This window comes from Rhizobium sp. LCM 4573, from assembly GCF_001854865.1.
In the GTDB taxonomy this organism is placed as follows: domain Bacteria; phylum Pseudomonadota; class Alphaproteobacteria; order Rhizobiales; family Rhizobiaceae; genus Neorhizobium.
In genome coordinates, this window is record NZ_MDDW01000028.1 from 1 (window position 1) to 111,932 (window position 111,932).

Consider the following 111,932-nt stretch of genomic DNA (forward strand, 5'->3'; position numbering starts at 1 on the left):
TCGCGTGACAACTCCGGTTCGACTGCGGAAGACAACTTCTACTTCGACGAAGTTTACCTGCAGCTCGGCGGTTTCAAGGCCGGTACCTACCTCAGCTGGTGGGATAACGACCTTCCGGGCGAACTGGATTTCCTGAGCAACCAGACGCGCTTCACCTCGATCGCCTACATCTATTCGGGCGACGCGTTCACGGCTGGTCTCCAGGTCGACGAACTGTCTGACGACTTCGAAAGCAGCAACTTCATCTATGGCCGCGACGGCAACGATGTCGGCCTCGAAGGCGTTATCCAGGCCACCCTCGGCCCGGCAACCCTCGAAGTTCTCGGCTCCTACGATTTCGGTGCTGAAGACGGCGCGGTTCGCGTTTGGGGTTCGGTTGAAGTCGGTCCGGGCACTCTGCACGTAGCCGGTATCTACGCCTCTGGCGCAAACGCCTACTACACCGCCGCAGAAGCCACCGTCTCTGTTGCTTACTCGTTCAAGGCTACCGACAAGCTGGAAATCATCCCTGAGTTCCAGTACTTCTGGGACACCGAGACGGACGCCGATGGCGATTTCGGTGGCGAGAACGACTGGGCAGCTGGTGCAACGGTCAACTACCAGATCACCGAAGGCCTGACCTCGAAGGTCTCCGTCGGTTATCATGACCTCGCTGACACCTGGTCCGGTATCGTCCGCCTGCAGCGCGACTTCTAATCTGATCTGAAGATTGGATAGGAAAGCCCGGCTCAATGAGCCGGGCTTTTTCGTTTTTGGGAACCCTATTGACCTGCGCAATGTCATCCTCGGCCGAGTGTCGAGAACCTGTCCGTCTCTCCAAGTTTTGGATTATGTTATAGGAATTCGAGTGCCGCTGTGTGGTCGGATGTTCGAAACAAGTATGGTGACGAAAGAGACGCTATCGTCCTTTGTCAGTGATCTGGGTTCAAGTTTCTATCCGGTTTTCTGTTTTCACCCGGCCGCGAGAGCTACTGCCGGCCGAATCTCAGATCGGATTCGATCTCGGCCTGCTGCCCGAGCCGCGTCTTGTAGACCTCGTAATTCTCCATCACCCGCTGCACGTAATTGCGGGTCTCGGGGAAAGGTATGCGTTCGATCCAGTCGATCACCTCGTCGAGCGGTTTCCCGCGCGGATCGCCGTAGCGCGCCACCCATTCCCGCACCCGGCGAGGGCCGGCATTATAGGCGATGAAGGTGAGGATATAGGAGCCGCCGAACGTATCTATCTGCTCTCCGAGATAGTGTGCTCCCAGCGTCGCGTTGTAACCGGCGTCGCTGGTAAGCTTGGCTGGCGCATAGGAAAGGCCATGGCGCTTGGCGACCCCTTGAGCCGTGCCCGGCAGAAGCTGGAGCAAGCCGCGCGCATTGGCGGTGGATACCGCGCCCGAATTGAAGGCACTCTCCTGCCTGGCGATCGCATAGGCGAGCGCCTTGCCCGATCCGGCGATATCCGCGCCTGCGGGAATGACGCCGATCGGAAAGGCGAGCGCAGCGGCGTCGATGCCGCGTGCGAAGGCGGCCTTGCCCATTTCCAGCGAAAGATTGTGYTTGCCGTCGCGCTCGGCTCGCGCGGTCAGGATCGCAAGCTCGCCTGGGCTGTCGATCTCCTCCGCAAGCGCCTTGTAGAGCACCTCCGCGCGCCTGTCCTGGCCGGCGCTTTCGAGCACGTCTATCGCCTTGACCGCTTCCCGGCTCTCGAGCGCCTTCTGATCGGCGGCCGTAGGGGAGGGGTAGGCGACGTTGAGTGTCCGGATATCGAGGCGCGCGGCGGCAAGTTGGCCGTAGAAGGTTCCGGGATATCGTGCCGCCTGCTCATAGAATTCGGCAGCCTTGCCGGGCCCGCCGGCCTCTGCGGCGCGGCCGAGCCAGTAAAGAGCTCGAGAGGCGGAGAGCGGTCGCTTCGAAGCGTCGAGAATCCGGCGGAAATGCTTCTCCGCCGCCGCGGGATCCTTGAGCTGCCTCAATGCGTACCAGCCGGCATGGAACTCCGCATCCGCGATGTCCGCTGGCAGCGTGGAGGCATGGTTGGAGACGATCCGGTAGGCTTCCTTGAAATCGCCCTCGTCAGCGAGGCCGCGCGCGATGATGCGGCGCTCGTTCCACCATTCGGTGGTGTTGATGAGGCGGGAAGCCTCGCGCGGAGCCTTGTCCAGCAATGCGGCCGCTTCGCGGTACTTGTCCTGCCGGCGCAGGAGCTCGATGCGGACGAAGAGATAGGCCGGGTCGTTCGCCCAGGATGGGTCGGTGGCCTTGACCAGGGCTTCGGCGTTCTTTGCGTTGCCGATCATCGCGCTCCAGGCCTTGTGGAAGGATTGCGCTCCCGCGAGGTCCGCAAAGCGCTTCGCTTGGGCGGCTCGGCTGCGATAGAGCAGGTAGGCCATGCGCGTCTTGTGATCGGCAGGCGTCAGCAGCGATGAAAATTCCTCGAGGATATTATCCTCGGTGGGCGTGTCGAGCGTCTTGGAACTCCAGATCGAGCGAAGCGTTGCGGCTGCCTCCGCCGTACTCCCCGTCGCGACCAATGCGCGGGAGAGAATGATCGCGCCTTCCACGGTCTCGGGCTTTGTCTTGCCGAAAGCGGCAAGCACCTGTTTCGGCGTCGGATTTTCCCAATAGAGTGCCCGCTCGGAATGGGCGCGCAGGGATTTCAGTCCCGGCCAGCCCGCAAGCTCCCGCTGCGCGGCGGCGATCTCATAGGAAGGTACGCCGGAAAGGCCGGATGTCGCGATCGCCCAGGTGAGGATATGGTGGTCGAGCGAACCCTTCGTCATCCGGTCGCGGATTTCGCGGGCCGATGCCGCATTGCCGGCGGAAACGGCGTCCAGYCCGGCCTTCAGGTCCGCTGCCGGAACCGGATTTTCCGTCCGCGGAATGGCGCCCGTCATGTCGGGAAACGGCATGGCCGCGGGCAGGGGATTGTCCGGTCGGACGTAGGGAAGCGGAACGCTGCCTTCGGAAGGGGGCGCGGCAAGCGGCAGTCCCGGCAGGCCGAGCCCGAAGGCCGAGAAGAGCAGGGCAGCCTTGTTCATCCGGTCGCTCGCGACAACGATTTCCCCCTCGATGGACAATTCATATTAGCCGACACGCGGATTAATGAAACCTTTCCGGACCTCACGAAAATGCGCGTTCTCCCACCGGTGGGATTGCGTTGAAAATCCCGCGTGTCTCCGCTTGTCGCCGCTTTCCCGCCGCTCTATGGTGCCCACCTTTAATCATGGATTGCGGCCGAAGAATGGATGGCCGGCCAGTGGGAGTCTACGCATGTTCAAGGGATCTATGCCCGCCCTCGTCACCCCTTTCACCGCCGATGGCGCGGTGGATGAGCAGGCTTTTGCCGACCATGTGGAGTGGCAGATCGGGGAAGGCAGCCACGGCCTCGTGCCGGTCGGCACAACCGGGGAATCGCCCACCCTTTCCCATGCGGAGCACAAACGCGTCGTGGAGATCTGCGTGCAGACTGCAAAGAAGCGCGTGCCGGTCATCGCCGGTGCGGGCTCCAATAACACCCGAGAGGCGATCGAGCTTGCCCAGCATGCCGAAATGGTTGGCGCCGATGCCCTGTTGGTGGTGACGCCTTACTACAACAAGCCGACGCAGAAGGGGCTGTACGCCCATTATTCGGCGATTGCGGAAGCCGTGAACCTGCCGATCATCATCTATAACATTCCCGGCCGTTCCGTCATCGATATGACGCCCGAGACCATGGGAGCGCTTGCCAAGGCGCACAAGAACATCGCCGGCGTCAAGGATGCCACCGGCAAGATCGAGCGCGTCTCCGAGCAGCGCATCGCCTGCGGCAAGGAATTCGTCCAGCTTTCGGGCGAGGATGCGACCGCGCTCGGCTTCAACGCGCATGGCGGTGTCGGCTGCATTTCGGTGACGGCCAATGTCGCGCCGCGTCTTTGCGCCGAGTTCCAGAAGGCGACGCTCGCCGGCGACTACGCAACGGCCTTGGAATATCACGACCGGCTGATGCCGCTGCACAAGGCGATCTTCCTGGAGCCGGGCCTTTGCGGCGCCAAATATGGTCTGTTCAGGACCCGTGGCATGAACCGCACGGTGCGCTCGCCGCTGCTCTCCACCCTGGAGCCGGCGACCGAAGCGGCGATCGATGCAGCACTCCGCCACGCGGGGCTGCTGAACTGAGGCGGCATCCTCGCCGCCCTTGCTTCACTTTGCGTCGCCCGCACATTACATATGGATGACAGAACCCCGTCCGTCGCCCGCGGACGGGGAACAATCCTTTATCAAAGGGCAGGACGGACTTTTTCACCATGGCACCCAAAGGCAGCCAGCGCACGGTCAACAAGATTGTCGCGGAAAATCGCAAGGCCCGCTTCAATTATGAGATCATCGATACCTACGAGGCGGGCCTCGTCCTGACGGGGACGGAGGTGAAGTCGCTGCGTGATGGCAAGGCCAATATCGCGGAATCCTACGCTTCGGACGAGGGCGAGGAAATCTGGCTGATCAATTCGCATCTGCCGGAATATCTCCAGGCGAACCGCTTCAATCACGAGCCGCGCCGCCGCCGCAAGCTGCTGCTCAGCAAGCGCGAGATCAACCGGCTGCGCGCCGGCATCAATCGCGAAGGCATGACGCTCGTGCCGCTGAAGATCTATTTCAACGAAAAGGGTCGCGCCAAGCTCGAACTCGCATTGGCCAAGGGCAAGAAACTGCACGACAAGCGCGAGACGGAGAAGGAGCGCGACTGGAACCGGCAGAAGTCCCGGCTCTTGAAGGACAACTGACGTCCGGTTCGGTGCCCGCATAGTGTTCCAGACATGTGCGCGACCGTGAACCTTTCCCGCGTCTCTTCGTTGAAGGAGGATCGGGAATTGCGGGAGGTCCGCCATGACCTATGCCGAGATCATCAAGAAAGCCATCGACGGCCGCAAGGTGGTCGAGCTGCGCTACAAGGACGTGCCGAGAAAGGTGCGCCCGCATATCCTCGGCTTTGTCGGCACCGGCCAATTGGCCCTTAGCGGCTGGCAGACCTCCGGCACGGGTGCCGGCTGGCGGCTCTTCCATGTTGCCGATATCGCCGAACTTTCGGCGACGAACGTGAGCTTTCTCGGGACCGCGCCCGGCTATAACCCGGACGACCCGGCTTTTTACCGCATCATCGACCGCATATGACGAAACGAAAAGCCATCCTGACCTATGTCACGGTCGTCTTTGGCATCGCGATAGCGGGCTATCTCCTCTATCTCACGTTTCGGGAATACTCGGTCGCCGATATCGTCCATTCCGTCCAGGCAATCCCCACGTCCAACATGCTGACGGCGCTCTGCTTTGCCGCCGCCTCCTATCTCTGCCTGACGGGCTTCGACTGGACGGGCGTACGCTATGTCCGCAACGACCTTGCCTATCCGAAGGTCGCGCTCGCCTCCTTCCTGTCGCTGTCGATCGGCCAGAGCGTCGGCCTTGCGGGGCTGAGCAGCGGTGCGCTTCGATACCGCTACTATGCCCATTGGGGCATGAGCGCGGAGGAGGTGACGAAGATCGTGCTGCTTTCCGGCGTCACTGTCGGGCTCGGCATGGCCGTCCTCTCCGGTGTGGTTCTGATCCTCAATCCCGCCGATGCCGCCAAGGTCCTGCGTTTGAGGGAAGGCGCGATCTTGGGGATAGGAGCCGCGAGCCTGCTTGCCGTCGCGGCATATCTCGCGCTCGCGGCCTTCGTCCGTGCGCCGCTGAAAATCCGCAAATGGACGTTCCGCATGCCGACGCTCAGGATCGCCATCGCCCAGGCGGTCATCGGCGCGGTGAATTTCGCCCTGGTTTCCGCCTGCCTGCGAGAGGTCATGGCGGCGACCGCCGATGTGAGCTATCTGAAGGCTGCGACGGCCTTCGTGCTTGCCAATCTCGCGATCCTCCTCACCCACGCGCCGGGTGGGCTTGGTGTGCTTGAAGCGACCGTGCGGCATGTCATGGGTGAGGATGCGTCGATCGGTTCGCTCGTGGCTTTCCGCGTCATCTATTTCTTTATCCCGCTTGCCATCGGCTTGCCGCTCTCGCTGATCGTCGAGGCCATCTTCCGCGCCCGTAAGGCGAAACTGGCGGATGCTGAATCAGCCTGATGCGGCCAACATTTCCGGTTCACCCCGCTGTGTTTTTGCCGCAATGCGCCTCTCATGTTCTAGCAGCCAGCGCTTGCGCCAAAGGCCGCCGCCATAGCCGGTGAGGCTCCCGTCCGCGCCGAGCACCCGATGGCAGGGAATGACGATGGCGATCTGGTTTGCGCCGTTGGCGCCCGCCACCGCGCGGGTGGAGGAGGGCGCGCCGAGTTCCATTGCGAGTGCGCCATAGGTTCTCATGCCGCCTGTAGGGATCGCGCGTAGCGCTTCCCAGACCCTGCGCTGAAAAGGCGATCCGTGGCCCGCAAGCCGCGTTTGGAAGCCTCGGTCTTCACCGTTGAAATAGGCTGCGAGTTCAGCCTCGATCTGGTCGATTGGCGGATGTCTTCCCATGGCGATCCCGCTGCCGGTGTAACGCTGCAGCCTCCGGATCTCCGCCGGAAGCGCCTTCCGCTCGGCGAATTCCAGCAAATGCAGAGCGTGGCTGTCGGCGATCGCCATCATCGGACCGATCGGGGTCTCGATCCAGTCGGCCCGCAGCAGCGTCTTGTCGCGCAGATTGGCGGGAKCCGCGCCGAACAGCTTGGTGATGGCGCTGCGGAAGCCGCTTCCGGAGGAGTAGCCCGCCTCAAGCTGCGTATCGATGACGCTCTCGCCGGAGGTCAGCATCTCCGCGGCCTTTCCCATCCGCCGCAGTCTGGCGATCTCCAGGAAACTCATGCCGAACTGCCGCTTGAAGGCGCGTCTTGCGGTGGAGGGATCTATGCCCAGCGCATCCACGTCGCCCTCGCTCCAGCGCCGTTCCGGTTCGGCGTCGAGCGCCTGCAGCAGCTTAGACACGACAGGATCGGTCTCGCCGAGTTTCAGCATCGGCTTGCATCGGCTGCAGGGGCGGAAACCCGCCTCCAGGCATTCGGCTATCGTGCCGTAAAAAGCGGTGTTCTCCCGCTTCGGCTTTCGGGCCGGGCAGGTGAGGCGGCAGAATATGCCGGTGGTTCTCACCGCCGCCCAGGCAAAACCTTCATAAGCCGGATCGCGTGCGACCAGCGCTTCGTAGAGGATGTCATCGTTGGGGCGTTCGAAAAGCATGCACCTCTTTTAACGCGATCCCGAGCGGGATGCCGCCGAAAAACAGGCGCGGATTCTCGAAATATTCAGACGTCCGCCGGCTCCACCGGTTCAGCCGGGCGCGCCGGGCGTTCCGAAGGATCGCGTCCGATTTCCGGCTTCAGCACCATCAGGTCGATGAAGTGATCGGCCTGGCGGCGCAGATCGTCGGCGATCATCGGCGGCTGGGTCTGCATCGTGGAGACCACGGAAACCTTGCGCCCCTTGCGCTGCAGCGCCTCGACCAGCGTGGTGAAATCGCCGTCGCCCGAAAACAGCACGAGGTGATCCACCGTTTCGGACTGTTCCATGGCATCGATCGCAAGTTCGATGTCCATATTTCCCTTGATCTTGCGGCGGCCCATGGAGTCCGTGAATTCCTTGGCCGGTTTGGTGACGACCTTGTAGCCGTTGTAGTCAAGCCAATCGATAAGCGGGCGGATGGAGGAATATTCCTGATCCTCGATCAGCGCCGTGTAATAGTAGGCGCGCAGAAGATAGCCGCGCTTCTGGAACGCTTTCAGAAGCTTCCGGTAGTCGATATCGAAGCCGAGGCTTTTCGAGGCGGCGTAAAGATTGGCACCGTCAATGAAGAGCGCAATCTTCTCTCTTGGATCAAACATATGGTCTCCATCCCCTTTTATTTTATATGGCCGGCAAAACGATAAGTTGATCTTCTGCCGGAAGAATAATCCATTACATTACGAACTATTCATATATCAGTCATTTATGGCACGATTCGCGATATTCCAAGCATCTTTGGGTTGAATCACGGACTATACCTTTCACAGCGTAGAGGGCAGGGATGCAAAAGGATTCTGCAGGAAAAACTTGAATTTGCCACGCGTTCCCTGTATCGGGCGTATCAATTCCGCAGAATTCCCGATCGTAAAGGACAGGCAATGGCCCGTGTCACCGTAGAAGATTGCATTGATAAAGTCGATAACCGGTTTGAGCTGGTGCTGCTCGCCAGCCACCGCGCACGGCAGATTTCGCAGGGCGCCGGCATCACGGTCGACCGCGACAACGACAAGAACCCGGTCGTCGCGCTGCGCGAGATTGCCGATGAGACGCTTTCGCCCGACGACCTCAAGGAAGACCTGATCCACTCGCTGCAGAAGCATGTGGAAGTGGACGAGCCCGAGCCCGATCCGGCTTCGCTGATCGCCGCCGGTGCCGGCGCGGTCGCCGGTGCGGACCGCGGCGAGGAGGAAGAGGACCTGCCGGAAACCGTCACTTTCGACCAGATGTCGGAAGAAGAACTGCTGGCCGGCATCGAAGGCCTCGTGCCGCCGGAAAAGAGCGACGACTACTGATCAGATAGCATGGGCGATTACCAATCGTTCATTCTATAGCCGTAATCTGATTGTCTGCATTATGATGGCTGCGCCAGTCTGACGATTGGCGCGCCATTTCTTTTTCAGAAAGTAATTAGGGACCTATTTCGGGATGATGCGGCAGTATGAGCTCGTGGAGCGGGTGCAGAAGTACAAGCCCGAAGCCAACGAAGCTCTTTTGAACAAGGCTTATGTCTATGCCATGCAGAAGCATGGCCAGCAGAAGCGTGCCAGCGGCGATCCCTATATTTCCCATCCGCTCGAAGTGGCGGCGATCCTCACCGACATGCATCTCGACGAGTCGACCATCGCGGTGGCTCTGCTGCACGATACGATCGAGGATACCACGGCGACGCGAGCCGAGATCGACGAACTGTTCGGTGAGGATATCGGCCGGCTGGTCGAGGGGCTCACCAAGCTCAAACGCCTCGATCTGGTGACCAAGAAGGCCAAGCAGGCCGAAAACCTCCGCAAGCTCCTGCTGGCGATTTCCGATGACGTGCKCGTGCTGCTGGTGAAGCTCGCCGACCGGCTGCACAACATGCGCACGCTGGAGCACATGTCGCAGGAAAAGCGCGCCCGCATCTCCGAAGAGACCATGGATATCTATGCGCCGCTCGCCGGCCGCATGGGTATGCAGGACATGCGCGACGAGTTGGAGGATCTGTCCTTCCGCTACATGAACCCGGAAGCCTACGAGACCGTCACCAGGCGTCTTGCCGAGCTTTCGGCCCGCAATGAGGGCCTCATCGCCAAGATCGAGGACGAGCTGCAGGACCTGCTGGTCGCCAATGGCCTCATCGACGCGGTGGTGAAGGGGCGGCAGAAGAAGCCCTATTCCGTCTTCCGCAAGATGCAGTCGAAGTCGCTCTCCTTCGAACAGCTTTCCGATGTCTACGGCTTCCGCATCATCGTGGGAGACATTCCTTCCTGCTACCGGGCGCTCGGCATCGTCCATACCCGCTGGCGTGTCGTGCCTGGGCGTTTTAAGGACTATATCTCCACCCCCAAGCAGAACGATTATCGCTCCATTCACACCACGATCGTGGGCCCTTCGCGCCAGCGCATCGAGCTGCAGATCCGCACCAGGCGCATGCATGAAATCGCCGAATACGGTATCGCGGCCCATGYCCTCTACAAGGACGGGGAGGGGAATGATGGCGGCGAACTCCTCTCCAAGGAATCCAACGCCTATTCCTGGCTGCGCCATACCATCGAGGCGCTTGCGGAGGGCGACAATCCGGAAGAATTCCTCGAGCATACCAAGCTTGAACTCTTCCAGGACCAGGTCTTCTGCTTCACGCCCAAGGGCAAGCTGATCGCCCTGCCACGCGGTGCGACGCCGATCGATTTCGCCTATGYGGTTCACACCAATATCGGCGATACGACGGTGGGGGCGAAGATCAACGGTCGCATCATGCCGCTCGTCACGCGCCTCAACAACGGCGACGAGGTGGAGATCATCCGCTCCGGCGTGCAGGTGCCGCCGGCGGCGTGGGAAGAGATCGTGGTTACCGGCAAGGCCCGCGCGGCGATCCGCCGGGCGACCCGCATGGCGATCCGCAAGCAATATGCCGGCCTCGGCCATCGTATTCTGGAACGGACCTTCGAGCGCGCCGGAAAGGTCTTCTCGCGGGACGTCCTGAAGCCGGCACTGCACCGGCTGGGGCAGAAGGATGTCGAAGACGCGATCGCGTCGGTCGGGCGCGGCGAGCTTTCCTCGCTCGACGTGCTGCGCGCCGTCTTCCCGGACTACAAGGACGAGCGCGTGACGGTAAAGCCGGCCGACGAGGGCTGGTTCAACATGCGCAGCGCCTCCGGCATGATCTTCAAGATTCCGGACCGCCGCAAGGAGGGCGCGGAGGAAGAGGAGGCCGGGCCCGATCCGCTGCCCATCCGGGGCCTCTCCGGCAATATGGAAGTCCATTTCGCGTCGAGCGGCGCGGTTCCGGGGGACCGTATCGTCGGCATCATGGAAAAGGACAAGGGGATTACCATCTATCCCATCCAGGCGCCGGCCCTGCAGCATTTCGACGACCAGCCGGAGCGTTGGATAGACGTCCGCTGGGATCTCGATGAGGCCAACAAGTCGCGCTTCATGGCGCGCCTGGTCATCAACGCCCTGAACGAGCCCGGCACGCTCGCGACCGTCGCGCAGGCGGTGGCGCGGCTCGATATCAACATCCGCTCGCTTGACATGGGCCGGGTCGCCACGGATTTCTCCGAGATGACCATCGATGTCGAGGTGTGGGACTTGCGCCAGTTRAACCAGCTGCTCATTCAATTGAAGGAGCTGGATTGCATATCCACCGTCAAGCGGGTCTATGACTGACGGTATCTGCCCAAAAATGAGCCTTCTCTTTTCTCCGCCATGCTTCCAGCGCAAGGCAGACTAGCTTCCGCGGCGCTGGTGGACCGGCCAGGGTGTTACTATATTGGTGCGGTGCAATATGAGAGAGAAGAGAGATAGAACATGTTGAAATCCGTACGTAAAATCGCCCGCGCCCTTCGCGCGCCCAGCACCGAGGACCGCGAGATCGCTTACCTGAACGGCGCTGTTGACCGCATCGACCTCGAATACCGTCAGCGGCAGATCGACCGCGGTCTGTTCCGCACGTACTACTGATCGTCAGGGTCGCTTAAAAAAGGAGCGGCAGCGCATTCGTGCAGCGCCGCCGGCGCAGGCTTCGCGGGACATACGCGAGGCCTTTTGCTTTTCTGGAAGGCTTCATAGCCTCCACTACATCCGCCTTCCATGTGAGCGAGTCACCTTCCGCCTTGTCGGACCGTGACCGCTCGCGCAGTTGCGGGCTTTCCTCTTCCGTGCGATCACCTATGTCTCTGTCCGGGGTTGAGGCGCCGCTGATGCTTGACTGAGGCGGCGGGAATGGCCAAGTCAGGCCAGCGATCCACTTGGTTCAGGCATTTGCTCGGAAAAGGAAGCTCATGATCATCGGATTGGGCAGCGACATCGTCGACATTCGCCGCGTGGAGAAATCGATCAAACGGTTCGGTGAGCGCTTCACCCATCGCTGCTTCACCGAAATCGAGCGGAAGAAATCCGATGGGCGCAAGAACCGCGCCGCTTCCTATGCCAAGCGTTTCGCAGCCAAGGAGGCCTGTTCCAAGGCGTTGGGAACCGGCCTTGCACAAGGTGTTTTCTGGAAGGATATGGGCGTGGTCAACCTGCCCGGCGGCAAGCCGACCATGGTGTTGACCGGCGGCGCGGCCACCCGGCTTTCCGGAATGATGCCGGCGGGTCACAAGCCGGTGATCCACATCACCATAACCGACGAATATCCTTATGCACAGGCCTATGTAATCATCGAGGCGCTGCCTGCATAGAGGTGATGAGCGCGGCACGGTCTTAAGAACCATTGCCCCGGCATTTGGAAGCGTTTAGAGAAAGCAGCGATCCCGCCGACAGGTAGGCGGCCGAATTAGAAAGACCCGTTACGTGTCCGAAAAAGTTGAAAAGAAGCAGAACGCCCTTTGGGAAAACATCAAAGTCATCGTTCAGGCGCTTCTGCTGGCAATGGTCATCCGCACCGTCTTCTTCCAGCCTTTTACAATCCCTTCCGGTTCGATGATGCCGACGCTGCTTGTCGGAGACTATATCTTCGTCAACAAGTTCGCCTACGGCTATTCGAAATATTCGTTGCCTTTCTCGCCGGATCTCTTTTCCGGCCGCGTCCTCGAATTCAGTGAGCCCGAGCGTGGCGACGTGATCGTTTTCCGCCTGCCTACCGATCCGAACGTCGATTACATCAAGCGCCTTGTCGGCCTTCCGGGCGATCGGGTCCAGGTGACCGACGGTGTGCTCTATATCAACGGGCAGCCGGTTCCGAAGCAGGCCGACGGGACTTTCACCTCCGATTATCGCCTCGATCCGGGCGCCGACGTGCCGGTCTTCCGCGAGACGCTGGACAACGGCGTGACCTATGACACGCTCGACCAGTCGCCCATGTCCCGCGGCGACAACACCCGCGAGTTCATCGTGCCGGAAGGCCACTATTTCTTCATGGGCGACAACCGCGACAATTCCCTCGATAGCCGTTTCGACGTCGGCTTCGTTCCGGCTGAAAACCTGATCGGCCGCGCCAGCGTCATCTTCTTCTCGATCGGCAACGACACCTCGTTCCGCGAGTTCTGGAAGTGGCCGGCGAACATGAGATGGGAGAGGCTTTTCAAGGTCGTCAGATGATGAAGGCAAAGGCTCTGTCGGAGGAGGAGAGGGCACAGCTCGAGGCAGCCATCGGCCATGAATTCGTTGACAAGCACTGGCTTGACCGGGCGCTCACCCATGCGAGCACCGGTTCCGCCAAGGGCGCGAATTACGAGCGGCTGGAATTCCTGGGCGATCGCGTGCTCGGGCTCTGCGTGGCCGAACTCCTGTTCCGTACGTTCCGCACGGCGGCCGAAGGCGAACTTTCGGTTCGCCTGAACCAGCTCGTCAGCGCCGAGAGCTGCGCGGATGTGGCGGACGAATTGCAGCTCCACCGGTTCATCCGCACCGGCGCGGACGTCAAGAAGCTCACCGGCAAGCGGATGATGAATGTGCGCGCGGACGTGGTGGAAAGCCTGATCGCCGCGCTCTATCTTGATGGTGGGCTGGAGGCGGCGCGTGCCTTCATCCTGCGCTATTGGCAAGCCCGCGCCGCCCGCGCCGACGGCGCGAGGCGCGATGCCAAGACCGAACTGCAGGAATGGGCGCATGCGAAATTCGGCCTGACGCCGTCCTACCGCGTCGACGACCGTTCCGGCCCCGATCACGACCCGCGCTTCACCGTGACGGTGGAAGTGGCGGGCGTGGCGCCGGAAACCGGCATCGACCGGTCCAAAAGAGCCGCCGAACAGGTGGCGGCAACGAGAATGCTCGAACGCGAGGGCGTGTGGCAGAAGCCGGTCGCCTCGGATTGATTGGATAAGATGACCGAAAACGAGAACATCGCCGCCGGCGAAAACGAAGCTGTTGGCACGCGCTCCGGCTTCGTGGCGCTGATCGGCGCCACGAATGCGGGCAAGTCGACCCTGGTGAACCAGCTGGTCGGCGCAAAGGTCTCGATCGTCAGCCACAAGGTGCAGACGACGCGGGCAATCGTGCGCGGCATTGCTATCCACGACAATGCCCAGATCGTCTTCATGGATACGCCCGGCATCTTCAAGCCGCGCCGCCGGCTGGACCGCGCCATGGTGACGAGCGCCTGGGGCGGCGCCAAGGATGCCGACCTGATCATGCTTCTGATCGACAGCGAGCGGGGCCTGCGCGGCGACGCCGAGGCGATCCTCGAAGGTCTCAAGGAAGTGCGCCAGCCGAAGATCCTGGCGCTCAACAAGATCGACCGCGTAAGGCCGGAAGACTTGCTGAAGCTCGCGTCGGCGGCAAATGAATTCGTGCCCTTCGAGCGCACCTTCATGATTTCGGCCACTACCGGCTCGGGCTGCGGCGATCTGATGGATTACCTCGCCAAGGCGGTGCCTGAAGGCCCCTGGTATTACCCGGAAGACCAGATTTCCGATCTGCCGATGCGTCAGCTTGCTGCCGAGATCACCCGCGAGAAGCTGTTCCTGCGCTTGCATCAGGAGCTTCCCTATTCCTCCCATGTGGAAACGGAGAAGTGGGAGGAGCGCAAAGACGGCTCGGTGCGCATCGAGCAGGTCATCTATGTGGAGCGCGACAGCCAGAAGAAGATCGCGCTCGGCAAGGGCGGCGAGGCGATCAAGGCGATCTCCACCGCGTCCCGCAAGGAGCTGTCCGAAATCCTCGAACAGCCGGTGCACCTCTTCCTCTTCGTCAAGGTGCGCGAGAACTGGGGCGACGATCCGGAGCGCTTCCGCGAAATGGGGCTGGAATTTCCCAAGGGGTGAGGAGCGATGCCGCGAAGCGGCAGCAATCGATCCAGTGAATCGATTGCAGCGACGAACGCCCGGAGCTCAAGCGACGGGCCGGGAAAATTACCCCTCATTCGGCTGCCGCCACCTTCTCTCCGCAGGCGGAGTGAGGGGCAATGGCGGCCCGCGTGAAAGCGCTACTTCCCCCTTTGCATCAGCGCCTTGACCTCCTCATAGCGGCGGCGGTTCTCCGGCTGCTGTTCGGTCGCCGAATAGCAGGTCTCCTCGATGCAGAAACGGGTGAGGCCGAAGGGGGCGGTCGCCTTCTCGAACTGGCATTCGATCTCGTTAGTGAAATCCGTGGGCTTGGCGTCCTCGCGCGTCGTATAGGTCAGGCGCGCGCCGGGCGGGTCGAGTTCCGGGAAGGATTGCACGACGCCCGTCTTCAGGACCGGGGCCAGCAGGAAATTCTTCGCGACAGCCACGCAGGCCTGCTCCAGTTGCGGCGACTGGGCGGCGGCGGGTGATGCAAGAAGCAGAGCGGCAAGAATAGCATATCTCATGGGAGCCCCCGGTTATGAAAGTTCCCGGGAAAATCCGCATCCCCCGCCATTTGTTCCCGCTCGACCTCAGAGAAGAGAGTGACGACCGAGATTAGAAACCGATTCAGTTCTAGGCGCTTATCCGCTAGTGTTGAATCTGTTTGAAAGGAAGTTGAATCTCCGCATGCAGTGGCAGGACGAAGCGATCATCCTGGGCGTCAAGCGCCATGGCGAGACGAGCGTCATCGCCGAGGTGATGACGCGTTCGCGCGGCCGCCATCTCGGCCTCGTGCGCTCCGGTCGTTCGCGGACTATGCAGCCGGTGYTGCAGCCGGGAAATCATGTGGACGCGGTGTGGCGCGCTCGCCWCGACGAGCATCTCGGCGAATTCAAGCTGGAGYCGATCCGCCTGCGCGCAGCCCGGCTGATGGAGACGGCTACCGCCGTCTACGGCGTTCAGGCCATGGGCGCGCTTTTGCGGCTGCTGCCGGAGCGCGATCCGCACCCACATCTTTTCGAAGCTCTCGATATTATCCTGGAAGCCATGGATCACCCTGCCGATGCGGGGGAACTCTTCATCCGCTTCGAATTGGCGGTGCTGAACGATCTCGGCTACGGCCTTGATCTTACCGAATGCGCGGCCACCGGAAGCCGCGAGGAGCTCGTCTACGTTTCGCCGAAGAGCGGCCGCGCCGTCTGCCGTCAGGCCGGCGAGCCCTATGCGGAGCGGATGCTTGCCCTGCCGGCATTCCTCGGGGAGGAAGCGGGCGTTGCAGCCGACCGGGAGAGCCTTGCTGCCGCCTTCAGGCTCACCGGCTATTTCCTGCACAGGCATGTCTATGAGCCGCGCGGGCTGACGGAAAACGCCGCCCGCGACGGTTTCGTGCAGGCGGCGCTGAAGGCCATGGCGAGCGGTGACGAGCGTCAGGCCGGCTGAGCCGCGAGCGGGCGGGAGACGGGCTTTTCGGCAATCGGCCAATGGACGATCGCGGCGAAAATGCCGAGCGCAACGCCAAGCCACCAGACCACGTCATAGGAGCCGAAGCGGTCGTAGAGGAAGCCGCCCATCCATACGCCGAGGAACGATCCCACCTGATGCGACAGGAAGACGATGCCGCCGAGCATGCCGAGATGGCGGGTTCCGAACATGATGGCCACCAGCGCATTTGTCGGCGGCACGGTGGAGAGCCATAGCAGGCCCATGACGATTGCGAAGACGATGACCGAAAGCGGCGTCTGCGGCAGCAGCAGGAAAGCCGTGACCGCGATCGAGCGCGCAATATAGATATAGGCAAGGAAATAGGGCTTGGAATAACGCTGGGCGATGAAGCCGGCGGCGAGCGAGCCGATGATGTTGAAGAAGCCGATCAGCGCCATGGCGATCACCGCATAGCGGGCGTCGATGCCGATATCGCCGAGATAGGCCGGGAAATGCGCGGTGATGAAGGCCACCTGGAAGCCGCAGACGAAGAAGCCGGAAACCAGCAGCAGATAGCTCTGGTGCCCGAAGGCCTCCTTGAGAGCCTCGCCCGCCGTCTGCTTGAATTCGGCCTGTGACTGCGCACCCGACGCGGCATTGCCGCGAAGCGGGTAGGCGAGCAGTGGCACAAGCAGCATGAGYACGGAAAGATAGACGAGGCTGTCCGACCAGCCATAGGCGGAGATCAGGCCCTGTRTGAGCGGCGCGAACAGGAACATGCCGGCCGAACCGGCAGCCGTGCCGATGCCGAAGGCGAGAGAACGCTGCTGGGGCGTGACATTGCGGGCAAAGGCCGCAAGCACCGTACCGAGCGAGCCGGCACCCACGCCGCAGCCGACCAGCACGCCACCGCCGATGTGGAGCGCGGCGACGGAATGGCCCGTCGACATCAGCACGAGACCGACCGCATAGATCAGGCCCGCCAGCGTCAGCACCCGGCCCGTACCGTATTTGTCGGCGATCGCGCCGAAGAAGGGCTGGCTCAGCCCCCAGCAAAGGTTCTGGATCGCCATGGCGAGCCCGAAGGTGGAGCGGTCCCAACCGGTATCGGTCAATATCGGAAGCTGGAAGAAGCCCATGGCCGAGCGCGGGCCGAAGGTCAGCATGATGATGATCGAACCCGCGGCGATGATAAGCCAGGGCAGGGATTGGCGGGCAGTCTGGGTCATGACGTCTCCTCCTGACTTGCGCGGGATCATACCGCTGCGATCGCTTTCCCCAAAACGAGTTTTGTTGGGGTGAATCATCACCGTATTTGATGATGATGCGCCTAAAGCTCGCCGGGAGGCTCCACCGGGACTTGGGAGGCCCGTCCGGCGCGCGCCTCCCGATAGATGGTGAAAAGCCCCGCACCCACCACAATCAGCGAACCGACGACCATGTTGAAGCCGAGCGTTTCCCCATAGATCAGCACGCCGATGAAAGAGACCAGCACCAGCTGGATATAGGACATGGACTGCACGATCACCGCATCCACGAGATCGAAGGCTCGGATCAGAAGATAGTGTCCGACCATGCCGGTGGCGCAGAGCGCCAGCATCCACAGGGTGTCGGTCGGGGTGAACGTGGTCCAGTAGAACGGCCCGGCCAGCGTGATGGCGGCAGCACCGGCAACGCCGGTATAGAAGAAGCTGGTTATCGCCGGGTCGTCGCGGCTCGCAAGCCGCGTGGTGATCGCATAGAAGCTGTAGATCACGGCGCCCGCGATCGGCAGCAGGACCATGCCATCGAAGCCGCCGGTCTCGGGTTTCAGGATCATGAGGACGCCGATGAAGCCGATCGTGATGGCCGTCCAGCGCCGCCAGCCGACCTGCTCACCGAGGATCGGCACGGAAAGCAGCGCGACGAGCAGGGGAGCCGATTGAAAGATCGCCTGGCTTTGGGCAAGCCCGACCGTTGCAAAGGCAGATATTGCAACGACGATCTGAACGGCCAGGATTACGCCGCGCGAGATCTGCAGAAAGGGCCGCTTCGTCCTCGCCGCCGCCTTCAGGCCGCCGGCGGAACGCATCGCCAGAAGGATCGCGAAGGCCGCGAAGGCCCAGTAACGCATCATGGTGATGAAGACCGGCGGATAATGGCTGCCGAGGTGTTTCGAAATGCCGTCCTGAACCGAGAAGATCGTTACGGCCGTGAGCGCGAAAACAAGGCCGGTTGCCCGAGGTGTCATGAAAACGTCGATCCCTCAAATGAATGCCGGATCGAAATGACCATGAGGCGATGCGCGGCTGAACGGTGAGTCATCCGTGACATTTGCCGCCTTGTAGTTGTCGGACAACCTGCGTTTTCGGAATATCTGCCATGCGCCCCGTGCAGGGCGATCCTATTCCTGCTTCCGCTTCTTCAAAAGGCCCGAGACCAGCACGTTGAAAGCCGCGACCGCTTTTCTGGAAGCGGCTTCCGGATCGTCGGCACTCGCGATCCACAGGGCCGCGCTGAGAGAAGCGCCGTTTACCAGCCGTGCGGTCGCTTCCGCGTCGACCGGGAGGACGATTCCCTCATCGACGAGCCTCTGGATGCTGGCCGTGGTCGTTCTGATGCAGGCGCTCTGGTTCTGCCATTGGGACGGGTCTCCGAGGACAGCGGGTCCGTCGAGCAGCATGATGCGCTGTATTTCCGGTTCCAGCGCCATCTCGATATAGGCCGTGAATTCATCCACGAAGCCCTGCCACGCGGTCGGGGCCTTGCTGGAGATTGCGCAGAGCCGGTCCGACATTTCCGCGTCGATTTCCCCGATGACCGCTTGCAGCAGGCCTTTCTTGTCGCCGAAGTGGTGGTAGAGCGCGCCGCGCGTCAATCCCGCTTCGGCGGTGAAATCGTCCATGGAGGCATTCGCGTATCCCTTGGATGCGAAGGCCTGCCGTGCGGCCGCCACAAGCTTGCCCCGAGTTTCTGCGATCATTTCCTTGCGTGGTTTGTGCGCCATGCAGACTCCGAAAATTATTCGCATACGCCTCGTATGTGAATTGACATACGCGCCGTATGTGATTATTTACCTCACATACGCGCCGTATGTAAGTGGTCATCCAAAATAATCCAAGGAGTCCCTCATGCCCAACCCCTATGGCCAGATTTTCAGGGCGCCCGGAGCAAAAGGCTTTGCGGCCGCCGGTTTCGTTGCCCGCCTGCCGCTGCCGATGACGACGATCGGCCTTGTGGCTATGCTTTCCCAGACTCATGGTGAATACTGGCTGGCGGGCGCTGTCTCCGCCACCTTCGCGCTCGCCAATGCTTTCATTTCTCCGCAGGTCTCCCGATGGGTGGACCGGGTGGGGCAGAGCAGGGTGCTGGTGCCCATGACGACCATCACCTTCGCAGCACTGCTCGGACTGGCCGCCGCTGCCCATTGGCGGCTGCCGAACTGGACGCTCTTCGTGCTTGCGGTGATAGCCGGTCTCATGCCGAGCATGATGGCGCTGGTGCGTGCCCGCTGGACTGAGATCTATCGAAACAGRCCGGAGCTGCATACCGCCTTCGCCTTCGAATCGGTCATGGACGAGCTCGTCTATATCTGCGGGCCGATCTTCGGCATCGGTCTGAGCGTCGGGCTCTTTCCCGAAGCGGGCGTTCTGGCATCCGCCGCGTTCCTCGCCATCGGGGTGACGCTTTTCGTCGCCCAGAAGTCCACCGAACCCAAGGTTCATCCCGGCCAGGCCGGTAATGAGGGTTCCGTCCTGCGGTTCCTTTCCATGTGGTTCCTAGTGATCGTCTTTGCCGGCATGGGCACGATCTTCGGCACGGCCGAGGTCGCCGTCGTCGCCTTCGCCGAAGCACAGGGGCAGAAGGGTGCTGCGACCTATATTCTGGCTGCCTATGCGGCGGGCTCCTTCGTGGTCGGTCTCGTCTTCGGCGCCATCAAATTCGAAGCGCCGCTCGCTCGCCGTCTCGTCTTCGCAAGCCTGATCGCCGCCGTCACGACGCTGCCCATGCCCTTCGTCGGCAGCCTCTGGGTGCTGACCCTGGTGATCTTCCTGGCAGGCGCCGCGATCTCGCCGACCTTCATCACCGGCATGAGCCTGATCGAACGCCTGGTGCCGGCCTCGCAGCTTACCGAAGGCATTACCTATGCCATGACGGGCGTCGGTATCGGCTTTGCTCTCGGCTCCTCCGTCTCCGGCTGGACGATCGATGCCTATGGCGCTTCGAACGGCTTCTGGGTCGCCGTGGCGGGCGGCAGCGTCGCGCTTCTGACCATGCTGATCGGTTATGGCAGCCTCAGCCGCTCGGACAGGCAATCCGTCGAAGCGGCGGAAGCAGCCGCCCTGCGCCCGGCGGAATAGAGGCTGACACCAATCTCCCCCTTGAGGGGGCGCTGCAAAGCGGCGGGTGGGGTGACGTTTCCCTGATCGCAAGTCAGATCACTTCACCGCGGAACTACGCTTCGGCCCTCCCCCTCAAGGGGAGGGTGATCTATGTATCAAACCCGGCGCTTGATCGCCCAGCCTTCCGGCCTTTCCTCTACAACCGTCATCATATCCCCGATCCTGATCCTGCCTGTGCCGCGCGGCACCGCGTTCCAGCCGAAGAGTGGACCCGGAACGCGCCGGTCGGCCGACATGCGGATGCGGCCCATGGCCGGCATGGGGCTCGGCGCATCGCGGGAGCCCGACGTCTGGTCCTGCGTGGTCATGATGCAGCGGGCGCAGGGTTTGACGAGATCGAAGCGGATGCCGGAAATCTCTATCGCGGCCCATTGGTCCTCGGCCCAGGCCTCGTCGATATCGATGACGATATTGGGCCGGAAGCGCTCCATACCCACGGCGTCTTCGCCATGCGCCTGCATGTCGGCGTTGAGGGCCGCGAGTGACGCGGTCGTGGTGATGAGCACCTGATATCCGTCCGCGAAGGTAACGGGCGTGCCTTCGCCTGACCACTCCGCGCTCGCGGTTCTCTTCGCGCGCTCGTCGAAGAAGACGAGGCGTACGTCCCGGCTCAGCCACCCGGAAAGCGTCGCGTTGGCGGCATCGTCCGCCACGGCGGCACTGACGACGGATTTCCAGACCGCCACCTCCATGCGCCGATCCGCCGGCGGAGGGGCGATAGTGATTTCTCCCGCGCCCTCCATGGCGATGCGGGCGCCGTCATCCTGCGGCTGCACCTCGAGCCAGGCAAGCGATTGCAGCTCCCGCTGGGTGATGAAGTGCCCCGAAGGGTCCACGACCATCATCCGCCGGTCGCCGGGGATGCCTGTAGCGGCAATCTCCGCCTCTTCGAGAGCAATGCCACGGGCGCTCTTCATCGGATAGAAGTGGAGTTGGCTGACGCGCATGAAAATGATCCTCAGATTTCGTCGATGAAGAGGGCAAGTATCTGTTTCAACCGCTCGTGCCGCTCGCGGGCGAGCGCCCGGCCGGTGGCGGTCTGGAAGCCATCGGCGAGCTTGAACAGCTTGGTTTCGAAATGGTCGATGGCGAACGTCTTGTCGTCCAGTGGCCTGTCTTTCGCAAGCGGGTCGATGGGATCGTAGAGACCCGATCCCATGCGGCCGGCGATGTAAAAGCACCGCGCCGCGCCCACCATTCCGATCGCATCCAGCCGGTCGGCATCCTGCAGGATCTTCGCCTCCAGCGTCTCGGGCCGGACATTGGCGGAAAAGCTGTGGGTCGTCACCGCATGGGCGACGGTATCGATCTCCGCCTCGCGCCAGCCGAGTCCTGCAAGGATTTTCGATGCCTTCTCCGCCGCAAGCCGTGACGCCTGTGCCCGCAAAGGCGAGTTCTTCTCCACCGCAACGCAATCATGCAGCAGCACGGCGGCCGCGAGCACGGTGCCGTTACCGCCTTCCTCCGCGTGGATGCGCATGGCATTGCGGAAGACGCGCAGGATATGGGCGATGTCATGCGAGCCGTCATCGCCTTCGGTCGCAAAGGGGATCAGCGTCTCGGCAAGCGCGTCATAGGGCGCAAAGCCGGCGGCAAGGGCGTGGAGGGTCATTGTGCCTGCTCCTCGGCAATCGTTGGCGGTTCAGGCTCCGGTGCGCTGTTCTTGCGCACGAGGATGCGCTGGTAGAAGAGCCCGATGCCGATCAGCACTCCGCCAAGGCCGATGAAGGAGAGCGCACGCAATATGCCTTCGAGGTTCGACATATCGATGAGGAAGACCTTGAGGACGGCGATGAACACCAGGCCCGCCGAGGCGAGGCGAAGGCTGCGGGCGTCGAGCTTCGAGCCGAGCGCTAGTAGCGCCACGCCGATCACCAGCCACACGACCGAATAGGTGTAGGTCTCTCCGGGCAGGAAACCCTTCCATTCGGCAATGAATTCGYCCTGCCAGAAACGCCGCACCGAAAGCGTGGCCCAGAGGAAGCCAAGCACGGCGCCGGAGATGGCCAGCATTGCGACATAGGGCTGCGGGCGTTTGCCCCGCGCATACCAGGCGACGCCAGCATAGGCGAGTGCGGGCATGAGATAACCGATCAGCAGCAGGTTGACGAAAGGCCAGCGCCCGGTGCTCTCGCCGGTGATATAGGGATTGAGCGCCACGACATGCAGCGACAGAACGTTGATGGTGGCGAGCACGCCGGCGATCATCGAGCCGTAGCGGAAGATCGGGCTCGGGGATTTGAGATCGAGCGTCATCAGTGCCGCGGAGAAGCCCACGGTGAGCAGGGTATAGATCGATTGCTCACCGAGCGTCGGCACGCTGCCGTCGAGCACCCCGCCGTTCATCGCGTGGCGCACGAGCACGGCGGCGGTTACCAGGACCATGAGAGAGGCGAGCGCCTGCAGGAGGTTGCGGATGCGCGTGTCCGGCCAGCGGCGCAGCGCGTAGGCCGAGACGACCGCCAGCAGCGCCGGAATGCCGTAGCCGGGTAGGAGGGCATTGAGGAAAGGCGTGGTGCCGAGGCTGTTCGGCCCTACCAGCGTCGGCTCCCAGGCGATCCGCGCGAAGACGACGAGGAGCGCCGCCGCCATGACCCAGGGCAGGGCAGGCCACGGGCGGATACGCGTCGCCATGGCATAGGCGAAACCGAGAACGGCGAGCGATATGGTGGTGGTGATGCCGTTGGTGAGCGCGTGGAGCGCAAAGGCGAATGCGGCGAAGGAACCGACAACCAGCAGATTGGCCGGCCAGTCGATACGGCTTTCGTTCTGATCAGTCTGCCGGAACAGCCAGTTCGCGCCGGCCAGAAGCGCCAATCCCAATGCGATGCCGAAGAGCCCATGTGTCCAGTCGCGGGAAAGATCGCCGAAATTCAGGAAACTGATCGTCGCGATCGAAACCGGAACGGCGGACATCAGCACCGCCCATACGAACGAAAATTCCGGCTCGCGATAGCGCAGCCGACGCAGGAAACCGAAGCCGAGCAAAGCGAAAACGCCGCCGAGCAGCAGGCTCATCGCGATCTGATGCGTATAGGTGAGGGGAACGGCCGGGCTGCCGTCGATCTCAGCCGCCGCCATGTAGTTGAGAAGCGTCAGCGCGATCAGTCCTGTGCCGATGATCGCGCCCGCTGCGGAAATCAGGGCGGGCCAGACGGCATAGCGGCGACTGGCGCCGAGGGCGGCCAGCGTGGCGATAACGGCAGCGAAGGAAAAAGCCGGATCGCCGGATGCCGGAGGATCTGCTGCTATGAATGCCAGTGCCGACAGCACGGCGGCGAACGAGAGCGAGAGTGCGATTTTCAGCGGCAGGCGAAGCAGGAGCCCGAACCAGCCGCTGCCGTTGTTGTCATCGGCCGCCGGCTCGCCATAGCGGCTGCCCGGCCAGAAGAGCGCCGTGCCGGCGATGACGGCGATCAGCGTCAGCGTGGGCGGCAGCGGATCATAGGACGGGGCGCCAAGGATGTAGGCGAGCGCCCAGCCGCCGATGCCGATATTGGCAAGCATCGGCACCACGGTCCAATTGCGGAATCGCGAGGCGGCATTCGTCGCGAGCCATGTCACGGCCAGGAAGATGAACAGCGCATTGGCATTCGGCTCGTCGGTGGTAACGAGCGCCGGCGTGACGAGTGAACCGAGGAGCCCGAGACCCGCGAGCGCCTGCCCGTGCAGAAGCGAGAGGCCGATCGTGGCGAAGGAGACGAGGGCCAGCAGGAGGAAGGCGCTGCCGGGGCCGATATAGCCGTAGATCGCATGAGCCGCGAAGACAGCGCCGAGAAGGGTCACCGCGCCGGCTCCGGTCAGCGCGCCCGGTATCATCGCATTGTTATAGCGCTCGGAAACCTGCGGCATGGAGCGGCGACGGATGACCTCGCCGGCGCCGATGAGCAGAAGACCGAACAGGAAGGCAAGCGCTATCCGCGCGGCCGGACCGAGAAGGCCGCTTTCGATCGAATAGCGGATGAGAAAGATGCCGCCGAAGGCGAGCGCGACACCGCCGACCCAGACCGCCCAGCGGGCCCCGAGATTGCTTTCGAGGCTTTCCTTCTCCCGTCCCGTCAAGGAGGGAAGGGCAGCGGCAGGCTCCGATTCGATTTCGCGTGCCGCGACCTCGATGGAGCCTGGATCGATTTCCGCAGGCGCCGGCTCGGCATCCGCTGCCGGGGTCTCAGCTATCGGCTCGGAAGCTGTCACTGTTTCGGTATCGGCCGCAAGCGCAGGGCGGGCCTCGCCTTCATATAGCGCCAGCCGCGCGCTCAATTTTTGAAGCTCATCCTCCAGCACATCGAGCCGCTGCGCATACTTCCGCTGCCAGGCAAGGGCGGCAAGCAGGGCTATCAGGAAGAGGATTTCGATCATATGCGGTCTCGCGAGCGGGAGGCTTGGAGAATGCTTATACAATCTGTCGGCTTGGGAAGGAAAGGGCCGCTCCATATGGTAGCAAATCCTGCCTGAAAGATAGGCGGATTGCTGCACAAATATTCACGGAATAGTTTAAAAAATGAACTCCATGAGAATATGATGAGAATATGTGCAATTTTTACTTGCGCGCGTTCTTGGGAAAGGCTTTGAATAGGCACTCAAAAAAACCGACAGGGGGCTAATTCATGTTCACACGCCGATCGTTTTCCAGGCTTTCCGCAGTGGCGGCGCTGGCGCTTGCCGCAGGCTTTTCGACGCCAGCCTTGGCCGAAACGTCCATCAAATTCACGCTCGACTGGAAGTTCGAGGGACCGGCTGCCGGCTTCCTGCTGGCCGCCGAGAAGGGTTACTTCAAGGAGGAGGGGCTGGATGTCACGATCGATACCGGCAACGGTTCGGTCGAGGCGATCCCGCGCGTGGCCACCGGCGCCTATCAGATGGGCTTCGGCGACATCAACTCGCTGATCAAGTTCCTGGACGAGGATTCCTCGCAGAAAATCAAGTCGGTGATGATGATCTACGAGCGGCCGACCTTCGCCGTGGTCGGGCGCAAATCGCTGGGCGTGACGGAGGACCCGAAATCGCTCGAGGGCAAGAAGCTCGGCGCTCCGCCGCCGGATGGCGCATTCGCCCAGTGGAAGGCTTTCAAGGATGTCGCCAAGATCGATGACAGCAAGGTCACGATCGAATCGATCGGTTTCCCGGTCCGCGAACCCATGCTGGCCAAGGGTGATGTGGACGCGGTCTTCGGCTTCGCCTTCTCGGTGATCCTGAACCTCAAGGCGCAAGGTATTTCCGACGACGATATCGCCACCATCCTGATGGCCGAGAACGGCCTGAATCTCTATGGTAACGCCGTTCTCGTAAACACTGATTTTGCGGAAGAAAACCCGGACGCGGTAAAGGGCTTCCTGCGTGCGCTCGCCAAGGGTTTCGCAGCCGCCGTCGCCAATCCGGAAGAGGGTGTTGCGGCTGTCTTGAAGCGCAACGAGACGCTGAACAGCGATATCGAACTCGAGCGGCTCACCATGGCGAATGCCATGAACATCAAGACGCCCTATGTGGTCGAAAACGGCTTCGGCGGGGTCGATATGAACCGCCTTGGGGCCTCCATCGAGACGCTTAAGATTTCCATGGGCCTCAAGGGCAATGTCGCGGCCGACCGCGTCTTCGACGCAAGCTTCCTGCCGCCCAAGGAAGAGCGGATGCTTCCTTGATCGTTTAAGACCCCTCCCCAACCCCTCCCCACAAGGGGGAGGGGCTTAATCTGCCGTAGCGCCGGAGATGATGGTAAGGTCTTGCCACGGGTTTTCTCCCCTTGTGGGGGAGATGGCCGGCAGGCCAGAGGGGAATCCTGCATATGACAGCCGGAACCGAAGAGAGAATGAATGGCTGACCTCGTTTCCATTGAAAATGTCGACATGCGCTACGGCGGCGCGGCCGGCACGCTGGCCGTGTCCGGCCTCAGCCTGAAGGTCGGCAAGGGAGAATTCGCCGCGGTGGTCGGCCCGTCCGGCTGCGGAAAATCGACATTGATGAAGCTTGTCACCGGCCTCCAGGTTCCGCAAGGCGGYACGGTCATCGTGGCGGGCAAGCAGGTGACCGAGCCGATCTCCATCGTCGGCATGGCGTTCCAGAACCCGACCATGCTGCCTTGGCGCACGACGCTCGACAACATCCTCCTGCCGCTTGAAATCGTCGAGCGGCACCGCCGCCGGCTGCGCTCCCAGAGGAAGGAATATGTCGAGAAGGCGGAGCGTCTTCTGGAGATCGTCGGCCTCGAGGGCGTCGGCTCCAAATATCCCTGGCAGCTTTCGGGCGGCATGCARCAGCGCGCCAATCTCTGCCGCGCGCTGATCCACGAGCCGGAGCTTCTGATGCTGGACGAGCCCTTCGGAGCACTCGATGCCTTCACCCGCGAGGAGCTCTGGTGCGTCATCCGCGATCTGCACGCGGCTCAAGGCGTGACGATCATCCTCGTGACCCATGACCTGCGCGAAGCCGTTTTCCTGGCGGACAGGATTTTCGTCATGAGCGCGCGCCCCGGCCGTATCCTAAACGAACATCGGGTGCCCTTCGAACGGCCGCGCGACCTGGAGATCATGTATCAGAAGAGCTTCAACGACATGGTCCATGAGCTTCACGGCGAGATCGCCAAGGCGAGGGTGACAGCATGAGCGCCGCGACCGAAAACACCGCCATCAAGCCACAAAAAACGCCTGTTCGCATCAATTGGGTATGGCTTTCTCCATTCCTCTACACGCTCGGCCTCTTCGTCTTCTGGGAGCTGGCGGTCATCGCGCTCGACATGCCGCCGACCATCTTGCCCGCGCCGACGCGCGTCTTCCAGGCGATCGTGCAATACTGGTCGCCGATCTGGAAGAACTCGCTGCAAACGCTCTATACGACGACGCTCGGCTTCATCATCGCCGTCGTCGCCGGCCTGGCGCTGGGCCTCTTCATCGGCTGGTCGAAGGCGATCTATGCGGGGCTTTATCCGCTGATGATCGGCTTCAACGCCATACCCAAGGTGGCCGTGGTTCCGATCCTCGTCATCTGGTTCGGCATCGGCACGGTCCCGGCCGTGCTCATCGCCTTCCTGATCTCCTTCTTCCCGATCGTCGTCAACGTCGCGACCGGACTTGCCACCATCGAGCCGGAAACCGAGGATGTGCTGCGCGCCCTCGGCGCAAAAAAGATGGACATCATGCTGAAGGTCGGCATCCCTCGTTCCATGCCCTATTTCTTCGGCTCGCTGAAAATCGCCATCACTCTGGCCTTCGTCGGATCGGTTCTTTCGGAAACGGTCGCCTCCAATTATGGCYTCGGCAACATGATGAGCTCGGCGCAGAGCCAGTTCAACGTGCCCCTGGTCTTCGCGGGCCTGCTGATGCTGGCTGTCGAAGGTATTGCCATGTATGCACTGATGGCGTGGATCGAGAAGCGTATGACCGGCTGGGCGCATCGCTCGACCATGGCGAACTGAGGAACCGATCTGGAAAATGCCACAGCGGGCCGGGTTGTCCCTCGTAGACAGCCCGGCCCGCCGCTTCCTCTCCGTCAGGTAATGAGGTTCCGGCTCTGCCGCATTCGCTAGCGCGGGAGGTCCGCCTCCGCCGAGACATCACGAACTCAACCTGAGGATAGGGAACCTGAGGCTCCGGTTGTATCCTTGGCTGGTAAGTGGAGCAGGAGAGAAAGAGGTCAAGCGGCGCTTGGCGGAAAATGGTGCGGCTTAATCAGCTATGGCGAAGTTCGGCCGGAAGAGCGGCAGGCTGAAGGAGGCCCGGCCGTCGGTCTCCGCGCCGCGGCCGATTCCCCTGATCGCCGTCACGAGCCGTCCGCGGCGGCCGAGAATGCCGTCTCCGATCTCGATGATGCGCGGGTTCGGCGTGGCATGCGGCGCGACGGAGCGGAGGCGGGCGGCCAGGGCAAAATCGTCCTCTTCTGGATGTAGCGCAAGCGCCGCGATGACGGCCGCGGCGGGCGAGCGGGAAACGCCCATCCAGCAATGGATGATGATCGGCGTGCTCTGGTTCCACCCCCGCACGAAGCGGATGAGTTCCAGCACATGAGCCTCGCTCGGCGCTATCAGGTTTCCGGTTCCCGCAAAACCGATATCGTTCATCGCAAGCTTCAGGTGCCGGTCCGCGGAAATTACCCCCGGCCTGTGGAAATCCTGGCGTTCTGCGATGAGGCTGACCATGTCGCGCGCGCCATGCCGGACGGCCATTTCTGCAATGCTTGCAAGCGGGCAGACGATGATGGCGCTCATGACGCCGCCTTGGCGCTGCGCTCGGCTTCAAGCTCGGCAAAGCGCTCGACAAATCGCCGCTGCGCCTCGAGCACCGGCATCGGCTCGATCGGCAGCATTTCGCGGGTGACGCCGCGGGGCTGACCGAAGAACTTACGAGCTTCCTCGACCGAAAAGCCGGCAAGCTCGGTCGCCTCGTAGAAGGCGGCCATGGCATCCGCTTTCTTGATGAGCGCCTTCAACTCCCGCGTCGGATGCGCCGGCAGGCCGAAGCGAAGATGGATCGCCGCTTCCAGGCGCTGTTCCACCGCCTTGTAGCCGCCGCCGACAACGGCCTTGAACGGCGAGATCATATCGCCGATCACATATTCCGGCGCGTCGTGCAGAAGGGTCATCAGCAGCGCCTCGGTGCCTTCGTCATTGCAGCGACGAAAGATCTCCTCCACCACCAGGCAATGCTGCGCGACCGAAAAGGCGTGGTCGCCGCGCGTCTGGCCGTTCCAGCGCGCGACACGGGCAAGCCCATGGGCGATATCGGAGATTTCCACGTCGAGCGGGGAGGGGTCTAGCAGGTCGAGCCTTCGGCCCGAGAGCATGCGTTGCCAGGCACGCGCCTTGCCGGAAATGCTCACTGCTCGGCCTCTTGCGCCTCGGTGGGAAAGGCAAGGCCGCTCCAGGCGGGAAGCGAAAGCTCCACGGGCACATCGCCGGCAAGGACCGGCAGGCCGCGCGCAAGCGCATCTCCCACCCTATCGATGCGTACGATCGAGAGGCCCCGATCGCCGGCGACCGATCCGAGTACGCCGATGGGCTTGCCTCCGGCGGTGATTTCGCTGCCGGAGGGTGGGAGTGCCGCTTCTCCGCCTACCAGCGCCACCCGCCGCCGCGCCGTGCCGCGATGCTGCATGCGGGAGACGACTTCCTGCCCGACATAGCAACCCTTGCGGAAGGAAAGTCCGTCGGTCAGGTCCAGAAGCACGTCATGGGGAAACGCATCCTGCAGCGCGAAATCGGCTCCGGAAACGGCAATGCCGGCCTCGATCCGCAGGGCGTCGTAGGCGTCTTCCAGCCCTTCGGCATGCCTGCCCGGCGCGCGCGTCAGACGGATGCCCACCTTGCCGAACCGGGCATCGACAGTACCGTCAGCCGCGTCCTCGCCCCAGCTCACGGTGACACCTTCCTCCGCGCCGGCGGAAAGCTCGACGGCTGCCCTGAGCTTGTACATGGTCAGGCGGCGCAGGAGCCCGTCGCGTTGCTCAAGGTTGGTCTCGATCAGGAAACCTTCGCCTTCGCGCCAGATCAGGAAGTCGAACATGATCTTGCCCTGCGGGGTCAGCAAGGCTCCGGGCCGGGCTTCGCCGGCGGGCAGAGAAACCACATCGGTCGTGATCAGGTTCTGGAGGAAATCCTCCGCATCCTTGCCGGAAAGGCGGATGAGGCTTCGCTCGGGAAGATAGGCTGTGGGCATGGCATCGATTCCGGTTCACTTGGGAAACAAGTAAGCCTTCGCGGAACCCCCGACAAGGTTTCCGCTGCCTGCCTCAATCGCCGCCGGAAAAGAATTTCCACTGGCCGTCCGGCGTGATGCCGACACGGTAGAAATTGTAGTTGCCGGTTTCCTCCATGTTCATGAGGTCACCGGCGGTCACGATCCGCAACAGCTCCACCCGCTCGGGAGGCGTGAGGGAAGAAAGCGTCTTGCCGGCGAAGTAGGGCCAGACATAGGCCTCTTCCGGTGTCCCGGCGTCGAGGTGTACCGCGCCGGTCGAAAGGAGGTCGATGAGGATCGCCAGGATTTCCTGACCCTCCGCGTCACCCGAATAGCTCTTGAGCGCCTCGACCGGATCGTCACCCTCGCCGTTCAGCTGCGTTTGATTCGGCCCCGGATTCATGAGCGACCGCATTTTTTCGATGTCGCCCGAAGCGGCCGCTTCGATCATGAGTTCGCGCATCCGGCGCACCGGCTCGGGCAGGGCCGAAAAATCGCGGATGATTTCGACGGGAGCAGCGGTCTCGTCCGTCTGTTCGGCGGCGGGTTCGCTGCTCTCTGCCGGCTGCTCCACCGGCTCGGCCTGGGCGCGGGACCGGTTGACCAGCGGATCGGGCATCGGAATCCCCGGATTGTCGGTCTCCGCAGACGCATCGCCGGTCTGATCGCTGGCATTCGATTCGCCGGGATCTGATTCGACTGTCGGCTGCAGCTCCGAAAGCGCGAATGCGGGCGAGCTTGCGGCGAGAAGAACGACCACAGCCGTCGCGCCGAAAAGCCTCGTGAAAAGAGGGGAGGAATGCGTGTCCGCCGCGTTCCGCATGGGAAACCTCGGCCGTTTACTGAATCGTGCGCTCAGGAGAAAATTCGCCTGCCAACATGCGGGTCTTGAGTGCCTCGAGCATGGCTTCCGCTCCCATTTCACCGTGGATGCGAATGGTTTCGCGCATGGCGAATGCGATTGCGGCGTCGGCAATGATTTCCGGCTCGATGCCGTCGGCCATGCCGCCGGCCCAGGCTTCCGTCTGATATTCCAAGGCAGCCTGCATCTTCTCGTGCACAATCATGTCATCGATGTCGTTGCGGCTTGTCTGCATTCGTCTATCCTTCGGTGGCCCGTCAGTTACTTACTGCCCCGTTAACAACTCTACCAGCCTTTTATCAAAACGACACGGTCTGCCGAAAAAAGAGGTAAATAATCCGCTAATTTCCGAAGCGTGCGGCGATTTCTGCAGCCAGTGTTGCGCCTTCGTTACGGTATCTTTCCTCAGCCGTACGCGCGGCCGGAGTACAGGAAGTGTGAATGGCGGCGAAAGTGCGATAGCCGCGATTGAAGGCTGCGGTCAGCTTTTCCCTGCGTTTAGGCTCGCTTGCGGTGTCGGAATCCAGCAATTTCTGCATGAATTGACGCCAGTCCGAAGCCGGCGAGCCGCACAGCGTGCGCAGATAGTGCACCGAGCCCAGGATTTCGGCAAGCCGCGAGAGCTGGTCGTCATAGGGGGCGGGCTTTTCTCCTGCCGGGGGAGGCGATTCGCCGTTGCCGGCCGATTGGGCCAAGAGGGGAGACGCCGAAAGCGCGAGGGTGAGAAGCAGGCTGGTCGGAAATTTCGGCAATCGAATCATGAAACGTCTCTGGCCGCGAAACGAGGGCGGTGACTTTTATCCTGCATCGCGCATGGCCGCCAGCATCTCGGCGCATTCGAGCACGCTCGGCGGCACCGGCAGCGTCCGGATCTCCTCGATCGAATACCATCCCGAATCGGCCGCGTCATCGGCGGCGATGGCGTCCGTGCCCGCATCCGCCTCGACCCGGAAGACGGAGAGGAAGAAGTGGCGGTCATCGTCCTTATCGCCGTTGAGGTCGTAGGTCGCAAAAAGCACCGGATTGCGCGCCTCGATCCCGGTTTCCTCGAAGAATTCCCTGAGTGCCGTCTCTTCAGGCGTTTCACCGGGCTCCGCCCTGCCACCGGGAAAGGCGTAGAGGTCCGCCGAAGGCGGGTTCATGCGTCGGATCAGCAGAAACCTGCCGTCGCGTTCGAGAATGGCGGATGAGGCTGCTTGGGGTGAAGGGGACATTATATTCCGGGTATTGTCACGGTTTGCCCGTCTAGGTTACGACGCAAAGACACCCGCGAAAAGCAAAACCTGAATCGCGAGTCGGAGGTAGTGTGAAGACCTACGCCCTTTATGCCTTTGCCGCCCTTGCCGAAATCGCTGGCTGCTTCGCCTTCTGGGCGTGGCTTCGGCTGGAAAAGCCCATTTGGTGGCTGCTGCCGGGAATGTTTTCGCTGGCGCTCTTTGCCTGGGCGCTGGCGCTGGTGCCCGCCGAGGCGGCAGGCAGGGCGTATGCGGCCTATGGCGGCATTTACATACTGGCTTCGCTTCTCTGGCTTTGGAGCGTGGAGGGTCGCCTGCCTGACCGCTGGGATGTTGCTGGCGCTGCGCTCTGCCTGTTCGGCGCAACCGTCATTCTATTCGGGCCGCGCAGCGCTTGACCCTGTCGGGCGCGGGTGCGATGAAAGCCGCATGTGCGGACGCTTTGCCCTGACAGCTACTCCCAAGGAATTTTCCGAATTCTTCGGCCTGCTGGGTTCGGAGGATTTTCCGGCCCGCTACAATATCGCGCCGACCCAGCCGATCCTCATAGTGATCGCCAGTGACAGGCGGGAGCCGGGCAGCAACCTTCCCGAACGGAAAGCATTGCTGGCGCGCTGGGGCTTTCTTCCCGGCTGGGTAAAGGACCCGAAGGATTTTCCGCTGCTCATCAACGCCCGCGCCGAAACGGCCGTCGGCAAGGCATCCTTTCGGGCGGCCATGCGCCACCGGCGCATCCTGGTTCCGGCTTCCGGCTTTTATGAATGGCGAAGGCCGCCGAAGGAGAGCGGCGTAAAACCTCAGGCCTATTGGGTGCGCCCGAGGCGCGGCGGTGTGATCGCGTTTGCCGGGCTGATGGAGACCTGGTCTTCCGCAGACGGTTCGGAAGTGGATACGGCGACGATCATGACGACGGCTGCCAATTCTTCCATACGGCATATCCATGAGCGGATGCCGATCGTCATCCAGCCGGAGGATTTTTCCCGCTGGCTCGAATGCAAGATCCAGGAGCCGCGCGATGTCGCCGACCTGATGCGGCCGGCCGAGGAGGATTTCTTCGAGGCCTTGCCGGTTTCCGACCTTGTCAACAAGGTTTCGAACCTGGGGCCCGAGCTGCAGAAGCCGATAGCGGCGGCACTCCCGGAGGAAGAACCTCCCAAGCAGCCGAAATCGGACGACAGCCAGATGTCGCTCTTCTGATCCTCCCGGTTTCCTCGCAACGGACAATTCTCCCATGCCACTGCTCTCCGCCGGCCTTTCCGGCTTCGCTCTYGGGGCGTCCCTCATCATCGCCATCGGTGCGCAGAATGCCTTCATCCTGCGCCAGGGGCTCATTCGCAGCCATGTCTTCGTTCTGTGCCTGATCTGCGCGCTTTCCGATGCGCTGCTCATCGCCGCGGGTGTTGCCGGTCTCGGCACCCTAGTCTCACGGTCGCCGATGCTGATTGCGGTGGTGACGCTCGGCGGTGCCGTGTTCCTCGCAAGCTATGCCGTCATGGCGTTTCGCCGCGCGCTCAAGCCGGCTGCCATGGTTTCGGGCGCACCGGAAAGCATGGGACGGAAGGCTGCGGTGCTGACCTGCCTCGCCTTCACGTTCCTCAACCCGCACGTCTATCTGGACACGGTGGTGCTGCTCGGCAGCCTTTCGGCCGCGTTCGAGGGGGCAGAGCGGTTCGCCTACGGGATAGGGGCGGCGATCTCTTCGTTCGTCTGGTTCTTCGGCCTGGGATATGGGGCGCGATTTCTCGCGCCGCTCTTTGCAAAGCCCGCTGCATGGCGGGTCTTGGATGTCATCATCGGCCTGGTGATGACATTGCTCGCGCTGAGCCTGCTCGTCAGCTTCCTGCGCGGCGAATAGTCCGTCAGCGAGCCGGGTTCAGCTTCGGCTTGCGGTTCAGCATCAGCGCGGCCGCCACCACGGCCTTGAGGCCGAGCGGACGGTAAGGTGTGCTCTGCTCGGGCTTGGCCGGTTCGTTGGCTGCTGCTGGCTTGTCTGTGCTCATGGTTCTCCTCACACACGCGAATCTGTTGTTGCGTTTATCGCAATCGCGCCTCTCCGCATAAAACAGGGCGGAATCGTGACCGACAAGACGGCCCGCATGGGCCGCCTGCCGCACACTTCATCTTGATGGAGAATAGTTGCGGGAAAGTTGCATTTTTCCCGCCAAGAGCCTTTCAGCGCGTCAGACGTTGGCGCTCTCGTCCTCGATCGTCAGCGTGCCGTAGCGGCGCTTCCAGGCGCGCGCGCTGAACGGCAGCATGATGAGATAGGCGACGACCGTGACCACCAGCACTTCCCATGTGTAGCTCATCAGGAGCGCCACATAGAGCACCATGACGAGCAGGATGGGGAGCATCAGGTCGCGGCGGATTTTGCTGGTTTCGGCCTTGCCGGACCAGACGGGGAGGCGGCTTACCAGAAGATAGCCGATCAGTACGGTATAGGCGGCGCTGCCATAGACGAAAACCGGCGTGGGTTCGACTCCGAGAAAGCCGAGGTAGACCGGCAGGAGCACCAGCATGGCTCCCATGGGCGCGGGGACACCGACGAAGAATTCCGCCTGCCAGGCGRCTTTCTGTTCGCGCTCCGCCATGACGTTGAACCGGGCAAGCCGCAGGCCGGCGGCGATCGCATAGATCAGCGCGGCGATCCAGCCGAGGGAACGGGCGCCGTCGAGCAGGAAGGCATAGGAGACCAGCACCGGCGCCACACCGAAATTGATGATGTCGGCGAGCGAGTCCATCTGCACGCCGAAATTCGACGTTGCCTTTAGGAGCCGCGCCACCCGGCCATCGATGCCGTCGAGAAAGGCGGCGAGCAGGACCATGCCCACCGCCAGTTCGAACCGCCCCTCGAAGGCGAGCCGTATGCCGGTGAGGCCCGCGCAGATGGCGAGCACCGTGATGAGGTTGGGCACGACCAGCCGAAGCGGAATTTCCCTCAGCCTCGGGCCGCGGCCCTCATCGCCGGAACGGTTCGGTTCGGGAGGAGAAACGGGCGTTTCCATGCTGCGCTTCCCTTAGCTTCGGCGGCTGATGACGGGCCCCTTGGCCGAGCCGAACTCGGCAAGCACGGTTTCGCCGCCGATGGCCATCTGTCCCACCGTAACCCGTGGCTGGGCGCCTTCCGGTACGAAGACGTCGAGCCGCGAGCCGAAGCGGATGAGGCCGAAGCGTTCGCCGGCGTCGACCGGTTCGCCGGGCTTCACCCAGCAGACGATGCGCCGCGCGACGAGGCCGGCGATCTGCACGACGCCGATCTTGCCGTGCCGGGTCTCGATCACGAGGCCGTTGCGCTCGTTGTCCTCGCTCGCCTTGTCGAGTTCGGCATTGATGAATTGGCCGGCGCGGTATTCGATCTGCGTCACCTGTCCGCGCACAGGAGCACGGTTGATGTGGCAGTCGAACACGTTCATGAACACGGAGATACGCAGCATCGGCTCGGAGCCGAGGCCGAGTTCCGCCGGCGGCACGACCGACGCGACATGGGAGATGCGGCCATCGGCCGGGCTCAGCACGAGATCGTCATCCTGCGGCACCGCCCGTTCCGGATCACGGAAGAAATAGGCGCACCACAGCGTCAGCACCAGGCCGATCCAGAACAGCGGCTCGGCGATCCAGCCGAGGATCAGCGAAGCCAGGAAGAAGGCCGCGACGAAGACATAGCCTTCCTTGTGGACGGGAACGAGCGTGTTGCGAATGGTGTCGAAGAGGTTGATCAACCGGCGTCTCCTGCTTTGTCAGTGCCAACTGACTACAAGGAAACCGCCTGGGCGGCAATGCGGTTCCCGCACTCGACCACAGGTGGAGCTTGATGCCAGTCGCGGCAAAGCGCCGCCACGCGATGCCATGATTGGTCCTACGGCTGCGGCTCCACCCAGCCGAGCCAGGTGGTCAGTGCGARCAGCGGCGAACCATAGAGTGTCCATACGGTGAGATAGGCGGCCACCAGGCCGCCGGCGAGCAGCGCCCGTTTCCAGGAATATTTCGTTGATCTTTTGATACTCATTCTTCCACCTTGTCTTGAGCTGGCTCACTCCGCCGCCGGCTGGCCGCGCGCGATGATGCCGAGATCGTCGCTCTCGCGCACCTGGCGCAGATGTTCTTCCGCCTGGATCGCCTCGCGCTGGCGGTTCCACATGGAGGCGTAGAGGCCCTTGGAGGCAAGCAGCGAGGCATGGTTGCCGCGTTCGGCGATCCGTCCATCGCGCAAAACGATGATCTCGTCGGCATGGATGACCGTCGACAGCCGGTGTGCGATAACCAGTGTCGTCCGGTTCTTTGAAACCGTATCGAGCGCGGACTGGATCTCGTGCTCGGTCGTGGTGTCAAGCGCCGATGTCGCCTCGTCGAGGATCAGGATCGGCGGCGCCTTGAGGATGGTGCGGGCGATCGCCACGCGCTGCTTTTCTCCGCCGGAGAGCTTCAGGCCGCGTTCCCCGACCGTGGTCTTGAAACCCTGCGGGAGACGCCGGATGAAGTTGCTTATCTGCGCCACCTCGGCCGCGGCCTCCACGTCCTCGTCGCTGGCGGAAGGGCGTCCGTAGCGGATGTTGTAGGCGATGGTGTCGTTGAAGAGCACCGTATCCTGCGGCACCATTCCGATGCCGGCCCGGAGCGACTTCTGCGTGACCTCGCGCACGTCCTGGCCGTCGATGGTGATCGCGCCCTTCTGCACGTCGTAGAAACGATAGAGCAGGCGCGAGATCGTCGACTTGCCGGCCCCCGAGGGACCGACGATCGCAACGGTCTTGCCGGCCGGCACTTCGAACGAAATACCTTTAAGGATCGGCCGGTCGGGATCATAGGCGAAATGCACGTCCTTGAAGGYGATAGAGCCTTGATGGATATCGAGTGGCCGCGCATCCGGCCGGTCCTCCACTTCCGCCTCCATTTCCAGGAGATCGAACATCTGCTCGATATCGGTCAATCCCTGGCGGATTTCGCGATAGACGAAGCCGATGAAGTTGAGCGGCACGGAAAGCTGCAAAAGCAGCGCATTGACGAAGACGAAATCGCCAATGGTCTGCTCGCCGCGCTGAACGGCAAGTGCCGACATCACCATCATCACCGCCGTGCCGAGACCGAAGATCAGCCCTTGGCCGAAGTTGAGCCAGCCGAGCGAGGTCCAGACCTCGGTCGCCGATTTCTCGTAGCGCGCCATGGAGGCATCGAAGCGCTTCGCCTCCATCTCTTCGTTCCCGAAATACTTGACGGTCTCGTAGTTGAGGAGGGAATCGATCGCCTTCGTGTTGGCGTCGGTGTCGCTGTCGTTCATCGCCCGGCGGATCGAGATGCGCCAGTCGCTGGCCCGCACCGTGAACCAGACATAGGCCCAGACGGTAACGGCCGTGACGAGGACATAGGTGAAGCCGTAGCTCGCCCAGAAGATGATCGCCGTCAGCAGGAATTCGATGAGCGTCGGCACCGAATTGAGGATGGTGAAGCGGACGATGGTCTCGATGCCCTTGGTGCCGCGCTCGATTACGCGCGAAAGGCCGCCGGTCTTGCGTTCCAGATGAAAGCGCAGCGAAAGCCGGTGGATATGCACGAATGTCCTGTAGGCGAGCTGGCGCACCGCATACTGGCCGACGGAGGCGAAGAGCGCGTCGCGAAGTTGGTTGAGGCCGACCTGGAGGATGCGGGTGAGATTGTAGGCGATGACGAGCACGGTCGCGCCGAGCAGGAAGGCGGGCAGGATGCCCGCCATGTCGAGCCGTCCGTTCAGCGCATCTGTCGCCCATTTGAAGAAATAGGGCACCGCGAGCAGCACGAACTTGGCGAGAAACAGGTAGAAGGTCGCCCAGACCACCCGCGCCTTGAGATCGGGCCGGTCTGCCGGCCACATATAGGGCCACAGGTTCACGAGTGTTCCCAGCGGATTGCTGGAATCCGCCGAGACGGTCTTTTTCCGGTCTGCCATGGTACTCTCCGCGCCGGCGGGCAAAAAAGCTCAAAAAAGCTCCCCGGCACATAAGACGGAGAAGCGAAGCTTGCAATGATACTATTGTGAAAGTTCGAAGCCGGATGCCGGAAGGGAAGCCGTCAGATAAAAAGGGCAGCGGTGAGCTGCCCTTTCGACTTCTACTGGCTCCGGCTCATTCGCCGGCTGCATCACCCCTTCTGCAGGCGCTTGCGATGCACTTCTTCTGCATCAGGCAGCGCTTCGTTCGGAACTTCGAAAGTCTGCCCTGGCTGGATGATGTCCGGATTGGCGATCTTGTCCTGGTTGGCGAGATAGATCGTCGTATAGCGGACGCCCTGGCCGTAGATGCGGCGGGAAATCTGCCACAACGTATCGCCGCGCCGGATGATGACCGAATTCTGCTCGCTCGGCGTGAGCGGCGCCTGTGCGATCGTCGGCGTTCCGGAGGCGCTCTCGGCTCCTGCCGGTGCAGCCAGCGGAGCAGGGGTCATGGCCGCCGGTTGGGCCGCTGCGGTTTCGCTCTCCTCCAATCCCTTGGCGATCACCGGGCCGATGGCCTGGGCGATCATGTCGCCAATGCCCGCGAGACCCGTGCCCACCGCCTTGATGTCCTTCGGCAGCGTATCGAGCGCGGCAAGCGCCTTGCTCGCTTCAACGGCGGTCTTTTCGGCGATCGCCTTCACCGAAGGGATCGCTTCGGCCGGCACGCGATACTCGGAAAGCGATTTCAAAGCGATGCCGGTAGCGGAGCGCGCAGCGGCGAGTTCTTCCATGGAAGGTTCGCGTCCGCCTGCATAAAGCCCGCGCAGAATGTCGAAGGCGCGCGCCACGTCGTTGCGCAGCTTGTCGAAAGCACCGCCGTCGATGGGCGACAGCTCCTGCGCGGAACGCGGTCCGGCAACGGCCGCGATCTGTTCTCCGGACGGCCGGTTGAAGGGAACCTCGACGCGCAGCTGCACCTGGCCGTTCGGCCCTACGGTTTCGACGCTGATAGTGTGGTCGCCGATCGTGAGGTCGGCGGTTCCCTCGATCACGAAATGACCGTTTCCGTCGGCGGTGGTCTTGCCGATCGGCTTGCCATCGGCTTCCCCGCGCAGGGAGGCGTTCGGCTTGGCGAGGCCGGCAACGAAGATCTTGCTTCCCTCGATTTCGACGGCGGTGACCTTGAGTGCCGGCGCCGGCTCGGGAGCCACGGCGCCCGGTGCGGCCGGAATGGCGGGCGCGGAGGCGACGAGACCGGAAGCTGCTTCCGGCAATGCCGGAGTGGAGCCCGTCGCGGGAGAGGGGCTTGCGGTTGTCGTTTCCGCGGCCGGAGCGGTGATTGCCCCGGTTGCGGGTTGGCCGGCTGGAGCCTCGGTGCCGGGAACGGCGATGAGACGACTTGCTTTGCCGGGCTTTGTCACCAGGGCGAGCAGTTTCCCGGCGCGGTCCTGGGGAATTGAAACAGTTGCGGTTTCCTCGGACGTGACGCTGCGGCCGTCCCGGCCGGTCGCCTTCAGCACCAGCTCGTGCTCGCCCGGCGGAAGCGGAGTGTCGAGCACCGCGGCGAAATCGCCGCTGGGGCCGACTTCGACCTTGGCGATCACCGTCTTGCCGTCCGAGATTTCGAGTTTGGAACCCGGCTCCGCGCTGCCGGCGATCACCGTAGACCCGTTCGGCTCCACGCGCAGCACGTCGAAGGAAGGCGTAACCGGGGAGGCAGGCTGCTGTTGCTGGGCGGATTGTTGCGTGGCGGCGGGCTGGTTCGCCGCGGTTTGGCCGGACGCGGGCTTTGCCGCCTTTTCGGCAACTGCCGGGGGCTCGACGAGCTCCCTCTCTGCCGCCCCGCCCTCGGTCACCRCTTCCTTGATAGCCGTGCCGGCGGCATTGATCGCCTCGCCGACAGGTTTCGCCTCATTGGAAATCCGCGGCAGAACGAAGAACACCATCAGCAAGGTTGCTGCGGCAAGTACAGACAGAGCGAGCCAGCCGGCACGGTTATTCATCATCAATGTCTCTCCAGGCGGCGTAAGTCGCCATTATCCGGATAGTCTTTTCGGTCTGCGTTCACAAGCTTTTCACACTATAAACCCTTGCTCTTGCCGGACTTTCCGGTCACTTTTGTCGTTTGGGCGTAATCTCGCCTGATCTTCTTGTATTTCACGGAGAAAATTGTGCCGATTCGATCCATTTGCGTTTACTGCGGCTCTCAGCCGGGACGCGATCCAGCTTATATTGCCGCCGGACGCGCTCTCGGGAAATCCATTGCCACCCACGGCCTGCGCCTTGTTTATGGCGGCGGCACCAAGGGCATCATGGGCGCGGTCGCTTCCGGCGTTCTGTCGAACGGCGGCCAGGTCACCGGCATCATTCCCGAGTTTCTTGTCGATATGGAGGCCACGCGGCACTCTCTGGGGCAGCTCGACGAGCTGATCGTGACGGAAGACATGCACGCCCGCAAGCATACGATGTTTCAGAAGGCCGATGCCTTCGTCACCCTGCCGGGGGGCATAGGCACTCTGGAGGAGATCGTCGAGATCATGACCTGGGCGCAGCTCGGCCGCCACGAGAAGCCGATGGTCTTCGCCAATATCGGCGGCTTCTGGGATCCGATGCTGGACCTCATCCAGCACATGCGCGAGCAGGGCTTCATCCACCGCGCCCACCTGGTCCAGCCGATGGTGATCGGCGAGGTGGAGGATATCGTTCCCGCCATCCTCGAATTCAGCAATGGCGGACGGCCCGCCGCGGGCGAGGAGGCGGTGATCTCCAGGCTATGATATGGCAGCGGGCGCGTTCAGCGCCCGCGTGCGTTACGGATCATCGGCCAGGAATAGACGAGCAGCGCCGTCCAGATCAGCGCGAAGGCGATGAGCTTTGTCGTGCTGAGCTCCTCATGGAACACGAAGACGGCGATCAGGAAGATCATCGTCGGCGCGATGTACTGCATGAGGCCGATGGTGGAGAGCCTGAGCAGCTTGGCGCCGTTGGCATACATGATCAGCGGAACCGCCGTGACCACGCCGCTGGCGATCAAGAGCAGGCTGTCGGAACCGCTCGTGCCGATGAGATGACCTTGGTCGCTGCCCTCGAGATAGAGAATGTAGAAGAGGCAGGGCAAGCAGAGGATCGCCACCTCGAGGAAAAAGCCCTGATTGGGGCCGACCGGCAGCGTCTTGCGGAAGAAGGCGTAGAATCCCCAGCTTACCATCAGCACCAGCGCCACCCAGGGAAGGCCCCCGGCCTCGAAGGTGAGGATCGCAACGGCGACGACCACCAGCGCGATCGCGGCGAGCTGCATCGGCGAGAGCTTCTCCTTCAGGAGCACGGCTGCCAGAAAGATGCTGAAGAGGGGATTGATGAAGTAGCCGAGCGCCGTATCGAGCGCGTGCCCGGCGCTGATCGCCCAGATATAGGTGAGCCAGTTCACGGTAATGAGCGCTGCGGTGAGCCCCGCCATCATCAGCGTGCGGGGAGAGCGGATCGCCGCCTTGATGTCGGCGGTGCGGCCGAGCACGAGCAGCACCAGACCGGCGACCGGCACCGACCAGATCACGCGATGTGCCAGCACTTCCATCGCCGGTATATGCCCCACCGCCTTCATGTAGATCGGCAGGAAGCCCCAGAGGAGGTAGGCTGTCAGCGCAAAGCCGAAGCCGCGCGCGGAATCCTCGTTCTTTGCCGCGTCGGGCATGGTATCGGTAGCCATGGGATGTTTCCGAGATATGTTCTGGTTATGGTCCTGCTTTAAAGGAATAGGACACATGGAACCAATTCATTTCGGTGAAGCATTGATTGCGTAGCGTTCATCCATCACGCGCGAGCGAGGAGGAAAGGAATGGATTTCGAGGAGCAGCCGATCCATCGCCGAATTTACGCCAGGCAGATTTTGGCCAAGGCTGGCGTTACGGGAAATGCAAGGCTCATGAACGCTTTTTCGAGGGTGCCGCGGGAGGCATTCGTCGGTCCGCCGCCTTGGATATTCAACGATTTCCGGAAGTACCGCGAGATGGCGTCGACCGACCCGGTCGTTCTCTATCAGGACCTCCTGATCGGTCTCGATACCGACAGGGGCGTTAACAATGGAATGCCCTCGCTGCATGCCTCGGCACTTCACGCGCTTAAAATTCGCGAGGGCGAGACCGCCGTCCATCTCGGCGCCGGCACCGGCTATTACACGGCCATCCTCGCGGAACTCGTGGGCGCATCCGGGAAGGTCCTCGCGGTGGAGTTCGACCCGGCGCTTGCCGACCGCGCCCGTGCAAACCTCAAAGGCTATTCGAACGTGGAGATCGCCGCCGGCGATGCGAAGGAATGGCCGAAATCGGATGCCGATATAATCTATGTCAACTTTGCCCTCGATCATCCGCCGGCAGCCTGGATCGACAATCTGGAGATCGGCGGCAGGCTCCTGTTCCCGCTCGGAATTCCGGGCGTCGAGAACGGCAGGCCGACTGGTTTCACGCGCGCGGGAGCCTTTCTGCTGATCGACCGCATGGCTCGTTCGTTCGGCGCGCGCTTCCTGCAGCCGGTCAGTTTCGTCTGGGCGGAAGGGCTGGGTTCGCCGCCGCCCGCTCGTCATGAGGGACTGGCGGATGYCTTCCGCAGCCGCCGGGCCTATCAGGTCCGCAGCTTTCGCTGGCGGAAACCGCGCGGGGAGGGCGAGTGGTACGGCGAGGAGGATTGGGGCCTTTCGTTCGAGGAGCCCTGACCTCACTCGGCAGCGATCTTGCCCGCCAGTTCGCGGTTCTTCATCAGCTTGTAGATGACGGAATCCATCAGCGCCTGGAAGGAGGCGTCAATGATGTTTTCCGAAACACCGACCGTCCACCAGCGCACCCCGCTCGAGTCGGTCGACTCGATCAGAACGCGGGTGATGGCTTCCGTCCCGCCGTTCAGGATGCGCACCTTGAAGTCGGCGAGCACCAGGTCGTCTATCTCGTGCTGGTACTTGCCGAAATCCTTGCGCAGCGCCAGGTCGAGCGCGTTGACCGGGCCGTCGCCTTCGGCGACCGACATCAGCGTCTGGCCGTCGATCGCGATCTTCACGACCGCTTCCGAGACGATCTTGATGCGCCCGTGGGAATCGAAGCGGCGCTCCACCATCACGCGGAAACCTTCCACAGAGAAGAATTCCGGGATGGTGCCGAGCGTGCGGCGTGCGAGCAGCTCGAAGCTCGCGTCCGCGCCTTCATAGGCGTAGCCGGATGCCTCGCGTTCCTTGACGATGGAGATGAGCTGATCCAGCTTCGGGTCATCCTTAGCGACCTCGATGCCGCGGCGCTTCAGCGCATTGATGAAGTTCGACTTGCCGCCCTGGTCTGAGACCATGACCTTGCGGAAATTGCCCACGCTTTCCGGCGTCACATGCTCGTAGGTGCGCGGGTCCTTCAGCAGAGCCGAGGCATGGATGCCGGCCTTGGTGGCGAAGGCGGAGGCCCCGACATAAGGCGCCTGATGGTTCGGCGAACGGTTGAGCAGTTCGTCGAAAGCATGGCTCAGCGTCGTCAGGCCGGTCAGCCGGTCCGGGTCTATGGCCGTCTCGAAGCGGCTGGAATAGACGTCTTTCAAGGCAAGCGTGGCGATCAGCGTCACAAGGTTGGCATTGCCGCAGCGTTCGCCGATGCCGTTCAGTGTGCCCTGGATCTGCCGACAGCCCGCCTCGATTGCCGCGAGCGAGTTGGCGACCGCCTGGCCGGTATCGTCGTGGGCATGGATGCCGAGCGCAGTTCCCGGAATGCCCGATCCGATGACGGCGGCGACGATCTCGCGCACCTCGTTCGGCTGCGTGCCGCCATTGGTGTCGCAGAGCACGACCCAGCGGGCGCCGRCATCGTGAGCGGTCTTGGCGCAGGCAAGAGCGTATTCGGGGTTCGCCTTGTAGCCGTCGAAGAAATGCTCGCAATCGACCAGCGCTTCCTTGCCGGCGCTGCGGGCGGCTTGAACGCTGTCGCGGATGGCTTCGAGGTTCTCCTCGTTGGTGCAGCCGAGCGCGACGCGCACATGGTAGTCCCAGCTTTTCGCCACGAAACAGACGGCATCGCTCTTGGCTTGCAGCAGCACCGCAAGCCCCGGATCGTTGGAGGCGGAAATGCCGGCGCGCTTTGTCATGCCGAAAGCGACGAACTTGGATTTCTCCGTGCGCTTCTGCGAGAAGAAGGTGGTATCCGTCGGGTTGGCGCCCGGATACCCGCCCTCGACATAGTCTATGCCGAAATCGTCGAGCAGGTTGGAGATGGCGATCTTGTCCTCGACGGAGAAATCCACGCCGGGGGTCTGCTGCCCGTCGCGCAGCGTCGTGTCGAAGAGATAGATGCGTTCGCGTGTCATCCGTTTTTTCCTCCGGCGTGCCCCTCATCCGGCTGCCGCCACCTTCTCCCCGCAGGCGGGGAGAAGGGATATGCCTCTGGTCTATCCTCCCCATTGGACGTTGCTCAACGCACGTCCCCTCTCCCCGCGGGCGGGGAGAGGGTTAGGGTGAGGGGCAAATGTTACGCCGTTTTCCCCGCAAACTTGTCCGTCGCGCGGATCAGCCGGTCGGTGATACCGGGCTCCGAGACGGCGTGGCCTGAACCCTCAATGATGTGGAAATCCGCATCTGTCCAGACTTTCGAAAGCTGCCAGGCATATTTCAGCGGGCAGGGCATGTCGTAGCGCCCATGCACGATCGTGCCGGGAATTCCCTTGAGCTTCACCGCGTCGCGCAGCAACTGCCCTTCCTCCAGCCAGCCGGCATTGACGAAGAAGTGGTTCTCTATACGGGCAAACGCGATCGCATAATGGTCTTCCCCGAAGCCGGCAGTGAGTTGAGGGTCCGGCAGCAGGGTGATGGTCGAGCCTTCCCAGGTGCTCCAGGCCTTGGCGCAGCGCAGCGCTTCCGCCTCGTCCGGGCCGTTGAGGCGCCGGTGGTAAGCGTGCATCATCTCGTGCCGCTCGTCTTCCGGAATGGGAGCGATAAACGCCTCCCACTTGTCCGGAAACATTTCCGAGACGCCGAACTGATAGTACCAGTCGAGTTCCGCCTTGGTCAGCGTATAGATGCCGCGCACGACGAGTTCGCTCACCCGTTCCGGGTGCTTTTCGGCATAGGCGAGCGCCAGCGTCGAGCCCCAGGAGCCGCCGAAGACCAGCCATTTCTCGACGCCGACCATCTCGCGCAGCCGCTCGATATCGGCGACGAGATGCCAGGTCGTGTTAGCCTCCGTGCTGGCATAGGGCTTAGATTTGCCGCAGCCGCGCTGGTCGAAGAGGATGACGTCGTAGAGCGCGGGATCGAAGAGCCGCCGCTGGTTGGGATTGATGCCGCCGGCGGGACCGCCATGAAGGAAGACCGCAGGCTTGGCGCCGGGCGTGCCCACCCTTTCCCAATAGATCGAGTGACCGTCTCCGACATCGAGATGGCCGGTCTCGTAGGGCTCGATTTCCGGATAGAGGGTGCGAAGCAGCTCTGTCACAGGTGAAGTCCTTTCGTCGGCCAGTTTTCGGTGTCGTGGTCGGGATGCTGGAAGGAGATGATCTGCTCTTGCTTGGCATCCTCGATGGCGTCGCGGATAGGCTGCTCGAAGATCGTCGTGACCCACGGAATATGCGAGTCGTAGTTCACCTGGATCTTCGGTGCGAGGTCGTCGCGCTCGTCGAATGCGCCGATCGCGAGCTCGAGCCCGCCCGGATATCGGTAGGTCAGCGGCGTGCCGCAGTTCTCGCAGAAGCCACGATCGATATTGACGGAGGACTGGAAATATTTCGGCTCGCCGCGGGTCCATTCCACGCCGTCCTTCGGCGCGCTGACGAGCGGCCCGAAGAAGCCGCCGAAGGCCTTCTGGCACATGCGGCAATGGCAGATGGAAGCGCGCCCGAGTTCGCCATGAATGCGGAAGCGCACGGCGCCGCATTGGCAGCCGCCTGTTCTGAGCTTTTCGGTCATCGCAAATTCTCCGGTGGCCAGGTTTCGGTATCGTGGTCGGGATGCTGGTAGGAAACGATATCCGCCAGGAAAGAGGCAGAGTGGATATCATCCATCGTGTGCCGCTCGGGCAGTTCATGCAGGCGATCGACGAAAGCAAGCTTGCCCTCCACGCCGTATTGCACGACCGGCGGCAGCGAGCCCGGATCGTCGAAACTGCCGGCCGAGATCGCGATGCCGTCCGCGGCTTCGTAACTCATCGGCGTACCGCAGCTTTCGCAGAAGCCACGCAGCACATGGTTCGAGGACTGGAAATGTTTGAGCTTGCCGCGCGTCCAGGCAAGTTCCGCCCCGCCGATATCGATCAGCGGCGCGTAATAGGCACCGAAAGCCTTTTGGCACATGCGGCAATGGCAGATCGATGAGTCCCTCGGCTCGCCCGTGAGCCGAAAGCGGATCGCCCCGCACTGGCAGCCGCCGGTTCGGATCGTTTCGGTCATGGCTGCTCCTCCCGCGGCCAGATGTCCGTATCGTGGTCCGGATGCTGACGGCTGCTTGCCGCGACCTTTCTCTCCTCCTCCTGCGTCATGTCCATGGCCGTCTCGTGCGTGAGCGTGTCAAGCTCGCCGAACCACGGCATCTTATGGCGAAGATTGGTCTGCAGCTTCGGTTTCACGCTTTCCGGCTGGTCCAGCGAGCCGAGCATGATGCTGATATGATCGCTGCCGCCGGCGTAAAAGAGCGGCGTTCCGCATTGCGCGCAAAAGCCGCGCAATACCGTTTCCGAGGATTGGAACCAGGCAGGTTCGCCGCGCGTGACGGAAAAGTTCTCGTATTTCACGCCGCCAAGCGGCATGAAATAGTTGCCGGCAGCCTTCTGGCACATGCGGCAATGGCAGAGATGCGGAAATCCGATCTCGCCTTCCGCCCGGTAGCGAACCGCTCCGCACTGGCATCCGCCGGTGTGAACCGCTGTGCTCATTCCTCGCTTCCTTCCGGCGCGTGGCAGACGGCTTCGATATTGTTGCCGTCGAGATCGAAGACGAAGGCGCCATAATAGTCCGGATGATAGTGTGGGCGCAGGCCCGGAGGACCGTTGTCGCGTCCGCCGGCAGCGATGGCGGCTTCATAAAAGGCGTCGACCTCGGCACGATTGCGGGCGGTGAAGGCGACATGCTGGGAATGTCCGGCCGGCGGCGCACCTTCGTGCAGCCAATAGACCGGCCGTTCACGACCGTAACCACCCACCTTCACGCCATTCGTGTATTCGGCGGGGACCATGTAGAGCAGCGAGGCGCCCAGCGGAGCGAAGGCCGCATCGTAAAATGCCCTGGCCCGGTCGAAATCCGCGACCGTGATGCCCATATGGTCTATCATCGCTCTTCCTCCTCTTGATTGCCAACTGGCCCTACCGCTTCACCTCCCAGGTCGTGAGGCGTTCGCCGGTTGCAGGGTCCTTGCCGTCCTTGAGCTGAATACCTTCGGCATTGAGAGTATCGCGGATCTTGTCGGCTTCGGCGAAGTTCTTCGCCTTCAGGAGTTCGAGCCGCGCCTTCACGCGGGCATCGATTTCGGCGGCGACCGCCTCATCGATTTCCATCAGCTTCGGCAGCACGCCGAGCAGGTCGGCGCTCGCCGCGAAAACGGGCAGCAAGGTCCGGTCGGCATGGGCTTCCTGGGCAAGCGAATGCAACGCCTGGATAGCCGCGACAGTGTTGAGATCGTCCGCCAGAGCGGCGAGAACCGTGTCGCATGGCGCGGCATCGCCGGCCTCGGCGGCCGGCCATTTGGAAAGCAGGCGCTCGGCTTCCTCCAGGCGCTTCACCGAAAAGTCGATCGGTTCGCGGTAATGCGTCATCAGCATGGCGAGCCTCAGCACCTCTCCCGGCCAGGCCCGCCCACCGAATTTCTCGGTGTGCAGCAGGTCGTAGATGGTGACGAAATTGCCTTCCGACTTCGACATCTTGCGGCCTTCGACCTGCACGAAGCCGTTGTGCATCCACACATTCGCCATCACATCGGTGCCGTGGGCGCAGCGCGACTGGGCGATCTCGTTCTCATGATGCGGGAAGATGAGGTCCAGCCCGCCGCCATGGATATCGAAGACCTCGCCCAGATAGCGCCCGCTCATGGCCGAGCATTCGATATGCCAACCGGGCCGACCGCGGCCCCAGGGGCTTTCCCAGCCGGGTTCGTTGTCGCTCGAAAGCTTCCACAGCACGAAATCGCCGGGGTTCTTCTTGTGGGCATCGACGGCGATACGGGCGCCGGCCTGTTGCTCGTCCAGCGGGCGCTTGGAGAGCTGGCCGTAATCGCTCATGGATTTCGTGTCGAACAGCACCTCGCCGCCGGCCACATAGGCATGACCTCTCGCAATCAGCTTCTCGATGATCTCGATCATCTGCGGAATATTGTCGGTCGCGCGGGGCTCGACATGAGGCTCGAGGCAGCCGAGCGCCTTCACATCCTCATGGAACTGCGTCTCGGTTCGCTCGGTGACGGCGCGGATCGCCTCATTGAGGGGCAGACCGGGATGATCGCGAAGCGCGCGTGCATTGATCTTGTCGTCCACGTCGGTGATGTTGCGTGCATAAGTAATGTGATCCGCGCCATAGACGTGCCGCAGCAGCCGGAAGAGAACGTCGAACACGATGACCGGGCGGGCATTGCCGATATGGGCGTAGTCATAGACCGTCGGGCCGCAGACATACATGCGCACGTTCTGCGGGTCGATCGGCCGGAACTCGGCCTCCTTGCGGGTCAGCGTGTTGTAGAGCTTGAGCGCAGCGCTCATCAAGAAATCTCCCAAAGCAAGCCACCGTTGAGGGGGATGCCGAAAAGTGTATGCGGTTTTCGGACGACACACCGCTCTCATTATCAACTAGGAGCCGAATGCTTTCGCGTCCACGAACACGAAAGCGTCCGGCACTGGCCGGGGCGTTTGTCTTCAAGGCTTTTCGAGAGACGAAAACGGCCGGGCCAGCGGATGCGCTAGCGAATAATGATCCCGCAAATGGAAATCGCCGTTTTCATGAGCGAGGTTATGGCGCGGGCCAGGGATTTGGTCAAGATGCTGTCGCGCAATCCATTCCATCGAATGCCTTTGCTGTGGGTGAAAAATCACTCCGGCACGCGGTAGTCGACGAACTTTTTCTCCCGCGCGATGAAGAGCTTGCCGGTTTCGGTGAGTTCGGGAGAGGCGAGCGGCAGGATGGCGGCCGCCACTTCCGAAGGATGCGGCAACGTGTTGGGGTCTTCGCCGGGTATCGCCTGAGCGCGCATGGCCGTGCGGGTCGCGCCGGGATCGATGCTGTTGACCCGTAATGCCGTGCGTTGCTGCTCGGCCGCCCAGGTACGGGCAAGCGCTTCCACGGCGGCCTTGGAGGCGGAGTAGGGACCCCAGAAGGGCCGGCATTTGTGCGCGGCGCCCGAGGAAAGGATGAGCGCGCGCCCGGCATCGGATTTGAGAAGCAGCGGCTCCACCGAGCGGATCAGCCGCCATGTGGCGGTGACGTTGGTGAGCATCACCTTCTCGAAAACCTTGGCTTCCACATGACCGATAGGGGAGATGACACCGAGAATGCCGGCATTGGCGACAAGGATGTCGAGCTTGCCCCAGCGCTCGAAGATCGAGGCGCCCAGCCGGTCGATCGCGGTCATGTCGGTGAGGTCGAACGGAACAAGCGTGGCCGAACCGCCTTCCGCCTTGATCGCGTCGTCCAGCTCTTCGAGGCCTCCCACGGTGCGGGCGCAGGCGATCACATGCGCGCCGGCCTTGGCGAGCGCGAGTGCCGTGAAATAGCCGATGCCGCGCGACGCCCCGGTCACCAGCGCGATCCTGTCCTTCAGATTGATGTCCATCTGCTCACCTCACCGTCTCGCGGCCAAAAAGAAGGCTGCGTTGCCGCAGCCTTCTAGAATGTTTGGCGTGGATTGCAAACCGCTCCGTTTGCCTCAGCCGTTGCTGGCCAGAACCGAAACCTTGCGGCCCATGGTCTCCCCGTCCTTGTCGAGGAGACGGGTCGGGTAGTCGCCGGTGAAGTAATGGTCGGTGAACTGTGGGCGAGCGTCGTTACGATCCTCGCCGCCGACGGCACGGTAAAGTCCGTTGATCGAGAGGAAAGCCAGCGAATCCGCGCCGATATATTTGCACATGGCTTCGAGGTTGTCATACTGGTTGGCGATGAGCTTTTCGCGGTCCGGCGTGTCAATCCCGTAGAAGTCGGGGTAGTAGATCATCGGGCTCGCGACGCGGAAATGCACTTCCTTTGCGCCGGCATCGCGGATCATCTGCACGATCTTCAGCGAGGTCGTGCCGCGCACGATGGAGTCGTCCACCAGCACGACCCGCTTGCCCTCGATCATCGCGCGGTTGGCGGAGTGCTTGAGCTTTACGCCGAAGGCACGGATCTGCTGCGTCGGCTCGATGAAGGTGCGGCCCACATAATGGTTGCGGATGATGCCGTACTCGAACGGGATGCCGCTTTCCTGGGCATAGCCGAGGGCTGCCGGCGTGCCCCCATCCGGAACCGGCACGACGACATCGGCTTCGACCGGCGCTTCCTTGGCGAGATTGATGCCCATGTTCTTGCGGGCCACATAGACGCTGCGGCCGCCGACGACGGAATCGGGGCGGGCGAAATAGACGTATTCGAAGAGGCACAGCCGCTCGGGCTGGGAATTGCCGGCCTTGCGGGCATCGATGCTGATGGAGCCGTCGGCCTGGATCTCGCAGATGATGACTTCGCCGTTCTCCACATCCCGGATATACTTCGCACCGATGATATCGAGCGCGCAGGTTTCGGAAGCGAAGATCGGCTTGCCGTCGAGCTCACCCATGACGAGAGGCCGGATGCCGGTGGGATCGCGAGCGGCAATCAGCTTGGTGCGGGTGATCGCGAGCATGGAGTAGCCGCCTTCCATCTGCCGGATGGCATCGATGAAACGGTCGGCCGTCGAGGTGTAGCGCGAGCGGGCGATCAGATGCAGCACCACTTCCGTGTCGGAGGTGGACTGACAGATGGCGCCTCCGGCAATCAACTGCCGGCGCAGCGTCAGCCCGTTGGTGAAATTGCCGTTATGGGCGATCGCGATGCCACCGACCTCCAGTTCGGCAAACAGCGGCTGCACGTTGCGCAGCGCCACTTCGCCGGTCGTGGAGTAGCGGTTGTGGCCCATCGCGATATTGCCGGGCAGGCGGGCAAGCGTGGCCGGATCGGTATAATGATCTCCGACGAGACCCATCCGCCGTTCGGAATGGAAGCGCAGCCCGTCGAAGGAGACGATGCCGGCTGCTTCCTGGCCGCGATGCTGGAGGGCGTGAAGGCCGAGCGCCGTCAGCGTGGCGGCATCCGGATGGCCGAGAATGCCGAAAACGCCGCATTCTTCGCGCAGCGTATCACCATCCCATTCGTGGAGGTTGTTGTCTGCGAACGTCTCAGAAACCGGCTGATTCATCTTGGCCGTGCCCTTTCGGAAAAATGGAAAAGCCGGCCGGGAAGATGTTCCCGAAACCAGCCCGTTTCACTTTACTGCGAATGATACCACAAATGGTGACGTTTCGCGCTGCATCAAGCGCAACAAAGCGTCAATTATTTGTCGGATTTGTTGCCGGCGCGTCATCGGCCGGTGCTTGCTCCTGCTCAGGCGCGCCCTCGACCGGGGCCTCTTCGCGGCCGAGAATGCGCGCGCGGATCTGAGGCTCGAGATCTTCCGGCAGCACCGCCTCGAGACGGGCAACCAGCGCGTCGAGGAATGGCTTCGACTTGGCTTGAGTCACCCATTCCGGCTGCGAGCGGGCGTCCACCAGCCAGTTCCAGAACGCGACCGCTACCACCAGCAGCAGGATGCCGCGCGCCGCGCCGAACAGGAAGCCGAGCGTGCGGTCCAGCGCGCCGATGCGGCTGTCGATGATGAAATCGGCGATCCGCGACGTGATGAAGGTGATGATGATCAGCGCGATGAGGAAGATGACGCCGGCGGAGCCGGCGATCGCGATGCGGTTGTCCGCCGTGTAATTCTGGGCATAAGGAACCAGCAGCGGGTAGAGATAGTAGGCCGCCGCGATCGAGCCGATCCAGCTCGCGATCGACAGCACTTCTCGCGAGAAACCGCGCACCATGGCGAGTACGGCGGAAAACAGCGTTACGCCGATGACGATACCGTCAAAAATCGTGATGGGCATATAGGCTCTACTCCAAGGACCTGTCGGTTTTCGGCACCGCTTGCCGGCGACCCTCTTACATCAGGGGAACAGTTGACGAAAGATCAATCCTCTTCCGCCGCTTTCCCCAGTTTCCTGGCCGAACCGGCTATGCGCGACACGAGATCGGGCAGGTCCTCGACTTCCGTCCAGCGGGCGCCGGATGTCTTCGGAAGCTCGGCGGAACTGGCCGGCAGCATCGCTCCGGCAAAGCCGAGCTTTTCGGCCTCTTTCAGGCGTTGGGCCGTCTGAGAAACCGGCCGAACCGCCCCCGAAAGGCTGATTTCGCCGAAATAGACGCAATCCGCCGGCAGGGCAAGACCGGCAAGCGACGAGACGAGTGCCGACGCGACTGCGATGTCGGCCGCCGGTTCGGAAATGCGATAACCGCCCGCCACATTGAGGTAGACGTCGTGCTGACCGAGACGCACGCCGCAATGGGCTTCAAGCACGGCAAGAATCATGGAAAGACGGGCCGAATCCCACCCGACGACCGCCCGGCGCGGCGTGCCGAGCGAAGTGGCCGCCACTAGGGCCTGCACTTCCACGAGCACCGGCCGGGTACCCTCCATGCCGGCGAAGACCGCCGCTCCCGGCGCCTTGGCGTTGCGCTCTCCGAGAAACAGTTCGGAAGGGTTGGTGACCTCGCGCAGCCCCTTGTCGGACATTTCGAACACGCCGATCTCGTCGGTCGGTCCGAAGCGGTTCTTCACGGTGCGGAGGATGCGGTAATGATGTCCACGGTCGCCCTCGAAATAGAGCACGGCGTCGACCATGTGCTCGACGACGCGAGGGCCGGCGATCTGCCCCTCCTTGGTGACGTGGCCGACCAGCACCATGGCTGCCCCCGTCTGCTTGGCGAAGCGGATCATTGCTTGCACGCCGGTGCGCACCTGCGTCACCGTGCCGGGGGCGGAATCGGCCGTGTCGCTCCAGAGCGTCTGGATCGAATCGATGATGACGAGATCGGGCCGCTTGCCCTCGGAAATGGTGGCGAGGATATCCTCCACATTGGTCTCGGCGGCGAGCAGCACGTCCGAATCGGCGGCGCCGAGCCGTTGGGCGCGCAGCCTCACTTGCGCCACGGCTTCCTCGCCCGAGACGTAGATGATCCGGTGCCCGCGGCGGGAGAGAGCCGCCGCCGCCTGCATCAGTAGCGTCGACTTTCCGATGCCGGGATCGCCGCCGACCAGCACAGCCGAACCGCGCACGAAGCCGCCACCGGTGGCACGGTCGAGCTCGGATATGCCGGTATGAATGCGGGGCGCCTCTTCCGTTTCGCCCGAAAGGGTGGTGAGCGCCACTGCGCGGCCTTTCTTCGGGGCCTTTCCGGGGCCGCCGCCGATGCCGCCCATCGGGTCTTCCTCGACGATGGTGTTCCACTCGCCGCAGCCATCGCATTTGCCGGCCCAGCGGCTGTGCACCGTGCCGCAGTTCTGGCACACGAATTGGGTCTTGGTCTTTGCCATGGGATCAGCCGCCGCCTTTGATACTCGCAGGTCCGCCGAGAACAAAAGCGGAACTTTTGCTCTTTTAATCTCGAAATGCCGTTCCTGGCAAGGTGGCCGAGAGCTTATTCGGGATAGGTATACCGCCGTTCGTGCCGCAACCCGATGCCGGTCAGCATCTCGTAGCCGATCGTGCCCGCCGCGCGTGCGACCTCGTCGAGCGGCATGTGGGGCCCGAAGAGCTCGATATAGTCACCGGTGCGGATTTCGCTCTCCGGGACGTCGGTTATGTCGAAGATCGTCAGGTCCATGGTGATGCGGCCGATCACAGGAATGCGATGACCGGCGATGAAGCCGAAGGCGCCTTGCGTGCCGCCTGCCCGGATCGGTACGCCCGCGCCGGAAAGCGAACGCAGATAGCCGTCCGCATAACCGGCTGAGGCCACCGCCAGCCGGCTGCGCCGCGAAAGCTGATGGGTGGCGCCATAGCTGACGGTACTGCCGGTTTCCGCTTCGCGAATCTGCACGATCCGCGCCTCCGCCTTGGCGACGGGCTTCAATGGCTTCATGCCGTTCACGGCCTCGCCGCCGTAAAGCGCAATGCCCGGCCGCGTGAGATCGAAATGATAGTCCGGTCCCAGAAAGATCCCGGCAGAGGCCGAAAGGCTGGATTCGATACCTTCGAAAGCGTCCGCAACCTGCCGGAAAGATTCGAGCTGCTTGCGGTTGAGGGGCGAGGATGGCGTATCGCCGCTATGGAGATGGGAGAGCACGAGAACGGGCGAAAAACTCGCCGGCCGCGAGACGTCTCCGGCCAGCGCCAGAGCATCCTCGAGAGGGAGGCCGAGTCGGTTGAAACCGGTATCGACCTGCAGCGCGCAGGGGTGGTCGCCCCGTTCCGAGACCGCCGACATCCAGAAGGCGAGCTGTTCCTCCGAGGCCAGAACCGGCACGAGATCATCTTCGAAGAACATCCGCTCCTGTCCCGGCCAGATACCGGAAAGCACATAAATACGCGCATCGGGCACATAGGCCCGCAACGTCGAGCCTTCCTGCGGCACGGCCACGAAGAAGTCCCGCGCCCCGGCTTCGTAAAGCGCCGTGCCGCAATCCTCGATCCCGAGGCCATAGGCGTCAGCCTTGACCACCGCCGCAGCACGCGCCTTGCCGGACTTGCGCGCCATTTCCCGCCAATTGTCGGCAAGGGCTTCGAGATCGACCGTCAGGCGCACGGGGGCGCTGTCGAAATCGGCGGAGGAGGAGAAGTCGCTGTCGAAGTCGGTCATGTCTGCTCGTCGCACATGAGGAGTGTTCCGGCAATCCTACCGGTTTCGGAGGCGGGAAAAAGCCATTACGGCAAAATTCGATCGCGCTGCACAATCTTTTGCGGTGATTTGCCGGCTGACGCTGTCTTGCTCCAATGGTCCGCCCGCTCTTCCGCGCCGCTGGGGCAGATCTTCTCAAATTTGTTACATCGACTAGATAGAAGCGGCGAATTGCTCGCGATGGTGGTAAAGCGATTAATGTACCTCTTCTTTTTATGGGTGGGATGATGCGGAACAATCCGGCAATCGTGATCGAGGGTGCGACCGTGGTTTTCAGTGACCACCTGGCACCTGCTTCCGTGCGTTTTGAAGACGGCCGGATCACGGCCATCGACGGTGCGCGCGATGGAGCCGAAATTATTGACGGTCGGGGACATATCTTGGCGCCGGCGTTCGTGGACATTCACGGCGATGCCTTCGAGCGGCAGCTCATGCCGCGGCCCGGCACCATGCTTCCCGTTGCCGCCGCCCTGCTTGATACCGATCGTCAGCTTGCGGCGAACGGCATTGCGACTGCCTATCACGCCTTGACGCTGAGCTGGGAACCCGGGCTCAGGTCGGTGGAAAACGGCCGCGCCGTCGTCTCCGCCCTCGATGCGCTTGCCCCGAGGCTGACCGTGGACAATCGCGTGCAACTGCGCTGGGAAACCTTCTGCTTCGAGGCCGTCGACCTGATCCGGGAAGCTCTTGCCGGACCGCGCCTGCCGTCGATCGCATTCAACGATCACACATCGATGGCAATGCTTCACCCGTCGGTTCCCTTGCAGGAGCGGCCGTTCGACTTTGATCCGACCTTCCCGATGGTCGATCCGGAAGCGCCCGCTTTCGCCGCGAAAATGGAGGAACGCGCCAAGCGGGCAAGGATCCCCGTTTCGGACATGGTCTCGCTCGTTCGCGGCATATGGGAGCGCCGTCCGCAGGTTCCCGAAGTGATCGATGACGTGGCTGTTCTCGGCCGTGCCGCCGGCGCGCCGATGCTTTCTCACGACGACAGCCAGATCGAGACGCGCGATTTTTTCCGCGCACGTGGCGCTCGGATTTGCGAGTTCCCGGTGAATAGAAGAGTAGCGCGGGCAGCGCGGGACGCGGGAGATTTCATCGTCCTCGGTGCCCCAAACGCGACGCGCGGCGGCAGCCACCTGGCTTCGATCGGCGCAGCTGACATGATCCGCGAGGGCTTCTGCGACATTCTCGCTTCGGATTATTATTATCCCGCGATGCTGCTTGGGGTGGCGCGCCTCAAGGCCGATGGCGTCGGCCCGCTCCAGATGTTGTGGCCCCTCGTATCGGGCAATCCGGCACGCGCGTCCGGGCTCAACGACCGCGGTGTCATCGAAATCGGCAAGCGGGCGGATCTCGTGTTGGTCGAATGGCCGGAAGGTGCCGCACCAGCGGTGCGGCGCACCTGGGTTGCCGGTCGGGAGGCCTATCGCGCGGCGCCCGCAGGGGATTGACGGAAAGAGGGGCGTGTACGCCCCTCCCGATCAATGCTCCTCGTACTGGCTGAAGCTCGGATCGGCGAGATCGGCGAAGCGGGTGTATTCCGACTGGAAGGCGAGCTTCACCGTACCGGTCGGTCCATGGCGCTGCTTGGCAATGATGACGTCCGCCGTGCCCTTCACCTTTTCCATATGCGCTTCCCATTCCGGATATTTCGGATCGGAAATATCGCGCGGCTCCATGTTCTTCACGTAATATTCCTCGCGGAACACGAAGAGGACCACGTCCGCGTCCTGCTCGATCGAGCCCGATTCGCGAAGGTCGGAGAGCTGCGGGCGTTTGTCTTCGCGGCTTTCCACCTGACGGGAGAGCTGCGAGAGCGCGATGATCGGCACGTTCAGCTCCTTGCCCAGCGCCTTCAGGCCGGTGGTGATCTGGGTGATTTCCTGAACGCGGTTGTCGCCGGATTTGCCGGCGCCGGTCATGAGCTGGATATAGTCCACCACCAGGCAGTCGAGGCCGCGCTGGCGCTTCAGCCGGCGGGCGCGGGCGGACAATTGCGCGATCGAGATGCCACCGGTCTGGTCGATGAACAGCGGCACCTTCTGCATCATCTGGGAGCAGGCGACGAGCTTTTCGAAATCGGCCTCGGTGATGTCGCCGCGGCGGATCTTCGATGACGATACTTCGGTCTGTTCGGAGATGATACGGGTGGCGAGCTGTTCGGACGACATTTCGAGCGAATAGAACCCGACGACGCCACCATTCCTGGCCTTGAACGAGCCGTCCGGCTGAACCTCGGGCTCATAGGCCRCGGCAATGTTATAGGCGATGTTGGTGGCGAGCGAGGTCTTGCCCATGCCGGGACGCCCGGCAAGAACGATAAGGTCGGAGCGCTGCAGGCCGCCCATCCGGGCGTCCAGCGAATGGATGCCGGTCGAAATGCCGGAGAGCGAGCCGTCGCGCTCGAAGGCCGCGCCCGCCATGTCGATCGCCTGCGCCACCGCGTCGTTGAACGACTGGAAGCCGCCGTCGTATCTGCCGGTTTCGGCCAGCTCGAAGAGCCGCCGCTCGGTGTCTTCGATCTGTGACTGGGGAGGCATGTCGAGCGGCGCGTCATAGGCGATGTTGACCATGTCCTCGCCGATGGTGATCAGCGCGCGGCGCAGCGCCAGATCGTAGATCGCCCGGCCGTAGTCCTCCGCATTGATGATCGAGACCGCCTCGGCCGCGAGACGCGCGAGATATTGCGCTACCGTCAGGTCGCCGACCTTCTCGGGCGTGGTGATGAAGGTCTTGATGGTGACGGGGTTGGCCGTCTTGCCCATGCGGATGATATCGCCGGCCACCTCATAGATTCGGCGGTGAAGCGGCTCGTAGAGATGGGGAGGCTTCAGGAAGTCCGAAACGCGATAATAGGCGTCGTTGTTGACCAGGATCGCCCCGAGAAGGGCCTGTTCGGCCTCGATATTGTTCGGAGCCTCGCGATAATGCGGTTCCGCGTCCTTGTTGCTGAGTGCCGTCAGCTTGTGTGCTAGGTCCTGCATGTCATCCATCAATATCTGTGAATCAGCGCAATCCTACAGCAGTTTGCCGCGGATGAGCGGCCGCTCTTGGGAGAATCTCCGGAATCCGACGATCTCCACAGTCACAAACGAGCTTGTGGATAAAACGCACGCTACGGAACGAGATGATTTGACCGTGGCAAAACTGCGCGTCCGCCACGGTCGCCGAGCATAAGCCCTCGCGAGATTCGCTACAAGGCGGGTGCTGCCTTGTAGCCTGCGAACTGCCGCAGCAGCACGGGCACGACGAGCGCCAGGCCGATGAGCGAGGAAATCAGTTCCGGCACCACCAGGAGGATGGCGGCGATCGCGAGCAGCAGTCTTTCCCAGGCTGCGGTCCGCACCAGCATGAAGCCGGAGAGGGCCGCGCCGAGGAAGGTGATCCCGAGCGCGCAGCCGATGAAGGCGGTCAGGAAGTCGCCCCAGTTGAAGTCGGCGGTGACCAGCAACAGGGAAGGGGAGAAGACGAACACGAACGGCACCAGCACCTTTCCGAGCCCAAGCCGGAAGGCAGTGTTGCCGGTCTTGAACGGATCGGCGCCCGCCATGCCCGCCGCCGCATAGGCCGCGAGCGCCACGGGCGGCGTGATGTCGGCCAGAACGCCGTAGTAGAACACGAAGAAATGCGCCACGATCGGCTCGACCCCGAGCAGCCCGAGCGCAGGCGCCGCGATCGTCGCCATGATGATGTAGTTGGCCGTCGTCGGTATTCCGCAGCCCATCAGGATGCAGACCACGCCCGTCATGATGAGCGTGAAGAGCAGGGTGAGCGTCTGCGGCCCGAACCAGGCGGCCGGCAGGATCGTGCCGAAGAAGGCAGCCAGCTGCGCGGCCGTCGAGGTTACGATGTAGGAGATCTTGAAGCCGACGCCGGTCAGCGTCACCACGCCCACGATGATGCCGACGGTGGCCGCTGCCGCCCCGACGGCGAGCGCATATTTCGCGCCGTCCCGGAGACCTTCGAATATTTCCATGAAGGACATCCGCCGGCGCGGGTTGAGAAGGCCGACCGCGATGCAGAGCGTGATGCCCCAGAACGCGGCGAGATAGGGCGTATAGCCGGAAAGCAGGACCGCGATCAGCACGATGAGCGGGATGACCGTCGGCCAGTCGCGCTTGAAGGCCTCCTTGAGGTCCGGCATCTCGTCGGATGTCATGCCGCGCAGTCCGTTCCGCTTGGCCTCGAAATGCACCTGAACGAGCACGCCGAAGAAGTGCATGAAGGCCGGCACGATGGCGGCGAGAATGATCGTCGTATAGGGCAGGTCCAGAAACTCGATCATCAGGAAAGCTGCCGCGCCCATGATCGGCGGCGTGATCTGGCCGCCGGTCGATGAGGCGGATTCGACGGCCGCTGCAAAGGTACGCTTGTAGCCGAGCCGGATCATCGCCGGGATCGTCAGCGAACCGACCGTCACCGTGTTGGCGACCGAGGAGCCGGAGATCATGCCGAACAGCGCCGAGCCGAAAATCGAGACTTTCGCCGGGCCGCCGGCATAGCGGCCCGCCACCCAGGCGGCGCAATCGAGGAACAGCTGGCCAAGCCCGATGCGGGTGGCGAAGACGCCGAACAGCACGAAATGGAAGACGTAAGTCGCCACCACGCCGAGCGCGATGCCGTAAATGCCCTGCGACGTCAGGTAAAGGTGGTTCACGAGCTGCGAGAAGGTCGCGCCCGGATGCACCAGAATGCCCGGCATTGCCGGTCCCCATATGGAATAGGCCATGAAGAGGATTGCAATGATCGGCAGCGGCCAGCCGACCGAGCGGCGCGTCGCTTCCAACAGGACGAGAATGAGGGTGCCGCCCAGCACGACATCGGTCGTCGTCGGATTGCCGACGCGGAAGGCAAGATCATCCAGCGGGATCAGCGGAACGTGCAGCACCGCCACCACGGCGCCGATCGCCAGCGCCCAGTCGATCAGCGAAATGCCGAGCGGACGGTAAAGGCTCGATTCCGCCGGCTGGTCGTAACCCCGGCGAGTGAAGGGGAAGACGAGGAAAATCAGTCCGAGGACGAAGGACAAATGGATGCCGCGGTGCACGACTTCCGAAAGCAGGCCGAACCCGGCCGTGTAGTAATGGAAGATGGAAAGCGCCACGAGCGCCGTACCCACAAGGCGTGCCGTCATCGGCGAAAGCGGCCGGAAGCGGATCTCCGAATCGAATTTCTCCTCGAGTTCGCGTGCCTTCGCCTCGTCCAGTTCCATTGGGGCGATCTTGCCCTCGTTGTCTGCCGCCATGTCGGTATCCTCGAATTTTCGTTCCAGACGGAAAACGGCGGCCTGCCTGTTGCGGGCCGCCGCTTTCGAAAGAAGGTGTCTTCCTTACTTCAGGACGCCTGCTTCCTTGTAGAAGCGCTCCGCGCCCGGATGCAGCGGAATGCCGAGGCTGGTGACGGCGTTCTGCAGGGTGATCAGCTTGCCCTTCGCATGGCCGGCATCGAGTGCGGCGCGTGTGGCGTCGTTCCACATCACCTTGGTGATGTTGTAGACGAGTTCCTCAGGCTGCTTGGCGCTGGTGACCCACTGGGCCGCGACAGCGATGGTCGGCGTTTCGCCGACGCCCTGATAGGCGCCTTCCGGCACGGTGTCCTTGGAGAAGAAGCTGTATTCGGAGAGCAGCTTGTCCGCCTCGGGGCCGGAAATCGGAACGAGGGTGATGCCGGAAGAGGTCGCCAGTTCCGAGATCGCGCCGGTCGGGTAGCCGCCGACGAAGAAATAGGCGTCGAGCCCGCCGTCGCGCAGCAGTTCGCCCGCCGGGCCGGGCTTCAGGTGTTCGGCCTTGATGTCATCCTCGCTCAACCCGTAGGCCGCCAGCACGATGCGGGCATCCACGATCGTGCCGGAGCCCGGCTCGTCGATCGAGACCCGCTTGCCCTTGAGATCAGCGACGGACTTGATGCCGGAATTCTTGGCTGCGACGAGATGGATGGTTTCGGGATAGAGCGTTCCGATGAGGCGCAGATCCTCTACCTTGCCCTTGCCCTCGTAAAGGCCCGTGCCGCTATGGGCCCAATAGGCAACATCCGATTGCGTGAAGCCCGATTCCATAGATCCGCTCTGGATCGCATTGATATTGGCGACCGAGCCGTTGGAGGCAACTGCGGTGGCGACCAGGCCCTGAACTCCCTTGTCTCCCGCTCCGGAGATCGCGTTCGCGATCAGGCCACCGATCGGATAGTAGGTGCCTGCCGTCCCGCCGGTGCCGATGCGGAAGAAGGCCGGCGCCTGGGCGACCGCGAAGCTCGCGCCTGCGGCCACGATGCCGACCACGGCGCCGATCGCCAGGATTTTCTGTCTAATGCTCATGGGGTGCTCCCTTTTCTTCTGTTCCGCGCAACATGAGAAGAGGAGGGCGCTTCTGTCAACAGTCTGCCGCAGTTCCGTACAGGTTTCGCCATCATTGTTGACGGGCGACGGCGAACGTTAAGGTTTGTGAAGCATAAAAAAGCCCCCGGCGTGAGGCCGGGGGCCGAATTTTCCCGAACGGGAAAGCGCGATTATTCTTCTTCGGTTTCGCGATCGGCTTCCGGGTCGAAGAAATCTTCCGGACGCAGGGCGTCTTCGTCCACACCGTAGATCGCGTCAGCCGAGGTGAGGCTTTCGCCCTTGGCCTGACGCTCGGCTTCTTCGGCCGAACGGGCGACGTTGAGCTGGATCTCGATTTCGACTTCGGAATGCAGGTGCAGGATAACCTGATGCAGGCCGATCGCCTTGATCGGGGTGTTCAGGTCGACCTGGTTGCGGCCGATGTTGAAGCCTTCGGCAGCCAGCGTCTCGATGATGTCGCGGGCAGCGACGGAGCCGTAAAGCTGACCGGTTTCGCCGGCCGAGCGGACGACGACGAAAGACTTGCCGGCAAGCGCATCGGCGACCTTCTGGGCTTCGCCCTTGCGCTCCAGGTTGCGGGCCTCAAGCGTAGCGCGCTCGGCTTCGAAGCGCTTCTTGTTGGCTTCGTTGGCGCGCAGCGCCTTGCCCTGCGGCAGCAGGAAGTTACGGGCGTAGCCGTCGCGGACCTTTACGGTCTCGCCCATCTGGCCGAGCTTGGCGATGCGTTCAAGCAGAATGACTTGCATGTTGGTTTCCTTTCAGTGAGCTTCAGTTCTTGTTTTCGGATGTATCGGATGCGGGGTTTGCCGGCGTCAGCGCGATGGTGCGCCGCGTATCGACAAGCCCGAGTACGAGAATGGCGAAGGCCGGGAAGAGCAGCATGGACGAGAGATAGGCGAGCACCAGCACGGGCAGCCGCCAATCCTTGCCCTTGCTGCGGAAATGCAGCGAGGCGAAGCCGGCCATCAGGAAGCCGGCGCCGAACGTGCCGCAGATCACGGCACCGATCATCGCCGGGACCCCGCCTGCGAAGGTGGCGAGGATGCCGGCCAGGAAGATGAAGATCGCGTAGCGGTTCATGCGCAGCGCGGACGGCATTTCCTCGCGTGGCCTGAGCGACCGGCCCATGCCGGTGGTGATCCGCGTCGCGAAATAGAAGGCCGCGAAGAGCAGGATGACCCAGAGCCCGCCCTGGATCATCGGCAGCATCAGCACCATCAGCGTCTTTGTCTGGGCGAGTCCAGCGGCGTCGGGTGTAAATCCCGGCTCCTGCACCGTGGCCGCCATGGCGTCCACGAGCTGGCTCGTCAGTTCCGGACCGTAGCCGATGACGACGCCGAGGGCGATGACGGCGATGGTGACGAGGCCGCAGAGATGCAGGAGGATGTCCGAGATGGGATACCAGGCGACCAGATGCTCGGGGCCGCCGAGTTCGGAGGCTGGGCGCGCGAGATTGGCGAGATGCGAAAGCCAGCCGGCGGGGATCAGCGTGAAGATCGCCATGGTCAGCGCAAAGAGCGGCGCGATCAGGATCGCGCCGAGCGCGGCGGCGGTTAGAATGCCGATGATCGCGGCGCGATTGCCCCAGCCGAGGCCCGCAACGAGGATGGGCAGCGCCGAGGCGGCATAGAGCAGGGCGGCAAAGGACGGCTGCGCACTCGCACCCAGCACGAGCAGGGTGGCGGCAATGCCGGCAAGAATGCCGGTCGGCAGCACTGTCTGATACTTGTTCGTCACTGTCTCGCTGTCCTGCCGTTTCAAGCAGTTAGGGGATCACACCTGAATCAGTCTCTCAGGCACTTCATCCCCAACATGGGATTTAAGAGTTCCGATCCGCGCCCATCGCGGAAGGGGTAGACCCGCTGACTCTTAATCAGCGGGTCTAAATTCAGCTTAAGCTACGACGTAGGGCAGCAGGCCGAGGAAGCGGGCTCGCTTGATTGCCTTGGCGAGTTCGCGCTGCTTCTTCTGGGAAACGGCCGTGATGCGGGACGGAACGATCTTGCCGCGCTCGGAAATGTAGCGCTGCAGAAGGCGTACGTCCTTGTAGTCGATCCGCGGTGCGTTCGCGCCCGAGAACGGGCAGGTCTTGCGACGGCGGTGGAACGGGCGGCGTGCCGGGGAGGAGGATACGTCAGCCATTGGTCTCTTCTCCTTCTAGCCGATTAGGATTCGCGCGGAGCGGACGGGCGCGGTGCGCGCTCGAAGCCGCCTTCACGCGGGGGACGATCGCCGAATTCGCGGCGCGGACCACGGTCGCCGAAGTCGCGGCGCGGGCCACGGTCGTCACGCGGACGGTCGTCGCGGTCGCGCTTCTGCATCATTGCGGACGGGCCTTCTTCGTGCTTCTCGACGGCGATCGTCATGTAGCGAAGAACGTCTTCGTTGATGCGCATCTGGCGTTCCATCTCGTGCACGGCAGCTGCCGGCGCGTCGATGTCCATCAGGGCGTAGTGAGCCTTGCGGTTCTTCTTGATGCGGTACGTCAGGGACTTGAGGCCCCAGTTTTCAACGCGCCCGACCTTGCCGCCGTTAGCTTCGAGGACACCCTTGTACTGTTCGACGAGGGCATCAACCTGCTGAGCGGACATATCCTGCCGAGCAAGGAATACGTGTTCGTAGAGAGCCATGTAAGCTTTGCCTTTTCTTGCGGTTGTCTTTACCCGGAATTCGGCGGCTAAGCCTCAACGACTGCTCCTGAGGGGCGGTGCCCCGGCAAGAAAAGTTGTTGTATCGAGACGGTCGAGAGCGGAGACACGGGAGGCTCGGACCTTTTGGTCCCTGCGGCTTCCGCATGGAAACCTGCCCTCCGTTCAGCCACCAGCCAGAAAGACCGGGTGTTTCGAACAGCGCGCCTTATACGGATTTTTCCGCAGAAGGCAAGGGGAAAGCCGGCGCGCGGTTCATTTCTGGTTCTGGCGATGGCGAGGCGACGGTTAGGTTCTCGCGGCCTGCCATTCGCCGGCGTTACTTCCGCCGTTCGAAATTCGCTTTGCCGCCCGATTTCGGGCCGTTGCTCTTGGGCTTGTCCTTCTTCTTGAAGGGCTTGTCGGCGCCGCTCTTGCCGAAAGGCTTCTCGCGAAACGGTTTGTCGAAGCTCCGTGCGTCGCGGTTTCCGGCCCCGGCGGGCTTGGCCTTGCCCTTCGGCTTGCTGTCGCCCCAGACCTCGTCGTCGAGGCGCCGCCCCTCATCGGCCTTGTCGCGGAGCTTTTCGCCGGTGAACTTGCCTTTCCCCTGCCATTCCCTGCGGGGGTCGTCCTTGCGCGGCTCATCTTTGCCCGGTCCGCCCTTGAAAGACTTCTCTTTCCAGGGCTTGTCCATGCGCGGACCCTCACGGCGCGTAAAGCCGTCCTCGTCCTTCCCGCGAGAGAACTTGCTGAAATCCGGCGCTTGGGAGAGCCGCGTCACGCGAATGCCGCGCTCCATCATCCGGTCCTTGCCAAGCTTCTGCAGGAAGCGATCGGCATGATCGGCGGCGATTTCAACGAAGGTTTCGTCCGCCTGCATCTTGATCGCGCCGATCTCGTTCTTGGTCAGGCCGCCGTTGCGGCAGATCGTCGGGATGAGCCAGCGCGGCTCGGCGCGCTGCTTGCGGCCGACCGACAGCGAGAACCAGACGGCCGGGCCGAAATCGCCGCGCGGCGTCAGCGGCCGCGACGCCGGATCACCTCCGTCACGAGCGTTGTCGCGTCCACCATCGCGCGGTTTGCGGGCCTCCAGCGAAACCTCGACGATATCTTCGGGCGCGGAGTTCTTGCCGCGGTAGAGACCGACAAAAGCGGTGGCGAGCTTTTCAGCGCTGTATTGGGCGACGAGTTTCGCGATCAGCGCCTGTTCGTCTTCGTCCTTCGCCGTCTCGGCGAAGATCGGATCGGCGAGCAGGCGCTCCTCGTCACGACGGGTCACCTCGTCGGCAGACGGAGGACGTGCCCAGGTCGGCTCGATCTTCGCTCCGAAAAGCAGGCGCTCGGCCTTGCGGCGCTGGTTTATCGGCACGATCAGCGCGCTGACGCCCTTGCGTCCGGCGCGTCCCGTGCGGCCGCTGCGGTGCAGCAGCGTTTCCGGATTGGTCGGCAGGTCGGCATGGATGACGAGTTCGAGCCCCGGCAAGTCGATGCCTCGGGCGGCGACGTCGGTCGCGATGCAGACGCGGGCGCGGCCATCGCGCATGGCCTGCAGCGCATGGGTGCGCTCGTTCTGGGTCAGTTCGCCGGACAATGCCACGACCGAGAAGTTACGGTTGGAAAGCCGTGCCGTCAAATGGTTGACGGCCGCTCGCGTCGAGCAGAAAACGATGGCGTTGGGGGCCTCATAATAGCGCAGCACGTTGACGATGGCGTTCTCTCTGTCATGCGGCGTTACCAGCAAGGCGCGCTGCTCGATATCGACATGCTGCTTTTCTTCCGCCGTCGTGGCGATGCGTACCGCATCGCGCTGATAGCTCTTGGCGAGCTTGGCAATCGCCGCCGGCACCGTTGCGGAGAACATCAGGGTACGGCGGTCATCCGGCGCGGATTCGAGGATGAATTCCAGATCCTCGCGAAAGCCGAGATCGAGCATCTCGTCCGCTTCGTCGAGAACGGCGACCTTCAGTTCCGACATGTCGAGCGCGTTGCGGCGGATATGGTCGCAGATGCGGCCCGGCGTGCCGACGACGATATGGGCGCCGCGTTCCAGCGCTCGCCGCTCGTTGCGGATGTCCATGCCACCGACGCAGCTTGCGACGACCGCATCAGCCATCTCGTAGAGCCATTCCAGCTCGCGCTTCACCTGCATGGCGAGTTCGCGGGTGGGGGCGATGACGAGGGCAAGAGGAGCGCCGGCGCGTCCGAATTTTTCCTGGCCGCCGAGCAGGCTCGGCGCCATTGCGATGCCGAATGCGACGGTCTTGCCGGAGCCGGTCTGCGCGGAGACGAGCGCGTCGGAACCTGCGAGAGCCGGGTCGAGCATGGATTTCTGGACGGGGGTCAGCGTCGTGTAGCCCCGTTTCGCCAACGCCTTGGCGATCGCCGGGACGGCGCCATCGTGATCGGTCATTTTCTGTATCTTTCGGATTCTTCGCGCGCGGCGCCGTGGCTGCAACGATTGCTGCCGGATTGCGCAAGTTCCTATTCATTCGGGAGGCAATTGTCAAAGTATACGGGGGCTGCACCTGTTCGCTGGTGCAGCCCCCGAAGATTGAGACCGGCGTGCCGCCTGTCTTTATCACAAAGGCATGGGATGCCGGCGGTGGACGACGGCGATCTCCTGCAGCACCTCATCCGTAAGGGTAATGTCTGCCGCGCCGACATTCGTCCTCAACTGCTCCATCGAGGTGGCGCCGATAATGGCGGAAGTCAGGAATGGGCGAGTGAGGCAGAAGGCGAGCGCCATCTGCGCAGGGTCGAGCCCGTGCCTGCCTGCGATCTCCACATAAGCGGCGGCGGGCGCTTCCTGATGCGGCTGCAGCCGGCCTCCGAGATCGCCGTTGATGGAGGCGCGGGAGCCTGCCGGAACTTCCCCATTCAGATATTTGCCGGTCAGGATGCCCGCTGCCAGCGGGGAATAGGCAAGCAGCCCGACATCCTCGTAGTGGGAGAGTTCCGCGAAATCGAGATCATGAGTGCGATACAGCAGACTGTATTCGTTCTGGACGCTCGCGACGCGCGGCAGGCCCTTCTTCTCGGCTATCGACAGAAACTTCTGGGTGCCCCAGACGGTCTCGTTCGAAAGGCCGATGGCGCGCACCTTGCCCGATTTGACGATATCGCCGAGCACTTCCAGCTTCTCGATGATTTCGGCGACGGTGCGGGCCTTGTCCTGCGTGGACGGATCGTACTGCCAGGCATTGCGGAAGTGATAGTGCCCGCGGTTCGGCCAGTGGATCTGGTAGAGATCGATATAATCGGTCTTCAGCCGCTGGAGGCTGGCATCCACCGCCTGGCGGATCGTTCCGCCGTCGATGGGGGCGCCGCCGCGAATATAGGGCCGGCCCGCCCCTGCTACCTTGGTGGCCAGAACCACGTCTTTCCGTTTGCCAGCCTTCTGGAACCAGTTGCCGATGATCTTTTCGGTATCCGCATAGGTTTCGGCGCTCACCGGCGTCGTCGGGTAAAGCTCCGCGGTGTCGAAGAAGTTCACCCCATGCGCCACGGCATAGTCCATCTGCTCATGGGCTTCCGCTTCGCTGTTCTGCGTTCCCCAGGTCATGGTGCCGAGGCAGATTTCCGACACGGTGATATCCGTGCGGCCGAGTGTCTTGTATTTCATGCGCTGAAAATCCCGATGGGTTGAAGCGTGTCGTCGCTTGAAAGGTGAGGGGACTTTAGTTCCAATTTGCTGCAGCGCAAGAGGAAGAGCCCGCATCGTATTGTGGGCGCTGGCAAAAATCATCCTCCAAAGATCGTAAATGGGAGAAACATTCCGCCGGAATTTGCATTTTGGTATTTTTACGTCCAAAACGCGCTCAAAATGAAACGATTATCCGAGCGGAGGCTTTTGAATGGCTGAGAATACAAGCGGTGCTGGCGACCGGGCTGTTCTTGATGCGAGCACGCCGCCGACGACCGGGCGCTGGAAGCTGATCGGTCCCGGCATCGTCGCGGCGGCGACGGGCGTGGGTGCCGGCGATCTCGTGGCGACCCTGATTGCCGGCTCGCGCTTCGGCTATGCGCTGCTGTGGGCGGCGGTCATCGGCTGCATCGTCAAGATCGCGCTGGCGGAAGGCTCGGCGCGCTATCACCTCGCCACCGGCTCGACCATGCTGGAAGGTTGGAAATCGCTCGGCCGCTGGACGAGCTGGTATTTCGGTATCTACATCATGGTCTGGGGCTTCGTGTACGGCGCGACCGCCATGAGCGCCACGGCCTTGCCGCTTGCAGCCCTCTTCCCCGCCGTGCCGCTCTGGCTGTGGGCGATTCTTTCAGGCTCGCTCTGCGCGATCTTCGTGGCTCTCAACAAATACGAGATGTTCGAGAACGCCATGAAATTCTTCATCGGCGTGATGTTCGTGGTCGTGGTTGGCATCGCTCTCCTCGTCGTGCCGAATATCGGCGAAGCGCTCACCGGGCTCATCCCGACCATTCCGGAAGGTTCGGCCATCTATACGCTGGGCCTGATCGGCGGCGTCGGCGGCACCATCACCATGGCTTCCTATGGCTACTGGGTGAACGCCAAGGGCTGGCGCACGCCCGCCTGGATGGGCGTCATGCGGCTCGACAACCGCGTCTCCTATATCATGACCGGCATTTTCGTGATCGCCATGCTGATCATCGGCGCCGAACTGCTCTATACCGCCCAGATCGCCCTTTCGACCGGCGACCGCGGCCTCCTCGATCTCGATGAAGTGCTGGAGCAGCGTTTCGGCCGGGTTGTTTCGGTGATCTTCCTGATCGGCTTCTTCGCGACCGCGGTATCCTCGATCCTGGGCGTCTGGCATGGCGTATCGCTGCTGTTCGCGGATTTCGTTCGTAACCTCAAGGGCGAGGGCGGCTCCCGCGAAGGGCTGGAAAAGACCTTCGCCTTCAAGTTCTACCTGTTCTGGCTGACGATCCCGCCCATGGCGCTGCTCTGGTTCGGCCGTCCGTTCACGCTCGTCATCATCTATGGTGCGCTCGGCGCCTTCTTCATGCCGTTCCTGGCGCTTACGCTGATCTGGCTCCTGAATTCCTCGCGCGTGCCGAAGGAATGGCGCAGCGGCTGGATTTCCAACGGCCTGCTCGGCATCTCGGCGCTCCTGTTCATCGTGCTCAGCGTGAACGAGGTCGTGGGCCTGTTTGCCAGGGGATGACGGGGGCCTGCCTGCCTCCGCGCCTTGACTCCCGGCCTGGAACGTGACTTGGAGAAGCGAAAGAGAAGGGAAGGATTATCCCATGAGCATCGCATTCACGTTTCCCGGTCAGGGTAGCCAGACAGTCGGCATGGGCAAGGATCTTGCCGACGCTTTTCCCGAGGCGCGCRCCGTCTTCGAGGAGGTCGATGATGCGCTCGGGCAAAAGCTCTCCGACATCATCTGGAACGGCCCCGAAGAAACGCTAACGCTGACGGCAAACGCTCAGCCTGCATTGATGGCCGTCTCGGTCGCGGCCATGCGGGTTCTCGAAGCGAAGGGCCTTAACCTGGCGGACAAGGTGGCCTTCGTCGCCGGCCATTCTCTGGGGGAATATTCCGCGCTCTGTGCGGCAGGCGCGTTTTCCCTTGCCGATACCGCGCGTCTCCTGCGCATCCGCGGTGATGCCATGCAGAGCGCCGTGCCCGTCGGCCATGGCGCGATGGCCGCCATCATCGGCCTCGAGCATGACGATGTCTCCGCCATTTGCGAGGAAGCCAAGGCAGATGGCGTCTGCCAGATCGCCAATGACAACGGCGGCGGCCAGCTCGTGATCTCCGGTTCCAAGGCCGCCGTCGAGAAGGCCGCGGCGCTGGCGAGTGAAAAGGGCGCCAAGCGCGCGATCATGCTTCCGGTCTCGGCTCCCTTCCACAGCGCACTCATGGCTCCCGCGGCGGATGCCATGCAGCATGCGCTCGAAAAAGTGGAGAAGAAGAACCCGGTCGTGCCCGTGGTCGCCAATGTGCGTGCCGCCCCCGTCTACGATGCGGATGAAATCGCCAGGCTGCTGGTGACGCAGGTGACGGGCCAGGTGCGCTGGCGCGAAACCGTGGAGTGGTTCGGCCAGAACGGCGTCACGACGCTCTATGAAATCGGCGCCGGCAAGGTGCTGACGGGGCTTGCCCGCCGTATCGACAAGAATATCTCCGGCACTGCCGTCAATACGCCTGCCGACATCGACACGGCGCTCGCCGCCATTCTCGGCTGAAGAAAAGGAACATCGTCATGTTTGATTTGACCGGCCGCAAGGCTCTGGTAACGGGCGCAACCGGCGGGCTAGGCGAGGAAATCGCCCGCCTGCTCCACGCTCAGGGCGCTGTCGTCGGCCTGCACGGCACGCGCGTTGAGAAGCTGGAAGCGCTGGCCGCCGAACTCGGCGGCGATCGCGTCAAGATCTTCCCCGCCAATCTTTCCGACCGCGACGAGGTGAAGGCGCTCGGCGAGAAGGCGGAAGCCGAACTCGGGGGCGTCGATATCCTCGTGAACAATGCCGGCATCACCAAGGACGGGCTCTTCGTCCGCATGAGCGACGAGGATTGGGATTCCGTTCTCGAAGTGAACCTGACGGCCGTTTTCCGCCTGACGCGCGAGCTTACCCATCCGATGATGCGCCGCCGCTACGGCCGCATCATCAACATCACCTCCGTCGTCGGCGTCACCGGCAATCCGGGCCAGGCGAACTATTGCGCCTCCAAGGCCGGCATGATCGGCTTTTCCAAGTCGCTGGCGCAGGAGATCGCCAGCCGCAACGTCACGGTCAACTGCGTGGCTCCTGGCTTCATCGAGTCGGCCATGACGGGCAAGCTCAACGACAAGCAGAAAGAGGCGATCCTCGGCGCGATCCCGATGAAGCGCATGGGCGCGGGGGCTGATATTGCCGCGGCAGTGCTCTATCTTGCTTCGTCGGAAGCCGGCTACGTCACCGGTCAGACGCTGCACGTCAACGGCGGCATGGCGATGATCTGACGGGTTCCTCCGTTTCCGCCAAGGTGTTAAATCCCCTGTTGGCGGCGGCGCGATGGAACAAATTCTGGCTTTGCGGAACATCGAAAGCATGTTAAGCGGGCCATGACTGTGACAGTCACCCCGCCAAGGACAGGGGATCATGAGGCCCTCGGGGCGTGATCGAACCTGCGGCGGGTTGAACGGGTTTGCCGGCACCGCCATCCTTCGCGGCGGCGGGTGCGGGTTTTAACAGGGTGCGGATGCCAGAGGCATTCGAGAAAGATAAAGGTCGAGGAAAACCGACATGAGCGATATCGCAGAACGCGTGAAGAAAATTGTAATTGACCACCTCGGCGTCGATGCCGACAAAGTCGTCGAAGGCGCCAGCTTCATCGACGATCTCGGTGCGGACTCGCTCGACACCGTCGAACTGGTCATGGCTTTCGAGGAAGAGTTCGGCGTGGAAATCCCGGACGATGCGGCCGATTCCATTCTGACCGTCGGCGATGCCGTGAAGTTCATCGAAAAGGCCCAGGCCTGATCGATCGATAATCTGACGGGACAGCCGGAAGGCCGATCCCCAAAACGGCCCGCTCGTTCGGGCCGTTTCAGCAACTGAACTATGAAGAAGAACGGGTAGCGCCGACGATGAGACGAGTCGTTATCACCGGTACCGGCATGGTATCTCCCCTTGGATGCGGAACGGAAGTGACGTGGTCACGCCTGCTGGCAGGGGAAAACGGCGCTCGTTTGGTCACCGAATTCGAAGTCGAGGACCTGCCCGCCAAGATCGCCTGCCGCATCCCGGTCGGCGACGGTTCTGACGGCACCTATAATGCCGACGACTGGATGGAGCCGAAGGAACAGCGCAAGGTCGATCCCTTCATCGTCTACGGCATGGCCGCCGCCGACATGGCGCTCGAGGATGCCGGCTGGCATCCGCAAACCGATGAGGATCAGATCGCGACCGGCGTGCTGATCGGCTCCGGCATAGGTGGGCTCGAAGGCATTGTCGAGGCCGGCTATACGCTGCGCGACAAGGGCCCCCGCCGCATTTCGCCCTTCTTCATCCCCGGCCGTCTGATCAATCTCGTTTCCGGCCAGGTATCCATCAAGCACAAGCTGCGTGGCCCGAATCATGCCGTCGTCACGGCCTGCTCGACCGGCGCTCATGCGATCGGCGACGCAGCCCGCCTCATTGCGCTCGGCGATGCCGACGTGATGGTCGCCGGTGGCGCGGAATCGCCGATCTGCCGCATCGCGCTCGCCGGCTTTGCCGCCTGCAAGGCGCTTTCGACGCAGCACAACGACGATCCGCAGAAGGCTTCGCGGCCCTATGACCGCGACCGCGACGGTTTCGTCATGGGCGAGGGCGCCGGCATCGTCGTGCTGGAAGAACTCGAGCATGCCAAGGCGCGCGGCGCCAAGATTTACGCGGAAGTGGTGGGCTACGGCCTCTCCGGCGACGCCTTCCACATCACCGCGCCGTCGGAAGATGGCGAGGGTGCCTATCGCTGCATGTCGATGGCGTTGAAGCGCGCCGGCCTGTCGCCCGCCGATATCGACTATATCAACGCCCATGGTACCTCCACCATGGCCGACACGATCGAGCTCGGCGCGGTCGAGCGTCTGGTCGGCAATGCCGCCTCGAAGATTTCCATGTCTTCCACTAAATCGGCCATCGKCCATCTTCTCGGCGCCGCCGGTGCCGTCGAGGCGATCTTCTCGGCGCTCGCGATCCGCGACAACGTCGCGCCGCCGACGCTGAACCTCGACAATCCGGATGTGGAGACAGCCATCGATCTCGTGCCGCACAAGGCGCGCAAGCGTGAGATCAACGTGGCGCTTTCGAACTCTTTCGGTTTCGGGGGCACCAACGCGTCCCTCGTGCTGCGTCGTTACGAAGCCTGATGCCGGTCGGGGCCGCAGCCCCCGCCGCTGTCATCCTTCGTACCTGTTTTTGCCGTATTGCTTGGTCAAACAGCGGGACTAAATGACTGAGTCTTGCTGTTCCGATAATTGGTGGGGGTGCGGGTGAGCGACACGAACCAAATGAGCGATGTGCCTTCCGGCAGCGACAGAGGTCCGATCATACCGAAATCGCCAAGCGAGGCCCTGAAACCGGAGCGGGTGCCCGCGCCGCCCAAGCGTTCGCGCAAGGCGCGCAGCCAGTTCGTCATCTTCCTGAATTTCGTCATGACGATGGTGGTGCTGGTCTGTGTCGCGGCCGTCGCCGGCTTCTACTACGTAATCTCGTCCTTCCAGGAGCCGGGTCCGCTGGAGGCGAACACGCATTTCACCGTCCGCGCCGGTGCTGGCCTCGCGGAAATCGCCAACAATCTCGAGCGCAACGGCATCGTCTCCGACGCCCGCATCTTCCGCTATGTCTCGGCGACCTATCTGCGCGACGGGCAGACGCTGAAGGCCGGCGAATACGAGGTAAAGGCCGGGGCCTCCATGAAGGACATCATGGAATTGCTGGAATCCGGCAAGTCCATTCTCTACTCCGTCGTGCTGCCGGAAGGCCTCACGGTGCGCCAGATGATGCTTCGCCTCAACGAGGATACGGTGCTGGAGGGCGATCTGCCCGCAGAGTTGCCGGACGAAGGTTTCCTGCGCCCCGATACCTACAAGTTCTCGCGCGGCACCAAACGGGCGGATATCATTCAGCAGATGCGTGTTTCCCAGCAGAAGCTGATCGATGAAATCTGGGAACGCCGCGATCCGGACCTTCCGATCAAGACGAAGGAGGAGTTCGTAACGCTCGCGTCGATCGTCGAGAAGGAGACCGGCAAGGACGACGAGCGCGCCCGTGTCGCCTCCGTCTTCATCAATCGCCTGAAGAAGGGCATGCGCCTGCAATCCGACCCGACCATCGTCTACGGCATTTTCGGCGGCGACGGAAAGCCGTCCGACCGGCCGATCTACCGGTCGGACCTGCGCAAGGAAACGCCGTACAACACCTATCTCATCAAGGGGCTGCCGCCGACCGCGATCGCCAATCCCGGCCGCGCGGCCCTGGAGGCGGTCGCCAATCCCTGGAAGACCAACGACCTCTATTTCGTGGCTGACGGCACGGGCGGCCATGTCTTCGCCGCCACGCTCGACGAGCATAACGCCAATGTCCGGCGCTGGCGCCGGATCGAGGCGGAGCGTGCCACGAGCCCGGCGGATACCGAGGTCGTGGATGGCCAGCCCGATGGTGCCGAGGCCGAGAAGCCGGCCGCCGGCAACTGACCACGGCGCTGCCGATTACGATCCGGAGACGTAGATGACATTGCAGTCCATGACGGGTTTCGCCCGCAGCGAGGGAACGAGCGGGCGCTATCGCCTCGCCTGGGAACTGCGCTCCGTCAACGGCAAGGGGTTGGACCTGCGTCTTCGCCTGCCGTCAGGCTTGGAGCGGCTGGAGCCGGATATCCGCCGTCTGGTCTCGGAGCGGTTTTCCCGTGGCAATATCCAGGCCTCGCTGAACGTCGCGATGGCGGAGACCAGGGTGGAGGCCGTTCTCAACCGCGATGCTCTGGCCGCGGTGCTGGCGCTGCGCGAGGAGCTTGGCGAACTGGTCGATCAGTCGCCGTTGCGGCTGGATACGCTGCTCGCGATCAAGGGGCTCGTGGATATCCGCGAACCGGAGGATGACGAGGAAGCAACAACCGCTCGCGATACCGCCATTCTTGCCTGTCTGGAGGAGGCGATCGTATCGCTGCAGCAGATGCGCGAGCGGGAAGGGGCATCTCTTTCGGAAGTGCTGACCGGCCATATTTCCCGTATCGGTGAGCTTACGGCGGTGGTGGAGGCCGATCCCATGCGCTCTCCCGAGGAGATAACCAGGCGCCTTTCGCTTCAGATGGCGGCGCTGCTCCAGGATTCGCCCACGCTCGAGCGCGACCGGCTGCATGCCGAGGCCGCATTGCTCGCCACCAAGGCGGATGTGCGCGAGGAGATCGATCGTTTGAAGGCCCATATCGCGGCCGCAGGCGAGCTTCTGGAGAAGGGCGGACCGATCGGCCGCCGTCTCGATTTCCTTGCACAGGAATTTAACCGGGAAACGAATACGATCTGTTCGAAGTCCAATTCGGCTGCGGTGAGTGCCGCCGGCATCGAGTTGAAAGTCGTCATCGACCAGTTCCGCGAACAGGTCCAGAATTTGGAGTGAACCATGAGCCCGGCCCAAACGCCTCAGGGCAAGCCGTCCTCGCCCGTGAAGATTGCCCGGCGTGGGCTGATGCTGGTGCTTTCCTCGCCCTCCGGCGCGGGCAAGTCGACGATCGCGCGCAATCTGCTGGAGAAGGACCGCAGTCTCGAAATCTCCGTCAGCGTGACGACCCGCCAGCGGCGCCCTAGCGAGATCGCGGGCACGCATTACCATTTCATTTCCGTTTCGCAGTTCGAGCGCATGCGCGACAGCGGCGATTTGCTTGAATGGGCGGAAGTGCACGGCAATTTCTACGGCACCCCGAGAGAGCCCGTGGAAGCGGCAATGGCCGAAGGTCGCGACATGCTCTTCGACATCGACTGGCAGGGCGCGTTGCAGCTCCAGGAAAAGATGAAGGCGGATGTCGTCTCGATCTTCGTGCTGCCGCCGACTATGACCGAGCTGCAATCCCGGCTGCATCGCCGCGCGGAAGATTCCGAGGAGGTCATCCGCACGCGGCTTCTCAACTCTCGTGCCGAAATTGAGAGATGGCGCGAATACGACTATGTCATCGTCAACGACGATCTCGATGAAGCTTTCCGGAACGTTCACTGCATCGTCAACGCAGAACGCGTCCGCCGCGACCGCCGTCACGGTTTGTTCGATTTCGTCGAAGAACTGCTGACGGAAGAGCCGAAGCTTTGATCCGAAGGCTCCCTCGCCGTCGGTGACAGAGGCGGATGAACGCCGCAGGCGTGGCGCTCGGCGCCAGAACGCAAATCTTGAAGGAAGCATGCGTGGAAAATAGCCCGTCAACCTGGAAAGCGGCGGCATGGATGTTCACGTCCATCGCGCTCCTGCTGCTCATGGCCGTTTCCGGGCGGGCCATAACGCGGGAGGTTGACGTCTTCCAGGTCATGGAAATGCGCTCCGTGATCGCCTTCTTCATGCTGCTGCCGCTCGTCTACCGCGAGGGCGGCTTCAGGGCGATGAGAACGGGCATTCTGCCGGCCCATATAGGCCGCAACGTCGCCCACTATGTCGGGCAGTTCGCCTGGCTGATGGGGCTGACGCTCATTCCCATGGCGCAGGTCATCGCGATCGAGTTTACCGCACCCATCTGGGCGGCGATCATGGCGGCCATGTTCCTCGGCGAGCGGCTGACATGGCGCAAGGGTGTTTCGATTCTTTTCGGCCTTGTCGGCGTCGTGCTGATCGTCCGGCCGGGGACGGCACCCCTCAATCCCGGTCACCTCATCGTGCTCGGCGCCGCTTTCGTCTTCGCGATATCCTTCATCACCACGAAAGCCCTGACGCGCTCCGACAGCGCGACCAAAATCATATTCTGGATGCTCATCATCCAGTCGGTCATAGGGCTGATCCCGGCGTGGAAAGTGTGGGTCTGGCCCTCGGCGGCGATTTGGCCGTGGATATTCGTTATCGCGTTTTCAGGCACGTTTGCGCATTATTGCATGGCCAAAGCGCTATCCCATGCAGAAGCATCGGTGGTCATGCCGATGGATTATCTGCGCGTGCCGTTGTCGGCCCTGCTGGGCTATCTGCTCTATGCGGAGGCCATCGACAGTCTTACGGCGGTCGGCGCGGTGCTGATCCTGGCCGGCAATCTGTTCAACCTGCGCCGGCCGAACGCAAACCGGATTCAGGCCACGCCGACCTGATGACCTTCAGCCGGCGCCTGGCTTCAGGGTAGCAGTATGAGCGCGTGCAGCGCGCCGGTGCCGTGCAGATATTCCACCAGCTCGATCAACGGATAGAGCGCCAGAAACGGCAGGCAGTCGCGGAAGGTCGTGACGAGTGCCTTCACCGAGAATGTGACCTCGGCCGAACTCGCATAGAGTTCCCTGCGGGGAAAGATGAGCGGCGTCTGGCGCGCGTAATCCTCATAGGAATTGCCGAACTTCGCGTGCAGGAAAGCCGCTTCGCGCCGGGCCGTGTACCGGAAGACCAGCGAGGCGACGACGAGCAGGCCGAGTGTCGCAACCAGCGATCCGAACATGAGGCCGATGCCGGCAAGCCCGGTGATCGAAAAGAAGTAGAGCGGGTTGCGCGTCATCGAATAGGGACCGAGTGTCACCAGCTCGCTGTTCTTCTTCGAGCCGATATAGAGAATGCTCCACAGCCGGCCGAGCACGGCGACGAGCACCAGGGCAAGTCCGCAGGATTCGATGATTTCGTGCCAATAGCTGCCCTCCGGAATGCGCGGCTGGGTGAGCATGATGAGCGCTCCGAAGCCGATGGCGAGGAGCCAGAGCAGGATGATGCGCTTCTTCTGATTGAAGGGCCTGGGTGTTGGAATGGGAGCGGAAATGGGAGCCGGAATGGACATGGAACGATCCGTGGATGTGGGAACGTCCTATGGTTCATTCCGCATTGCGGCTAATTCGTGAGCAGGTTTGCGAGCCGCACGAATTCCTCGACTGAAAGTGTTTCCGCCCGCCTCTGCGGATCGATGTCCGCCCTGCTCAAGAGCGCCTCGCCGCCGAGGGGCTTCAGGCTCTGGCGCAGCATCTTGCGGCGCTGTCCGAAGGCAGCGTGCGTGACGCGCTCCAGCTTCGCGGCGTCGCAGGGCAGGGGTGCCTGCCGCGGCACGAGGTTCACGACCGTCGATACCACTTTCGGCGGCGGCGTGAAAGCCTGCGGGGRAACGTCGAAAACCATCCGCGCCTCGGTGCGCCAGCCAGCCAGCACGCCGAGGCGGCCGTAATGGTCGTCATCCTCGGATGCGACGATGCGCAGGCCGACCTCCTTCTGGAACATCAGCGTGAGGCTTTCCCAGAAAGGCGGCCAGCGGTCCGGCAGCAGCCAGTTGACCAGAAGCTGCGTGCCGACATTATAGGGCAGGTTGGCGATGATCTTCACTGGCCCTTCCGGCGCAAGCGCCGCGAAATCCGTCTTGAGCGCATCGCCTTCGATCACCTCCAGCCTTCCCGGATAGTGTTCGGCGATTTCCGCGAGCGCGGGAAGGCAACGGCTGTCCCTCTCGATCGCGATCATCTTCTTTGCGCCGAGCGAAAGGATGGCGCGCGTAAGCCCGCCTGGCCCGGGCCCGACCTCAAAGACGGTGACGCCTTCCAGCGGCCCGGCGCTGCGGGCGATCTTCTGAGTGAGGTTGAGGTCCAGGAGAAAGTTCTGGCCGAGCGCCTTGCGGGCGTCGAGCCCGTGGCGCTGGATCACGTCGCGCAGCGGCGGCAGTCCGTCCAGCGTCGCCATCACGCGGATACTTTCGAAGTGAGCGCGCCGGCAAGCTTGATCGCCTCGACCAGGCTCGTTTCGCGCGCAAGACCCCGGCCGGCTATGCCGAAAGCGGTTCCGTGATCGGGGGAGGTGCGGATGAGAGGCAGGCCGAGCGTCACGTTGACGGACGTGTCGAAGCCGAGCGCCTTGGCTGGGATCAGCGCCTGATCGTGATACATGCAGATCGCCACGTCGTAGCGCGCGCGGGCCTCGTCATGGAACATCGTGTCGGCCGGAAGCGGTCCGAAGGCGTCAATACCCTCGGCGCRCAATCTGGAAATGGCGGGATGGATGATCTCCCGGTCCTCGCGGCCGAGCGCTCCTTCTTCCCCCGCGTGGGGGTTGAGACCGGCAATCGCGAGACGCGACTTATCCATGCCGAAACGGCTCTTGAGATCGCGATGGGTAATCCGGCAGGTCTCCACAATGAGGTCTTCCGTCAGGGCGCCCGACACGTCCTTCAAGGGAATGTGGATCGTCACCGGGATGGCGCGCAGCTTCGGTCCGGCCAGCATCATGACTGGCCGCACCCTGGTGCTCGTCGCGCGTTCGGCGAGATCCGCCAGAAATTCCGTGTGCCCCGGAAAGCCGAAGCCGGCCTGGTAGAGGACGGACTTGGCGATCGGATTGGTCACCGTACCTCCGACGGTGCCGTCGAGACTGAGGGCGACGGCGGTTTCGATCGCGCTGATCGTGCCCTTGGCGGTCGCGGCATGCGGCTCGCCCGGCGTCACATCCGCACCGGCGGAAACGGGAAGCACCGGAAGCGCAGCGGAGAAAACGGATGGGGCCGATTGCGGATCGGCTTCACGGATGGGGATGTCGAGCCCAAGCAGTTTGGCGCGTGCGGCAAGTACGGCCGGATCGCCGATATAGAGGAAGGGCGGCAGGCCGCTACGTTGCCTTGATGCCCAGGCTGCGAGCGTGATGTCGGGGCCGATGCCGGCGGGATCGCCCTGGGTCAGCGCAAGCGGACGATCTGTGGATGGCATGTCGGTTCCGAACGGTCAGCGGATATCGATTTGCGCCTTGCTGCGCAGATCGTCGAGATACTTCTTCTCGTTGGCATTGCCTTCGCCGCGTTCCTGCTTGCCGATATCCTCGGCGCGGAAGACCATTTCGGCGGCAAGGTCGTCGGAGACCTGGCGCTGGTTGCAGATCGCGAGGAACTCGACGCCGCGCTCGGTGATGCGAGTGCCGGTCGTATTGCCCGATGCCTTCTCGATCAGCGGTTTCCAGTCTTCCGGAAGCTCCGGCGCCATCACCCGGCCGAGGTTGCGGACCGATACGTCACGCATGGTGGCGGCGAACTGCTTCGACTGCTCGCAGCCTGGGAACTTCGAGCGCGATGCCTCGGCTTCCGCCTTGCGCTTGTTGATGATGGCGTTGCGCTTGGATTCCGGCACGACGAAGATGATCTGCTGCAGGAAATATTCCGTCGTCACCGGCTTCTGCTTGTTTTCCATCATCCGCGTGACGAGTTCCTGGGAAGACATGCGCCCGCGGTTGCCGCCGTAACGGGCGTTCACAAGGCGCGGCCAGCTCATCTGCACGGCGATATAGGCCTTGAAGTGGTCGGCGCCGACGCCGGCCTGGCCGAGAATCTGGGTAAGCTGCTGCGGCGTCATCTTGTTGCTGGCGGCAAAGCGGGCGAAGGCCTTGTCGACATCCTCGGTGCTGACCGACATCCTGACGCGCGCAATCTCCTGTCGCTTCATGGTCTCTTCGATGAGCTGCTCGCGGGCCGTCTTGGTATCGGCCTTCTGGCGCTGCAGGCGCAGGAAGGCGGCACGCTTGGCGACGTCGCTGCTCGTGATCGGCGTCTTGTTGACGACGGCGACGATCTCGCTTGCCGCCTGGGCCGTAGAAGAGACCGGCTCGATTGCCACCGAAGCGGCAAGTATCGCCAGTGCGAAGGCCAATTTGCGCGTCGCGGTCATTGCAAACATGATACAGTTCCCTTTTCCCGCCCCGATCTGCCTTTACCGGACAGGGCTCGAAACCTCTTACTATTCTTGGTCCGCTTGCACAATTCTTGCGGCGAAACAATGACGGGAGGCCGGCCCCGCGACCATTAGTTGAGGTCGCTGGAGCCGATATTGACATCTCCGAGCGTGCGGAAGCTCAGACGCGCACTGATCGACCAGTCATTGGCCTGGGTGCTGGCCGGCTTGTCTTCATAGGCGATCGAGAAGATCGTGCACTCGTCGAGATAGCTGAAGCCGATACCGCGACGCACCACCTTTTCTTCCACCAGATCCCAGGTGGCTGCGCCCATGACCGACCAGTTTTCGTTGATCCGGAAGGAGGTCCTGGATCTCAGGAGCTCGGTGTCGTCCGACGAGCCGTATTCGGGCTGCGCGGCGATCTGGGTATAGATCAGCTCTCCGCTGAAGCGCGGCGTCGAATAGGAGACCGCGGTGTCGGCGCGCTCAAGGTCGAAATTCCTCTCGTCGAAGCGGCCGCTGGCGGAAATCGTGAAGCCCTGCGGCAGATCGATCGCGGCATAGGCCACGTAGTCGGAGCTGTCCGTCTCGAGGCCCGAATTCGCGCCGACATTGACGAGGTCGTCCGTGGCGAAGGAATTCTGGCCGGCGAGATGGAAGCTCTGGCCGATGATGCTGCGAAGTCCGACGCCGTTGTCGAAGGAGCCGTTGTAGCGCAGCCCCACATTGGCGCGCGTGCCGCCTTCGATCCGGTCGAAGCCCGAGAACTTGTCGCGGTCGAACAGGTTGGTCGCATCGAACACGAAGCTCTGGGCGTCCTCGTTCGGCAGGCCGCCTGCGAGCGGCTCGTCCGGGCGCACGAATATCTGGGCGATCGGCTCGATGACATGGCTGCTGCCTTCCGCGGTCAGCAGCACGGGGTAGCGTGCCTCCAGACCCGCGGTCACCATGTAGCGGCTGGATGCGCCGTCTTCGAGGTCGCCGGCATAAGAGCCCGCCGAGGACGACGTGTTGCGCGCTAGGTCGCCGCGCGCGGCGAGCAGGGGGGTAAGAAGCAGGCCCTGCGGCGTGGTGAAGGTGCGCTTCCACTCCGCTTCCGCCGTCAGGCGCGTATAGCTGCCTTCCAGCCCGCGGAAGCGATCGGATAGGCCCTCGCTATAGAAGTCATCCTCGCGCCGGGAGAGATTGGTGAAGTTCGTGGTGAACGAGAGTTCCCCACCGGCCACCGGTTCTGGAGCGATGTAGTGGTAATCGAGCGACGGGTAGACGATCGCCTGCTGTCTTTCGAGGCGCTCGTCGTCAGCGTCATCCTGTACGTCGAAATAATAGCTGCGCAGGTCGAAATAGTTCCGCTCGCCGAGCCCGGTCAGGTAGATCTCGTTCCTGAAGGTGCTGTCGTCATAGCCCTGCAGGTCGTAGGTCCGCGAGAAGTTGTTGTCGTTCTGGATCRTCACGTTCCAGCCGAAGCTCCAGCGCGGGTTGATCTGGAAATGCGCCTTGGATGCGGCCATCAGACGCGTATCGGCGTTGGCATCGGCGGTTCCGGCGTTGAAGGCGCCCGGGTCGCGCTGGTTGATGCCGGCGAAGCGGAAGGTGTGCTCGCCGGTTTCGAAGCGGTTGCGGACTTCGGCTTCCATCAGCAGCCCCTGCCCGGTGTAGAAGGTGGGGCTGATCGTGGCGTCCATGTGCGGAGAAAACACATGGTAATAGGGCACGGTCAGGCCGAAGCCCAGGTTGTCGCCCATGCTCATGCGCGGAAAGAGAAAGCCGGACTTCCGCTCGACAGTGTGATCGGGAACCTCGATGAAGGGCAGGTAGCCGATCGGCATTCCGAACAGCTCGAACTGCGCTTTTTCCAGGCGCACGGTATGGGTCTGGCCGTTCTGCACGACGCGCTGCGCCTTCACCTGCCATAGCGGAGCCTTGCCCGGCTTTTGGGCGCAGGGAAGGCAGGCAGTATAGACGCCGTTGTTGAGCACCATGAGATCGCCGGGCTGACGCTCGGCACTTTCGGCGATAAGTCGTGTGTTGTCGGTGGTTTCCACGCGCAGTGCGTTCAGGAAGCCCTGGCCGAAGTCGTCCGTGACATCCAGCTCATCGGCATAGATGCGGTTCCCGTCGGGAGCGACGAGTTCGATATTGCCGCGAGCCATGACGCGGCCCGTCTGCTGATTGTATTCCACCTGCTGGGCGACCATCCGGTAGCCGCCGTAATGGATCTGCACGCCGCCCGCCGCGGTCACGCGCTGGGCGTCTTGATTATAGACGAGTTCGTTCGCCCGCAGCAGCAGCTTGGCATCGCTGGAAACCTGAGGCGCCAGTGCCTGCTCCTGAGCTTCGGCGGTCGTCGTGAGGGTGAACGCGAACGCAGCCACGCCTGTGAGCAGCGCAGCGGTAAGCCGTCTGATATTCCCGCGGTCGTTTACCGCCACTAGCCATCCTCCTGATGAAGCAGAATCGTAGCTCCCAACGCTGTCRCGACGATGACTGGAATCCAGACCGCCACGAAAGGAGGAATCGCCCCGCTGCTTCCGAATGCTCTTACGAGCACGGTTACGACATAAAGCACGAAGCCGGAAAGGATTCCACCCAGAATCACTGAACGCGATTGGGCGAACCGGCTGAATTTTAACGATACTGTGGCCGCGATGAGGGTCATGGCCACGAGCAGAAGCGGCATCGAAAGCAGAGAGTGGAATTGCGTCTCTAGCGGCTTGGTTGAAATGCCGAAGGAGCGGCCCGCCTCGATTTTTCTCGAAAGATCAAAAAATGCAACGGCTTCGGGACGCGACAGGGTTTCCTRCAGAAACTCCTGTTTCAAGTTGGTGCGGACCTGTGCGCTCTCGCGACGTGTCGGGATTTCGCCCGGCCTGTTTTCCAACACGTCGTTAAGCTGCCAGTAACCATTTTCCAACTTTGCGGACCTGGCATCCTGCCGCAAGGTCACACGGCCGTCCTTGTCGAACTGGAAGAGGACGACGTCGATGAGCTCTGTTCCGTTGCCGAGATAGCTCTTCGCGCCGATGATCGTGTCCTGGTCGCCATCGATCTGGCGAATCCACGGAAGGAAGTTCGATGTGCGCGATTTTCCTCCGCTTTCCCGCCAATTGGCTTCCAGCGACAGCGATTCGCGCTCGCCCCAGGCCGACAGCGGGCTGAGGACGAATATCGAGAATAGGCCGATCAGGAAGGCGCCCGCCACGAAGGGGGTGATGAACTGCCAGACGGATATTCCGGCGGCGCGCGTGACGACGAGTTCGTAGCGCCGGTTCAGCGCGATCAGAACCGTCATGCCGATGAACAGGGTGAGCGTCGGGATCGTCTGCTGCAGAATCAGCGGCAGCCGCATGGCCGTCAGGCCGAGCGCGCCGGGAACGGTATAGCCTGGAAGGCTCCCCATGCGCCTGCTGGTCTCGCTGAAATCCGCAAGGAAGATGATGGCCGCCACACCGAGGAAGAACCAGACGGCGGTGATGATGTAGCGGCGAAAGAAATAGCGGCCGAGCGTATTGAACGGAAAGGTCATGCCGCCCCTCCGCTCGCTGGGCCGGAGGATTCGAAGCGGCTTTGCGCCTTGCGGACCAGATTGTTCACCACGCGTGAAACCGGCTTCGGCAGCACGATTCGGCGGTGGGTCGCCAGAAGATAGGTAAAGCCAAGCCCGCTCACGATCGGGATGAGATACATCAGCGGAATGTAGATTTCGTCCTGGCGCACCGCGTTCTTCGCGGAGAAGCCGATCCAGCGAAGCGCGAAGGCCAGGATGAGAGCGGTCACCATCGGATGAAGCCGCCGCTCCCGGTGAGAGCGGGAATCACCCGCCACCGCCAGCGCGATCAGCGCGAAGACGAAGGGGAAGGTCCATTCCGTCAGGCGGGCATGCAGTTCCGAGCGGTAATTGCCCGGCGATCTCTGGACATTGGGGTCCGACTGGTCCGGGTTCCAGAGGAAGGCGAGCGAGCGATCTCCGGCATTGAAGGTCATCTCGCCGCTCGACTGCGACATGGCCGACAGATCGAATGCATAGGAGGCGAATTTGATGATGGAGACGCGGCCGTCAGGCGTCTTGCGGTGCACCTCTCCATCGCGCATCGTCAGCGAAGCGCCGCCTTCGTCGATCAGTCCCTCGCGCGCGTAATAGATGAGGTCGAAGTTAGGATCGCGGTAATCGACGACGAAGAGCCCCTTCAGGACCCGGCCCGAATGGCGCTCCGATATCTCGACGTAAAGACCCTCCTCGATGCTGCGAAAGGTCTTTTCCTCGATGACGGAGGAGAAGAGGTCGGCATAGGCGGCCGCGACCATCTGGCGGGCGGCAACCCGCGACGGGGGTTCCACGAAATTGGCGACCAGGAAGGAGAAGACGCTCAGCACGAAGGCGAGCACAAGAACCGGGCGATAGATGATGCCGCGCGAGGCGCCTGCAGCATCGATGACCGGCAGCTCCGAATCATTGTTCATCGCCGTGAGCGTCTGGGTGATACCGATCACCAGCGCAAACGGCAGCACGACGGGAATGATCGTCGGCAGGATGAAGGTGGCGAGCTGAATGAACGAGCCCATGGACTGGCCGGTATCGGTCACAAGATTGATGCGCCCGAGCACCTGAATCGTCCAAATGATGGTGAGCACCGGAAGCAGCGCTACCAGGAACATCTGGAATATCCGACGCAATATGTAGAGTTCGAGCAGCTTCATTACGGCCAAAGTGACATCGTCCAATCTGCCCGTATCGGCAGGTCGCGCTTATCTAAGCGATAAGCTGCGGGTTGGCGACACTCCCCGCCTCACAAAATTGTTTTTGGAATTCTTTTTTGGATGTCTGTGTCATTTCGCAGCGATGCGGAAGGATGCGTCGGCGCTTGCCTTCCGGCCGGAAACCGCCATGATCGCAAGTTCCATCTTGCAAGTCCTCCTGGAGACGCATGCCCRTGAAATATGACATATCCTTCGCGAATTCGGCTCGCATCGATGCCGGCCTCGCCATCCTCCTCAAGCTTTCAGGCCAGAACCTGCCCGCCGGAGCGGCGGACGCTGACCCCGCCGGCGTGATCGCGAAGGCAGCCGAGATCGCGAAATTCTCGGCCAAGGCGATGACTTCGCTAGACATTCTCGCGCCGCAGGGATCGCCCGCCGACAGGATCGTGGTGATCGGGCTTGGGAAGGCGGAATCTTTGACTGGCCATGATTGGCTGAGGGCGGGCGGCACCGTCGCCGCGGCGATCAAATCGGTACCAAAGGTAACGGTTTTCGTGGACGCGCCGGGAATCGATGTCGGGGGAGAGCAGGCCGCGAACCTCGCGCTTGGGATACTGCTCAGGGGCTATAGCTTCGACCGCTACAAGACCAAAAAGGGTGACGATGCGGAGAAGGACCCGAAATCGGTCAAGGTCACGATCGTCACCGCCAGCCACGCCGCCGCGAAAAAGGCGTTTGCGGCCGCCGATGCGGTTGCCGGCGGGGTCGTGCTTGCGCGCGACCTCGTGAACCTTCCACCGAACGCGCTCGGTCCCGTCGAATTCGCGGATAAGGCAAAGGATCTGGAAAAGCTCGGCGTCGAGGTGGAGATCCTCACCGAGAAGGAAATGAAAAAGCTCGGCATGGGCGCGCTGCTCGGCGTGGCCCAGGGTTCGGCCCGGCCGCCGAGGCTCGCGGTCATGCAATGGAAGGGCGGCAAGGAGAAGGACGCGCCGATCGCCTTCGTCGGTAAGGGCGTGGTCTTCGATACGGGCGGCATCTCCATCAAGCCGGCGGCCAGCATGGAAGAGATGAAGGGTGATATGGGTGGTGCGGCCGCCGTGATCGGCCTCATTCACACGCTCGCCACTCGCAAGGCGAAGGTCAATGCCGTCGGCATTCTCGGCCTTGTGGAAAACATGCCGGACGGCAATGCGCAGCGTCCCGGCGATATCGTCACCTCCATGTCTGGGCAGACGATCGAGATCATCAATACCGATGCGGAAGGGCGGCTCGTCCTTGCCGATGCGCTCTGGTACTGCAACACCCGCTTCAAGCCACGTATCATGATCGACCTGGCGACGCTGACCGGGGCCATCATGGTGGCGCTCGGCAACCTGCATGCCGGCCTCTTCTCCAATAACGACGAACTGGCCGGCCGGCTGTCCGCCGCAGGCGAAGCGAGCGGAGAGCGTCTGTGGCGCATGCCGCTCGGCAAGGATTACGACAAGCTCATCGATTCCAAGTTCGCCGATATGAAGAATACGGGCGGGCGTAACGGCGGCTCGATCACCGCCGCGCAATTCCTCAAGCGCTTCGTCGGCGAGACGCCCTGGGCGCATCTGGATATCGCCGGCACGGCGATGAACTCTCCGGCCAACGAGATCAACCAGTCCTGGGGCTCCGGATTCGGCGTGCGCCTGCTGGACGAACTGGTGCGCGCGAACTACGAGAGCTGATGACTGAGGTTCTCTTCTATCATCTGACCGAGTCCAAGCTCGAAGACGCGCTGCCGGCCCTGCTCGAAAAGAGTGTCGAGCGAGGCTGGCGCGTCGTCGTCCAGACGAGTGAACCGCCCAGGCGGGATTTCCTCGATGCCCATCTGTGGACCTATCGGGAGGACAGTTTCCTGCCGCATGGTTCCGATGCCGGAGTGATGGCCGAAGCCCAGCCGATCCTTCTTACCGCTGGTTCCGACAATCCCAACGGGGCCAAGGTTCGTTTTCTGGTCGATGGCGCCGAGCCGCCGCCGGTCTCGGACTATGAGCGCGTCGTGTTCATGTTCGATGGATACGATCCCGTGCAGCTCGAAAATGCCCGTGCTCAATGGAAGAGGCTGAAAGGCGAGGGGCATGCGCTCACCTATTGGCAGCAATCGGAAGACGGGCGCTGGGTGAAGAAGGCCTGACTTTCAAGTCAGGTCCGTTCGGGCAAAATCCTCGCCGACATAGAGTATTCCGGTGCCGGCCGCTTTAGCGCCGGCATAGCTGAAGCAATCGCCGAAGTTCAGTTTTGCCGGATGCCGGCCCGTAGCGGTCAAAGGCATCGATCGCGGTCATCGCCGTTTCACGCGTCGCTGGAAGGACCTCAGCTTTCAATTCGGCGAGAAATGCCTCGAGGAGTGCGGTGGCTTCGCGGACTTCGATCTGACGCTTGCCGGCAAGAACTGTCGTGGCTTCGAAAATGACCGAAGGCGATACGTAGAAGCGGGTATTTGCCGATGCCAGGGCGTCGGCGATTCTCCGATATTCCGGACCGATGATGAAGTATTCGACGATGGCGGATGTCTCGAGAAACATCAGCTTTCCCACATTTCGTCGAGAAAGGCTTTCTCGTCGAAATCAGGATTGGACTTGCCCATCGACTGGTATCTGTCGCGGATGGCTTGCAGCCGCTCCGCAAGCGGCGGTTTTTCAGACGTGATCCCCGCTTCCTCGGGTGCTTCCACCACCTTCTCCAGGGCCTGTCTTATGGCATCGGTCTTGGTCGGCGCGTTGAGGATCTTGCGCGCCTGTTCGGCAAGCTGGTTGACGCGTTCGTCGCGGGCGTAAAGGGGCATGGTGCACCTCGTGAATATACATTTGAAGATAGTGTATATTCACGGGTGCAACAAGGCGTCAGCCGGCCATGATCGTCTGGCGAAGGAAGCTGGCGCCCATGGCCCATCGCTCCGCCATTTCGGTCGTGTCGCCGGCGCCGCCATGGCCGCCGGAGCCGTATTCGCGGAAGAACGGTTGATGACCGGCATCGATCAGCCGCTTGGCGAAGCGGCGGGCATGCGAGGGATGCACGCGGTCGTCATTGGTCGAGCTTTCGATGTAGACCGGAGGGTAGGTGACCTCGCTTGCCGGCTTTACCTGATGCAGCGGTGAATAGGTGAGCATGTAGTCGAGCTCGTCGGCCACTTCGGGATTGCCGTATTCGTCCATCCAGGCCTTGCCGGCTGGGAAGAGATGGAAGCGTGACATGTCGATCACCGGCACGCCGATCCATACCGCGCCGAAATCCTTCGGGTAGCGCGTCAGCATCACCGAGGTGAGCAGGCCGCCATTGCTGCCGCCGTTGCAGGCGATGCGCGACGGCTTGGTATAGCCGCGTTTGACGAGATCGCGGGCGACCGCCACGAAATCCTCGAAGGCCTTGTGGCGGCCTTTGCCCTTGGCGGTCTTGTGCCAGTCGGGCCCAAGCTCGCCGCCGCCGCGTATATAGGCCTGCACGAAGGCGCCGCCTTGCCCGAGCCAAAGGCCATACGCGCCGGAATAGACGGGCGACAAAGGCACCGCGAAGCCGCCATAGCCGTACATCAGCACCGGCAGCTCGCCCTTGGTCCAGCTTTTCGGGAAAACGATGTGATAGGGCACCTTCGTGCCGTCTTCCGAAATTGCTTCGAAAAGCTCTGACCGCATGCCTTCGGCATCGAAATAGGCAGGCGATGAGCCGGTCGGAACGAGTTCTGGCCGGGCGCTGTGGTCAGTCAGGTCGAGTCGGTAGGTGGTGGAGGGAAGGAGAAAACCCTGACCAACGACGGTCAGGATTTCTTCGCCGAGCGTCAGGTCCGCATCGAGCAGGCGGAAGCTCACGGTTTGCAGTCCGGCTGGCAGAGGCAGTTCTTGCGGCGCCGCATCCGGCTTCTTCAGGTCGAGAAGGAAGAATTTCGGAACCATGCGGTCGCTGACGACGAACACGGCCCAGGTCTTGAGCAGGGAAAATTGCGAGACCGATTGACCGCCCTTCGGCGTGAACAGCACGCGTGACTTGCCGAGCGGTTCGGAGCCGAAGGGCGTGAAATCCTGCAGGATCAGGCTGCCGACCGGATGACGTTCGTCGGTCTTCGCCCGCCAGAGCAGATGCGTATGGTTGAGGTCGGTATCAGCCTCGGTGGGCAGGTCGAGACGATGAATATTGCCGCCGGCATCCCTCACATGGAGGCTGCTCTTGCCGATCTCGTGGCCGATCGTGAAGACCTCGATCTTGCGTTCGTCCGGCTTTCCGCCCCAGAACAGCGGATCGATGATGCCGGCCTCGCCATAGACATCGTCCTTGCCTGCCTCGAACAGGATCGGAGCGTCCTGTGGCCTGACGCCGCGCTTGAGGGCGCGGCCGACGCGCGGCCAGCCGGAACGGGTTGCGGAAAATTCGTCCACAGAGCCGAAATAGGCGATCTCGTCCGGGCCGATCCAGGCGGCATGCGCCCGCGCGGGCGGCGTGTCGAAGCCGCCGTCGACGATCGTCTTCGTTTCCGTATCGAATTCCACGAGCCGCAACTGGTCGGAACCGCCCTCGGAGAGGATGAGCAGCACGCGCGTCGGTTCATAGGGGGAGGTGATCGCGCCGGAATAGATCCAGCGTTTGCCTTCCTGCTTGCAGAAGGCATCGACATCGAAGACGGTTTCCCAGGCAGCTTCCGGGCGCGGCTCCTGATCGGCCGGCAGGCGGCGCCAGATGCCGAGCGGGTTGCTCTTCGAGCGATGGAAATCGAACAGCCAGCGGCCGCGCCGCGTCGGCACGATCAGGCGATCCTCGCGCTCGATCATCGCCTTCAGGGCATTGCGGTCCTTCTCGAATTCCGGCGTCCTGAACCCGCGGTCGGAATGTTCGTTGCGCTCGGCAACGAAGGCGATCGTCTTCGGGTCGTCGTCGGTTTCGAGAAAAAGATCCATGGGCCGGCCTCCGTTGCGGGAAGCTGTTACCTATGCACGAGAGGAGGAACTGACAACCGGCTTCGAGCGCAAATACTCTCGCCGCCATGCTCGTCCTCGGGTTTAACCCGAGGACGTCCCAAGCATCTGCAACCGAGTGGTTAGATCCCGGCACGAGGCCGAGGATGACGCTATCCCGCCATGGCCTCTTCGTACTCGGCGGAAAGCATTAGCCACTCCTCCTCCGCGGCGGAGAGCCTTGCCGCCGCTTCGCCGCGTTCCTTGGCCTTCGCCGCAGCCTGCGCGGGCGCTTTTTCGTAAAGCGCGGGGTCGGCGAGCTCCTTGTCGAGCGCTTGAATCTGCTTCTCAAGCTTTGCCGTCAGAGACTCGATTTCGTTGATCTTTTTCTTCAGCGGCGCGAGAGAGGCCCGCTTTTCCGCATTCGCCTTGCGCTGGTCGGCCTTGGAGGAGGCGTCTTCGATCAGCTCAGTTTTTTCTTCTTTTTTTTTACCCGCGGAGACGACGAGGTTGCGATACTCCTCCAGATCGCCGTCGAAATTCGAAACCGTGCCGTTGTTGACCAGCCAGAGACGATCGACCGTCGCCTCGATGAGATGGCGGTCGTGCGAAATGAGGATGACGGCGCCGTCATAGTCGTTGAGCGCTTCGATGAGAGCCCGGCGGCTGTCAATATCCAGATGGTTGGTCGGTTCGTCGAGGATGAGGAGGTTCGGCGCGTGGAAAGCGGCAAGGCCCATCAGCAGGCGGGCCTTCTCGCCGCCGGAGAGATCCTTGGCGGCCGTCGACATCTTTTCCGTCGAAAGCCCCATCTGCGCCACGCGGGCGCGGACCTTGGCCTCGGGTGCGGCGGGCATCAGGCGGCGCACATGTTCGACCGGCGAGTCGTTGGGAACCAGATCGTCCAGCTGGTGCTGGGCGAAAAAGCCGATCTTCAGGCTCGGTGCGAGTTTGATGTCGCCGCCCTCTGGCGAAAGCCGGCCGGAGATGAATTTCGCGAAGGTCGATTTGCCGTTGCCGTTGGAGCCGAGCAGCGCGATGCGGTCGTCATTGTCGATACGAAGGCTGATATTCTTGAGGATCGGCTTGCCGGGTTCGTAACCGACGGCGCCGCCCTGGATCGCCACGATCGGCGATGCGGGCTGCTTTTCCGGCTCCGGAAAGACGATCGGCTGAACGTGGTCTTCGATAACCGCCGCCACAGTGCCCATGCGTTCGAGCGCCTTGACGCGGCTCTGCGCCTGGCGCGCCTTGGAAGCCTTTGCCTTGAAACGGTCGATGAAGCTCTGCAGATGTTTTCGCGCGGCTTCGTTCTTGGCCTTGGCCTTCGTCTGCAATTCGTCGGCTTCCGCTTTCTGCCGTTCGAACTGGTCGTAGCCGCCGCGATAGAAGGTGAGCTTCTTCTGGTCGAGATGGACGATCGAATTGACCGCATTGTTCAGGAGATCGCGGTCATGGCTGATGATGATGACCGTGTGCGGATAGCGCCGCACATAATCTTCCAGCCAGAGCGTGCCTTCGAGGTCGAGATAGTTCGTCGGCTCGTCGAGTAGGAGGAGATCCGGCTCGGCGAAGAGCACCGACGCCAGCGCGACGCGCATGCGCCAGCCGCCCGAAAACGACGAGGCCGGACGCTGTTGGGCCGCCTGGTCGAAACCAAGGCCGGCGAGAATGCTTGCGGCCCGTGCCTCCGCCGAATGCGCGTCGATGTCCACCAGGCGCATCTGGATTTCCGCAATCCGATGCGGATCGGTCGCGGTTTCGGCTTCGGCAAGAAGGGCTGCGCGCTCCTTGTCGGCTGAAAGTACGATCTCGATCAGCGGCTCTTCCGTGCCCGGCGCCTCCTGCGCCACCTGGCCGATGCGGGCGTTCTTCGGAATGGAAACCGAACCGGTTTCCGCCGTCAGGTCGCCGGTGATGACCCGGAAAAGCGTCGATTTGCCGGCGCCATTGCGTCCCACGAGCCCTGCCTTCGTGCCCGCCGGAAGCGTCACGCTCGCATTGTCGAGGAGGAGGCGCCCGGCGATGCGGGCCGAAAGGTCGGTAATGGTGATCATGGCGGGCGTTTTGGCGGAAGTTTACTGCCAAGGCAAGATGGGCGCGCCGCTCAAGCGCTCTTCGGTTTTTTCGCAGGGCGAGCGGCTTGCTTTTCCATGTTCAGCGCCACGGCGGCGTGAACAAGCGCCTTGAATGCCTTTTCGTCGACCCGGTCGCCCTCGTGGAAGTCTATGGCGCGTCGCGTATTGCCTTCGAGGCTGGAGTTGAAGAGGCCGGAAGGGTCCGCCAGCGAAGCGCCCTGGGCAAAGGTCAGCTTCACCTTGTCCTTGTAGGTCTCGCCGGTGCAGATGATCCCGTCATGCTCCCATACGGGAACGCCGAGCATGTTCGACGGCTTCCTCCATTTCACCTCCTCGGTCACGTCCGGATCGGCTTGCCTGATGAGCTTTCGGAGCTGTGCAAGCATTTCGCCGCGCCAGTCGCCCATATCCCGGATTCTCGCATCGATCAGGTGGGAAGGAGAAACCGCTGTTTCCTCCCCGGCGCCGCTCTTGCTCGTCGTCATTATGACTCCTCCTCGGTCATGGGTGGTGCGTTCACATTTTTTCGCCGGGCAATTGGCTCGCCTGCTTCACCCAGTCGGTAAACTGAGCTTCGTCGAACTTGCCCTCATGGATGTCGAGATAGCGCACGTCCGGGTATTTGGATGTGCCGGTCGGGGTTGGGTTTAGGGAAGCGCCGCGGAAAAAGGTCACCTTCACGTATTTGGTGAAGCAATGAAGGCTGAGGAACCAGAGATCGTCTTCCATGCCGTAGAAGGGCGAGTTCCATTTGACCGCCTTGCGCACGCCGGGAACTGCGCGCACGATGATCTCGTCGATCCGGCGCCCGAGATCGCTTTTCCAGCCCGGCATGGCCGCGATATAGGCCTGAATGGGTCCATCGCCATAGCCCTTTGGAATCTGAGGATTGCCGCCTGAAAGAAGGACCGGTTTCTCGGTCTTCGCCGGATTTGCGGATGTCTTTTCGGCCATCGCCTTGCCCCTCCCGGATAGATTGGTCGCCAAGATACCCGACAAGGGGAGGCGAACTCAATCCGGTCCGGAATCCGATAGTATCCATGAAATTTCCTGATTGGATTTCCGGTCTTGTTTGTTTTCAATATCTCCCGACGATCTCGAAAGGAGCCCGCTCATGACCCGTATCCTTTATACCCTTTGCGGCCGGGACGAGAGCCGTCCCTTCTCGCCCCATTGCTGGAAGGTGGTGCTGGCCCTGGCGCACAAGGGCCTGGAATTCATCGAAAAACCGACGCCCTTTACCGAGATTCCCAAGCTCGAGGATGGCTTCTCGAAAACGGTCCCGATTCTCCGCGACGGCAATCTCCTGATCCGCGACAGCTTCGATATCGCGCTTTATCTGGAAGACACCTATCCCGACCGTCCCACGCTGTTCGGCGGCGAGGGCGGCAAGGCGCTGTCCCGCTTCGTGGAGCGTTTTTCCCAGACCATCATCCATCCGGCCATCGTCAATATCGCCGTTGCGGACATCCACGATATGCTGGACGATGACGACCGAGCCTATTTCCGCAAGACCCGCGAGGCGGCGCTTGGGCGGACGCTGGAGGAGATCAGGTCGGGACGGGAGGCGAGCATTGCGGCTTTCGCTCCCAAGCTCGATCCGGTGCGGCAAACCTTGAGATATCAAGGCTTCCTCGGCGGGGATGGGCCGCTCTTTGCCGATTACATTCTCTTCGGCGCGCTGCAGTGGATGCGGATCACCACCGGCGGAGAAATTCTCGCCGAAAGCGATCCCGTCGGCCAGTGGTTCGAGCGCTGCCTCGACCTCTACGAAGGCCTGGGACGTCGTGTGACGGCTGCGTGAAATTGCCGAAACCCCCTTGTTTCCGGCGAAAGGGGCGGGTAAACACCGCCCACTTTCTCTGGAAAACAAGGATTGACCCATGGCGATTGAACGCACGTTTTCGATGATCAAGCCGGATGCCACCAAGCGCAACCTGACCGGCGCCATCACCAAGGTATTCGAGGACAACGGCCTGCGGGTCATCGCCTCCAAGCGCGTCTGGATGAGCAAGCGCGAAGCCGAAGGCTTCTACGCCGTTCACAAGGAGCGTCCCTTCTTCGGTGAACTCGTCGAAGGCATGACCTCCGGCCCGACGGTCGTGCAGGTTCTGGAAGGCGAGAACGCCATCCTCAAGAACCGCGAGATCATGGGCGCCACCAACCCGGCGCAGGCCGCCGAAGGCACCATCCGCAAGACCTTCGCCCTCTCGATCGGCGAAAACTCGGTTCACGGTTCGGATGCTCCGGAAACCGCTGCCCAGGAAATCAAGTACTGGTTCTCCGACACCGAGATCGTCGGCTGATAGCCTCTGTTGAGGAACAGTTGGAAGCCGGGCAAAAGCCCGGCTTTTTCATTTGGGGCAATCCCCGCTCGGCGCATAATCGGCGGTGCCGTCTGCCTTGAAGACGTCCGGGTTCGGCGTATAGAGCGGCCCTACGACCAGCGGTTTGGCGGGCAATACCGTCTGATCGACATCGGAGGTCACGCTGGTCTCGATCGTCTGGATTGTCTGCTCATCCGGTCCGAGCAGCCTGATCGTCACCCTGTAGGGCCGGTCCTTCTTCACGCATTGCAGTTTCGGGCTGGTCAGCACGATCTTGTTCATGGCGGGGAAGAACCTCTCTCGCGCGACAAGCGGCTCGCCGCCCATCGGATTTTCGAATTGGGCTTCCGCATGACCGCCTTCGGGCAGGGGAGCCGTCGTCCTGAGCGTAATCAGGTAGGTCGCGGTTGCGACGCGATAGTTGAAGACGAACATCCGGCCGGAAAGCTCTGCCAGTTTCTCGTCGGCCTCGCGCTGGCAGGAGACGAGCGCGATCATCGCGAAACCGAGCACGAAAAGCCGGCCCATCATGGTCCGGCCTCCTTTTTCCTTCGATGGTAGTGGCGGCTCGCCTTCGCGCGATTGCCGCAGACCGCCATGTCGCACCAGGCGCGGCTGCGGTTGCGGCTCCGGTCGATGAACAGCCATCCGCAATTGCCGCAGATCTTCAGGCGCTCGACTTCGCCGTCCGCGAGCAGCCGAAGGGCGGAACGGGCGGTGGCGGCTTCGAGCGTCGTCGGCCCGCTCGCCTTGCGCAGCATGGCGGCGGCCTTTTCCAAGAAATCCGCAAGCAGGCTGTTGTGATCCTGACCGAGCACGCGAGCCCGGAAGTAGCGGTCGATCGCCTCGCGTAGCGCCAGAAATCCCGCTCTGTTGCCCGCCCCTACCGGCGCGAGTTCCCCGAAAAGTGCTCGCTCGGCGGAGAACCGGTTCGCCGCATCCCCGAATGCATCCAGTTGTTCCGGCGTGGCGAAACGGTCGATGCTGCGGGCAGGATCGAAGCGGAGGATGACGCTGTTGGCGACATCGAGCGCCAACGCGCCGCCGGCAAAACGATGCGGGGTCCAGGAAAAGCTCATGCGGTGATTATAACTGGCAAATAGTGTTTTGCCAGTTATAATCATGAAGGTTCCGGGAGATGCGCGTGGCCTATTTCCTGCAGCAGGTGGCAAACGGATTTCCGCTGGCGGCTCTCTATGCGGCGCTCGCCTTCGGTTATGCCATCGCCTTTGCGGTCACGCGCCGGGCGGATATTACCTATGGCGCGATCTTCGCCTTCTCCGGCCATCTCTACCTGCTGTTTGCGCATTTCGGCTGGAACAGGCTATGGCTGGTGTTGCCCGCCGCCCTTGCCCTCGGAGCCGTGGCGGCACTTGCCGGCAGCCTCGGCGCAGGGATGGTTGTCGGGCGCTTGGTGATGCGTCCTCTCGCAAGGATTTCCCCGAACGCCATGATCGTGGCCTCTCTCGGCGTGCTGCTGGTGCTCATGGAAGGCGCACGCCTTGCCTCCGAAACCCGCGAGCTCTGGCTGCCGCCGTTTCTCAACAAGCCGGTCGTCTTCTGGCCGGGCAAGGGGTTCCCCGTCAGCCTGACCGTGCTGCAGGTCATCAATATCGTCGCCATGCTGGCGATGATCGCGCTGGGGCATCTGGTGCTGAGCCATGGAGCATGGGGAAGAAAGTGGCGCGCCGTAGCGGATGATCCCCTGGCGGCGGAACTTACCGGCACCAATGCGGATCGCGTCTTCCTCATGTCCTATGCGGTCGCGGCGCTCTATGCTTCCGCCTGCGGGATACTGGCGACCTGCTACTACGGCACGATGGATTTCGGCGCCGGCCTGCTTTTCGGGCTGAAAGTGGTGCTGATCGCCGCCGCCGGAGGCCATTCGCATCCGTTGCGATCCGCGGCAGGCGCGGCGGTCATCGGTTTTGCCGAAACGCTATGGAGCGGGTACGGCCCGATCCTCTGGCGCGATCTGATGATCGTTTCCATGCTTGTCCTCGTGCTGGTGACGAGCCGGCGGGAAAGGGCGATACCTTGATTATATCCGGAACTATACAGCAAATGACTCCAGCGGTGATCATTGCGGGTGACCGCTTTGCGCTAGAAGCCGTATTTCGCTGTGGGGATAGCTTGGCTACACGTCGATCATCCAGGAGGTCTCATGATGATTAGGAGAGCCATGCCCGCAGATGCGGAACAGGCGGAGGGCGCAACAGCTTGCCTAGTACATCGTCCGCTTATAGTCTTCTTCTAAACTTGCATCGATCTTCCGCATTTCCTCCCCCTCTGGTGCGCCAGTAGTCTCATCGAGGATCATCTTGATCAACGACGGCATTTGGTTGCGATCCTGGCGGTGATCTGTATCCCAGATGTGCGAACGCCTGAGGGCCTTAGCGCAATGCAGAAAGACCTCGTTGACATGCACCACTATCGCAAGAGTTGGAACCCGGTTGTTGATCGTCATGGTTTCGAGAAGATTCGGATCAACGACTATTCTAGCAACCCCATTGACACGCAGGGTGTCGTCAAAGCCGGGTATCATAAACAGCAGTCCCACAGCCGGGTTTGCTATGATGTTGGACAGGCTGTCCAAGCGATTATTTCCCGGACGATCGGGGATAGCCAATGTTTCTTTGTCCAAGATTTTCACGAAGCCAGCCGGGTCGCCGCGAGGGCTCACATCGGCCCGGCCATTCAGATCCTGAGTACCCAGACAAAGGAACGGTGAACGCCGGATGAATTCTTGGGCGTGCACACCAAGAGTTGTCTGTAACTTCTGAACCGCCAGCTCATGAGTGGCCGGGTAAAGTTTCCGCAGTTTCTCTTCGCTAGTGATGGCAAATTTGTGTTCCACAGTTYCCTCCTCCAGAGACCGTGCTCAGATATGAGGTACGTACCTCAGTTTTGTCAAGAGACTCCTGCTATGGTCGCAAGAGCGATTTGATAGACTGAGGAAAAGGCTGTTGTGTCAAACCCGTTTCTGCGGAAGGTAGCTTCGCGCGGTCATTCACTTGAGCATCGTGGAACGATAGACTGATGTATCTAGATTAGTCCGGGAATAAGATGCATCCGCGCGTTTTCATCATCACAGGCGCAATGGCTTCGGGAAAATCCACCGTCGCCACGGCACTCGCCAAACGGTTTGACCGATCAGCATATGTCGAGGGGGATGCCTTCCTGCGAATGATGGTCAATGGCAAAGCAGTCATGGGACCGGTGCTCGATGCGGAGGCGCTGGCGCAGCTTAGCCTTCGGCACCAACTTGCGACGGATGCCGTGCGGCGCTTTGCCCATTCGGGCTTTACCGTGGTTTATGAGGATATTCTGATCGGCAGCCATTTGTTGTCGGCCATAGAGCGACTAAGCGATCTGGCCCCTCGCGTCGTCGTCTTGGCGCCCTCTATCGAAGCCTTGCAGGAAAGAGACCGAGCGCGCAGCAAAACGGGATATTCTGAAAAATTTCCTCCAAACGTTCTTGCGGAAGCTCTTGTCAGGGAAACGCCCCGGATTGGTACCTGGCTAGACACGTCTGAGATGAGTGCCGAAGATGTCGTCACGATCATTCTCAAGACGGATCCGGCCGACAATCCGCTATGACCGCCTTGGGCAGATGAGGTTATTGCAGTCGAGGTAATTGGGGCCGATTTTCAACATGTCGGGATCAGGCTCGAATGCGGCAAGCGCTGAGGTTGAATATGAAGCAATTCTTTCCGGCTCTCCTTGGCGGGCTCGTCGCTGGCCTTGGTGCATGGGCCGCTCAAAGTCTTGGCGTCCCTCACTGGGGTGCCGCCATCGCAGGCGCGATAGGGGGCTTTTTTGGTGCAACCATCGCGCAAAAGCTGACGCCTTAGCCGCGAAAATTCCAACACCGTGGCAACGGAGCTCCCCTGTTCGTACGCATAATGGGCTTGATCCGTCTATGGTGACGGCGGGGCTATTTCCACTTCTCGCGCGCTGCGTCGTCGACATCCTTGGCCGAAACCCAATCGCCTTGCGAACCATCCGCACCATGCTCCTTCTTCCAGAAGGGGGCGGAGGTTTTCAGGAAATCCATCATGAAGTTCGCGCCGTCGAAGGCTGCCTGCCGGTGGGGCGCGGCGGCGATGACGAGCACGATGTTCTCGCCCGGCCGTATCTTGCCGTAGCGGTGGACGGCCGCGAGGCCGAGAAGCGAAAAGCGTTCGATGGCGAGCTTGCCGATGCGAAGCATCTCCGCTTCCGCCATGCCGGGATAGTGCTCGAGTTCGAGCGCCGAAAGCGCGCCCTGTTCGTCGCGGCAAAGCCCGGTAAAGGTGACGACGGCGCCGATATCCCTGCGTCCCGCTGTCAGCGCGTCGATCTCGGCCTGCAGGTCGAAGTCTTGCGATTGGACCCGGATGCGAGGCGCGACGGTCACCACATCAGCCCCCCGTCATCGGCGGGAAAATGCCGATTTCACGCGCCCCGGCAATCTTCTCCGAATGCTCCACATGCTCCTGGTTGATCGCCACCCGGATCACTTCGGGAAATTGAAGCGCATTCTCATATTCATCGCCGAGCGTCTTCAAATGATTCAGCAAGTCGCGAACGGTCACGACACCGGCAGGAAGCTCGATCTCCTCTTCTCCCTTGCCGATCCGCTCGCGGACCCAGGCGAAATAGACGAGTTTGGTGTTCATTCCTCTTCCACCAGATGCTTCAGTCCGGCCCGGAAATAATCGTACCCGGTGTAGAAGGTCAAAAGTGCTGCGACCCACAGGAGCACGATGCCGAGTTCGGTAATATAGGGCATGACCTTGTCACCCGCAGGGCCGGCGAGCAGGAAGGCGATGGCTACCATCTGGATTGCTGTCTTCCACTTGGCGATGCGCGTCACCGGCACCGAAACCTTCAGCGCGGCCAGGTATTCGCGCAGGCCCGAAACCAGAATTTCACGGCAGAGAATGGTGATCGCCGCCCAAAGCGACCACCCGGCGATCGTCTGATCGGCGGCAAGCAGCAGGAGCACAGCAGCGACCAGCAGCTTGTCGGCGATCGGGTCTAGCATGCGGCCGATATTGGAGGTCTGGTTCCAGATGCGGGCGAGATAGCCGTCGAGATAATCTGTGATCGAAGCGACGACGAAGATCCAGAATCCCGCCCATCGGGCAAAATCGGAACTCTGCAGCCGACCTTCGACAAAGAAGCAGAGCACGATGATGGGCACGGCCAGTATCCGCGCATAGGTGAGGAGGTTCGGGATGTTGTATGCGCGGGAAGCCATGGAAGACCTTATTCGTTCTTGCACTGCCTAGTTGATGCCTTGCGGGCCGAGCGTCAACCGTCTTTTCCGGAGAAGGACGAACAGCCGCGCCTGATATCAGAGGCCAAGGCTCCAATCAGCCCGCACGGTTCTCATGAAAGTGATTGTAAATCTGTTTCGCGACCGCCTCTGAAATGCCTTCCACCGCCATCAGATCCGAAAGTCCGGCCCGCGAGACGGCCTTTGCCGTGCCGAAGTGCTGCAGGAGCTTGCGTTTGCGGCCCGGCCCGATGCCGGAAATCTCGTCCAGCGGATTCTTGACCATTTCCTTCTTGCGCCGGGCCCGGTGAGAGCCGATGGCGAAACGGTGCGCCTCGTCGCGCATCCGCTGCACGAAATAGAGCACCGGATCGCGCGGCGGCAGGGAAAAGTCGCTGCGCCCGTCCATGAAGAAGCGCTCGCGGYCGGCATCGCGGTCGACGCCCTTCGCCACGCCGATCGCGGTGACCACGTCGCGGATGCCGAGTTCGTCGAGAATGGCGCGAACCGCGGTCATCTGCCCCTGGCCGCCATCGATCAGGATCACGTCCGGCCAGGCGGGGAAGGCGGCGTCAGCCGCCTCTTCGTTCTCGGTTGCGGCCGCGCTCCGGTCGGGCAGGCCTTCCTCCTTGATGAGACGGCTGAACCGGCGGGTCATCACCTCGCGCATCATGCCGAAGTCGTCTCCAGGGGTGATGTCGGTCGATTTGATGTTGAACTTCCGATACTGGTTCTTCACAAAGCCTTCCGGCCCCGCCACCACCATGCCGCCGACGGCATTGGTGCCCATGATATGCGAGTTGTCGTAGATCTCGATCCGGCGCGGCATGTAGGAAAGGCCGAAGGTCTCGGCAAAGCCCTGCAGCAGCCGCGCCTGCGAGGCGGTTTCGGCGAGCTTGCGGCCATGCGCCTCGCGGGCGTTCGCCAGCACATGGCCGACTAGGTCCTTCTTCTCGCCCCGCTGCGGCACCGAGATCGTTACCTTGTGACCGGCCTTTTCGGAAAGAGCGGTGGCAAGCAGCTCCTGCTCCTCCACGGTTTCGGAAAGCAGGATCTGCCGGGGCACCGGCTTGTCGTCGTAGAATTGGGCGAGGAAGGCGTTGAGCACTTCCGAGCCCGAGAGCTGCGGATCGGCTTTGGGGAAATAGGCGCGATTGCCCCAGTTCTGCCCGGTGCGGAAGAAGAAGACCTGAATGCAGGAGAGTCCGCCCTCGTGATGGATGGCGAAGACGTCCGCTTCCTCCACGCTTGCCGGATTGATCCCCTGATGGCTCTGCACATGGGAGAGCGCCGCGAGCCGGTCGCGATAGACGGCGGCGCGCTCGAAATCCAAGTCCTCGGAGGCCTCCGCCATCTGCGCGGCGATTGCCGATTTCACGTTCTGGCTCTTGCCCGAAAGGAAATCCTTCGCCTCGCTCACGAGTTCCGCGTAACCCTCGTCGCTGACCTCATGCGTGCAGGGGCCGGAACAGCGCTTGATCTGGTAGAGCAGGCAGGGGCGGGTGCGCGTCTCGAAGACGCTGTCGGTACAGGTGCGCAGCAGAAAGGCGCGCTGCAGCGAATTGATGGTGCGGCCGACGGCTGCGGCGGAGGCGAAGGGACCGAAATAATCGCCCTTTCGGGCGCGCGCGCCGCGATGCTTGAAGATTGCAGGCGCCCGGTGGTCGCCGGTGATGAGGATATAGGGAAAGGACTTGTCGTCGCGCAGCAGCACGTTGAAGCGCGGGCGCAGGCGCTTGATGAGGTTCGCTTCGAGCAGCAGCGCCTCGGTCTCCGTCCGGGTGGTGACGAATTCCATATGCGTCGTCTCGCGCACCATGCGGGTGAGACGGTTCGAATGCAGCCGGCCTTGGGCATAATTGCCGACGCGCTTCTTGAGGCTGCGGGCCTTGCCCACATAGAGCACGTCGCCTGCCTCGTTGAACATGCGGTAGACGCCCGGCGCGTTCGGCAGGTGCTTGACGAATTCGGCGATGAGTTCGGCACCGTTGAGGCCGCTTTCGTTCTTCAGCGCCTCGTTCCAGTCGATCGCGGCGGAACCCTCGGCTGCCGATTCGGGCGCCAGGATCTCGTCGTCGTCCTCTTCCGATTCGTCGTAGATAACGCCGCCGTCGGGCAGCTTCGTACCGTTCATTCCATGATCTCCGCCACGTCCGGCGTCTCCCACGCCAGATGTTGGCCACCGTCGAGGGCAATCATTTGGCCCGTGATCGAGGGCGTGTCAAAGAGAAAGCGGATCGTCCGGCCGAACTCCTGCGGCTCGGGCCCGCGCTTCAGAAGTAGGCCTTCGGTCTGCTTTTTGAAAGCCTCGCCATCCTGCCTTTCGCTCTTGAATGTCGGGCCGGGACCGATCGCGTTGACGCGCACTCTCGGAGCGAAGCTCTGCGCGAGCGTCTGCGTCGCCGTCCATAGCGCCGCTTTCGACAGGGTGTAGGAATGAAAGCGCGGATTGAGCGCCCAGACCCGCTGGTCGATGATGTTGACGATCAGGCCCTCCGTTTCTTCCGGCAGTTGCCGGAAGAAGGCGGCCGACAATATGGAAGGCGCGCGCACGTGGATCGCGAAATGCGTATCGAAGGTCTCTGCATCGAAATCCAGGCCGCTGTCGTTGCGGAAGACGGAGGCGTTGTTCACCAGAAGGCCGATCGGCCGGCCAAGTGCTTCGGCCGCTTTTTCCACGAGCGTGGAAGCTTGCGTGGTTTCAGCGAGATCGGCACGGAGGGCCGCCGCCGCATGGCCTTGCCTCCGCAGGTCCGCCGCCAGCTTTTCCGCATCCTCGATGGAACCGTTGGCGTGTATGGCCACTGCAAATCCATCGTGGGCGAGATCCTGGCAGATCGACGCGCCGATCCGTCTCGCCGCTCCGGTCACAAGGGCCGTCTTCAATCGTTCAAAGCTCAAAACGTTTCCTTTTCACCGGCGCAACTGCCGTTCTTTTCCATATATAAGTGAAGAGCCGGCGAATGAAGAGCGTTGCTCGGATCGGCCCGAGACGTCGGCGGCACGATTTACTTGAAAGTTAAGGTGTGGTAAGGAATGTAAATGGATGTATATTTCAGTTAATCTTTTCGCAAGGTTAATGAAATACATGTTGCCGCAAAGCAACATCAAACTTTAGCCGTCTCGCCGCCACAATCAATTCACATTTCGGCTCTTCCATTTCCTCATTTCACGACCATCTTCCTCCTCAGCGGACCGGGAACAAATGGCTTTCGACCGTGTTTGTCGAAACGCTTCCCGGCGAAGCATAAAAGGAGAAATTGAATGCGTATTTTCATCGCAACCCTTATGGCCTCGACTGTCAGCTTCGCGGCTTTTTCCGTTGCCAACGCGGCTGATGCGGTAGACCAGATTCCRGAAGCTCCGGTTGCGGTTGAAGAGCCGGCACCCGTGTCCAACTGGGCAGGCGCTTATATCGGTGCTTATGGTAACTACGACTGGGGCCGTTTCGGCAGCGGCGATTATGACGCCGATGGTGCCGGCGGCGGTGCCTTCGGTGGCTACAACTGGCAGAGCGGCCAGATCGTCTACGGTATCGAAGGCGATGTCGGCTACACCAAGCAGGACCAGACGATCCTCGGTGGCGCGGTTGACGCCGAATCCACGTGGGGCGGCTCCGTCCGCGGTCGCGTCGGTTACGACATGAACCCGTTCCTGCTCTATGGTACGGCCGGTGTGGCCTTCCAGAACAACGAGCTGAAGGACGCCACCTCGTCCGACGACAAGACCTCCGTCGGTTACACGGTCGGCGCCGGTGTCGAAGCCTTCGTCACCAGCAACATCACCGCCCGCGTCGAATACCGCTACACGGATTTCGGCTCCAAGGATTTCAATCTTGACAGCGGCCGCGTTTCCCGTGGCTTCGACGACCACAGCGTCAAGGTCGGTATCGGCGTCAAGTTCTAAGCCTCCCAAGACCAAACTGAACAAGCCGGGATTTCGATCCCGGCTTTTTTTGTTCCCAATATCCAGGCGGGGCTCAGGCCGCGGCGCGCATGGCGGGATAATCTGCAAAGCGCTTCGTGAAGACATCCGGCCAGGCGGCGAGCGCCGGGCGGCCTTCCGCCCATTGTCCGGCGAAACGCAGGTCCAGGTAGCCGATCAGCGCGGCCAGCGCGAAATGCCCGCCGTTCAGCTTCTTGCCCGTCTTCGGCAGGTTGTCTTCGAGGTAGTCGAGGYCCCGTACAACCTTTTCCCACTGCTTGTCGATCCAGGCTTGGTGGATCTTGTCCTCGGGGCGGTAGCGCCGCTCGTAGACGATCGCCAGCAGACAATCCATCATGCCGTCGCAGAGCGCTTCCAGCACCTCCACATCAGTCCTCTTCTCGTCTTTCTTCGGGTAGAGCTTTCCGCCCGAAAGCCGGTCGAGATGGTGCATGATGGCGACGCTGTCATAGATTGGCGGCTCGCCGTCGCGGATCAGCACCGGGATCTTGCCGAGCGGATTGTTGTCGACGAGTTCCGGCGGGTTGGCGTTGGTATCGGTCTTCACCTCGGTGATCTTGATCCCGAGATGGCGGGCGGCCATGCGAACCTTGGCGGAGTAGGGGGAAGCGGGCGAATAGAGAAGTCTCATGGTCCTTCCTTCTGATTCAGACATTCAGCGAATGGTTGGCAAGGTGATGTGGCTGGCATTGCAGCCGGCGCGATCGACTTCGGCGCAATCGCGGAAGCGGAGATCCTTGGTGAGGCAGATGCGGATTTCCTTGAGTTGCCGCCTTTCGCAGCTTGCCGCGATGCCCCGGCGGGTGAGGCCGGGATTGGCTTCCACGAATTTCCGCTCGATCTCCTCGGAAGAGAGCGTCTTTGCGGTTTCTCCCCGGGCGAGATTGGAGGGCAGGGTGATTCTCTCGAAGGCTTCGCGAACCCTGGCGAAATAATCGCGCTGGGTGAGCCCCGTGCAGCGTCCGTGCTTGCGCCATTGATGCCCGATCAATCCCATCGAGGGCATGATGTCGAACATGCGCTCGCCCACCGAGCGCGGCACGCGGCCGGGCTCGCCGCTTTGGCAGAACTCCGGATAACCCTTTTCGAATTGCGGCCAGAGCCCGTGCACGATGAAGCCGTGATCCACAGCGCCACCGCATTGCTGCTGATCGCGGCCGTTGCCGCCAATGCTGCAGAAGGTCGGCGACCAGGAAAGGGAGAGTACATAGAAATCGAAGACGCCTGCGCGGTCCTGCGCTTTTGCCGCAGGGGCAAGGGCAAGAAAACCGGCAAGGAAAACGGCAAATGTGGTCCGCAAAGGTTGATCGGCCAAGGGCTTGGCCCCTAGAGTGAGGAGGCGAGCCGCGGCTTTGCTGCGATCGGTTCGGCTCCAGGGGGACAGGAAGGGGAACGGCAAAATCGGATGACCTTGAAGAAATATTTCTGGCCCGTCGTCGGCGCGGTGACCATAGCGGTTTCGGCATGGCTTCTCTACAAGGAATTGCGGGGGCTTTCCCTTGAGGAGCTCGGTGAAAGCCTGGCGGCGATTTCGACGCGAAACTGGATATTGTGCGGCCTCTCGACCCTGCTCGCCTACGCGGCGCTGGCCGGATATGACCGCATCGCGCTCATGCATCTCGGCCGGAAGGTGAACTGGCTTTTCATCACCATCTGCTCGTTTACCACCTATGCCCTTTCCCACAATGTCGGCGCATCGGTCGTCTCCGGCGGCGTGGTGCGTTACCGCGCCTATTCCTCCAGGGGGCTAACACCTGCCGAGATCGGCATCCTGATTGCGCTATGCTCCTTCACCTTCGCGCTGGGAACCGTGCTTCTGGCCGGCATCGTGCTCATTCTCAAGCCGCATATCACGGAGCGCTTCGGAGACCTTCTCCCGGTGACGGCCTCGTCGGCCACCGGCTATGTGGTGCTCGCGCTCGTCGCACTCTATGTCGCGGGAAGCTTTCTGAAAATGCGGGCGCTGACGATCGGTCCGTTCAAGATCGTCTATCCGTCGCCGCGCGTCGTGCTGCCGCAATTGATCATCGCGCCGCTGGAGCTCATCGGGGCTGCCGGCATCATCTATTTCGCGCTTCCCGAGGCAGGCAATCCCGGCTTTGTGGTCGTGCTGGGCATCTTCCTCCTCTCCTTTTCAGCCGCGCTGATCTCGCACGTGCCGGGCGGGCTCGGCGTGCTCGAACTGGTCTTCGTGATGGGTCTGCCGGATATGGACCCGGCCGATGTCATCGCGGCCCTTCTCGTCTTCCGGCTCTTCTACCTGCTCATACCGTTCGCGATCGCGCTCGTGGTGATCCTGCTCTTCGAACGCTCGCAATTCCGGGCGCAGCACCCGCCGGATATCGAGCGAGGCAAGCAGCACTCTCCCTGAGTGTCAACTAAGGGAAAGCCTACTCTCCGCGCAGCCAGAAGGCGCGTTGCGAGGCGAAACGATCCTGCGCCAGCACCGTCTTGAGGAAGGGCAGCAGCGCGTGCAGTTCGTCCTTCAGCGTGAAGGGCGGATTGACGACGATGAGGCCGGAGCCCGTCAGCCCCGTCGTCTCCCGGTCGCTTTTCACCAGAAGTTCGGCGCAGAGCATCTTGGGAATTTCCAACGCCTGCAGTTCCTCGTGGAAGGCCTTGATCGGCGCGCCTTTCTTGATCGGGTAYCAAAGGCAGTAGGTGCCGCCCGAGAAGCGCTTATGGGCATTCGCCAGCCCCCTCACGAGCCGCTGATACTCGCCTTCCTCCTCGAAGGGCGGATCGACCAGCACGATGCCGCGCTTTTCCTTCGGCGGCAGATGCGCCCCGAGCGCCAGCCAGCCGTCGAGTTCGGTAACGCGCACCTTGAAATCGCCTTCGAAAAGACGGGCGAGGCGGCCGTGGTCCTCCGGGTGAAGTTCCATGGCCGAAAGCCGGTCCTGCGGCCGGAAGAGCATGCGCGCGAGCTTGGGCGAGCCCGGATAGAGCTTCATCGCGCCATCGGGGTTCAGCTCTTTCACGGCGGTAAGATAGGGTTCCAGCAACTCGGCGATGTTGGCGGGCAATTCGGCCTCCATAAGCCGGCCGATGCCGTCCCGCCATTCTCCCGTTTTCTGCGCCTCCTCGGAGGAGAGATCGTAGAGCCCTATACCCGCATGGGTGTCGAGCACCCGGAAGGCCTTGTCCTTCTTCTGCGCATAGCGGACCAGCCGCGCCAGGATGGCGTGCTTCAGGACGTCGGCGAAATTGCCCGCGTGATAGATATGCCGGTAGTTCATCGTGACTGCTGTCTCGCGTGAATTAATTTGATGCACCGCAAATGGCGCTTTTTGCGTGGCTACGCATGCAATATAGAAAAGCCATGAACGTTGCGACCCCGATCACCGCCAAAACCTCCCTCAGCCACACGACCGTCGGGCACACCGTCTGTCCGCACGACTGTCCCTCGGCCTGTGCGCTGGATATCGACCTTACTCCGGATGGCCGCATCGGCCGCGTGCGCGGTTCGGCCGAGAACACCTATACGGCCGGCGTCATCTGCGCCAAGGTCGCGCGCTATGCGGAACGGCTCTATCACCCCGGCCGCCTGATGGTGCCGCAGCGGCGCATCGGAGCCAAAGGCGAGGGGAGCTGGCAGGAGGTTTCCTGGGAAACGGCGTTGGACGAGATCGCCGAAGCCTTCGTGAAGGCGGAGGCAAGATACGGCTCGGAAGCGGTCTGGCCCTATTTCTACGCCGGGACCATGGGCCAGGTGCAGCGCGATTCGATCGAGCGTCTGCGTCATGCCAAGAAATATTCCGGCTTCTTCGGCACGATCTGCACCAACATGGCCTGGACCGGCTATGTGATGGGCACCGGCGCATTACGCGGTCCCGATCCGCGCGAGATGGCGAAAGCCGATTGCGTGGTGATCTGGGGCACCAATGCCGTCTCCACCCAGGTCAATGTCATGACCCATGCGGTGAAGGCCCGCAAGGAGCGCGGCGCGAAGATCGTCGTCATCGATATCTACGACAACCCCACCATGAAACAGGCGGACGTCAAGCTCGTGCTGCGCCCCGGCACCGATGCGGCGCTCGCCTGCGCCGTCATGCACGTCGCCTTCCGCGATGGTTATGCCGATCGCGAGTACATGGCGAAGTTCGCCGATGATCCTGCCGGCCTGGAGGAGCACCTGAAGACGCGCACGCCGGAATGGGCATCCGCCATCACCGGTCTGCCGGTGGAGGAGATCGAGGCCTTCGCTCGACTCGTCGGCACGACAAGCAAGACCTTCTTCCGCCTCGGCTACGGCTTCTCCCGCCAGCGCAACGGAACCGTCGCCATGCACTCGGCACTCTCGGTCGCTACCGTGCTCGGCTCCTGGCAATATGAGGGCGGCGGCGCCTTCCATAATAACGGCGAGATATTCCGCCTGAGCAAGGCGGAGCTAATGGGCACCGCCTATGCGGACCCGGATATCCGCATGCTCGACCAGTCGCAGATCGGCCGGGTGCTGACGGGCGACGCCGAAGCTCTGCGCCATCGCGGGCCGGTGACGGCGCTGCTGATCCAGAACACCAATCCGATGAATATCGCGCCGGAACAGCGCCTCGTTCGCCAGGGTTTCATGCGGGACGATCTCTTCGTTGCCGTGCACGAGCATTTCATGACCGATACGGCGAAGGTCGCGGATATCGTCCTGCCGGCCACCATGTTCGTGGAGCATGACGATCTCTACCGCGCCGGCGGTCAGCAGCACATCCTGCTCGGCCCGAAACTGGTCGAGCCGCCGCCGACGGTGCGCACCAATCTCTTCGTCATCGAGGAACTGGCCAAGCGCCTCGGCGTCGATCATTTCCCCGGCTTTGGCCTCAGCGAACGCGAGCACATCGACCGTATTCTGACGGGCAGCGGGTGGCCGGGCTATGATGCGCTGAAGGAAGACAAGTGGATCGACGCCCAGCCGGATTTCGAGACCGCCCACTTCATCAAGGGCTTCGGCTATCCGGACGGCAAGTTTCGCTTTAGCCCGGACTGGGCGAACGGCCCGTCGCCGGACAAGCCGCCCGCGAGCGTCGGTCCGCTCGGCCCCGTCGCGGCGTTGCCGAAATTTCCGGACCAGGTGGATGTGATCGAGGTCGTGGATACAGAACATCCATTCCGGCTTGCGACCTCTCCTTCACGCAGCTTCCTGAACTCCTCCTTCAGCGAGACGAAGAGCTCCTATGAGCGGGAAGGGCGGCCGGAAGTGATGATCGAGCCGACCGATGCCGAGCGGCTCGGCATTGTTGATGGCGATATCGTCCGCCTCGGCAACCGGCGCGGCGAAATCCGCCTGCATGCCAGGATCGTTCCCGGTGCCCGGCCGGGCGTGCTGATCGCCGAAGGACTGTGGCCGAATAGCGCCCATCTCGACGGTGAGGGCATCAACGTGCTGACCGGTGCCGATCCTGTCGCGCCCTATGGTGGCGCGGCGGTTCACGACAACCGGGTATGGCTACGCAAGGACGCCGCATGAGCGGAGAGAAACCTCGGGTAGCGATCCTCGGTGAGCGTACGCTTTCCAATGAATGGACGCGGCTGTCGAGCTATGATGTGGACTACACGGACAGGGTCGGCGAGACCCATCGGCTGAAACGCGAGGTTTATCATCGTACGCCCGCCGCCTGCATCCTGCTCCATGATCCGAAGCGCGACGTCGTGGTATTGGTGAGGCAATTCCGTCTCCCGCCCTATCTCCTGGGCGGTGAAGGCTGGATGATCGAGGTGCCGGCCGGTCTTCTGGACGACGACCATCCGGAGGATGCCATCCGCCGGGAGGCGATGGAGGAGACCGGCTACCGCGTTCGCGATGTTCGGTTCCTGTTCAAGGCCTTCCCATCGCCGGGCGCGGTTACCGAGGTCGTCCATTTCTTCTTCGCCTCGATCGACCTCGCCGACCGGGTGCATGACGGCGGCGGGCTTGCGGAGGAGCACGAGGATATCGAGGTGCTGGACGTGCCGCTCGATCAGGCCCTGAACATGATCGAGAAGGGCGAGATCTGCGACGCCAAGACGATCATGCTGCTGCAATGGGCGGCGTTGAACCGGGCGGCAATATCTTCCGCTTGACCTATTCCCAGGATTTCTGGTTTTTCGGGAGGCGGCCTGTCGGATCGATGATCTGCACCTTATGAGGCAGGTCTGTGCCCCATTTCCAGAGTACCAAGTTGCTGGCCGATGGCCCGGCGCGATGAGCGAAGGAAGGTACGAGAACTCCCGCATATTCGTCCCGAAGCTTATCATGGACTGTCCAGGAAGCAGGGCGCTTGTTTTCCGAGAGCGCGCTTGCCCAGGCGGAGCCCATGAGTTCGAGAGAGATGCCGAGCGCCTCCTGCACGGCTTTGTCCGTGAGATCGGCGATAGCTTCGCAGTCGACCTCGTAGGAGCAGATCGTGAGGGGATGGATTTTATGGCCAAAGCCCTGGCTGGCTTCGATGATGGCACCTTCAATGGAGGTCGAAAGATAAAGGGCGGGGATGCTCTTGGGATTGAAGCGGGCGCCCCGGATCGCTGCTCCTTCTCCTGACAAAGGGCTCATTGCCCAGCGGGGGTCGTGAGCCCGATAGCAGACGCCCTGGAACCTCAAGCGAAACCGCCGAGTGCCAGGTGATCGAGGTAATCACGAAGGGCTGCGGCTTTGCCATTTTTGACAAGGCTTTCAGCTGTCCTGCCGCCGAAGGCCGGTAGAGGCTCGGCCCTATACCATGCCAGTGCCTGCCGCTCGCTGCCTGCCCAGTCGCTCACGCGATGGATGATCTCGGCCATTTCGCCGATACGTGCAGCTACGGCGGGTGCCTGGGCCCGTTCCTTGCGCTGCAGAGTATTGATCGAGAGACCGGCCGTTTCCGCAAGTTCCCTTTTGGAAATGCCGAGGCGTGAGGAAACGGCTTCGATTTCCATCGAAGGCGCTTCCTGAAAGGCTTCCGCTGCTTGACGCTTGTTTGGCATGTCGTGCCTCTTGTACGTAATTCATGTACAAATTTACGTCAAAAATGTAATTTTGTCGAGGTCTGCGGTTAAAACGCGGGAGATATCAGTCTCGCCTCATCCATCAGCGGCAGGCCCGTCGTGACCACCCTTCCGCCCTCCATCCGCGCCTTGCCCTCGGCGACCAGCCGTAGCGAAAGCGGGTAGAGCTTGTGCTCGACGGTCAGAACGCGGGCGGCAAGCGTCTCGGCCGTATCGCCGGTGAGAACCGGCACGACGGCCTGGCCGACGATCGGACCCTCATCCATCGCCTCCGTCACGAAATGCACCGTGCAGCCGGCCACCTTCATGCCCGCATCGAGCGCGCGCTGATGCGTATGAAGGCCGGGAAAAAGCGGCAGGAGGGAAGGGTGGATGTTGAGAATGCGGCCTTCGTAGCGGTTGATGAAATTCGCCGAAAGCAGCCGCATATAGCCCGCCAGGCATAGGATGTCCGGCGAAACCTCATCGAGTGCCGCGAAGATCGCTGCCTCGTGCTCGGCCTTGCTGCCAAAATCCTTCCGCTCGAAGGCGAATGTCCTGATGCCGCGCGCCCTGGCCTTTTCCAGCCCACCGGCATTCGCCTTGTCGGAGATGACGGCCACGACCTCCGCCGAAAAATCGGCAGCCGCGCAGGCATCCGCGAGTGCCACCATGTTGGAGCCGCTGCCGGAAATGAAGATGGCGACGCGTTTCCTCGCCGAACTCATAGGCCGAGCGTGCCCTTGTAGATGACGCCGGCYCCGTCCTCGGCGCGCGCGGCCATCCGCCCGAGCGGCACGACGATCTCGCCCGCCTGGGTGAGGACATCCGTGACGGCCTGCACGTTTTCGGCGGCGACGACGACGATCATGCCGATGCCGCAGTTGAACGTGCGCAGCATTTCCTTGGCTTCCACGCCGCCGGTCTTGGCGAGCCAGGAAAAGACGGGCGGCACGGGAATGGAATCGAGGTCGATTTCAGCCGCGAGGTTCTTCGGCAGCACGCGCGGAATGTTCTCCGGGAAGCCGCCGCCAGTGATATGCGCGAGCGCCTTCAGCGCGCCTGTTTCGCGGATCGCCTTCAGAAGCGGCTTCACATAGATGCGGGTCGGCGTCAGCAGCGCCTCGCCGAGCGACTTGCCGGGGAAGAACGGCGCAGGCGCATCCCAGCCGAGCCCGGAAACTTCGACGATCTTGCGCACCAGCGAGAAGCCGTTGGAATGCACGCCGGAGGAGGTGAGGCCGAGGATCGCATCGCCTTCGGCGATGTCGCCGACCGGCAGAAGCTGGCCGCGCTCGGCCGCGCCCACGGCGAAGCCCGCCAGATCGTAATCGCCCTTGGAATACATGCCCGGCATTTCGGCGGTTTCGCCGCCGATCAGCGCGCAGCCAGCCTCGCGGCAGCCGGCGGCAATGCCGTTGACGATCGCCGCGCCCTGATCGGGGTCGAGCTTGCCGGTCGCGAAATAGTCGAGGAAGAAGAGCGGCTCTGCGCCCTGCACCACGAGATCGTTGACGCACATGGCGACGAGGTCGATGCCGACCGTATCGTGGAAATCCGCGTCGATCGCGATCTTGAGCTTGGTGCCGACGCCGTCGTTGGCCGCGACGAGAACCGGGTCGGTAAAGCCTGCGGCCTTGAGGTCGAAGAGCCCGCCGAAGCCGCCGATCTCGCTGTCGGAGCCGGGGCGGCGGGTGGAGCGCACGGCCGGCTTGATCTTCTCCACCATCAGATTGCCGGCATCGATATCCACGCCCGCATCGCTATAGGTGAGACCGTTCTTGCCCGCCTCGCTCATCGCTCGTCTCCAATGATTGCTATAGCGG

General features: G+C 62.3%; 116 protein-coding genes. 42 read left to right on the forward strand and 74 right to left on the reverse strand.

What is annotated here, in order from left to right; genetic code table 11:
• The coding region (locus LCM4573_RS21910) for a porin (RefSeq protein WP_071008555.1) at window positions 1-696 on the forward strand (696 nt) is incomplete at its 5' end.
• A gap of 272 nt (window positions 697-968) precedes the next feature.
• Here LCM4573_RS21910 and LCM4573_RS21915 read toward each other — a convergent pair.
• On the reverse strand, window positions 969-3,029 hold the full coding sequence (locus LCM4573_RS21915; RefSeq protein ID WP_071009191.1) for a transglycosylase SLT domain-containing protein: 2,061 nt from the start codon (window positions 3,027-3,029) through the stop codon (window positions 969-971).
• Between the two features lie 232 nt (window positions 3,030-3,261).
• Here LCM4573_RS21915 and dapA point away from each other — a divergent pair, with 232 nt between their 5' ends.
• The 4 genes from dapA (at window position 3,262) to LCM4573_RS21935 (ending at window position 6,080) form a co-directional block, all read left to right on the forward strand.
• Window positions 3,262-4,146, forward strand: a complete 885-nt coding sequence (dapA, locus tag LCM4573_RS21920; protein ID WP_071008556.1) for a 4-hydroxy-tetrahydrodipicolinate synthase — start codon at window positions 3,262-3,264, stop codon at window positions 4,144-4,146.
• A 128-nt stretch (window positions 4,147-4,274) separates the two neighbouring features.
• Entirely contained in the window at window positions 4,275-4,751 is a 477-nt protein-coding gene (gene smpB, locus LCM4573_RS21925) for an SsrA-binding protein SmpB (RefSeq protein WP_071008557.1), read from the forward strand.
• A 103-nt stretch (window positions 4,752-4,854) separates the two neighbouring features.
• Entirely contained in the window at window positions 4,855-5,139 is a 285-nt protein-coding gene (locus LCM4573_RS21930; RefSeq protein ID WP_071008558.1) for a hypothetical protein, read from the forward strand.
• Entirely contained in the window at window positions 5,136-6,080 is a 945-nt protein-coding gene (locus tag LCM4573_RS21935) for a YbhN family protein (RefSeq protein ID WP_071008559.1), read from the forward strand. The genes LCM4573_RS21930 and LCM4573_RS21935 overlap by 4 nt, the downstream gene beginning before the upstream one ends.
• Here LCM4573_RS21935 and LCM4573_RS21940 read toward each other — a convergent pair.
• On the reverse strand, window positions 6,072-7,166 hold the full coding sequence (locus tag LCM4573_RS21940; protein WP_071008560.1) for a bifunctional transcriptional activator/DNA repair enzyme AdaA: 1,095 nt from the start codon (window positions 7,164-7,166) through the stop codon (window positions 6,072-6,074). The two genes, LCM4573_RS21935 and LCM4573_RS21940, sit on opposite strands and share 9 nt — an antisense overlap.
• Before the next feature lie 65 nt (window positions 7,167-7,231).
• Complete coding sequence (locus tag LCM4573_RS21945) at window positions 7,232-7,807, reverse strand: NYN domain-containing protein (protein WP_046792939.1); 576 nt, start codon at window positions 7,805-7,807, stop codon at window positions 7,232-7,234.
• A 279-nt stretch (window positions 7,808-8,086) separates the two neighbouring features.
• Between LCM4573_RS21945 and rpoZ the strand changes: the two genes are divergently transcribed.
• From rpoZ to era, 7 genes are all read left to right on the forward strand, one after another.
• Complete coding sequence (rpoZ, locus tag LCM4573_RS21950; protein WP_071008561.1) at window positions 8,087-8,500, forward strand: DNA-directed RNA polymerase subunit omega; 414 nt, start codon at window positions 8,087-8,089, stop codon at window positions 8,498-8,500.
• Between the two features lie 133 nt (window positions 8,501-8,633).
• Window positions 8,634-10,853: a bifunctional (p)ppGpp synthetase/guanosine-3',5'-bis(diphosphate) 3'-pyrophosphohydrolase gene (locus LCM4573_RS21955; protein ID WP_071008562.1), complete on the forward strand. Its 2,220-nt coding sequence runs from the start codon at window positions 8,634-8,636 to the stop codon at window positions 10,851-10,853.
• Between the two features lie 141 nt (window positions 10,854-10,994).
• Window positions 10,995-11,147 (forward strand): DUF3563 family protein, encoded by a 153-nt coding sequence (locus tag LCM4573_RS21960; RefSeq protein WP_071008563.1) that lies wholly within the window; start codon window positions 10,995-10,997, stop codon window positions 11,145-11,147.
• A 320-nt stretch (window positions 11,148-11,467) separates the two neighbouring features.
• Entirely contained in the window at window positions 11,468-11,866 is a 399-nt protein-coding gene (acpS, locus tag LCM4573_RS21965) for a holo-ACP synthase (protein ID WP_071008564.1), read from the forward strand.
• Between the two features lie 112 nt (window positions 11,867-11,978).
• Window positions 11,979-12,725 carry a signal peptidase I gene (gene lepB / locus LCM4573_RS21970; protein WP_071008565.1) on the forward strand — a complete coding sequence of 249 codons (747 nt, stop codon included), beginning with the start codon at window positions 11,979-11,981 and terminating at the stop codon, window positions 12,723-12,725.
• Window positions 12,722-13,441 carry a ribonuclease III gene (gene rnc, locus LCM4573_RS21975; protein ID WP_071008566.1) on the forward strand — a complete coding sequence of 240 codons (720 nt, stop codon included), beginning with the start codon at window positions 12,722-12,724 and terminating at the stop codon, window positions 13,439-13,441. Before lepB ends, rnc begins: the two co-directional genes overlap by 4 nt.
• A 9-nt stretch (window positions 13,442-13,450) precedes the next feature.
• Window positions 13,451-14,389, forward strand: coding sequence for a GTPase Era (gene era / locus LCM4573_RS21980; RefSeq protein WP_071008567.1), 939 nt, complete (start codon window positions 13,451-13,453; stop codon window positions 14,387-14,389).
• Between the two features lie 161 nt (window positions 14,390-14,550).
• Here era and LCM4573_RS21985 read toward each other — a convergent pair whose 3' ends face one another.
• Window positions 14,551-14,916: a hypothetical protein gene (locus LCM4573_RS21985; protein ID WP_071008568.1), complete on the reverse strand. Its 366-nt coding sequence runs from the start codon at window positions 14,914-14,916 to the stop codon at window positions 14,551-14,553.
• A gap of 163 nt (window positions 14,917-15,079) precedes the next feature.
• Between LCM4573_RS21985 and recO the strand changes: the two genes are divergently transcribed.
• The gene (gene recO / locus LCM4573_RS21990) at window positions 15,080-15,832 is read left to right on the forward strand and encodes a DNA repair protein RecO (RefSeq protein ID WP_071008569.1); all 753 of its coding nucleotides are present in this window, start codon (window positions 15,080-15,082) and stop codon (window positions 15,830-15,832) included.
• Here the strand turns inward: recO and LCM4573_RS21995 are convergent.
• From LCM4573_RS21995 to LCM4573_RS22005, 3 genes are all read right to left on the reverse strand, one after another.
• Window positions 15,820-17,043: an MFS transporter gene (locus LCM4573_RS21995; RefSeq protein ID WP_071008570.1), complete on the reverse strand. Its 1,224-nt coding sequence runs from the start codon at window positions 17,041-17,043 to the stop codon at window positions 15,820-15,822. The two genes, recO and LCM4573_RS21995, sit on opposite strands and share 13 nt — an antisense overlap.
• 101 nt (window positions 17,044-17,144) lie before the next feature.
• Entirely contained in the window at window positions 17,145-18,044 is a 900-nt protein-coding gene (locus tag LCM4573_RS22000; RefSeq protein ID WP_071008571.1) for a DMT family transporter, read from the reverse strand.
• 153 nt (window positions 18,045-18,197) lie between these two features.
• Entirely contained in the window at window positions 18,198-18,800 is a 603-nt protein-coding gene (locus LCM4573_RS22005) for a TetR/AcrR family transcriptional regulator (RefSeq protein ID WP_071008572.1), read from the reverse strand.
• Between the two features lie 124 nt (window positions 18,801-18,924).
• Between LCM4573_RS22005 and LCM4573_RS22010 the strand changes: the two genes are divergently transcribed.
• Complete coding sequence (locus LCM4573_RS22010) at window positions 18,925-20,154, forward strand: MFS transporter (RefSeq protein ID WP_071008573.1); 1,230 nt, start codon at window positions 18,925-18,927, stop codon at window positions 20,152-20,154.
• 137 nt (window positions 20,155-20,291) lie between these two features.
• Here LCM4573_RS22010 and LCM4573_RS22015 read toward each other — a convergent pair whose 3' ends face one another.
• The 3 genes from LCM4573_RS22015 to LCM4573_RS22025 are packed head-to-tail and all read right to left on the reverse strand — an operon-like array spanning window position 20,292 to window position 24,552.
• The gene (locus LCM4573_RS22015) at window positions 20,292-21,143 is read right to left on the reverse strand and encodes an MOSC domain-containing protein (RefSeq protein ID WP_071008574.1); all 852 of its coding nucleotides are present in this window, start codon (window positions 21,141-21,143) and stop codon (window positions 20,292-20,294) included.
• An 11-nt stretch (window positions 21,144-21,154) separates the two neighbouring features.
• Window positions 21,155-21,808, reverse strand: a complete 654-nt coding sequence (locus LCM4573_RS22020; RefSeq protein WP_071008575.1) for an HD domain-containing protein — start codon at window positions 21,806-21,808, stop codon at window positions 21,155-21,157.
• Window positions 21,805-24,552 carry a DUF2339 domain-containing protein gene (locus tag LCM4573_RS22025; RefSeq protein WP_071009192.1) on the reverse strand — a complete coding sequence of 916 codons (2,748 nt, stop codon included), beginning with the start codon at window positions 24,550-24,552 and terminating at the stop codon, window positions 21,805-21,807. The genes LCM4573_RS22020 and LCM4573_RS22025 overlap by 4 nt, the downstream gene beginning before the upstream one ends.
• A gap of 251 nt (window positions 24,553-24,803) precedes the next feature.
• Between LCM4573_RS22025 and LCM4573_RS22030 the strand changes: the two genes are divergently transcribed.
• The 3 genes from LCM4573_RS22030 to LCM4573_RS22040 all read left to right on the forward strand — a co-directional run bounded on the left by LCM4573_RS22030 (window position 24,804) and on the right by LCM4573_RS22040 (window position 27,604).
• Window positions 24,804-25,835, forward strand: coding sequence for an ABC transporter substrate-binding protein (locus tag LCM4573_RS22030; RefSeq protein ID WP_071008576.1), 1,032 nt, complete (start codon window positions 24,804-24,806; stop codon window positions 25,833-25,835).
• Window positions 25,836-26,006: 171 nt separating this feature from the next.
• Complete coding sequence (locus tag LCM4573_RS22035) at window positions 26,007-26,795, forward strand: ABC transporter ATP-binding protein (RefSeq protein WP_071008577.1); 789 nt, start codon at window positions 26,007-26,009, stop codon at window positions 26,793-26,795.
• Window positions 26,792-27,604: an ABC transporter permease gene (locus tag LCM4573_RS22040; RefSeq protein WP_071008578.1), complete on the forward strand. Its 813-nt coding sequence runs from the start codon at window positions 26,792-26,794 to the stop codon at window positions 27,602-27,604. The genes LCM4573_RS22035 and LCM4573_RS22040 overlap by 4 nt, the downstream gene beginning before the upstream one ends.
• Window positions 27,605-27,853: 249 nt before the next feature.
• Here the strand turns inward: LCM4573_RS22040 and LCM4573_RS22045 are convergent, their stop codons facing one another.
• The 7 genes from LCM4573_RS22045 to LCM4573_RS22075 all read right to left on the reverse strand — a co-directional run bounded on the left by LCM4573_RS22045 (window position 27,854) and on the right by LCM4573_RS22075 (window position 31,937).
• Window positions 27,854-28,393 (reverse strand): tyrosine phosphatase family protein, encoded by a 540-nt coding sequence (locus tag LCM4573_RS22045; protein ID WP_071008579.1) that lies wholly within the window; start codon window positions 28,391-28,393, stop codon window positions 27,854-27,856.
• Window positions 28,390-28,968 (reverse strand): YfbR-like 5'-deoxynucleotidase, encoded by a 579-nt coding sequence (locus LCM4573_RS22050; RefSeq protein ID WP_116285706.1) that lies wholly within the window; start codon window positions 28,966-28,968, stop codon window positions 28,390-28,392. Before LCM4573_RS22050 ends, LCM4573_RS22045 begins: the two co-directional genes overlap by 4 nt.
• Window positions 28,969-29,000: 32 nt before the next feature.
• Entirely contained in the window at window positions 29,001-29,840 is an 840-nt protein-coding gene (locus LCM4573_RS22055) for a folate-binding protein YgfZ (RefSeq protein WP_071008580.1), read from the reverse strand.
• Window positions 29,841-29,913: 73 nt separating this feature from the next.
• A complete protein-coding gene (locus LCM4573_RS22060; protein ID WP_071008581.1) occupies window positions 29,914-30,684 on the reverse strand; it encodes a hypothetical protein in 771 nt (256 codons plus the stop codon).
• 16 nt (window positions 30,685-30,700) lie between these two features.
• Window positions 30,701-30,958 carry a hypothetical protein gene (locus LCM4573_RS22065; RefSeq protein WP_071008582.1) on the reverse strand — a complete coding sequence of 86 codons (258 nt, stop codon included), beginning with the start codon at window positions 30,956-30,958 and terminating at the stop codon, window positions 30,701-30,703.
• Window positions 30,959-31,064: 106 nt separating this feature from the next.
• Window positions 31,065-31,484 carry a TIGR02301 family protein gene (locus tag LCM4573_RS22070; RefSeq protein WP_071008583.1) on the reverse strand — a complete coding sequence of 140 codons (420 nt, stop codon included), beginning with the start codon at window positions 31,482-31,484 and terminating at the stop codon, window positions 31,065-31,067.
• Window positions 31,485-31,520: 36 nt separating this feature from the next.
• Window positions 31,521-31,937 carry an NUDIX hydrolase gene (locus LCM4573_RS22075; protein WP_071008584.1) on the reverse strand — a complete coding sequence of 139 codons (417 nt, stop codon included), beginning with the start codon at window positions 31,935-31,937 and terminating at the stop codon, window positions 31,521-31,523.
• A gap of 92 nt (window positions 31,938-32,029) precedes the next feature.
• Between LCM4573_RS22075 and LCM4573_RS22080 the strand changes: the two genes are divergently transcribed.
• From LCM4573_RS22080 to LCM4573_RS22090, 3 genes are read left to right on the forward strand one after another with little or no spacing between them, the layout of a single operon-like run.
• Window positions 32,030-32,356, forward strand: coding sequence for a YnfA family protein (locus tag LCM4573_RS22080; protein WP_071008585.1), 327 nt, complete (start codon window positions 32,030-32,032; stop codon window positions 32,354-32,356).
• A 31-nt stretch (window positions 32,357-32,387) separates the two neighbouring features.
• Window positions 32,388-33,155 (forward strand): SOS response-associated peptidase, encoded by a 768-nt coding sequence (locus LCM4573_RS22085; RefSeq protein ID WP_071008586.1) that lies wholly within the window; start codon window positions 32,388-32,390, stop codon window positions 33,153-33,155.
• Window positions 33,156-33,195: 40 nt separating this feature from the next.
• Window positions 33,196-33,813, forward strand: coding sequence for a LysE/ArgO family amino acid transporter (locus tag LCM4573_RS22090; RefSeq protein ID WP_198539779.1), 618 nt, complete (start codon window positions 33,196-33,198; stop codon window positions 33,811-33,813).
• 4 nt (window positions 33,814-33,817) lie between these two features.
• On the opposite strand, the gene LCM4573_RS28365 is transcribed toward LCM4573_RS22090, so the two are convergent.
• The 6 genes from LCM4573_RS28365 to LCM4573_RS22110 form a co-directional block, all read right to left on the reverse strand.
• On the reverse strand, window positions 33,818-33,958 hold the full coding sequence (locus tag LCM4573_RS28365) for a hypothetical protein (protein ID WP_170986289.1): 141 nt from the start codon (window positions 33,956-33,958) through the stop codon (window positions 33,818-33,820).
• 180 nt (window positions 33,959-34,138) lie between these two features.
• Window positions 34,139-34,963 carry a phosphatidylcholine/phosphatidylserine synthase gene (locus tag LCM4573_RS22095; RefSeq protein ID WP_071008588.1) on the reverse strand — a complete coding sequence of 275 codons (825 nt, stop codon included), beginning with the start codon at window positions 34,961-34,963 and terminating at the stop codon, window positions 34,139-34,141.
• Window positions 34,964-34,975: 12 nt separating this feature from the next.
• Entirely contained in the window at window positions 34,976-35,674 is a 699-nt protein-coding gene (locus LCM4573_RS22100) for a phosphatidylserine decarboxylase (RefSeq protein ID WP_071009194.1), read from the reverse strand.
• Between the two features lie 140 nt (window positions 35,675-35,814).
• Window positions 35,815-35,964 (reverse strand): hypothetical protein, encoded by a 150-nt coding sequence (locus LCM4573_RS28160; protein ID WP_157895534.1) that lies wholly within the window; start codon window positions 35,962-35,964, stop codon window positions 35,815-35,817.
• 24 nt (window positions 35,965-35,988) lie between these two features.
• A complete protein-coding gene (locus LCM4573_RS22105; protein ID WP_071008589.1) occupies window positions 35,989-37,878 on the reverse strand; it encodes an ABC transporter ATP-binding protein/permease in 1,890 nt (629 codons plus the stop codon).
• Between the two features lie 191 nt (window positions 37,879-38,069).
• Window positions 38,070-39,869 (reverse strand): Ig-like domain-containing protein, encoded by a 1,800-nt coding sequence (locus LCM4573_RS22110; protein WP_071008590.1) that lies wholly within the window; start codon window positions 39,867-39,869, stop codon window positions 38,070-38,072.
• A 138-nt stretch (window positions 39,870-40,007) separates the two neighbouring features.
• Between LCM4573_RS22110 and LCM4573_RS22115 the strand changes: the two genes are divergently transcribed.
• Window positions 40,008-40,640 carry a TIGR00730 family Rossman fold protein gene (locus LCM4573_RS22115; protein ID WP_116285681.1) on the forward strand — a complete coding sequence of 211 codons (633 nt, stop codon included), beginning with the start codon at window positions 40,008-40,010 and terminating at the stop codon, window positions 40,638-40,640.
• A gap of 17 nt (window positions 40,641-40,657) precedes the next feature.
• Here LCM4573_RS22115 and rarD read toward each other — a convergent pair whose 3' ends face one another.
• Window positions 40,658-41,569 carry an EamA family transporter RarD gene (gene rarD / locus LCM4573_RS22120; protein ID WP_071008592.1) on the reverse strand — a complete coding sequence of 304 codons (912 nt, stop codon included), beginning with the start codon at window positions 41,567-41,569 and terminating at the stop codon, window positions 40,658-40,660.
• A gap of 129 nt (window positions 41,570-41,698) precedes the next feature.
• On the opposite strand from rarD, the gene LCM4573_RS22125 reads away from it, so the two are divergent.
• Window positions 41,699-42,571 carry a protein-L-isoaspartate O-methyltransferase gene (locus LCM4573_RS22125; protein ID WP_071008593.1) on the forward strand — a complete coding sequence of 291 codons (873 nt, stop codon included), beginning with the start codon at window positions 41,699-41,701 and terminating at the stop codon, window positions 42,569-42,571.
• A gap of 2 nt (window positions 42,572-42,573) precedes the next feature.
• Here the strand turns inward: LCM4573_RS22125 and cimA are convergent, their stop codons facing one another.
• From cimA to LCM4573_RS28740, 13 genes are all read right to left on the reverse strand, one after another.
• The gene (gene cimA, locus LCM4573_RS22130) at window positions 42,574-44,190 is read right to left on the reverse strand and encodes a citramalate synthase (protein WP_071008594.1); all 1,617 of its coding nucleotides are present in this window, start codon (window positions 44,188-44,190) and stop codon (window positions 42,574-42,576) included.
• Between the two features lie 161 nt (window positions 44,191-44,351).
• Window positions 44,352-45,314 (reverse strand): prolyl aminopeptidase, encoded by a 963-nt coding sequence (gene pip / locus LCM4573_RS22135; protein ID WP_071008595.1) that lies wholly within the window; start codon window positions 45,312-45,314, stop codon window positions 44,352-44,354.
• Entirely contained in the window at window positions 45,311-45,784 is a 474-nt protein-coding gene (locus LCM4573_RS22140) for a GFA family protein (RefSeq protein WP_071008596.1), read from the reverse strand. The genes pip and LCM4573_RS22140 overlap by 4 nt, the downstream gene beginning before the upstream one ends.
• A complete protein-coding gene (locus LCM4573_RS22145; RefSeq protein ID WP_071008597.1) occupies window positions 45,781-46,263 on the reverse strand; it encodes a GFA family protein in 483 nt (160 codons plus the stop codon). The genes LCM4573_RS22140 and LCM4573_RS22145 overlap by 4 nt, the downstream gene beginning before the upstream one ends.
• On the reverse strand, window positions 46,260-46,745 hold the full coding sequence (locus LCM4573_RS22150; RefSeq protein ID WP_071008598.1) for a GFA family protein: 486 nt from the start codon (window positions 46,743-46,745) through the stop codon (window positions 46,260-46,262). Before LCM4573_RS22150 ends, LCM4573_RS22145 begins: the two co-directional genes overlap by 4 nt.
• Entirely contained in the window at window positions 46,742-47,140 is a 399-nt protein-coding gene (locus LCM4573_RS22155) for a VOC family protein (RefSeq protein WP_071008599.1), read from the reverse strand. The genes LCM4573_RS22150 and LCM4573_RS22155 overlap by 4 nt, the downstream gene beginning before the upstream one ends.
• Before the next feature lie 31 nt (window positions 47,141-47,171).
• Window positions 47,172-48,557, reverse strand: a complete 1,386-nt coding sequence (cysS, locus tag LCM4573_RS22160; protein ID WP_071008600.1) for a cysteine--tRNA ligase — start codon at window positions 48,555-48,557, stop codon at window positions 47,172-47,174.
• Window positions 48,558-48,883: 326 nt separating this feature from the next.
• On the reverse strand, window positions 48,884-49,624 hold the full coding sequence (locus LCM4573_RS22165) for an SDR family NAD(P)-dependent oxidoreductase (RefSeq protein ID WP_071008601.1): 741 nt from the start codon (window positions 49,622-49,624) through the stop codon (window positions 48,884-48,886).
• Window positions 49,625-49,717: 93 nt separating this feature from the next.
• Window positions 49,718-51,220: an amidophosphoribosyltransferase gene (gene purF / locus LCM4573_RS22170; RefSeq protein WP_071008602.1), complete on the reverse strand. Its 1,503-nt coding sequence runs from the start codon at window positions 51,218-51,220 to the stop codon at window positions 49,718-49,720.
• Window positions 51,221-51,350: 130 nt separating this feature from the next.
• On the reverse strand, window positions 51,351-51,947 hold the full coding sequence (locus LCM4573_RS22175; protein ID WP_071008603.1) for a CvpA family protein: 597 nt from the start codon (window positions 51,945-51,947) through the stop codon (window positions 51,351-51,353).
• 83 nt (window positions 51,948-52,030) lie between these two features.
• The gene (gene radA, locus LCM4573_RS22180) at window positions 52,031-53,434 is read right to left on the reverse strand and encodes a DNA repair protein RadA (RefSeq protein ID WP_071008604.1); all 1,404 of its coding nucleotides are present in this window, start codon (window positions 53,432-53,434) and stop codon (window positions 52,031-52,033) included.
• Between the two features lie 104 nt (window positions 53,435-53,538).
• Complete coding sequence (gene alr, locus LCM4573_RS22185) at window positions 53,539-54,699, reverse strand: alanine racemase (protein ID WP_071008605.1); 1,161 nt, start codon at window positions 54,697-54,699, stop codon at window positions 53,539-53,541.
• Between the two features lie 65 nt (window positions 54,700-54,764).
• Window positions 54,765-55,115, reverse strand: coding sequence for a hypothetical protein (locus LCM4573_RS28740; RefSeq protein ID WP_244505410.1), 351 nt, complete (start codon window positions 55,113-55,115; stop codon window positions 54,765-54,767).
• Here LCM4573_RS28740 and LCM4573_RS22190 point away from each other — a divergent pair.
• Complete coding sequence (locus LCM4573_RS22190) at window positions 55,005-56,192, forward strand: alpha-D-ribose 1-methylphosphonate 5-triphosphate diphosphatase (protein ID WP_244505405.1); 1,188 nt, start codon at window positions 55,005-55,007, stop codon at window positions 56,190-56,192. The two genes, LCM4573_RS28740 and LCM4573_RS22190, sit on opposite strands and share 111 nt — an antisense overlap.
• Window positions 56,193-56,222: 30 nt before the next feature.
• On the opposite strand, the gene LCM4573_RS22195 is transcribed toward LCM4573_RS22190, so the two are convergent.
• The 9 genes from LCM4573_RS22195 to LCM4573_RS22235 form a co-directional block, all read right to left on the reverse strand.
• Complete coding sequence (locus tag LCM4573_RS22195; protein WP_071009196.1) at window positions 56,223-57,725, reverse strand: replicative DNA helicase; 1,503 nt, start codon at window positions 57,723-57,725, stop codon at window positions 56,223-56,225.
• 209 nt (window positions 57,726-57,934) lie between these two features.
• Window positions 57,935-59,986, reverse strand: a complete 2,052-nt coding sequence (locus LCM4573_RS22200; protein ID WP_071008606.1) for a TRAP transporter permease — start codon at window positions 59,984-59,986, stop codon at window positions 57,935-57,937.
• An 84-nt stretch (window positions 59,987-60,070) separates the two neighbouring features.
• Window positions 60,071-61,054, reverse strand: a complete 984-nt coding sequence (locus LCM4573_RS22205) for a TAXI family TRAP transporter solute-binding subunit (RefSeq protein WP_071008607.1) — start codon at window positions 61,052-61,054, stop codon at window positions 60,071-60,073.
• A gap of 191 nt (window positions 61,055-61,245) precedes the next feature.
• The gene (gene rplI, locus LCM4573_RS22210) at window positions 61,246-61,821 is read right to left on the reverse strand and encodes a 50S ribosomal protein L9 (RefSeq protein ID WP_071008608.1); all 576 of its coding nucleotides are present in this window, start codon (window positions 61,819-61,821) and stop codon (window positions 61,246-61,248) included.
• A 22-nt stretch (window positions 61,822-61,843) separates the two neighbouring features.
• Window positions 61,844-62,836 (reverse strand): DUF2232 domain-containing protein, encoded by a 993-nt coding sequence (locus LCM4573_RS22215; protein ID WP_407071761.1) that lies wholly within the window; start codon window positions 62,834-62,836, stop codon window positions 61,844-61,846.
• 132 nt (window positions 62,837-62,968) lie between these two features.
• Window positions 62,969-63,217: a 30S ribosomal protein S18 gene (gene rpsR, locus LCM4573_RS22220; protein WP_046792891.1), complete on the reverse strand. Its 249-nt coding sequence runs from the start codon at window positions 63,215-63,217 to the stop codon at window positions 62,969-62,971.
• Window positions 63,218-63,240: 23 nt separating this feature from the next.
• Window positions 63,241-63,705, reverse strand: a complete 465-nt coding sequence (rpsF, locus tag LCM4573_RS22225) for a 30S ribosomal protein S6 (RefSeq protein ID WP_046792890.1) — start codon at window positions 63,703-63,705, stop codon at window positions 63,241-63,243.
• A 337-nt stretch (window positions 63,706-64,042) separates the two neighbouring features.
• On the reverse strand, window positions 64,043-66,112 hold the full coding sequence (locus LCM4573_RS22230) for a DEAD/DEAH box helicase (RefSeq protein ID WP_071008609.1): 2,070 nt from the start codon (window positions 66,110-66,112) through the stop codon (window positions 64,043-64,045).
• A 168-nt stretch (window positions 66,113-66,280) separates the two neighbouring features.
• Window positions 66,281-67,324 carry an aldo/keto reductase gene (locus LCM4573_RS22235; RefSeq protein WP_071008610.1) on the reverse strand — a complete coding sequence of 348 codons (1,044 nt, stop codon included), beginning with the start codon at window positions 67,322-67,324 and terminating at the stop codon, window positions 66,281-66,283.
• 232 nt (window positions 67,325-67,556) lie between these two features.
• On the opposite strand from LCM4573_RS22235, the gene LCM4573_RS22240 reads away from it, so the two are divergent.
• The 9 genes from LCM4573_RS22240 (at window position 67,557) to LCM4573_RS22280 (ending at window position 76,424) form a co-directional block, all read left to right on the forward strand.
• A complete protein-coding gene (locus LCM4573_RS22240) occupies window positions 67,557-68,843 on the forward strand; it encodes an Nramp family divalent metal transporter (RefSeq protein WP_071008611.1) in 1,287 nt (428 codons plus the stop codon).
• An 82-nt stretch (window positions 68,844-68,925) separates the two neighbouring features.
• Window positions 68,926-69,870, forward strand: a complete 945-nt coding sequence (gene fabD / locus LCM4573_RS22245) for an ACP S-malonyltransferase (protein ID WP_071008612.1) — start codon at window positions 68,926-68,928, stop codon at window positions 69,868-69,870.
• A 17-nt stretch (window positions 69,871-69,887) separates the two neighbouring features.
• Entirely contained in the window at window positions 69,888-70,628 is a 741-nt protein-coding gene (fabG, locus tag LCM4573_RS22250; protein ID WP_071008613.1) for a 3-oxoacyl-[acyl-carrier-protein] reductase, read from the forward strand.
• Window positions 70,629-70,911: 283 nt separating this feature from the next.
• On the forward strand, window positions 70,912-71,148 hold the full coding sequence (locus tag LCM4573_RS22255) for an acyl carrier protein (protein ID WP_003502080.1): 237 nt from the start codon (window positions 70,912-70,914) through the stop codon (window positions 71,146-71,148).
• A gap of 107 nt (window positions 71,149-71,255) precedes the next feature.
• The gene (fabF, locus tag LCM4573_RS22260; RefSeq protein ID WP_071008614.1) at window positions 71,256-72,518 is read left to right on the forward strand and encodes a beta-ketoacyl-ACP synthase II; all 1,263 of its coding nucleotides are present in this window, start codon (window positions 71,256-71,258) and stop codon (window positions 72,516-72,518) included.
• Window positions 72,519-72,641: 123 nt separating this feature from the next.
• Window positions 72,642-73,844 carry an endolytic transglycosylase MltG gene (gene mltG / locus LCM4573_RS22265; protein WP_071009198.1) on the forward strand — a complete coding sequence of 401 codons (1,203 nt, stop codon included), beginning with the start codon at window positions 72,642-72,644 and terminating at the stop codon, window positions 73,842-73,844.
• 34 nt (window positions 73,845-73,878) lie between these two features.
• A complete protein-coding gene (locus tag LCM4573_RS22270) occupies window positions 73,879-74,766 on the forward strand; it encodes a YicC/YloC family endoribonuclease (RefSeq protein WP_071008615.1) in 888 nt (295 codons plus the stop codon).
• 3 nt (window positions 74,767-74,769) lie between these two features.
• A complete protein-coding gene (gmk, locus tag LCM4573_RS22275) occupies window positions 74,770-75,450 on the forward strand; it encodes a guanylate kinase (RefSeq protein WP_071008616.1) in 681 nt (226 codons plus the stop codon).
• A gap of 131 nt (window positions 75,451-75,581) precedes the next feature.
• Window positions 75,582-76,424 carry a DMT family transporter gene (locus LCM4573_RS22280; protein ID WP_071009199.1) on the forward strand — a complete coding sequence of 281 codons (843 nt, stop codon included), beginning with the start codon at window positions 75,582-75,584 and terminating at the stop codon, window positions 76,422-76,424.
• Between the two features lie 23 nt (window positions 76,425-76,447).
• Here LCM4573_RS22280 and LCM4573_RS22285 read toward each other — a convergent pair whose 3' ends face one another.
• The 7 genes from LCM4573_RS22285 to lptF all read right to left on the reverse strand — a co-directional run bounded on the left by LCM4573_RS22285 (window position 76,448) and on the right by lptF (window position 84,644).
• Window positions 76,448-77,092, reverse strand: coding sequence for an isoprenylcysteine carboxylmethyltransferase family protein (locus LCM4573_RS22285; RefSeq protein WP_071008617.1), 645 nt, complete (start codon window positions 77,090-77,092; stop codon window positions 76,448-76,450).
• 50 nt (window positions 77,093-77,142) lie between these two features.
• Complete coding sequence (gene rsmA / locus LCM4573_RS22290; protein ID WP_071008618.1) at window positions 77,143-77,976, reverse strand: 16S rRNA (adenine(1518)-N(6)/adenine(1519)-N(6))-dimethyltransferase RsmA; 834 nt, start codon at window positions 77,974-77,976, stop codon at window positions 77,143-77,145.
• Window positions 77,976-78,992 carry a 4-hydroxythreonine-4-phosphate dehydrogenase PdxA gene (pdxA, locus tag LCM4573_RS22295; protein ID WP_071008619.1) on the reverse strand — a complete coding sequence of 339 codons (1,017 nt, stop codon included), beginning with the start codon at window positions 78,990-78,992 and terminating at the stop codon, window positions 77,976-77,978. The genes rsmA and pdxA overlap by 1 nt, the downstream gene beginning before the upstream one ends.
• A 15-nt stretch (window positions 78,993-79,007) precedes the next feature.
• Entirely contained in the window at window positions 79,008-79,949 is a 942-nt protein-coding gene (locus tag LCM4573_RS22300; RefSeq protein ID WP_071008620.1) for a peptidylprolyl isomerase, read from the reverse strand.
• Window positions 79,950-80,074: 125 nt separating this feature from the next.
• Complete coding sequence (locus tag LCM4573_RS22305) at window positions 80,075-82,378, reverse strand: LPS-assembly protein LptD (protein ID WP_071008621.1); 2,304 nt, start codon at window positions 82,376-82,378, stop codon at window positions 80,075-80,077.
• Entirely contained in the window at window positions 82,378-83,472 is a 1,095-nt protein-coding gene (lptG, locus tag LCM4573_RS22310) for an LPS export ABC transporter permease LptG (protein WP_071008622.1), read from the reverse strand. The genes LCM4573_RS22305 and lptG overlap by 1 nt, the downstream gene beginning before the upstream one ends.
• Window positions 83,469-84,644 (reverse strand): LPS export ABC transporter permease LptF, encoded by a 1,176-nt coding sequence (gene lptF / locus LCM4573_RS22315; protein ID WP_071008623.1) that lies wholly within the window; start codon window positions 84,642-84,644, stop codon window positions 83,469-83,471. The genes lptG and lptF overlap by 4 nt, the downstream gene beginning before the upstream one ends.
• Before the next feature lie 227 nt (window positions 84,645-84,871).
• On the opposite strand from lptF, the gene LCM4573_RS22320 reads away from it, so the two are divergent.
• Both LCM4573_RS22320 and LCM4573_RS22325 read left to right on the forward strand, forming a co-directional pair.
• Window positions 84,872-86,362: a leucyl aminopeptidase gene (locus LCM4573_RS22320; protein ID WP_071008624.1), complete on the forward strand. Its 1,491-nt coding sequence runs from the start codon at window positions 84,872-84,874 to the stop codon at window positions 86,360-86,362.
• Complete coding sequence (locus LCM4573_RS22325; RefSeq protein ID WP_071008625.1) at window positions 86,362-86,811, forward strand: DNA polymerase III subunit chi; 450 nt, start codon at window positions 86,362-86,364, stop codon at window positions 86,809-86,811. The genes LCM4573_RS22320 and LCM4573_RS22325 overlap by 1 nt, the downstream gene beginning before the upstream one ends.
• 64 nt (window positions 86,812-86,875) lie before the next feature.
• Here the strand turns inward: LCM4573_RS22325 and LCM4573_RS22330 are convergent, their stop codons facing one another.
• The 6 genes from LCM4573_RS22330 to LCM4573_RS22355 all read right to left on the reverse strand — a co-directional run bounded on the left by LCM4573_RS22330 (window position 86,876) and on the right by LCM4573_RS22355 (window position 92,592).
• Window positions 86,876-87,202 carry a type II toxin-antitoxin system VapC family toxin gene (locus tag LCM4573_RS22330; RefSeq protein WP_071008626.1) on the reverse strand — a complete coding sequence of 109 codons (327 nt, stop codon included), beginning with the start codon at window positions 87,200-87,202 and terminating at the stop codon, window positions 86,876-86,878.
• On the reverse strand, window positions 87,202-87,462 hold the full coding sequence (locus LCM4573_RS22335; protein ID WP_071008627.1) for a type II toxin-antitoxin system VapB family antitoxin: 261 nt from the start codon (window positions 87,460-87,462) through the stop codon (window positions 87,202-87,204). Before LCM4573_RS22335 ends, LCM4573_RS22330 begins: the two co-directional genes overlap by 1 nt.
• A 58-nt stretch (window positions 87,463-87,520) precedes the next feature.
• On the reverse strand, window positions 87,521-89,563 hold the full coding sequence (locus LCM4573_RS22340; protein WP_071008628.1) for a prolyl oligopeptidase family serine peptidase: 2,043 nt from the start codon (window positions 89,561-89,563) through the stop codon (window positions 87,521-87,523).
• 170 nt (window positions 89,564-89,733) lie between these two features.
• On the reverse strand, window positions 89,734-91,617 hold the full coding sequence (locus LCM4573_RS22345) for an ABC-F family ATP-binding cassette domain-containing protein (RefSeq protein ID WP_071008629.1): 1,884 nt from the start codon (window positions 91,615-91,617) through the stop codon (window positions 89,734-89,736).
• Window positions 91,618-91,667: 50 nt separating this feature from the next.
• Complete coding sequence (locus tag LCM4573_RS22350; RefSeq protein ID WP_071008630.1) at window positions 91,668-92,123, reverse strand: DUF1801 domain-containing protein; 456 nt, start codon at window positions 92,121-92,123, stop codon at window positions 91,668-91,670.
• A gap of 31 nt (window positions 92,124-92,154) precedes the next feature.
• Window positions 92,155-92,592: a DUF1801 domain-containing protein gene (locus tag LCM4573_RS22355; protein WP_071008631.1), complete on the reverse strand. Its 438-nt coding sequence runs from the start codon at window positions 92,590-92,592 to the stop codon at window positions 92,155-92,157.
• A 160-nt stretch (window positions 92,593-92,752) separates the two neighbouring features.
• Between LCM4573_RS22355 and LCM4573_RS22360 the strand changes: the two genes are divergently transcribed.
• Both LCM4573_RS22360 and ndk read left to right on the forward strand, forming a co-directional pair.
• On the forward strand, window positions 92,753-93,442 hold the full coding sequence (locus LCM4573_RS22360; protein ID WP_071008632.1) for a glutathione S-transferase family protein: 690 nt from the start codon (window positions 92,753-92,755) through the stop codon (window positions 93,440-93,442).
• Window positions 93,443-93,521: 79 nt separating this feature from the next.
• Window positions 93,522-93,944, forward strand: coding sequence for a nucleoside-diphosphate kinase (ndk, locus tag LCM4573_RS22365; RefSeq protein ID WP_071008633.1), 423 nt, complete (start codon window positions 93,522-93,524; stop codon window positions 93,942-93,944).
• A gap of 48 nt (window positions 93,945-93,992) precedes the next feature.
• Here ndk and LCM4573_RS22370 read toward each other — a convergent pair whose 3' ends face one another.
• Both LCM4573_RS22370 and LCM4573_RS22375 read right to left on the reverse strand, forming a co-directional pair.
• Window positions 93,993-94,496 (reverse strand): hypothetical protein, encoded by a 504-nt coding sequence (locus LCM4573_RS22370; RefSeq protein ID WP_071008634.1) that lies wholly within the window; start codon window positions 94,494-94,496, stop codon window positions 93,993-93,995.
• A complete protein-coding gene (locus tag LCM4573_RS22375) occupies window positions 94,493-95,044 on the reverse strand; it encodes a CGNR zinc finger domain-containing protein (protein ID WP_071008635.1) in 552 nt (183 codons plus the stop codon). Before LCM4573_RS22375 ends, LCM4573_RS22370 begins: the two co-directional genes overlap by 4 nt.
• Before the next feature lie 65 nt (window positions 95,045-95,109).
• On the opposite strand from LCM4573_RS22375, the gene LCM4573_RS22380 reads away from it, so the two are divergent.
• Complete coding sequence (locus LCM4573_RS22380; protein ID WP_071009200.1) at window positions 95,110-96,006, forward strand: branched-chain amino acid ABC transporter permease; 897 nt, start codon at window positions 95,110-95,112, stop codon at window positions 96,004-96,006.
• 183 nt (window positions 96,007-96,189) lie between these two features.
• On the opposite strand, the gene LCM4573_RS22385 is transcribed toward LCM4573_RS22380, so the two are convergent.
• On the reverse strand, window positions 96,190-96,822 hold the full coding sequence (locus LCM4573_RS22385) for a pyridoxamine 5'-phosphate oxidase family protein (RefSeq protein WP_071008636.1): 633 nt from the start codon (window positions 96,820-96,822) through the stop codon (window positions 96,190-96,192).
• Between the two features lie 209 nt (window positions 96,823-97,031).
• Between LCM4573_RS22385 and LCM4573_RS22390 the strand changes: the two genes are divergently transcribed.
• Entirely contained in the window at window positions 97,032-97,565 is a 534-nt protein-coding gene (locus tag LCM4573_RS22390; protein WP_071008637.1) for an AAA family ATPase, read from the forward strand.
• Between the two features lie 337 nt (window positions 97,566-97,902).
• On the opposite strand, the gene LCM4573_RS22400 is transcribed toward LCM4573_RS22390, so the two are convergent.
• The 5 genes from LCM4573_RS22400 to LCM4573_RS22420 all read right to left on the reverse strand — a co-directional run bounded on the left by LCM4573_RS22400 (window position 97,903) and on the right by LCM4573_RS22420 (window position 102,129).
• Window positions 97,903-98,364 (reverse strand): molybdenum cofactor biosynthesis protein MoaE, encoded by a 462-nt coding sequence (locus LCM4573_RS22400; protein ID WP_071009201.1) that lies wholly within the window; start codon window positions 98,362-98,364, stop codon window positions 97,903-97,905.
• Window positions 98,365-98,368: 4 nt separating this feature from the next.
• On the reverse strand, window positions 98,369-98,626 hold the full coding sequence (moaD, locus tag LCM4573_RS22405; RefSeq protein ID WP_071008639.1) for a molybdopterin converting factor subunit 1: 258 nt from the start codon (window positions 98,624-98,626) through the stop codon (window positions 98,369-98,371).
• Window positions 98,623-99,210 (reverse strand): CDP-diacylglycerol--glycerol-3-phosphate 3-phosphatidyltransferase, encoded by a 588-nt coding sequence (gene pgsA / locus LCM4573_RS22410; RefSeq protein ID WP_071008640.1) that lies wholly within the window; start codon window positions 99,208-99,210, stop codon window positions 98,623-98,625. The genes moaD and pgsA overlap by 4 nt, the downstream gene beginning before the upstream one ends.
• A 115-nt stretch (window positions 99,211-99,325) precedes the next feature.
• Window positions 99,326-101,362, reverse strand: a complete 2,037-nt coding sequence (uvrC, locus tag LCM4573_RS22415; protein WP_071008641.1) for an excinuclease ABC subunit UvrC — start codon at window positions 101,360-101,362, stop codon at window positions 99,326-99,328.
• Window positions 101,359-102,129 carry an SDR family oxidoreductase gene (locus LCM4573_RS22420; RefSeq protein WP_071008642.1) on the reverse strand — a complete coding sequence of 257 codons (771 nt, stop codon included), beginning with the start codon at window positions 102,127-102,129 and terminating at the stop codon, window positions 101,359-101,361. The genes uvrC and LCM4573_RS22420 overlap by 4 nt, the downstream gene beginning before the upstream one ends.
• A 363-nt stretch (window positions 102,130-102,492) precedes the next feature.
• Between LCM4573_RS22420 and LCM4573_RS22425 the strand changes: the two genes are divergently transcribed.
• A complete protein-coding gene (locus LCM4573_RS22425) occupies window positions 102,493-103,134 on the forward strand; it encodes an outer membrane protein (RefSeq protein WP_071008643.1) in 642 nt (213 codons plus the stop codon).
• A gap of 73 nt (window positions 103,135-103,207) precedes the next feature.
• Here LCM4573_RS22425 and LCM4573_RS22430 read toward each other — a convergent pair whose 3' ends face one another.
• Window positions 103,208-103,804: a glutathione S-transferase gene (locus LCM4573_RS22430; RefSeq protein WP_071008644.1), complete on the reverse strand. Its 597-nt coding sequence runs from the start codon at window positions 103,802-103,804 to the stop codon at window positions 103,208-103,210.
• Window positions 103,805-103,828: 24 nt separating this feature from the next.
• Complete coding sequence (locus LCM4573_RS22435) at window positions 103,829-104,488, reverse strand: ribonuclease T2 family protein (protein ID WP_071008645.1); 660 nt, start codon at window positions 104,486-104,488, stop codon at window positions 103,829-103,831.
• A gap of 90 nt (window positions 104,489-104,578) precedes the next feature.
• Between LCM4573_RS22435 and LCM4573_RS22440 the strand changes: the two genes are divergently transcribed.
• A complete protein-coding gene (locus tag LCM4573_RS22440) occupies window positions 104,579-105,544 on the forward strand; it encodes a lysylphosphatidylglycerol synthase domain-containing protein (protein WP_071008646.1) in 966 nt (321 codons plus the stop codon).
• A gap of 19 nt (window positions 105,545-105,563) precedes the next feature.
• Here LCM4573_RS22440 and LCM4573_RS22445 read toward each other — a convergent pair whose 3' ends face one another.
• Window positions 105,564-106,412, reverse strand: a complete 849-nt coding sequence (locus LCM4573_RS22445) for a 23S rRNA (adenine(2030)-N(6))-methyltransferase RlmJ (protein WP_071008647.1) — start codon at window positions 106,410-106,412, stop codon at window positions 105,564-105,566.
• Window positions 106,413-106,495: 83 nt separating this feature from the next.
• On the opposite strand from LCM4573_RS22445, the gene LCM4573_RS22450 reads away from it, so the two are divergent.
• Together LCM4573_RS22450 and LCM4573_RS22455 are read left to right on the forward strand one after the other, a co-directional pair.
• On the forward strand, window positions 106,496-108,634 hold the full coding sequence (locus tag LCM4573_RS22450) for a molybdopterin-dependent oxidoreductase (protein WP_083347601.1): 2,139 nt from the start codon (window positions 106,496-106,498) through the stop codon (window positions 108,632-108,634).
• On the forward strand, window positions 108,631-109,227 hold the full coding sequence (locus tag LCM4573_RS22455; RefSeq protein WP_071008649.1) for an NUDIX domain-containing protein: 597 nt from the start codon (window positions 108,631-108,633) through the stop codon (window positions 109,225-109,227). Before LCM4573_RS22450 ends, LCM4573_RS22455 begins: the two co-directional genes overlap by 4 nt.
• Window position 109,228: 1 nt before the next feature.
• Here the strand turns inward: LCM4573_RS22455 and LCM4573_RS22460 are convergent, their stop codons facing one another.
• The 4 genes from LCM4573_RS22460 to purM all read right to left on the reverse strand — a co-directional run bounded on the left by LCM4573_RS22460 (window position 109,229) and on the right by purM (window position 111,904).
• A complete protein-coding gene (locus LCM4573_RS22460) occupies window positions 109,229-109,744 on the reverse strand; it encodes an RES family NAD+ phosphorylase (protein ID WP_071008650.1) in 516 nt (171 codons plus the stop codon).
• The gene (locus LCM4573_RS22465) at window positions 109,741-110,058 is read right to left on the reverse strand and encodes an antitoxin Xre/MbcA/ParS toxin-binding domain-containing protein (protein WP_071009202.1); all 318 of its coding nucleotides are present in this window, start codon (window positions 110,056-110,058) and stop codon (window positions 109,741-109,743) included. Before LCM4573_RS22465 ends, LCM4573_RS22460 begins: the two co-directional genes overlap by 4 nt.
• Before the next feature lie 116 nt (window positions 110,059-110,174).
• A complete protein-coding gene (gene purN, locus LCM4573_RS22470) occupies window positions 110,175-110,834 on the reverse strand; it encodes a phosphoribosylglycinamide formyltransferase (RefSeq protein ID WP_071008651.1) in 660 nt (219 codons plus the stop codon).
• Complete coding sequence (gene purM, locus LCM4573_RS22475; protein ID WP_071008652.1) at window positions 110,831-111,904, reverse strand: phosphoribosylformylglycinamidine cyclo-ligase; 1,074 nt, start codon at window positions 111,902-111,904, stop codon at window positions 110,831-110,833. The genes purN and purM overlap by 4 nt, the downstream gene beginning before the upstream one ends.
• Window positions 111,905-111,932 lie beyond the last annotated feature (28 nt).

Excerpts from the sequence above, each read along its gene's own strand:
- LCM4573_RS22285 (WP_071008617.1), bottom strand. The coding sequence starts at position 77,092 with ATGTCCATTCCGGCTCCCATTTCCGCTCCCATTCCAACACCCAGGCCC.
- lptF (WP_071008623.1), bottom strand. The coding sequence starts at position 84,644 with ATGAAGCTGCTCGAACTCTACATATTGCGTCGGATATTCCAGATGTTC.
- purN (WP_071008651.1), bottom strand. The coding sequence starts at position 110,834 with ATGAGTTCGGCGAGGAAACGCGTCGCCATCTTCATTTCCGGCAGCGGC.
- ndk (WP_071008633.1), top strand. The coding sequence starts at position 93,522 with ATGGCGATTGAACGCACGTTTTCGATGATCAAGCCGGATGCCACCAAG.
- LCM4573_RS22205 (WP_071008607.1), bottom strand. The coding sequence starts at position 61,054 with ATGAGCATTAGACAGAAAATCCTGGCGATCGGCGCCGTGGTCGGCATC.
- rpoZ (WP_071008561.1), top strand. The coding sequence starts at position 8,087 with ATGGCCCGTGTCACCGTAGAAGATTGCATTGATAAAGTCGATAACCGG.
- LCM4573_RS22065 (WP_071008582.1), bottom strand. The coding sequence starts at position 30,958 with ATGCAGACAAGCCGCAACGACATCGATGACATGATTGTGCACGAGAAG.
- LCM4573_RS22360 (WP_071008632.1), top strand. The coding sequence starts at position 92,753 with ATGACCCGTATCCTTTATACCCTTTGCGGCCGGGACGAGAGCCGTCCC.
- LCM4573_RS22335 (WP_071008627.1), bottom strand. The coding sequence starts at position 87,462 with ATGCCCCTTTACGCCCGCGACGAACGCGTCAACCAGCTTGCCGAACAG.
- LCM4573_RS22165 (WP_071008601.1), bottom strand. The coding sequence starts at position 49,624 with ATGGACATCAATCTGAAGGACAGGATCGCGCTGGTGACCGGGGCGTCG.
- LCM4573_RS22045 (WP_071008579.1), bottom strand. The coding sequence starts at position 28,393 with ATGAGCGCCATCATCGTCTGCCCGCTTGCAAGCATTGCAGAAATGGCC.
- moaD (WP_071008639.1), bottom strand. The coding sequence starts at position 98,626 with ATGAACACCAAACTCGTCTATTTCGCCTGGGTCCGCGAGCGGATCGGC.
- rplI (WP_071008608.1), bottom strand. The coding sequence starts at position 61,821 with ATGCAAGTCATTCTGCTTGAACGCATCGCCAAGCTCGGCCAGATGGGC.
- LCM4573_RS22345 (WP_071008629.1), bottom strand. The coding sequence starts at position 91,617 with ATGATCACCATTACCGACCTTTCGGCCCGCATCGCCGGGCGCCTCCTC.
- LCM4573_RS22370 (WP_071008634.1), bottom strand. The coding sequence starts at position 94,496 with ATGATGGGCCGGCTTTTCGTGCTCGGTTTCGCGATGATCGCGCTCGTC.
- LCM4573_RS21930 (WP_071008558.1), top strand. The coding sequence starts at position 4,855 with ATGACCTATGCCGAGATCATCAAGAAAGCCATCGACGGCCGCAAGGTG.
- rnc (WP_071008566.1), top strand. The coding sequence starts at position 12,722 with ATGATGAAGGCAAAGGCTCTGTCGGAGGAGGAGAGGGCACAGCTCGAG.
- fabG (WP_071008613.1), top strand. The coding sequence starts at position 69,888 with ATGTTTGATTTGACCGGCCGCAAGGCTCTGGTAACGGGCGCAACCGGC.
- LCM4573_RS21960 (WP_071008563.1), top strand. The coding sequence starts at position 10,995 with ATGTTGAAATCCGTACGTAAAATCGCCCGCGCCCTTCGCGCGCCCAGC.
- gmk (WP_071008616.1), top strand. The coding sequence starts at position 74,770 with ATGAGCCCGGCCCAAACGCCTCAGGGCAAGCCGTCCTCGCCCGTGAAG.
- LCM4573_RS22085 (WP_071008586.1), top strand. The coding sequence starts at position 32,388 with ATGTGCGGACGCTTTGCCCTGACAGCTACTCCCAAGGAATTTTCCGAA.
- LCM4573_RS22325 (WP_071008625.1), top strand. The coding sequence starts at position 86,362 with ATGACTGAGGTTCTCTTCTATCATCTGACCGAGTCCAAGCTCGAAGAC.
- LCM4573_RS22200 (WP_071008606.1), bottom strand. The coding sequence starts at position 59,986 with ATGGCGGCAGACAACGAGGGCAAGATCGCCCCAATGGAACTGGACGAG.
- radA (WP_071008604.1), bottom strand. The coding sequence starts at position 53,434 with ATGGCAAAGACCAAGACCCAATTCGTGTGCCAGAACTGCGGCACGGTG.
- LCM4573_RS22270 (WP_071008615.1), top strand. The coding sequence starts at position 73,879 with ATGACATTGCAGTCCATGACGGGTTTCGCCCGCAGCGAGGGAACGAGC.
- LCM4573_RS22440 (WP_071008646.1), top strand. The coding sequence starts at position 104,579 with ATGACCTTGAAGAAATATTTCTGGCCCGTCGTCGGCGCGGTGACCATA.
- rarD (WP_071008592.1), bottom strand. The coding sequence starts at position 41,569 with ATGGCTACCGATACCATGCCCGACGCGGCAAAGAACGAGGATTCCGCG.
- LCM4573_RS22145 (WP_071008597.1), bottom strand. The coding sequence starts at position 46,263 with ATGACCGAAACGATCCGAACCGGCGGCTGCCAGTGCGGGGCGATCCGC.
- rpsR (WP_046792891.1), bottom strand. The coding sequence starts at position 63,217 with ATGGCTGACGTATCCTCCTCCCCGGCACGCCGCCCGTTCCACCGCCGT.
- LCM4573_RS22375 (WP_071008635.1), bottom strand. The coding sequence starts at position 95,044 with ATGAGCTTTTCCTGGACCCCGCATCGTTTTGCCGGCGGCGCGTTGGCG.
- LCM4573_RS28365 (WP_170986289.1), bottom strand. The coding sequence starts at position 33,958 with ATGAGCACAGACAAGCCAGCAGCAGCCAACGAACCGGCCAAGCCCGAG.
- pgsA (WP_071008640.1), bottom strand. The coding sequence starts at position 99,210 with ATGGCTTCCCGCGCATACAACATCCCGAACCTCCTCACCTATGCGCGG.
- smpB (WP_071008557.1), top strand. The coding sequence starts at position 4,275 with ATGGCACCCAAAGGCAGCCAGCGCACGGTCAACAAGATTGTCGCGGAA.
- LCM4573_RS22000 (WP_071008571.1), bottom strand. The coding sequence starts at position 18,044 with ATGACACCTCGGGCAACCGGCCTTGTTTTCGCGCTCACGGCCGTAACG.
- LCM4573_RS22050 (WP_116285706.1), bottom strand. The coding sequence starts at position 28,968 with ATGCTCTCGGGCCGAAGGCTCGACCTGCTAGACCCCTCCCCGCTCGAC.
- LCM4573_RS22055 (WP_071008580.1), bottom strand. The coding sequence starts at position 29,840 with ATGCCCACAGCCTATCTTCCCGAGCGAAGCCTCATCCGCCTTTCCGGC.
- LCM4573_RS22455 (WP_071008649.1), top strand. The coding sequence starts at position 108,631 with ATGAGCGGAGAGAAACCTCGGGTAGCGATCCTCGGTGAGCGTACGCTT.
- LCM4573_RS22300 (WP_071008620.1), bottom strand. The coding sequence starts at position 79,949 with ATGTTTGCAATGACCGCGACGCGCAAATTGGCCTTCGCACTGGCGATA.
- LCM4573_RS22060 (WP_071008581.1), bottom strand. The coding sequence starts at position 30,684 with ATGCGGAACGCGGCGGACACGCATTCCTCCCCTCTTTTCACGAGGCTT.
- cysS (WP_071008600.1), bottom strand. The coding sequence starts at position 48,557 with ATGAGCGCTGCGCTCAAGCTCTACAACACGCTGACCCGCAAGGAGGCC.
- LCM4573_RS22230 (WP_071008609.1), bottom strand. The coding sequence starts at position 66,112 with ATGACCGATCACGATGGCGCCGTCCCGGCGATCGCCAAGGCGTTGGCG.
- LCM4573_RS22005 (WP_071008572.1), bottom strand. The coding sequence starts at position 18,800 with ATGGCGCACAAACCACGCAAGGAAATGATCGCAGAAACTCGGGGCAAG.
- LCM4573_RS22175 (WP_071008603.1), bottom strand. The coding sequence starts at position 51,947 with ATGCCCATCACGATTTTTGACGGTATCGTCATCGGCGTAACGCTGTTT.
- LCM4573_RS21985 (WP_071008568.1), bottom strand. The coding sequence starts at position 14,916 with ATGAGATATGCTATTCTTGCCGCTCTGCTTCTTGCATCACCCGCCGCC.
- LCM4573_RS22075 (WP_071008584.1), bottom strand. The coding sequence starts at position 31,937 with ATGTCCCCTTCACCCCAAGCAGCCTCATCCGCCATTCTCGAACGCGAC.
- LCM4573_RS21935 (WP_071008559.1), top strand. The coding sequence starts at position 5,136 with ATGACGAAACGAAAAGCCATCCTGACCTATGTCACGGTCGTCTTTGGC.
- LCM4573_RS22465 (WP_071009202.1), bottom strand. The coding sequence starts at position 110,058 with ATGGAAATCGAAGCCGTTTCCTCACGCCTCGGCATTTCCAAAAGGGAA.
- LCM4573_RS22140 (WP_071008596.1), bottom strand. The coding sequence starts at position 45,784 with ATGACCGAAAAGCTCAGAACAGGCGGCTGCCAATGCGGCGCCGTGCGC.
- LCM4573_RS22240 (WP_071008611.1), top strand. The coding sequence starts at position 67,557 with ATGGCTGAGAATACAAGCGGTGCTGGCGACCGGGCTGTTCTTGATGCG.
- acpS (WP_071008564.1), top strand. The coding sequence starts at position 11,468 with ATGATCATCGGATTGGGCAGCGACATCGTCGACATTCGCCGCGTGGAG.
- LCM4573_RS21945 (WP_046792939.1), bottom strand. The coding sequence starts at position 7,807 with ATGTTTGATCCAAGAGAGAAGATTGCGCTCTTCATTGACGGTGCCAAT.
- LCM4573_RS22235 (WP_071008610.1), bottom strand. The coding sequence starts at position 67,324 with ATGAAATACAAGACACTCGGCCGCACGGATATCACCGTGTCGGAAATC.
- era (WP_071008567.1), top strand. The coding sequence starts at position 13,451 with ATGACCGAAAACGAGAACATCGCCGCCGGCGAAAACGAAGCTGTTGGC.
- LCM4573_RS22030 (WP_071008576.1), top strand. The coding sequence starts at position 24,804 with ATGTTCACACGCCGATCGTTTTCCAGGCTTTCCGCAGTGGCGGCGCTG.
- LCM4573_RS22015 (WP_071008574.1), bottom strand. The coding sequence starts at position 21,143 with ATGCGCGTCAGCCAACTCCACTTCTATCCGATGAAGAGCGCCCGTGGC.
- LCM4573_RS22355 (WP_071008631.1), bottom strand. The coding sequence starts at position 92,592 with ATGGCCGAAAAGACATCCGCAAATCCGGCGAAGACCGAGAAACCGGTC.
- alr (WP_071008605.1), bottom strand. The coding sequence starts at position 54,699 with ATGACCGACTTCGACAGCGACTTCTCCTCCTCCGCCGATTTCGACAGC.
- LCM4573_RS22350 (WP_071008630.1), bottom strand. The coding sequence starts at position 92,123 with ATGACGACGAGCAAGAGCGGCGCCGGGGAGGAAACAGCGGTTTCTCCT.
- LCM4573_RS22330 (WP_071008626.1), bottom strand. The coding sequence starts at position 87,202 with ATGTTTCTCGAGACATCCGCCATCGTCGAATACTTCATCATCGGTCCG.
- rpsF (WP_046792890.1), bottom strand. The coding sequence starts at position 63,705 with ATGGCTCTCTACGAACACGTATTCCTTGCTCGGCAGGATATGTCCGCT.
- LCM4573_RS22150 (WP_071008598.1), bottom strand. The coding sequence starts at position 46,745 with ATGAGCACAGCGGTTCACACCGGCGGATGCCAGTGCGGAGCGGTTCGC.
- LCM4573_RS22280 (WP_071009199.1), top strand. The coding sequence starts at position 75,582 with ATGTTCACGTCCATCGCGCTCCTGCTGCTCATGGCCGTTTCCGGGCGG.
- LCM4573_RS28740 (WP_244505410.1), bottom strand. The coding sequence starts at position 55,115 with ATGTCCCCGACCGTCAATAATTTCGGCTCCATCGCGCGCACCGTCGAT.
- LCM4573_RS22450 (WP_083347601.1), top strand. The coding sequence starts at position 106,496 with ATGAACGTTGCGACCCCGATCACCGCCAAAACCTCCCTCAGCCACACG.
- LCM4573_RS22255 (WP_003502080.1), top strand. The coding sequence starts at position 70,912 with ATGAGCGATATCGCAGAACGCGTGAAGAAAATTGTAATTGACCACCTC.
- dapA (WP_071008556.1), top strand. The coding sequence starts at position 3,262 with ATGTTCAAGGGATCTATGCCCGCCCTCGTCACCCCTTTCACCGCCGAT.
- LCM4573_RS22155 (WP_071008599.1), bottom strand. The coding sequence starts at position 47,140 with ATGATAGACCATATGGGCATCACGGTCGCGGATTTCGACCGGGCCAGG.
- LCM4573_RS22340 (WP_071008628.1), bottom strand. The coding sequence starts at position 89,563 with ATGGATCTTTTTCTCGAAACCGACGACGACCCGAAGACGATCGCCTTC.
- LCM4573_RS22070 (WP_071008583.1), bottom strand. The coding sequence starts at position 31,484 with ATGATTCGATTGCCGAAATTTCCGACCAGCCTGCTTCTCACCCTCGCG.
- LCM4573_RS22020 (WP_071008575.1), bottom strand. The coding sequence starts at position 21,808 with ATGACCCTCCACGCCCTTGCCGCCGGCTTTGCGCCCTATGACGCGCTT.
- purF (WP_071008602.1), bottom strand. The coding sequence starts at position 51,220 with ATGAATCAGCCGGTTTCTGAGACGTTCGCAGACAACAACCTCCACGAA.
- LCM4573_RS22390 (WP_071008637.1), top strand. The coding sequence starts at position 97,032 with ATGCATCCGCGCGTTTTCATCATCACAGGCGCAATGGCTTCGGGAAAA.